We start from the raw sequence: 115,343 nt of genomic DNA, 5'->3' as shown, positions 1-115,343 counted from the left end.
ATAAACTGGTTGAAGATTATCCAACGATTCAACAGGGCGTGGATGAGCTACTTATGATGGAGATGATGACGCAAGACGACAAAGGTTATCAATTAAAAGCAGACATCAAAGAGGGCAATGTTGTTTTCTCTAATGGTCAGAAGGTACCACTTTTTGCTCTATTTATGTATGGAATGATGGCGCGTTAATTCGCTATGGTAAGTTAAAGTCTTTGAAATTTAGATTAGTTAAGGGAAAGAGGTCGAAAGACCTCTTTTCTTGCTTTTTATCCGATGAAAAAAGTGGTATTAATCACATTCATCATCGATAGCAGGAGCAAGGAACACATGGAGCCGAAAACGGACACTGTTTATAACTTTAGTGCTGGTCCAGCAGCGTTACCAAAAGCCGTGATGGAAAAAGCACAGGCTGAGTTTGTTAATTGGAACGGCATGGGCGTTTCGGTTATGGAAATTAGCCACCGCAGCAAACCTTTCATTAAGGTGGCAGAAGAAGCAGAGCAGGATTTGCGCGATCTTCTAAATATCCCAGACAACTATAAAGTACTATTTTGCCAAGGTGGCGCACGTGCACAATTTGCCGCTGTGCCTCTAAACCTAATGGGTGATGCGAAGAAAGCAACCTATATTGATGGTGGATACTGGGCAGAAAGCGCAGTTAAAGAAGCGAAAAAATATTGCGAAACGGATGTTTTTGACGCGAAAGTAGAAAAAGACGGCAAAATTGCTATTTTGCCAGCAAGTGAGTGGAAAATTGATCCAGAGGCGGCATATGTTCACTTCTGTCCAAACGAAACCATCGACGGTATCGAGATTAATGATTTACCAGTAACGGATAAACCAATTGTTGCTGACATGTCTTCAACGATTCTTTCTCGTGAAATTGATGTATCGAAATACGGTGTTATCTACGCGGGTGCGCAGAAAAACATTGGCCCTGCGGGTATTTGTATCGCGATTGTACGCGATGATTTGCTAGATCTAGCATGTGACCTTGTTCCTGGCATCTTGAACTACAAACTGTTGGCGGAACAAGATTCAATGTTCAACACGCCACCAACTTACGCTTGGTATTTATCAGGTTTGGTATTCAAGTGGTTAAAAGAACAGGGCGGCGTGAAATCGATTGAGAAAATCAACCGTGAAAAAGCAGCACTGCTTTATGACTATGTTGATTCATCTGACTTCTACCGCAACGGTGTTCACCCAAACAACCGTTCTCTAATGAATGTACCATTCCAGTTAGCGAAGCCTGAACTAGACGGTACTTTCCTTGAATTGGCTGAAGCGCGTGGTTTAACTTCACTGAAAGGTCACCGTGTTGTCGGTGGTATGCGTGCATCAATCTATAACGCAATGACGCTTGAAGGTGTTCAAGCACTTGTTTCGTTTATGAAAGAGTTTGAAGAGCAGTACGCGTAATTCGCGTTAGTTTATGCTTATAAAAACCAACAGATGATTGACTAAAAAGCGCAGCCTGAGAGCTGCGCTTTTTTATGCTTTGCTATTAATCAACGCTTTATTGTGTGCGTTGAGAAGATCGATTTTGCCCTTTTCCTTTGTTCGAATTTGGTCGAGCGTTGCTGCTTTGTGGGCGACCATTTCCTTGCGGACGACTGCTGCCTTGTGAATTACCGTAGGAACCTTTTGCACCTGATTTGTTGTTGCCCGATGCTTTGTTTCCACGTGGATTATCGCCACGATTGTTCTCTTTACGGCCATTTTCACCACGACTATTCTCACCACGAAGTGCATCAAATCCCGGTTGTGACTTAGTATGCTTAGTGGCAAATCGGTTTGAACCGTGACGACCTGACTTACGGCGTTGTGCTGGCGTGAGTTTGTCGCCATCTTCAGCAGGGACTAAACAGTTTGGCTTGTCACCAATCAAATGCTTCTTGCCCATGTTGATTAGAGCTTCGCGGATCATAGGCCAGTTTAAAGGGTCGTGATAGCGAAGAAGCGCTTTGTGCAAACGTCTTTGACGGTCGCCTTTTGGTACAGTGACATCTTCACGTTTTTTGTATTTCACACGTTTTAAAGGGTTCACTTCAGAGTGATACATCGCCGTTGCATTACACATTGGTGATGGGTAGAAGTTTTGTACTTGGTCACATTCGTAATTATGGCTCTTCAGCCATAGCGCCAAGTTGACCATATCCTCATCTTCTGTACCTGGGTGTGCAGAAATAAAGTAAGGAATCAGATATTGTTTCTTACCAGCTTCCGCGCTGAATTTATCAAACATCTCTTTGAAACGGTCGAATGTGCCCATACCTGGTTTCATCATCAGATCAAGCGGGCTCTTTTCTGTATGCTCTGGAGCAATTTTCAGATAGCCGCCTACGTGGTGAGTCACAAGCTCTTTCACATATTCTGGTGACTCAATGGCTAAGTCGTAGCGAACACCAGACGCAATCATCACTTTCTTGATGCCTTCGACTTTACGCGCTTCACGATATAAATCGATGGTGTGCTTGTGGTCGGTATTGAGTTTATGACAGATACCAGGGAAGACACAGGATGGACGACGACAGTTGGCTTCCGCTTTAGGATCAGAACAACCTAAACGGTACATGTTTGCTGTCGGGCCACCTAAGTCCGAGATAGTGCCAGTAAAGCCCGGTACTTTATCGCGGATCTCTTTGAGTTCGTTGATGATCGATTCTTTCGAACGGTTCTGAATGATTCGACCTTCGTGTTCGGTAATAGAACAGAAAGAACAGCCGCCAAAACACCCACGCATAATGTTGACTGACGTTTTAATCATGTCATACGCAGGGATCTTATCTTTGCCGTATTTAGGATGCGGTACACGTGCATACGGAAGATCAAACACATAATCCATCTCTTCAGTAGATAATGGGATTGGTGCTTGGTTAACCCAAAGCTCACGATTGCCGTGGCTTTGAATCAGGGCTCGGCCGGAATATGGGTTTGTCTCTAAATGCAGTACGCGGCTTGCATGAGCATAAAGAATACGGTCATTAATCAGTTTCTCGTAAGAAGGCAAACGAACAGCTGTTGTTTTTGAATCATGACGGGAAGGGCGAACGGTAATTGGCTTCGCTTCTTCTTCCTCTTTCTTGGTTTCACACTGTGTTTCAACTTCGTACGGGTTGGTCGGTATAAATGGCGTACTTGGTTTATCAATTCTCGATGAATCAATAACCTTGAAACCTTCAGGTACTGCCGCTAGGTTAACGGCTGTGCCGCGCACATTAGTCAGATCGCTGATGGATTCACCATCTGCTAAGCGATGTGCCACTTCTACCAGAGCACGCTCTGCATTACCAAATAACAGAATGTCTGCTTTCGCATCAAACAGTACCGAACGGCGAACTTTGTCTGACCAATAATCATAGTGAGCGACACGACGCAGGCTTGCTTCAATACCACCCAGTACAATTGGTACATCTTTATAAGCTTCACGACAACGCTGAGAGTAAACCAGTGTTGCACGATCAGGACGCTTACCGCCTTCATTGTTCGGAGTGTAGGCATCATCATGACGCAATTTTCTGTCTGACGTGTAGCGGTTGATCATCGAGTCCATGTTGCCTGCTGTAACACCGAAGAATAAGTTCGGTTTACCCAGTGCCATAAACGCGTCTTTATTCTGCCATTCTGGCTGAGCAATGATGCCAACACGGAAACCTTGTGCTTCTAGCAGACGACCGATGATTGCCATACCAAAACTTGGGTGATCGACATAAGCGTCACCAGTCACAATGATAATGTCACAGCTATCCCATCCAAGCGCATCCATCTCTTTACGGCTGGTAGGTAAAAAGCGTGCTGTACCGAAGCATTCAGCCCAGTACTTTTTGTGTTGATGGATAGGAGTGATATCGCTGTACATATTTTGACCTTGTATTTGAGAGGTGCGCATTATAGCGGCTTGAAGATGGAGTATCTAGCGGAACATCACCTCATCTTTGTTGGGGATTTTTCTATGTTGGTAGAGATAGGAAAGTCCAGAGAGATAGGAAAGAGAACCGTGCTTTGCTATTATCGCCCTCTATTAAAACTTGGCTCACTTATTTGAAATTATGGTTTATTCACTACTTTCTGTTTTTGCTCCTATGCTTTTGGGCGCTCAAATTATTTTGACGATGATTTTGGTCAAAGGTGACATTTGTCCTGGTCAACGTGGGCGCTTACATAAGGTATTGCCTTCAATAGGTGTGCTTTGGCTGGCCATCGCTTCGATTAAAATTGAAGCATTTCTGGTGGTATTTGCCATTTTCTACTTCTATTCCCGCGTGCAAACGACCAAAACTCGTAATGAAGGGCCTCTTTGGGTTCTTTATCTGGTTAATGGCCTAGCACTGGCATATGTTGGTGTGTTGATTAGTGAAGCGCCTAGCTGGAGTGCTTCTCTATCATTGTTCATGATGATATTTCTGCTTGGGTCGGTATTCGCGAATATGCTTTTGTCCATTGCTCGTAGCCGACTAGATGCGTTTCATCGAATTTTGCCAGTGGTGGGAATTTTGTCTGCAATGGCAACGACGTTGTGCATCGTACCGTTTGCCTACTCACTTGAAAGCGAACAGTTAGCGGAATTAACTATGCCGTTGGTGATCAGTTTCAGTTTACTGATTGCCGGTATTGTTTTTTGGAGCTGGCATATTATTACGGCCAAGAAGCCGGAGAAAGGTCAGTTAGCGGTAGCATTTTTGTTGATATTGCTTGCGAGCACAGGTTTCCACAGTCTCTATCTAATTCAATAATCAGAATTTAACTCCCTAGAGCAAAATCACTTTTATTGTGTGAAATCCCTACTAGGCTTAATAAGTGGGTTTTGTTCAAAGGAGTGCTGATATGGATCTGAGCAATGTTAATAAGCTGGACAGCATTATTCTCTTAGGGATAGTGAACGAGAAGTTGCGCTTAGAGTGTGACAGTTTAGATGAGCTGGTTTCCACTTATGAAATGGATGTTGAAAGCGTGGTTGGTAAATTGAGTCATCTTGGTTTTCGCTATGATCCATTGACCAACCAGTTCAAATCATCAGGTCGTTAAGTTTAATCGCATTTTTAAGCCATCTTGATACCGTCAAGGTGGCTTTTGCATTGCTGTTTTGCCGTTGCAAAGAAGGTTTGTAAGTAGCGTTTGTCTTTGTCGCTATTACGCACCGCCGCAAACAGTCGACGCCACAAGCCATTACCCAATGGTTTACTGGTGATTAATCCCTGACGTGAAAACTCGCTTATGGCCCAATTAGGTAGAGCAGCAACGCCTAAGCCTGCCGACACCATCTGTACCAACATCAAGGTATTATCCGCTTGCTTCCATTTTGCCGGCTCCACGCCAGCAGGGTGTAAGAAGTGTTTCACTACATCTAAACGTTGTTTTTGTACGGGGTAGCTCAACAATGTCTGTTCAGCCAAATCTTCCGGTGCAATTGATTCTTTGCCAGCGAGAGGATGGTTGGTTGCAGTGATTAAGCGCATTTCGAAATCAAACAGAGGCTCATAGTGCACTTCTGAGCGCGGAAGAATGTCGGAAGTAATCACTAAGTCCAGTTCGCCAGCGAGCAGTGCCGGCAGAGGTTCAAAACCAAAGCCAGATGAAAAGTCTAAGGCAACGCTTGGCCAAGCTACTTGATATTCTCTTAACGCGGGCATAAGCCATTGGAAACAGGAATGGCATTCAATGGCCATATGCAGCCTTCCGTTTACATCTTCTTTTAAGCTTGCCAGTTCATTTTCCCCTTTGGCGATTCTCGGCAAAATATCATCGGCAAGCTTAAGCAGTATTTCACCCTCGGAAGTAAACTTTACTGGACGTGTTTTTCGTAGGAAAAGTTGGCTACCAAGTCTCGCTTCAAGATCTTTAATCTGATGCGAAAGGGCGGATTGAGTTAAATGCAGCGATGTCGCGGTCGAGGTCAATGATCCGGTGTCTCTCAGCGAAGCAATCGTTCTTAAATGTTTTAGCTCTATCATGAGATTTCCTCATCATTCCGTAAGCATCATGAATTTAAAACTAACTTACGCCCTTTCTTTGGAGCTGTAAACATCTAGACGTCTATTTTAAATTTGAATGACATGTCAGTTAAGGCTGTAAGTGTGTAGGTTTTACATTGTGAGGCTTTTCTTATTTTGCTGTCGTCCTAGAGGTTTGAGTTTGTTTTGTTTTTATAAAAACTAATTAAAACAAATGATTAAGTGTATTTTGGGGGCGTTTTGATATTTTGCTGAAGTTAGGTTAATCGGCAGTGCTTCAGTTAACATCCGCCTTCGCTCCTATTTAGTTGGTTATTTATCTTAAGGTTACACACATGACTAATACTTTGATGAAATTTGCTGTTGATGATGGTTCAACAAACGTAAAAGTAAGTTGGTTGACTGACGGTGAAATTAAAAGTTTGGTGTCACCAAACTCATTTAGAAAAGATTGGAAGAGTGCAGCGTTAAGAAACGATAAAAAAGTCTACAACTACACTATTGATGGCTTTAAATACACTTACGATGCAACGTCTGATAAAGCATTAGAAACAACGCACGTTGATTATCAGTACGATGATTTGAACTTACTGGCGGTGCATCATGCACTTCTTCAGACGGGTTTAGAGCCTTGTAATGTTTCTCTGGTTGTGACTTTACCGATCACTGAATACTACCGTTTTGAAGATTGCCAAAAGAATGAGAAGAACATAGAACGTAAGCGCCAAAACCTGATGCGTGAAATCTCACTCAACAAAGGTGAAACGTTCAACGTGGTCGAAGTGGAGGTGATGCCGGAAAGTTTACCTGCGGTGTTATCAACATTAGTGAACTCAAACTGCAATGAATTTACTCGTTCTCTTGTGATCGACTTAGGCGGTACCACTTTAGATATGGGTATTGTTGTTGGTGAGTTTGACGAAGTGTCAGGCGTATATGGCAACAACGAAATTGGCGTATCTATGGTAACCAACACGGTTCGCAAAGCATTAGCGTTTGCAGACAGTGACTCAAGCTACCTTGTAGCAAATGAACTTATCCGCCGTCGCCACGATGATGAATTTGCGTCAGAAGTGATTAACGACGAATCTCAAATCGAAATGGTTCGTGAAAAAATGAATGCCAAAATTCATGAGCTTGGTAAGCAGGTTGTCACCGAAGCGAAGAAGTTTGCTAAGAACCCGAACCGCGTTTATCTCGTGGGTGGCGGTGCAACCCTCATTTATGATGCAGTTAAAGATGCGTATCCAACATTAGGAGACCGAGTCATCCTTGTTGACAACGCTCAGTCCGCGTTAGCTCAAGAAATGTGCTTGTATCATGCAGATGAAAACAACAGCAACGTAGGGGAAGCTGTTGATGAATAAGCGCTTCAAACGCGTATCTCTGGCGATCTACCTCGACCCGCTACAATCTATCCCTGATAGTTTTGCCTACAATACTTTTATTGGTTGGTCGAAAAAACGTAAAGAACTCGCGGCGGATTCTACCGCTGCGATGGAACTGCACCAGTTAGTTCACATTCATAAAGATATCTATATGAGTGGCATGTTTCTGCATTGTCTGAAACCAGAACTGGCAACCAGTTTTGCGATGGCATTGTCTAATGATTCAATTTCCGAGCAGTCGCTTCTGGACATTCTGAAGGTGCATCAGATTCATCCTCATGGTGTCCAAAGTCGATTAGAAGAAGCAGCATCAACGGAAAGCATGGCTTTTGATGTTGACACTGTGATTGATAATGTTTCATCTAAGATTGAACATTTGCTTGAATTGAAACTGTCAGAGCATTTCTCTCAGATAGATTTTTCTGCCAATGCCACACCGTCCGTCCCTGACTTCACTCATATTACTGAACATATGAGTTCTCAGTTGGCGCAGCATCAGCAATCATTAGTCGAGCATATTGCTGCTCATTCCAACACTCAGTTTGAAAGCAAGATAGACGCACAGGCGTTAAGCCAAGAAATTGTCAACTCGATGAGTGGCAAATTCGCAGAGAATGAAAAAGCGCTTCGTGACCTGATCACGTTAATGCCGAGTTCAAGCTCGAATGACATTGATACTTTGGCGCTGAGCCAAGATATAGCTTCTATCATTAGTAGTCAGTTAATTGAGCACCAAAAACAGTTGATGGGTGGTTCATTATCAAATTCCCAGCTAGCTTCTGTTGATCAAAAAGCACTCAGTCATGATATTGCGAAAGCAATTGGCGATAAACTCGATCACAGCCAGCAAATTGCAGAGCTTAAGAGCGTAGTGACTCAACAAAACACACTGATTAACCAGTTGATGCAACAGATTAAGCAGCAGGGCGGGGTAGTTGCAACATCGACCAATTTTGCTGAACCTCAAGAGTCTGTTGAGGAACGCTTAGAGAAAGTACAACGTCTGAAAAAGAAAGGTGTGTTTTAATATCACGCATCTTAAAATCACGTTAATACTAAAAAGCCAGCCTGTGAGTGCTGGCTTTTTGCTGTTATTACGAAACCAATTCAGAGGGTGATGATGGATGACAACAGAACGACGAGTACTGAATTACAGATAATTTAATAACGATAAGCTTAGTAACGAATATTTTCAGGAATAGTAAAGCTTGGCAGCTTGTTCGGCTTAGCTTGTTGACCTTTGCGCCATGCTTGTAATTGCTGAACGTATTTCAGTATTTGTGCCACGGCTAAATATAACTGGTTTGGAACCATCTGGTTGACTTGCGTTGTGTAGTAAATAGAACGCGTGATCTCGGGAACGACTAACACCTCAATTTCATGTTTGTCTGCCAAAGAACGAATGTAGAACGCAACTTCGTCTTTGCCTTTGGCGACGACAAACGGAGCTTCTGCTTTTTCGATATCGTATTTAAGCGCAACAGCATAGTGAGTCGGGTTCATTAATACCACGTCCGCAGTTGGTACCATTTTGTTGGCCGAATTGCGAGCGTATTGCATTTGAATTTGACGTCGGCGTCCTTTGACTTCTGGGCTACCTTCTTGCTGTTTATGCTCTTGCTTTAACTCTTCTTTGGACATCATCATCTGCTTGCTAAACGTCATTTTTTGATAAGGGACGTCGATCAAACCGAAAATAACGGCAACAGAAATTAGCATGATGACAAGCGTTACTAGGTTACCAAAAGCAATTTGTGTCACCGTCTGAAATGACGCTCTGACAAGACCACTAATAATCCCGACGTTGTTGTTAAGTGTGGTGTAAAGCAGGAACAAAATGATGGCGATTTTTACCACACTCTTGAAAAATTCAACGAAGGTCTGCTTTGAGAAAATACGCTTAATACCCGATAACGGATTTATTTTGGAAAACTTAGGGCTGATGGATTTAAAGTTAAAGTTAAAGCCGCCCAATACACTACTCGCAGCAACTGCCGTGAGGGTAACGAACAACATCATAGGTGCAAACAACTTTATTAGTATGAAAAGCGCTTGACCGAGTGTTTCAAGCATCAATTCACTATTAAAAATATTTGTAGCATCAAAGGTATAGGCGTTCTCGAACAGCAAAAATATGGAACGTTTCAGTTCCGCACCATACATATAGAAATAGCTCACACCGACTATCATACAAATCGCAGTCGTAAACTCTTTGGCTCGTGCAATTTGGCCTTCTGCGCGCGCTTTGGTGAGCTTCTGACTACTGGCTTGTTCGGTTTTATCCCCTTGGCTCATTTATAGACTCAACACATAGTTCATGTGGTCACGCATTTCGCTGACCAAGTCAAAGAAAATATCACCGACACCAAAGATAGAGAGCATTAAAGCAACCATACCCAGTAACATGGTCATCGGGAAACCTAATGTGAAAACGTTTAGCGAAGGCGCAATTTTGCCAAGAAAACCAAATGTTACGTTACTCAACATCATGGTAAGCATGGCTGGAATAGCGATAATCAGTGCTGACGAAAACATCCATCCGAACATACTCACGACATGTTTAATGCCTTCAAATGGGTATTCAGTATCAAATGGCCACTGACGAAAGCTATCAACAAATATATCGAGGATGATCAAATGAGCATCGAATGAGAGTAGTAACAGCATGGAAGTAATACTGAAAATACGTGCGGTTACCGGTACGCTAGCGCCGCTACTTGGATCGTTCATCACCGCCATAGCAAGACCCATTTGCATTGATACCGCTTGCCCACCAATGGTGAAAATGTTCATGAACAGTAACACGACCATGCCAAGAATAAAGCCAAAGCTAAATTGGTAGATGGCAAACACATAGGCTTGGATAGAAAACGGATTGAATGACGGAACGCTATCAATAATGCCGGCACACATAATCGAGAAGATCATGGGAAGCAGAATTCTTACCATGACAGGAATACGTGTGTCGCCAAAGAAAGGCACCACCAAAAAGAAGCCGGCAAAGCGCACGAATGGCCACCAGACAAAGCCAAGCCATTCAGTAATCTGAGTGAACGTGAGATTGTGCATACAGCGTGCGCTCTTTTATTGCGCCAGCGTAGGCACGGTAAAGAAAATGTATTCGAAAAACTCGGATACCTGCGTTAGCATCCAATGCCCAGTGAAAATGACGCTTAACAGCGTAATGATCAATTTAGGGAAGAAGCTGAGCGTTTGTTCGTTGATCTGAGTTACCGCCTGAAAAACAGCAACAATTAAGCCAACTAAAAGGCTAGGGACGATGATGACTGACACTAGGGATACAACGACCCAAAGCGCCCGTGCAACGATAGTTACAGACATTTCAGGAGTCATGGTTATCCACCTATCCAAAAACTTTGTGACAAGCTGCCAAGCAGCATTCCCCAGCCGTCAACAACGACAAATACAAGTAGTTTGAATGGCAGTGATACGATCAATGGAGACAGCATCATCATACCCATTGACATCAATACCGAAGCAACACAAAGGTCGATGATTAGAAATGGCAAAAACACCATAAAGCCAATCTGGAACGCAATTTTCAGTTCACTCAGTACGTAAGCAGGTAACAGCACTAAAAACGGAATGTCTTCGGGCTTATCTGCTAAAGGTTCGTTTGCTATTTTGGTGACTTGTTCAAGAGTCTGAGTTTGTGTTTGCGCCAACATATATTCACGCAAAGGAACGCTGCCTCTTTGTAGAGCATCGACTAAGGTGATTTCATTATTGGCATAAGGTTGGTAGGCATTGTCGTAAATGTCTGTCCAAACCGGACGCATAATCAGAATACTAAAGATCAAAGCAAGGCCAACCAGTACTTGGTTTGGTGGCGACTGCTGCAAACCGAGCGCTTGTCTTAAAATACCCAATACAATGATGATGCGAGTAAAGCAGGTACACATGATGATAAACGCTGGAATAAAGCTCAGCATCGTCATCAAAATGAGGATTTGCAGTTTTACCGAGTATTCACTGGAGCCTGAAGCATCATTGATGGTGAACAGGCTCAGCTCTGGCTCTGCTGCTGCTATGCTAGGCAACAATAAAAAAAGGATGACTGTTAGCCATCCTAAAAGCTTTTTATTCATGGCTTCCACTATCGACTAGAGACAAAACTTGAACACCGTATTTGCCATCCTTAGTGATAATGCTTCCTGTACCAAATAAAACACCGTTGATCTTGATATCAACTGGCTCGCCTTCATGCTTATCCAGCATGACAACAGAAGAGGGTTCAATTGCCATCACTTCTTTTAAGGGAAGGCTGCGTCTTGAGACTTCTACTGTCACTTCAACAGGAATGTCGCGAATCATACCAATGTTTGACTTGCTTGTTGGTGCATCTAACGTGTTAGGTGCTTTATTCGATGTTAACGCTGAATCTTGTGCATCAAAATCCAGGTCATCATTTAGCAGGTCAAGATCATCTAGTTGGTCTAAATCACTCATACTTCACTCCAAATTGAGCATGTTCATCAATGACAAGTTGACCTTTAAATAGAGTGTTGCCACTTACTTTCACGTCAATTTGTTCAGGTTTTTGCAAATCGATAACGTCCCCAACAGAGATGGTATCAAGCGCATCAATAGATAATTCTGTTCTCATCAATATTGCGCTGATATCAACAGGCACTTGGTTCAATGTTGTGACGACATCTTTCTGTACAAATGGTCTGTATTTGCGTAAGCCATTTGAAAAATATTTCAACGACTCTTCACTGAAGGTAATAAACATATCTTCATTTATATTACCGACAATAAGTTCGCAATTAACACCAATGTCGGTATGTTTTATCTTTTCACATTGAATTGTTTTTATTTTCTCGCTAGGAAATAAACATTTAATTATTTTACTTACAAAGCGTTCAAAAAACTTGCTGTGTGATACTGTAATTGAATTAGTGCTCACATTACCATCTGAACTACTTGTAGGAATATTCAGATGTTTGCAAAATAGTTTATCCAATGCATTGATGGATAAAGAAAAAGAAATAATACCGATATTACTTATATCGAGGCATATTTCATGTAAGTTTTCTTCAGAAGAGCCTTCCTCTCGTGGCTCAACTTCGACGGATACACCATTAAAGGTACCACGTAGCTGACGTTTAATTACGTTCGCATGTTCTTGAAGAAACTCAATAATCCTTTTTTTTATGGCAATTTTCGGATTGCCAATATCGGTTATTGCGATATGTTGCATGAAAATACTCCAAAGAACTAAACCGAATTATAGGGTTCGGTAATAGGCGGGCGATTATACATAAGCAAAATATTACTTCAAATGAAAAACAGCCCATTATTCTTAATATATTGCTATGTAAGGATTGTTAGGAAGAACTACGAATGAGTTTGGGATTATTCCTACATTCGAATTGATTTCATTTATTTATAATGTAGATCATTAATGTCGGTTTTTTTATTTTCAGGTTATGAATGTATTACATAAATAACCATGAATGCATTATTAGGATTTTATTGTAACGCCATGATTAGTTTAGACGATGCTTTAGGGATACACCCTACAATGCTGCAATTTCGAACAGAACGTACTTCGGTACTTGCTTCGAATATTGCGAACGTAGATACGCCTAATTACAAAGCAAAGGACGTTACGTTTAATGCAGTAATGTCTGAAATTGGCGGCGTATCATCTACCCGTATTCAAACCGATACGATGTACAGAATACCCGTGCAACGTTCTCGCGACGGAAACACAGTAGAGCTTCAATCTGAACAAGCTCGATTTGCTCAAAACAGCATGGAATACCATCAGAGTTTGCAGTTTCTAAAGTCGAAAGTATCAGGCTTAAAACGAGCGATTGAAGGCCAATAAGGTTCTGAAACAGAACTATAAGTAATTTATTAAGGGGCACCATGTCTTTTAACGGCATTTACGAAACATCCGGTTCAGCTATGACGGCTCAAACCATCCGTTTGAATACAATTTCTAGCAACTTGGCGAACGCTGATTCAGTCGCTAGTAACCCAAACGATGTGTACAAGCCATTAAAGCCTGTTTTTTCTGCGGCGTTTAACTCGCTGTCTGCAGCACAAAAAGATCAAGGTCTGGTACCTGTAAAAATTGCAGATGTGGTTGAGTTGGATGGTCTGGCACAAACTCGCTATGAGCCAAATAACCCTTTGGCCAATGATCAAGGATACGTTTACCACACAGGAATAAACGTGGTGAATGAAATGGCAGACATGATGTCCTCAACACGCAGTTTTGAAGCGAACGTTGAAGTGCTTAACAACGTGAAATCAATGCAACAGTCTTTGATGCGTATTTGGGAGGTGTAATCGATGGCAACTGTAGTAGCTGGTGCAGACACTAGCGTCACCGTTCAATCGGCCACAACTTCCGTTTCAGCCGTTGCAACCAATCAAAACAGCGCTGATGCATTGTATAACCAATTTATAACCTTGATGGTGGCACAGGTACAGAACCAGGATCCGTTGAATCCTGCTGACGGTACGGAATACGTATCTCAGCTAGCCACTTTTGCTCAAGTGCAAAGTACAGAGAACATGGTGACGATTCTCAACAACAACGCCATCATGATGGACAACTTACAAGTACTAACGACCGCAGATTTGGTGGGTCAAACGGTGTCTGTACGCACCGATACATTACAAGCGGATGGCAGCACTGTTTACGAAGGCTCTATTGAGCTGACATCGCCATCTAACACGGTAACGCTTCAACTGACTGACGAACAAGGCAACGTAACGAATATTGCTTTAGGCAGTCACCCTTCTGGCAACGTTGATTTCTCAATTGATACGTCTGAATTAGGACTCGATGGCAAGTTCAGCATGAATGTCTTGCTCGATGAAGGCCAAACTTACACACCCAATATTACGCTAAACGGAACTGTTGAAATGGTCTCTATCCCATCTACGGGTGGTGCTAGTGTCTTGACTATCAACGGAATTGGCGACATTCCATTTTACGAAATTGCCTCATTTGGGCAAAAAAGTAACAACAGTTAATTAAGAGAGTATTTTATGAGTTTTAATATTGCCCTAAGCGGTTTAAATGCCTCTAACCAAGAGCTAAATACAATTTCAAACAACATCGCTAACTCATCAACCACGGGCTTTAAAGAGTCTCGTACAGAGTTTGGCTCTGTGTATAACGGTGGCCAAGCGGGTGGTGTGCAAGTGAATGGCATTAGCCAGAACTTTGATTCACTGGGTTCGATCGCAGGTACTGGTCGTTCTCTGGATATGGCGTTAACGGGCGGCGGTTTCTTCGTCATTCAAGAAGGTAACGGTCAAATGAGCTACAGCCGTAATGGCGCATTCTCAATGGATGCGAACGGCTACATTGTTTCCAATACTGGCGGCAACCTGCAAGGGTACCAAGTCGATGGAAACAATAACTTGCTTGAAGGTTCAGTGGGTAACCTCAAAATCGACAGTGCTTCACTACCAGCAAAAGCAACGGATAGCATGACCTTCACGTCAAACCTAGATTCACGTTCAGACATCGTCGATACGGCCACTTATCCATTTGATCCATCAGATGTGAACTCTTACACCAACTCGTACACGACGCCAGTTTATGACTCATTGGGTAACGAACACACACTGACGCAGTATTTTGTAAAAACGGCTGACAATGAATGGGCGATTCATTCTGTTGTTGATGGTGATACCGCGAATGTCATTACTGAATCACCAGTAACTTTTGACACTACAGGTAAGCTGACTTCAAATCCTTCATACACTGTGACGGCAAACGCAGCAGGTGCAAACCCATTGGATGTCACGATTGATATTTCATCACTCAGCCAGTACGGCAGTGACTTTGTGGTTTCTCAAAACAGCGCTAATGGTTACACAGCGGGTGACTTTGCGGATATCCGTATCGAATCAAACGGTATGGTTTATGCAACGTACAGTAATGGTCAGTCTCTACTTCAAGGTCAGTTAGTTCTTGCTAACTTCACTGCGCCACAAGAGTTACTACAAACATCAAACACGTCTTGGACGCAAACATTCGCATCGGGCAACCCTGTGTACGGAGTGCCGGGAACGGGTCAGTTTGGTGAACTTGCATCAGGCGCTCTTGAGAGTTCAAACGTTGATTTAACATCAGAGCTAGTCAGCCTGATGACAGCGCAACGTAACTACCAAGCGAACACCAAAACGATTTCTACATCAGACCAACTGATGCAGTCGCTATTTAACGCGGTTTAATTATGAATCCAATTCTGTTCACCGCAGCGAAAGGCGCAGAGCGCGTGATGTTGGCTCAAGAAGTTCGAGCCAACAACCTTGCTCAGGTTAATACCGTCGGCTTTAAAGCGATCATGGAGCACTCCTCACCAATGAAGATCAATGGTTCGGGTTTTGAGTCTTCGACAACAACACGCACTAATTCGGCTTCTAACAACTTTGCTCATGGTACGGAAATTCGTACTGACCGCCCTCTGGACGTACAAATTAACGGTACGGGCTTTTTTGCTTTGGAAGGCAAACAAGGTGAGCCAGAAGAGCTGTATACCCGTGCGGGTAATTTCAATCTCACACCAGAAGGTAACTTAATGGTGGGTGATCGTCAGGTGCTAAGTGATGGTGGTCCAATTGTTGTTCCTGAATACCAAGCGATTAACGTCTCTAAAGATGGTGTTCTGAGCATTACTCCTCCGGGAGGCGGCGCGGAAATGGAAATCGCGACCTTGAAACTGGTTAACCCAGATTACTTCGATATGACGTTGGATAAATCAGGTCTGTTCGTTGCGAAAGATGGCAACACCTTGATGGCTGATCCAGATGTCTCTGTTCGTTCTGGTTATCTGGAATCGAGCAACGTTTCAAGTTTGGAAGAGTTGGTCAGCATGATGTCACTTTCTCGTCAGTACGAAATGCAAGTAAAGGCGATGGCAACCGCATCAGAGATAGACAAGCTTGGCAACCAGTTGCTGAAAGCGTAATAAGAATTTAATAGGTAAGTTATGCATAGCGCATTAATGATTTCAAAAACAGGTATGGCGGCTCAAGACTCAAAAATGACCGCGATTTCGAACAACCTGGCGAACGTAAACACAGTCGGTTTTAAGCGTGACCGAGTGGTGTTCGAAGACTTGTTCTACGCAGTAGAAAAGCAAGCCGGTACAGGCACCGATGACCTTAATGTTCACCCGACGGGTATTCAGTTAGGTAATGGTGTGCGTGTCGCTGGCACTGAAAAAGTATTTACTCAAGGCAACATCAACAACACATCCCAGCAGTATGACTTAGCGATCATGGGTGATGGTTTTTTCCAGATCGAAGGTCCTGACGGCGAAATGCTTTATACGCGTAACGGTCAGTTTCACGTTAACTCAGACGGTTCAATGGTGAACACGCAAGGTTATTTACTGCAACCAGAAATTACCGTTCCTGACAATGCGATATTGGTCTCTATTGCAGAAGATGGCACCGTATCTGCAACCATTCCCGGTGAAACAGAACCACAAGATCTCGGTGAAATTACACTGGTTAAGTTTATGAACCCACAAGGTTTAACGGCGCTTGGCGGTAACTTGTTAGGGGAAACTGAAGCTTCAGGCGAAGCGATGGAATTGGCGGCTGGCACTGAAGGCGCGGGCTTCATCAAGCAAGGCGCTTTAGAAACCTCCAACGTGCAAGTGGTTGAAGAGATGGTGGATATGATCTCAACGCAACGTGCATACGAAATGAGCGCAAAAATGGTCAGTGCGGCGGACAACATGTTGCAGTACCTAGCAAACCATACCTAAGCGAATGGCTAGTTTTATGTGTTTAACAAACCTTGTAAGTATCGCTAAGCGTTCAGCTGTCATTGCGTCAATTCTGATATTGGCCGGTTGTGCTGGACGTGGGCAGGAATTTGTACCGCCGAAACCGGATGATGAAGCGTATGCGCCGCCTGAACTCAACTACGAAGTTGAACGAGTGAGTAAAGGTAGCCTTTACGCTGGTAATGCTTCAATGACTCTGTTTCAAGACCGCCGAGCTTATCGCGTGGGTGACATTCTGACTGTGGTATTGGATGAGAAAACCGAGTCGGACAAAAGTGCAACTACCAAATATGGCAAAAGCTCTGGCGCTTCACTTAATGTGCCGACTGTCGGAGGCAGAACTTACGATCGTTTCTCTGCAAGTATTGATGGAAACCGTGATTTCAGCGGCAGCGCAGCATCGAAGCAGGGTAACAGTCTGAGCGGTTCTATCACCGTTACGGTATACCAAGTTTTGCCAAATGGTGTGCTCCGCGTGCGTGGTGAAAAGTGGCTCAAGCTAAATCAAGGTGATGAGTTCATCCGTTTGTCTGGGAACGTACGTGCAAGTGATATTGGCGCGAGTAACACCTTGTCTTCACAGCGCATTGCGGATGCCAGAATCACTTATTCCGGCAGAGGTACATTTGCCGATACGAACACAGCAGGTTGGTTAACACAGTTCTTCAATTCTCCGTGGGTACCGTTTTAATGAAACAAAGACTTAATTTCAAACACTGCATTTTGGCAGTGTTTGGCTGTTTGTTTTTCGGTAGTGCAAGCGCAGTACCGATTAGCCATATCACGGATGTATACGGTGACCGAACTAACCAATTGATTGGTTACGGTGTGGTTGTGGGTTTGGATGGCACTGGTGATAAGTCACAGGTGAAATTCACCCAGCAATCTATTGTAAACATGGTTCAACAGTTCGGCGTTCAGTTAGAAGACGGATCAAAGCCAAAAACAAAAAACGTTGCTGCTGTTAGCGTTACAGCAGTAGTGAGTTCTCACAAAGGTCCAGGTCAAACTCTGGATGTGACGGTAGCTTCGATTGGTGATGCAAAAAGCCTTCAAGGCGGAACGCTGTTAATGACTGAGCTAAAAGGTGTCGACGGAAACGTCTATGCAGTCGCTCAGGGGCATTTGATCGTGGGCGGTTACAAAGTTACCGCAAACGATGGTTCTAGTGTGACGAACAACACTCCCACTGCGGCACGTATTCCAAATGGTGCGACATTGGAGCGTTCAGCCATTGGCGCTGAAGACGAAGACCCGACACTGCATCTTCAACTTAAGAAGCCGCATTATCAAACGGCATTAAACATTTCTAAAGTAATCAACAAAACCTTTGGTCGTGGTGTAGCAAAAGCGGTGAACAAAGGTTTGGTGGAAGTGGCGGCTCCAACTGACAGCGAAGACCGCATCATGTTTTTATCCATGATTGAACAGTTAGACGTAAACGAAGGTGAGTCGCTACCGAAAATCGTCTTTAACTCACGCACAGGCACAGTGGTCATCAGCAAAGGTGTCACGGTAAGTGAAGCGATTGTTTCACAAGGTGGCCTAACGGTTTCAATCCGTGAAGACCAACTGGTATCGCAACCTAATTCAGCGGGCAGTTTTAATGCTCCTGGTCAAACAACCGTAGTCAATGATTCAAATATCTCGATTAGCGAAGTGGATAACGGCGCTATGGTTTGGCCTGAAGGTACACAACTACAAGAAATTGTCGATGCGGTAAACAGAATTGGGGCTTCACCAATGGTGTTGATGCAAATACTTCAGGCGCTGGATGAAGTGGGCGCGATTAACGGCGAGCTGGTGGTGATTTAATGACAAATCCAATTACGGCAATAGAAAGTGCCAAGGCGGGGAATGCCGTTGGCAATGTCGAAAACATCAGTGTTAATCCAAACCAAGTGTCAGGTATTGCTGATTATGCTGAGCTGAATTCCGTTCCTATGGTTCAGCCATTTTCAAGTCCGTCGAGTCATGGTACTCGTACTGCACAACAGGTAATGACGTCATCTTTAAATCAGAATATGGCGTCGATTTATGACGAAGCAATGGTGTCAGCAGGTGACTTATCGTCACTGAATTTTGATGACAACACTGCGCTTCAGTTTGACCCGACATCGCTCAATTCGTTGAAGTATCACGATGATGAAGATGCCGCATTGCGCGAAGTCTCGAAGCAGTTTGAAGCGATTTTCGTACAGGAAATGCTTAAGCGGATGAGAACGGCAACTGAAGCTTTGGGTGACGAAGAAAACCCATTATCAAATAACTCAAACGGAATGTTTCAAGACCTATTAGATAATCAATTGGCGATTTCCGTGACTAAGAAAAGCTCATTTGGACTTGCAGAGTTGTTGTATCAACAACTGTCTGGCCAAACCGTAGGGAGTGTATAACACATGAGTATGTATAACATTGGCTTATCAGGTTTAATGGCGAACCAAGTCGCCATGAACGTGACAGCGCAAAATACGGCAAATATGACGGTAACCGGCTACACGCGCAAAGTTGTCGAACAAGCCACAGTCGTCTACGGAGGCGCAGGTAATTACGGTGCAGGTGATGGTGTAACGGTAGCAAGTATCCGTCGAGTTTCTGATCAAGCGGCTATCGAACGTTTACGCACTGCGGGTCAGGAAATGCAATACAACCAGACTTATATGGTTGGCATGCAAGGTATTGAGAACGTTCTGGGTATGGAAGGTTTGAATATCAGCACTGGTTTTGATGAGTTTTTCGCAGCACTGGATGAAGCCACCTTGAGCCCAGAATCACTGGTTTACCGTAACCAAATTCTCGCAACGGCTGGCAGTTTAGCGTCTCGTTTCAACGGCACCATGGGGCAAATTGAAAACGAACTTAGCACTTTGATGCGAACTCAAAATCAAACCATCGAAAGCTTAAACAGCCAGTTGGATAACATTGCCAAACTGAATGAGCAGATTCGTAAAGCGTCAGGTTCAGGACAGGATATTGCGAGCCTGCAAGACGCATTGGATCTGCAGTTAAATGAGATTTCTAAATCGATTGGCGTGAATGTCCTGACCAAAGAAGACGGTACAGTAGAGCTATCCACCAAATCTGGTCAGCCGTTGCTCTCTGGTCAGAGTGTTGCTCAAATTAGTGTCAATGAAGCAATGGGCGGCGCTTACAATACCGACCTTGTTTTAACCTTTAATGGTCAGTCTGTTGCTCTTAACGATCCGAAAGGCGGTGAGTTGGGCGCAATTGCCGATCTGAAAAATGATCAGTACTTCCCGATTATGGAAGATATCAACAACATCGCAGCAGGGTTTGCTGATGCGGTGAACTCCATTCTCACATCTGCGGGTGCCACTGATCTTAACGGTAACGCGGGACAAGCATTGTTTACTTATGACCCAGATAACCCTGCGAGTTCTTTAAACCTGACCGGTATTACAGCGGAAGAGTTAGCATTGTCTGGAACCGGTAGTATTGGTGATGGCTCTTTTGCTACAGCACTTGCGGATTTGGCGAATCAACCAATTTCTATCGGCGGCTCAAATATCAACGTATATGACGCTTACGCAAAAATTAATGGTTATGTCGGTGTCGCCACTCAGCAAGCTCAAAACAACTTTAGCACTGCGTCTATCAGTATCAGTGAAGCGCAAACTGCTCGCGACAGCATCAGTGCGGTAAGTTCAGACGAAGAAGCGGCGAACCTGATGATGTATATGAATGCGTATCAGGCCAACATGAAGGTTATCTCTACTGCTAGCCAGATGTTCGACACCGTCCTCAACTCATTCTAATCGGAGACTATTATGCGAGTCACAGATTCACAATTTACCACTATGATGACGCGATCGATGATGAACTCAAACGTTGAAATCAACCGTGTCGCAGAGCAAATCGCTACAGGTAACAAAATTAACAGTTTGTCAGATGACCCAAGTGGTTCGATGAAACTGTTAAGTCTGGATAAAACCATTTCCAGCTCAGAGCAATATTCAAGCAATATTTCCAATGTGCAGTCAAAGTACAGCGAATATGAAACGTATCTGATGTCGGTCAATGAACTGGCTCTAGACGTGCATGACCTGTTGTTGCAGGCGAATAACGCCACAGTAGGTGAAGAATCAAGTGGCGGTATCATCGCAGAGCTTGAGTCGTTGAGACAGCAAGCTTTAGACACCTTTAACAAGAAGTCAGATGGTATCTACATTTTCTCTGGTACTGACGTGTATTCAGAAGCGATTATTGTCGATGATTCAACGGACCCTGTGAGCTATTCATTTGGTGGCAACGCAGATCACCGCAACACCAAAATCAGTGAAGATGGTTCAATGAACAGCAACTTTACTGTTCAAGAAACGCTTCAAGGTAGCTTGGATTTCTTTACAACATTAGACGCTGCAATTGCCGAATTGAAAAATCCAACAGCGGATAAGAATGCCATTCTGGGCGCTGCGATAGACAGTACTGATGCCACTCAAAAAAGCGTTTTAAATACCGTGACTATTCTGGGTGCAAACTATAACTCTCTTGACCGAATGGCCGTTAATAATGCAGATGCTGCTCTGTACGCGGAAACGGTAAAGACAGATATCAATGCATTAGATTATGCAGAAGCATCGGTTCGTTTGACTGCAAGTATGAACACATTACAGGCATCGCAGTCGGTGTTTGCCAAAGTAATGACCAGTTCATCATTGTTTGACTTGATGTGATTTTGTATGAAATACCAAGCCTTAATAACGGCAGCGCTTTCAAGCGCTGCTTTTGTCTCTAATGCTGCTGACTACGTTGTACCTTTTGATGAGGTGCAATGGAAAGCGGTGAATGATGGTGACACCTGTTACCTCTCAGTAGAAGACTCTCACTCAGGCATCAACGCCAAGTTTGATGTGGTTGCGGGTAAGCCTATTTCACTCGTGATTTCCGGACGTAGTGTTGGCTCATTTAACGACAGTATGGTGATTGAAACCGAGCCACCAGTTTGGGGGAGCGCTCTGTATGAATCGACCATGGTGAATGAGTTCATCCGCAAGAAAAAATCGGCAGAAGTCACTCAAGGGGCAGACTTTGTCTATCGTGACGTAATGAGCGGTGCTTGGTTAACGGTACGTGATGATTTTCATAGCGTCACTTTCCCAACGGCTAACATGCACAGCGCAACTGAAACCTTTCAAAGCTGCACAACAGCATTGCCGCCAGTCAGTTATCAAGAGGCGCGTAAGACGGTATTTAACTTCAAATCTGGTGCACTAGCGTTGACGGAAGCACAACGTGAACAATTGTCTGAAATCAGTGAACTGGTGCTGTTCGATAAGCGCATTAAGAAGGTCATGATCAGCGGTCACTCGGATAGCCACGGAGATACGGTGGTGAACTTGAGTGTTTCAAGAAGACGTGCTGATGATGTGGCTTATTGGATGATGTTGGCTGGGGTTCCAAAAGAGAAAATGGAACTGAGAGGGCATGGCTCTCGCTACCCAATTGCCACCAATAACACAGCAGAAGGGCGAGATAAAAACCGCCGAGTTGAAGTTGAACTGGTTAGAAAATAGAAAAAATGTACGCTTTTCAAACAGAAAGGTGTAAGGAGAAAAGTTTTGGAAATGACTGCTATTACTGGGGTTGAACAATCAATGATCAATCGCTTGAATGAAAACCAAGCGATTACTCAGAACCCATTAACTAAACTTGTCGAAATATCTGATAGTCGCGTAGGAATGTCCTCAAGCCTCGGCTTTGGCAGCACATTAAAAGGAATTTTTGATACTGTTGACGCTCGCCAAAAGACTGCTGAAGCAAAGATTTCTGCAGTTGAACTGGGTCAAAGTGATGATCTTATTGGCGCGACAGTGGCTGCGCAGAAAGCGCAGCTTTCTTTTTCAGCATTAATGCAAGTTCGAAACAAGATGGTTACGAATTTCAATGACATCATCAAGATGTCTGTTTAGTGACGATAGGCGTTATATATGGCAAATGAGAAAGGGGTTACGATCGTAGCTTCTAATGCATCCGACAAATTACAATCTGCCGTGGAGAGAGTAAAGTCGTTCTGGAGCAGCTCGCAACGTAATGTTGTCATAATCACAATATTTTCAATGATCTCAGCTGCGATCATTGTCGTCATGTTATGGGCGTCTGCGGAAGAGTTCCGCCCGCTTTACAGTACTTCTTCAAACTATGACTCTAGTCAGGTACTGCAACTTTTAGATCAATCTGGGCTCAAGTATGAGCTAAACAGCGACAGCGGCCAAATCATGGTGCCAAGCAATGAGGTCGCAAAAACAAGGATGATTCTGGCTGCAAAAGGTCTAAAGCAGCAATTGCCAAGTGGCTTTGATACGTTAGCAAGTACAGATTCATTGGGCGAAAGCCAATTTATGGAAACCGCTCGCTATCGCCATGCTTTAGAAGGTGAGTTAGCGAGAAGTATTGTGACTATGGAATCTATCGCGGTTGCACGTGTGCATCTGGCAATTCCTAAAGCATCACTGTTTAAACGTAAAGACCAAGAACAAGCTCGCGCTTCTGTGATGGTTCAGCTTATTGAAGGTATGGATCTTAAACCTGGTCAGGTCGATTCTATCGTTAACTTGGTTTCAGGTGCTGTGATTGGTCTGAAGGCTGAAAACGTACGTGTAGTTGACCAATACGGTCGTCTGTTATCAAAAGATACTTCACTCGATGACTTAGCGATATCGACCAATCGCCAAACAGATTACCGCCGTAACATTGAAAAGCACTTGGTGTCACAAGCATCAGACATGCTTACGCCTATCTTGGGTGCTTCGAATTTTCGTGTTCAGGTGTCTGCAAAGGTTGATTTCTCGAAACGTCAGGAAACAGAAGAAACCTACGGCACACCCGTTGTTCGAGCTGAAACATTAATGAGCGATGAGAATAACGGCAGCTTAGCTTTAGGTATTCCGGGAGCACTAAGCAATACACCTCCTGTCACTGACCAAGATACGCAAAATCAGGAAGGACAGACGAACAAAGCCAAAGCCAGCCGCAATGAATCAAAGCGTGAATACGCCGTGAGCGGTAAAGTTACCCATGTTCAGCATCAGCAAGGTATTGTCGAAAAGCTAACGATTTCAGTGATCGTCAATGAGAGCATGGCTGGTGAAGCCGGTTGGTCTGATGCAACATTAGAACGAATGCAAAACGTCGTTCGTAGTGCCGTGGGGTATGAAGAAGAACGTGGCGATGATATCTATGTCACTAGCTTCCCATTTGTTGCCTCAAATATGCCAGATGCAGAACAAATGGCTTGGTACAAAGACCAAGATATTCTGCAGCCAATCAAGTATCTGCTTGGTGCGCTGGTTGCCGCACTGCTAATAGTACTGGTGCTTCGTCCTCTGGCTCAGTACCTAACTAAAACAGACGGTTCTGATCTTGAAGAACTACCCGAGGGGCTGGAAGTCGGTTCTACCGGTGAAATGGCTGCTCTAAGCTCTAACAGTGCGACTGCGGTTGCTGGATTAGAAAATAAATTGGATTCACTTGCACTAGACGCTGCAGGTATTAAAGCCATGGATGACAACTTACCAGAGTCAGACAGCCCGTTAGAAGTTCAGATTCAACATCTGAAGATGATCGCTCAAAACGATCCGAAACGAGTCACTGAAATTCTGAGAACGTGGATGCATGCATGAGTGAACAAATAGAAAATCCAAGTAATGCCCATCAAACGGTTGAAGGTGTAGCGCTACTCATCTTGACTATGGGCGAAGATATCAGCTCTGAAGTGTTGAAAGGTTTCTCACACGACGAGATCAAGCGTTTGGCTCATTCGATGAGCAAAATGAAAGATATTAAAGCCAATGATGCATTGCGTTCTATTGTCGGTTTCTTTGAAGACTTTCGTTCGCACTCCGGCATTATTGGTGGTACTCGTCAGTATCTAACCAATGTTCTCGATAAGACGTTGAATGGCAACTTGGCGAAAGACCTAGTCTCGGAAATCTACGGTGATGAAATACGCACTCACGCTGAGCAATTAGCGTGGATTCCCGCTGATATCTTAGTGGAAGATTTACGTCATGAGCACATTACGATGCAGGCACTGCTGATTGCTCACTTACCTTTGGATTATGCGTCTAAGGTGCTAGAGCAATACACAGTAGAAGAGTGCAATGAGCTTATTTATCAGATTTCTCAAACTCAGGTTCTGACATCCGGGATCACAGAGACGTTGAAAGACCTGATTGCCCGTTGTAAAGAAAATTACAACGATGGCGCGCCTCAAACTATCAAAGGTACCAAAGTGGTGGCAGACATTATCAACCGTCTACAGGGTGATAAGGCAGCAATCTTTGAATACCTTACACAGCGTAATGAGAAGATGGCTGAAGAGATTCAGGAAGCGATGTTCGACTTCTACTCTCTGTTTACTCAAAGCCAAGAAACTATTGATGCCATTAACAATGAAGTGACCATTGAACAATGGGCATTTGCAATGAAAGGTATGCCTGAAGAAAATCGTGCTTATATCTTCAACACCATGCCGAATCGTTTGGCAACTCAGCTAAAAGAAAATATTCAACGTATCGGAGCGGTACCTGTTAGCCAAGTGGAAGGAGCCCGTAAGGAAATTCTGGACATCGTACGTCGTCTGCAAAGCGAAGGTGTGATTCAGCTCAGCATTTCTAACGAAGTTCGTTTGTCATAAGGTTAGGTTTCAGTGCGCTCACAGACGATATCTAACTCTAATTCTACCTCTCCTCTACGCGGGCAAACCACTGCAAACGTAGGGGCAGGGCGTTTATCGAAAACAGAAAAAGCCAGTTCAGTTAACAAAACCTCTTCGGCAAATATGCTCTCTCAGCATGCTTTGAGTCGTTTGAAAGAGCGCCCAAGGTTAATTGCAGAGTTAGCGGATACTCACCGTTCTGTGAATGGTTTGATGTTGGCTGTTGAACAACTGAAGAGAATTGCCCGCTCAGCGGTAGAAATTAAGCGATTGGTTTCTATGGGCGCGGAGACTGCTGTTGACCTGAACAGTGTTGATATTCACAAGCGCGAAATTATGAACGCGGTGAATAGCCAGCATTTTGGGCGACACATCATTGATTCGTCTTTTGCTCCGGTTACGACCAACATTGCAGAGATTGATTTTTATGTCCCAGGGCTAGATTTGGTGCGCGAACGTCTAACCAACGAACTGGTTACGCTCTACATCAATAATAAAATGATTCCTTTGGCATTCGATCGTGTTGAGTCTGACCAAGGTCTTTTTGAACAATTCTCGGTCATGTTTTCCTTAGGTCAAATGCGATTACGTCGTGATGACGAGAATGGTTTGATTATCGCTATGCCGGATCATATGTGGCGTAAATGGGATCTTAAAATTTTTATTTCCGGTCAGGGTGGTCGTTACCCAGAAGGTAATCCGATTACGGTCAGCGCACTGACGCGTTATCCAACCGTGGAAATGATCACTATGCTTGATATCAGAGCTAACGATGCCTTGGAGGCAATTGAGCGTGTTATCGCTCGCGTAAATGAAATGCACAGCCATGCAGTGGAAATCCTTAACTCACAAAGTCATCTTGCGGATAAACTCATTGGCTACTGTCATAAAGCTTCGGATGATCTTGGGCAAAACATAAAAGCATTGTTTGCAACGAATGGTACTTCCGCATTAAAGGCCATTCAAAAGCACTATGTCGGGCCAAACAGAGAAAATGTCGTTTCTTTAATAAAAAAGTGAAATAAAACTTAAAACATTGCCGTAATGTATTATTGAAGAGAATACAGATAGGTAGGAGCCAACCATGAAAATTGAAAATAGTAGCGCGTTATACAGTGTTCAAGACGTACAGAACGTTTCTCGTTCTGCTGACCTGAATAAAGCTGAAATGGTTGCTCCGGCTAAACAGCAAGTAGACATCAATATGCACGAACAAAATATCATTGCGGAAGGTAGTGCATCATTAAAGGCAATGGATGACGTTGATTTGGCTCGAGTGGCTGACATCAAATCACAGATTGCCGATGGTAGCATAAAATTTGATATGGGAGAGTTAGCTCAGGTGTTAGCTAACTTACGATAATGGATAAAAAAGAACTGCTAAAGTTATACTTTCAAGCAACCGTTGAAAGCGCGAAAATCGCTAAAACATTATCTGCTACGCTGGATGATATCCGTCAATTCAGTCTGAAATTCGATCACGAGAAGGTGAGCGAATATAACCAGAAAGCGACGGATTTTAGTGAGTCCCTGCGTAAGTTGCACTTTGAACGTAAAGAACTGGCAGGCAAATTAGGTTGTAATCACAACCGCTATGCCACTGAACTTGTTCATAGAATGAGTGGCAAAGCTCAAGAGACAATTAAAAAAGCAACGGATGAACTTCACGAGCTGGTTTTAGAGTGTCAAAACAAAACTGAGTTACATACTCGATTAGTGATACAGCAGCAGCAAGTTATTCAAGATGCGGTTGAATCTCTGCGAGTCGAGGTGAATGCGTAACTCACTAGTCCCCCTATCTCTTTTGTTTGCCTGTGCTCCCGCATGGGCAGACTCTGCACAACTCCAAATAGAATCTTATCTGTCTCAAAGAATCGAAGCTGCCGTTACTGGGCAGTTTCCTGCTTTGCAAAACCTGCAAATTAATTTCCGTATCGCCAGCGCTGTGAAAAATCTTCCTGCTTGTGAACAACCTTTGTTTTCAGATAAAGCAATGGGAAGCTACCTAGGTTCAGAAACCTGGTGGGTAGAGTGTGGTAACAACTGGCGAATCAAAGCGGTGACAAACGTCAGCGTAGATACCAAGGTCGTGAGTACTAAAGGCCCGTTACGCAAAGGACATAGAATTGAAGCCAGCGATGTAAAACTGGATGTGGAGACGCTAAGTCTCAAAGGTACCGTTTATCAGCACATTGAAGATGTGGTGGGAACGAAACTTAGACGTTCAGTAAAGGCGAATCAGGTTCTCACTCGTCGCTATGTGGAATTAGAGTACGCGGCGACCAAAGGTCATCATGTCATTATTTCATTCCATTCAAATAGCTTTTCATTGGAGATGGAAGGTATAGCTTTGGAAGATGGTATGGTTGGTGACCGAATTCGCGTTATGAATTCAGAGTCCGGCAGAGAGCTGAGCGTTACCGTCACTGGCGAAAACAAAGTGGAACAAAATTAGTCTGCATTTTTATTTGGATAAAAAAAAGCTTCTCATTTGAGAAGCTTTTTGTGTATTAGTGTTCATCACCTAGTCGATTTGTCCCAGAGGATTGATTTGATATTCGTTAGGAATTTCATTAAACGACAGAATAATCAACCCCTTGGCAAATGCGCGAGCCAGTTTGCTGACAATTGGGCGGGCCATTGGTGTCACTAACAATACCGGAGTCATACCTTGTGCCTGCATCGTTTGCACAATGGAAGGCATACGGTTCTGGAACTTCTGCAGCAGTTCAGGAGCCAACGGTACGCCATCGAGCGGTGTGTTTGGGTCGTTTTGCTGAGCCAGCGTAATCCCTGCTTTGATGTCCTGTTCAACTTGTCCGCCCAACGTAAACACATTCAACGACTTAGAATACGGTGACACCAAGTTCAAAATCGTACGCTTTAGCGCAACACGAATGTTCGATGAAAGCAGGATAGGATCTTTAATCTTGTCGCCACTTTCTATCAGGGTGTTGGCAATAGTACGGATGTTGATAATCGGCACTTGTTCAGCAAGTAACTGACGAATCACCATCATTTGCAAGTTAGGTGTGAGCGTTGTTGATAAACTCTCTGCCAGCTCTGGGTGCTCGTAAGCGAGGCGTTTGTTCAACGCTTTCACGTCGTCATAGTTAAATATTCCATCCAGATGTTCGGTGCACACTTTACTTACGTGTGTGGCAATCACATCGTGAATGTCGATAACCTGGAAGCCTAAGTTAATCGCTTTGGTTTTATCTTCTTTAGATACCCAAAGCGCGGGTAGGCGATAAGCTGGGTCAACGCCCAATGTGCCGTCGATGTTGGCAGACGTAACACCCGGACCTACAGCCATCAGCATATCTGGATACACTTCACCGCGTTCTATTTCATCACCATCGACAAAAATAACGTACTCAGCAGGTTTGAGTGCTAAGTCATCGCGAATCACGACTTCTGGGATCACAAAGCCAATTTGTTCACTCAGTGTTTTACGACAGCCACGAATACTCTTTAACAAAGAGTTTTGTTCTTTGTTAGTAACGAGAGGGACCAGTTTAAACCCAAGGCGTAAAGCAATCGCATCGACGGAAGGAATAATTCCCCAATCTAACGGGTGATCTTTCAGTGATGTTTTTTCTAAAGGTGCTTCAACCTCAGCTTTGGTGAGGTCCACTCCATCATCTTTTTGGCTTTGCCGCCAAGCGACGAAGCCAACGGTAACACTGAAACTATAGAAAGCGAGGTGAGGCATGTTCGGTACACTACCGATAATAAACATCACACCAGCGGTCATATACAGCACTGAAGGTGAAGCAAGAATTTGCTTGTTGATCACCTCAGCCATGTCGTTCTCGTTATCACTGATACGAGTTACGATGATTGCTGCTGAAACAGCAAGTAATAGCGATGGGATCTGAGCAACAAGGCCGTCACCGATGGTCAGTAGTGCGTAGGTTTGGAAGGCTTCGCTAACGGTCAGACCGTGTTCAAACATACCGATCAGTACACCACCAATCAAGTTGATGAACAGGATCATCAAACCTGCGACGGCATCACCACGAACGAACTTACTCGCACCATCCATTGCGCCGTAGAATTCCGCTTCATCACCCACTTCCTTACGGCGGGCTCGAGCTTGTTCTTGATCGATGTTTCCTGAGTTTAAGTCGGCATCGATCGCCATCTGTTTACCCGGTAAAGCATCTAGGGTAAATCGAGCCGATACTTCTGAAATACGTTCGCCACCTTTGGTGATAACCACAAAGTTAATGATCATCAAGATAACGAATACAACGATACCTACGACGTAGCTACCGCCGATTACCACTTCACCGAACGATTGGATAACCTTACCGGCAGCGTCGCCACCGTTATGACCTTCAAGCAGTACGATACGGGTAGAGGCAACGTTAAGTGTTAGACGAAGTAAGGTTGCAATTAACAGCAACGAAGGGAACACGGAGAAGTCGAGAATTCGTTTAACGGTACTACTTACCAGCAAGACAACAATGGCCAGCATGATGTTAAAAGTGAAGAAACCATCGAGCAACAATGCCGGCAACGGTAAGATAACCATCGCCAGTATCATCAACAGCACGAGCGGGATCGCGAGTTTAGAGTTAAATATCTTTAAGCCTTTTAACATGTCTTAGGTTCACTAGTTAGTGTTTACTTTCACGACTAAGCAGCATGAAAGATAAGAAAATAAGGTCAGATATTTTATTTTTATTAGTGAACGCAAACTATCAGACATTTCCGATAATGCCTGTAGGGGGCTGCGAGAATTTGCCCGCTGACGGTTGTCTAGCGTAGATAATGAAGGTTCGTTAGAATTTGAATTAGGTTGTAGATGGAGAATCTTACAACCTACTCCATATTTTTACAGTCGAGCTTAGTTTTGAGCAGAATCTTGAGCTTCTTGAGCTAACAAAGAATCAAAATCAGGGAAGTTTTGGATGAGTTCAAACATGATCATGTCTGCGAGGCCTGTGAAATCGCACTTTTTTACTATCTCATTTAACTTCGCTATGGTTTCGTTTAAATAGGTAGCTTGTTGCAAATTAAGAGGAAGCAAAGACAAACGGCGTAAACACCCCTTCAATAAATAGCCGCCTAGGGTATGGTCATTTCCATAGTAGGCTGTTGCAGATTGTTTTAGTGTTATTTCAATATCAAAATCTTGCATTTACTTAGCCTCATCTTCATAACGCGCACCGACAATTCTTGCACCTAAGCGACTCATATTAATAAAATCTATGTGAGGGCATTGAGCTATAAGATTTTCAATGCCAGAGCAGAACATGCGATATGTGGGCTCTGATTTAATCATTTCACCATAGCCATTTTCCACAGTTACACTCATATCCAAATCAAGGCTCTTTTCAGTTGAAGCATGAATTTTATCGCCAGGAAAACCAAAGTCACAACCTATGTAACGGATCGTTTCAGCGCCAAACAAAATAGCCATGTTTGTCATTGGATGAATTACTGAACCGAAAACGCTCATGCGATATTTAGATGGTAGCTTCTCGTTAACACTATCGAACGTTTCATCGACCATGTGACAGTAATACTTCTTACCTTTCCACCGTTCAAAAATTTCTTTCTGTATGCGACTGCTACCGATTAGAGTTGTTGTCTTTGGTAACTTATCGAAATGGATGGTTTGTGCTGAAATCGTAGTATCGATAACAGTTAAAATGTCTGGCTTAATTCCGTGTTTAAGTAGAGCCCTTAATGCTGTTGATGGAGCCATAAACAGCGGGCGGTTTGGCAGTTTAGCTAAAGCCTTTACATCTTCTATATGGGCATCAAGAGAAGGTCCCGCACCAATACAAAGCACGTCTTTAAATCGGTTGTTTTCGATCAAATGGTCGATTACATGCATTTTTTTAAGAAGAGGATAATTTTCTTCATCTATGCTTAAAAGCTTCTTCATTGAATCTGGATTTGTATGGGAACGATTCACTGAAATCACGAGTAATCTATTTTCAATCCTATGCACTATCCAGTCTAAATTTGAACGTGAATATTTTGCGATATGCAGGTCTGAGTTAATAACAAAAGTACTGTTTCCGAACAACCCTACATTAAGGATTGGGTTTATGTTACTCATATCTTTATGTACATAATGTAACTCTATGCGTTCATCAGCTAACCACATTTTAGGCATTAATGTTAATACCAGTTTAATAATATCCAAGTTGTAGACATATATGTGGATTTTTTCCAAGTTTTTATCATTTAGTAATACTTCAGGTACCGATCCGATACCAAATCCCCACATATGATAAGTATTATCAGAAGTCATGCAGCGGTAAGCCAGGGCTTCTTCTACGGGATCGTAGGCACTACTTAGCTGTATGCCATTTATCGATAGTGTTGCAAACAATCGCTCAACGACTTCAAACTTCAGGTGGTCGATGCTATGGGAGTCGATTGCTTCGGCTAATTTAGGGAATCGGTGCTTCAATATTGCGATGTTGCTGTTATAAAACTCTGTACTCATAAAACCTTCGTATTGATGTTTAATGGTTTATATCAATCATCAACCACACTAAATCTGACTGACGCCGTGCTTATTAGTAGCAAGGGAAATATCGATAAACGGCCTAACATTTTATTTTTATGAGCAGGGAAAACCATCAGACAATTCTGATTGTATGTTCGTATATAGAAGATGTTTCTTGAAAGCAAATATCGCTGTCACTTTATATTTGCATGACTGTTAACAGAGGGCGGTATCTATAAGTAGGAATGATGGATGACAATGGATTTGACTAGGCTTAATTGGGTGTAAGTCTTGGATGACTTTAACTAATCCGCAAGATTTTTAAACGCTCTTAGAGTAAAAAAACGCTCTCCATTTATTTTGGTGTGTTGATTGAGAGCGAGTGAATGAAAACGGCAAAGGGTTTCACATTAATTGAGTTGGTTATCGTTATTGTTATCTTAGGCATACTAAGTGTGACGGCTGCGCCGCGCTTTCTGAACTTACAAGATGATGCAAAAGCCAGTGCAATGAAAGGTGTTAAGGCGTCATTACAGTTAGTTGTTGACGGCGTGTATTTTAAATCTGTTATTCAAGGCACTGATGGACAGAGAAAAACAGAAACCGATGTCAACGGAATCTCCATACGCACATACTACGGTTATCCTCATGAAATATGGGACGATAAGTTGGAACATCTAATGGACAATAGTTTTTCTTATCTAGGTAATGCATATAACAACAACAGTCTTTTTGATACCACCTGTACAGAAGCAGTATGCGTTATTGACCAAATACAACTAAGTCGTTTGCTTTCTATTAGTACAACAGCTTATGCCCTTGCTTTTCTGCCCAAAGGTCACTCTCTTCGCACTAATTGCGCAGTTGTTTACTATTTTGTAGTTAATGATGTTGAAAAATATTCTGACGTACATATTGAAACGCTAGATAGTGGTTGTTAATAACGACTTAGAATTGATAATTCGTTATTGTTCTGGTGGGTGATTGTAAGAATAATTATTTTTTGTGTAGGGATATTCTGTTAATCATATAAATTGAAATTTTCCTGAAATAAAAAAAATCAGTTTGCCGTAACTAATTTGTGAAAGGGATACGAAGGTATCTAAATAATTTTCTAAGAGGTACATGATATGGCTATTTCATTACATACTAACTACGCTAACCTAGTTACTCAAAACACGTTAAACAGCACAAACAACGCACTTTCTACTTCAATGGAGCGTCTATCTACTGGTTACCGTGTAAACTCAGCAGCAGACGATGCAGCGGGTCTTCAAATTGCTAACCGTCTAGAGCTTCAATCTCGTGGTATGTCAGTAGCATCACGTAACTCTCAAGATGCAATCTCAATGATGCAAACAGCAGAATCTTCAATGGATGAGATGACCAACATCGCATACCGTATGAACGATCTTGCAACACAAGCGGCGAACGGTTCGAATACCAAAGAAGATCGTGCTGCTCTAGATGCTGAATTTAAAGCTTTAGCAAACCAACTTAGTGATATGACGACAAACACTAACTTTGGTGGTCAGAAGCTGCTAAATACCGCAGATGGTGTATTTGCGAAGAGCTCGGTAACTTTCCAAACGGGTTCAACTAAAACTGAGACCACTAACGTTAATGTAACTAGTTCGTTAACTTCTTTAAATGCGGCAATTACACAATTTAAAGGTACTATAACTATTTCTTCTGCAGCGAAAAGTCAAAGCGCTATGGCTGCGCTATCTAGCTTCATTAATGTAGTAGGTGAATCACGTGCAGCATTTGGTGCTCAAATCAATAACCTTGAGCACAACATCAACAACCTAGCAAACATGACAGAGAACCTAGAAGCATCGAAAGGTCGTATCATGGATACAGACTTCGCATCTGAATCAGGCAACATGTCTAAGAACCAAATGTTGATGCAATCTGGTGCGCAAATGCTAAGTGCAACCAAGACAATTCCACAACTAGCGATGTCAATGCTAGGCTAATGTGAATTAGCTTTTGGAGCAGAGAAGCCAGCATTTATTGCTGGCTTTTTTTTGGGGTAAATTAATCCTTGTAGGTGTAATTGCAATATTTTGTAAGGCATTTCTTTGGTGGTTTTTTGTGAGGTTTGTTCCAAAAATATATTGGTATACTACCTGAAATTTCTTGCAACCAATGTATCCGCTGATGAAAAAAATTGTTGTTCTAAAGGGTAGTTCTCAATTTGGGGCTCTTAGAACGTTCGCTGACGAAATTGTAAAAGGCTTTGAAGAACTTAGTTGTCAATGTACTGTACTTGACCTTCTAAAAGAGACTGATGAGTTAAATAACAATCTAGATAAAATTGAAGAGTGTGATTTTATCTTTACCTTTAATGGTGTGGCGGTAGCAAGTCAATCGTTCACTCAATATTTAAATAGTCAAAAGAAAACTGTTATCAATTTTTATGTTGACCACCCTTATTATCACGAAGAGAGAATTTGTAGTGGACTTGAACATTGTATCAATATATTTGTGTGTAAATCTCAACTAACAAGTGCAAAGTATATTTCTAAAATAGAAAAGGATTTAGTTGCATATATCCCTCACGGTGGTCTGAAGTCTTTGGATTTTTTACCGGGAAAATCACAGTATGAATCTAGACAAAATAGAATTCTGTTTTCTGGTTCTTCAAATTTAACTGATGCAGATCGGCCTTGGTCTAATGAACGACCTTCAGATCGAGTTTGCGATGAAGTTTATGAGCAAATGTTATTAGGATTAGGTTTTGAAGACGCGTTTGATGTGGCAGAGAACAAAGTAGGCCTGTCATTTCATAACCGTGAACACAACTTAAATTTACGACGCATTGTATTTGCGAATGTAGTTCCATACATGAGAGCAAGAAACCGATTTGAAACTGTTAAACAACTGGTTCAATCTGGTGTTCCTGTTGATATTTATGGAGATGAAAACTGGACATCAATAGCTAAAGTTTTAGGTGTTAATTACAAAGGGATGCTACCAATGGAAGAATTAGTCAGTAGATTTAAAGACTATAAGTTCGTGGTTAATGACTTTTGTGCTCATCCTTATGGTAGTCACGAAAGAATTTCAAATGTGATGTTAAATGGCGCGTATTTGATAAGCTATGAAAGTGAATTTTTGAAAAACTTTCCTAGTGAGGGCTATTTGTCATTTAATGCTGAAAATATGAACACTCTTTCTGAAAGAATAAAAAATTTGTCTGGTGCCGAGTTATTCAATGCCACATTAGATAATTTTAAACTTGCAGGTGAGCATCAATGGTATAAGCGTTCAAAAGACATTGTTGACTTATTTGATTTATATTCAGCTATAAATCAATAAACCTACATGTTATTTCCTACAAATCTTGTAGGTAAGTTCTGTTGGTGTGCTGTTTGTAATGTTTTTTGAAATAAATAAAACTAGGTTGCCGTAACTAATTAGTGAAAGGGATACATGAGTATCCGCAGCTAAATTCCTAAGAGGTGCATGATATGGCTATTTCACTACATACTAACTACGCAAACCTAGTTACTCAAAACACGCTAAACAGCACAAACAACGCGCTTTCAACGTCAATGGAGCGTCTATCAACAGGTTACCGTGTAAACTCAGCAGCAGACGATGCAGCGGGTCTTCAAATCGCTAACCGTCTAGAGCTTCAATCACGAGGTATGTCAGTAGCATCACGTAACTCTCAAGACGCAATCTCAATGATGCAGACAGCTGAATCAGCAATGGATGAGATGACCAACATCGCATACCGTATGAACGATTTAGCAACTCAAGCATCTAACGGATCAAACACAGCGGACGACCGCGCAGCATTAGACGCAGAATTTAAAGCACTTGCAACACAGCTGAGTGATATGACGAAAAACACTAACTTTGGTGGTCAGAAACTGCTAGCTTCATCTGGTGGTGTGTTCGCTTCTGGTTCAGTAGTTTTCCAAACTGGTTCAACTAAATCAGAAACTACAACTGTAGATGTCAAAACAGAGCTAGGCTCTTTAAATGCAGCAATCACTAAGTTTGCATCAACCGGTTTTGGTATTTCTACGGCTGCAAAAGGCCAAAATACTATGTCAGCAATGTCTAGCTTCATTAATATTGTTGGTGAATCTCGTGCGGCGTTCGGTGCTCAAATCAACAACCTAGAGCACAACATCAACAACCTAGCAAACATGACAGAGAACCTAGAAGCGTCTAAAGGTCGTATCATGGATACAGACTTCGCATCTGAGTCAGGCAATATGTCTAAGAACCAAATGCTAATGCAATCTGGTGCTCAAATGCTAAGTGCAACGAAGACAATTCCACAACTAGCAATGTCAATGCTAGGCTAATTTAAAATTAGTTCTGAATGTAAAAGCCAGCGCATGTCGCTGGCTTTTTTATATTTCTAATGCTGGCTAAGAGTTATTACAATTTTTTGTGGGAATATTCCTTAATCATTGATTTGAATGATCTAAGCGAAATAAAGCGATTGAATAGGTCGTTATAAATAAGTGTAGAAAAGCTGATTTAACCATTTAAAAGGAAATTATCATGATTATTTCTGTCCCCACTAATAATCAAGCTTATCTCACTACTCAGAATATCGTAACTGCGGATGTGAATAAGCCTAGTACCGCTGTCAATAATATTGATGAACGTGTGAACGCGGTTGTCGATGACAACGAGCAAACAAGCATCAAAATTGCCGATCGTTTAGCAGAGCGTTCGAATTTACCAGCTTACCAACAGAAAGAAGCGCAAAACACTTTAGCTCATATGCAAAATACTAAGAGCGTTTTATCTGAAATGGAAAGTGTAGCTTCACAGCTAAATGAAGCGATCGACCAAGACGATGCACAAGGTAACGAAAAAATAGCTCAGTTACGGGCTCAGCTAAAAGACTTAAATAAACAGCTGAAAGACGCTCATACACCTGAAGCTTCTGGTTTTTCAACATCGGCTACAGGCGAAGAAAAAGAGGTAAAGGTTAAGTTCAACAGTAGTGAAATATCATCCATTGCTGAAACGTTAAGCAAAATCGAGTTAACGGAAGATTCTAAACCTATCGCGAAGCAGCATTTATCTGGCGATGCCGGACTGATGAGCCAATTGGCAAAAACTCGCGCCGAACTTGATACACAACTGCAAGATGCATATGCCTCGCACTCAACAGCTGATAGCCAAAGTGTGCAACAAGCAAGTACTGCATCCAAAAGTACCATGCTGGAGCCTAATGGAGCTCAACAGCTAGCGGGAACGCAGACAACACCAGAGGTAGCGGTTTCAATCCTAAGCTAATTCCTACATAGGAATCAGCAGGGGTAGATATTACCACTTTGGCTAACGCCCTATCATATAAATAGAAAGATCTGTCATAACGGTTGAGCCGTTTTTGGAGAGAATTATGCAAATCGATGCCTCAGCATATGCTGACCAACTCGCTTATTACGAGGTTTATGCGGCTCAAAACCGTTACTCAACACAGTTGAGTACTCTGCAAAGTCAAAACAGCATGCTCGGTAAAATCGATAATGCTTTGGATGCGTTAGATAACATCCTGTACAAGTTTACCAAGCCGAAAGGTACGCTCGCGCAAAGTGCAGTGACTCAGTCGAGTGAAGAGTTTTTCTCGGTAAATGCTGCAGGTTACGCAAAAAATATCAACATGGATATTTTTGTAGAACAGACGGCAGCATCGCACCAAATAGCAGTTAACGCGACGGGTACTGTAACTTCAGACATCTTTGCGGTCGCAGATGGTAAAACAACGCTCACCGTGAATTTTGATGGTGTGGACAAAGAAATCACACTGGGCGCTGATGCTGACGATGATGGCGACGGCAATGTCTCTTATCAGGAAATGGTTAATTACTTCAATAAAACCATGGATGGTGGTGTTAGCGCTTCGTTAGTTCGTTCGAGCGGAGACATGAAACTGCTGTTTAGCTCTGAGGAAACGGGTGTTGCAAATCAGTTTACGGTAACAGCGTCACATGCAGATAGCGGAGAACTAGACGCTTTTACAACCACTAACCAAAAAGTGATCAAAGAAGGGCGTGATGCCATCATCTGGATGGGAGATTACGGCTCTGGTATTGAACTGAGTAACAGTACTAACACATTTGAAAACGTTGTGAATGGTGTCGATATCACTATCACGAAAGCGAATGCTGCTGGTGATGATACGACAAACTTCTCTATTGGACCTGATAGCGCAGCGACCATAGAAACGTTAAATGAATTTGTAAAAGCATTCAATGACGCTTTAAAAGTTCTTAATGAAGCAACTCAGTCGGGTAGCGAAACTGAGCAGCGTGGTGTACTAGCTTCTGACGGTTCGATTCGAGGCATTGAGAATCAACTGAAGAATTTAGTTCGTACTTCATACAATGGCGTAAGTATGTTCGAGGTAGGCTTATCACTCAATAAAGAAGGCGAGCTGGAACTCGATGCAGAGAAGTTTGACGAGGCCTCTGAACTCTATGATTTAGACGCAATATTTGTTGGTGAAGGTGGTCTGTTCAAAACTATGGAATCAACCGTTGAAAAATACGCTGATTACAACACGGGTTCTCTAAAAACGAAAAAAGACCGCAATGCTCTACAACAAGATCGCGTTAACGATAAGCTCGATGAGCTTGATACGAAATATGATATGTACTACAAGCGCTATCTCTCTCAATTTACGAATTTGAACAACATAATGTTCTCAATGAATTCAGTTTCAACACTATTTGCTTAAAGGTAGACAATGTTACTAGGTAATCAACAACAAGCGGCATATAGCAATGTGCAGATTCAAGCTAATGCTTCGGTTTCAAATACCTTTGAACTGATTTGCATGCTGCATGACCGTTTAGCTATCGAGCTAGACACGATTGTGTTTGCTATTGATGAGAAGGATTTCCTAAAGAAATCAAAGTCAGCACAAAAAGCCATCGACATTTTGATGGCTTTAGATGCGTCTTTAGATTTGGACAATCCTAATGAACTGATTGAAAACATCCATAATCTTTATGAGCACAGCATTGCAACTGTGTTTAAAGGCTCTAAAGATTTAGATACTCAAGTGATCAAAGACCTGAAACAACCACTGGCGGATTTACGCGAAGGTTGGGAAGGGGCGATGAAGCTTTTGAGCTAATTAGATTATGAATCAGCAAGAATTAACCAAATTGTTGGCTTTTTATCAACGTGCACTCAATGAGCGCAGCGTTGAAAACATCGAGCGCAGCGTAAATCTGTTGCAAAAGCATCTACCCGCTGTGGACCAAACAGCAGAAGTGAACCTGGGCGTGCTTGCAAAGCTCAAACAGGTTCACCTAGAGGCAACTTTGTTTATTCAAAATGAAAGGGATCTCGTCAAAACAGAAATGGATAGCTTAGGTAACAATAGGGCAAGAGACTTTGCCTATCAAAAAACGCAATTAAGTCGATAATTATGATTAATGGTTTAAGCCATAGTTCTACAGATACAACTACACTCGCAGAAGGCTCCGTGCTGAATGCCAAGCAGGGATTCAGTGATAGTCTCCCTTCAGGCACTATGGCACAGAGCTTTGCTGCTTTACTTTCGGGGACCGAATCTGAAACTTTAAAGTTCGAGTTGGGCGTAAGTGCAACGGAAGCCGAATCCGGTGACACTATTGAGTTAGTTTCAACGCTTGCAGATGACGCTACTGCAGAGATGAGTGACGATTCAGTTGCATTGACGGCAGCACCTGTTGCGACAACACACTTAGCAAACGTGGCCAAAGATCCTTCAGTATCCGTGTCTTCATCAGCGAAAGACTCTCTCGTATCAGCAGTTTCAAACGTGGTAAGTACCAGTGCCTCTCTGACAACCGCTCAGACTGCAACTAATCAATTGGCTACGAGTTCGCAGGTCACACAAAACGTAGTGGATAGCAGATTGATTGATGTTGCTGCGGTAAAAGATCAGACGGTATCCGCTGATGCACTGTTAAATAATCACTCTCAACCTGCTCGTAGTGAGCTTAATGCTAACTTGCAGTTTAGAGCGGTTATGGATAAATCCCTTTCAGCGCAGGAGTTAGGTGAGCGTTTAAGTGCGACGATTGCAGACAAAGTCAGTGTTCAGATCAATGCAAAAACACCCACAGCGACTATTCGTTTAGACCCGCCAGACCTTGGTAAAATCGAACTGGTTGTGAAACTCGATAATGACAAACTTCATATTCAAATCAATGCTTCATCCAATACAACTCGCGAGTCAATTCAGATGACATCGGATCGCCTGAGGGCAGAGCTGGTTGAGCAAAACTTTTTAAATGTCGACGTCTCTGTTTCTGGTGATCAGCAACAAAACGCAGAGCAGGACTATTTCGTATCAAGTGATGAATTTATGGTTGTAGATAATTCTGCAGGCCTTGATTTAGATACGGTACAAGATATCGATAACAATGAATTAGCAAGAGCGTAATATTATGAAAATTGTAATCGCGGTATTAGCATCCGTATTATTAACCGTTGGCGCAATTATCGGTTTAAGTTTCGCAGGTATTAATGTTGGTGGTATGTTCGCTGGTAACGCTTCAGAACAACAAAAAGTAGAAATAATCAAAGATGCGCCTCAAAACTTTGATTTAAATACACCAACGGTTGAGGTCCCATTACATGGAATGTTAATTCCTATCACTTTTTCTAAGCGTCAAAGCCTGTTGTTGTTAGATCTCTATTTATATACACCGGAAAGTAATGAAGCAGAGTTAAAAACTCATATTCCTAAGATTAAAAATCAAATCTTGAAAGTATTTAGCTTGAAACCTGCAGAATATTTCCGAGATGAAATGTTCATTTTGAATCTTCAAGATGATTTGGATTACATGTTTAAAAAGGAAAAACAGTGGCGAGTTAAGGAAGTTTTAGTCACCAAAGCGGTATATCAATAAATGTTGCTAGGTAAACAAGCGTACCAAAAGACGGAATTGCAGCCCACAGCTCATAGGCAAGCTATAGAGTCTGCGGCCATTCAGTCTAATCTGCCATTGATCAATCGTTCACTGAAGCGATACAGAGGAGCAGTAGACGAAGATACATTAGAAGATCTGCGTCAAACGGCTTTGATAACGTTTGTTACTGAGCTGCGTAAATTTGACCATATTGTGAATGAAGACTTCATTAAGTCGGTCACTGTGAGAATGCGCGGAGCCATCATAGATGAGCTTCGCTCTCGCGATTATTTAAGTCGTGACAACCGAACGCTGGCGAACAATATCAAGAAAGCTGAATCGGCTCTTATGGGGCAGCTTGGCCGCACTCCAAGACAGTCTGAAATTTGTAAAGTGCTTAATATTACAGCGCAGGAATATCTAGATGCGATGTCAGATCTTGTATTAAGTGATGATATTGAACTGTATGACAGTGTTGATAATTCAGAAGAAGATAATAAAGAAGAGCAGGCGTTATTTATTCAACAAGAGTTGGAGAAATTACCTGAGGAAGTTCAGCGTGTTATGTATTTAATGTATGTGATGGGGTTAAGTACTCAGGAAACCGCACTCGCTCTAGAAATAAGTGAAGTTAAAGTTCACAGATTAAAACATAAAGGTGTCGAGGTAATTAAATCTCGAGCGGAGAGAATTTAGAATGAAGCAAATATTGGCATTTGTAGGGATATTAGCAGTTATTGGTGTGTCATTTATTCTTCATGGGGGAAGACTAGGCGCACTTGTTAAAATATCTGAAATAGTAATTATTTTCGGTGCATCTATAGGTGGTCTGATCATTTCGTGTACCATACCTACATTGAAATTAATGATGTCTCAGATTAAGCAAACTGTTGGTAAAAGCACTTATACCAAAGCTTATTATCAAGAGCTGTTGTCTTTAATGTTTGAATTGATCAATGTAGTGAAAATGCAAAACTTGAAAGCACTGGATACTCATGTAGAAAACCCAGAAGCGAGCAGTATTTTTACCAAGTATCCAGCTATCATGAAAGACACCATTACGCTGAACTTTATCATTGATTCTTTCCGTCAAGTAATCAGCTCTAAAATGTCCGCACACGAGTTAGAAGCCGCTCTGGAAGAAGAGATTGAAGTGTTGATTGAAGAATACGAAAAGCCCGGTAATAAATTGCATGCGACAGCGGAAGCGATGCCGGGAATTGGTATTCTTGCTGCGGTAATGGGTATTATCTTAACCATGCAGAACTTAGATGCTGATGTAACTATCATTGGACAAAGTATTGCTGGAGCACTAGTGGGTACCTTTACTGGTATTTTTGGCTGTTATTGTATGTTTGGTCCGTTGTCTGCTTCTATGCACGATATCGCTGAAGAGCAGGTCGCTCCGCTTCACTGCATTCGTTCAATTATTACTGGCTACTTGCAAAACCTCTCTCCACATATGTGTGTCAACGCAGGCCGTAAACACATTGAAAGTCATATTAAGCCAAGCTTTACGGAACTAGAACAAGCGCTTGAAGGACTTAGGTAATTTACTATGAGTACTGCTGGCGTAACGATCATTAAGAAAAAGAAGAGCAAAGGTTCTGATTTAACACATGGCGGTTGGAAAGTGGCGATGGCTGACTTGATGATCTCGATGATGTGTTTGTTCCTTATCCTTTGGCTTCTGTCTGTTATGGACTCTGAAGACAGTCAGGATCTGGTTGAATATTTTCAGACTGGTCAATTGCAAACGGATGGACTAGGCAACTCAGTCAGCCCAATCACTTTGCAAGAAATAGCGACATCAAATCATGAGTCTGACATGCATCGTATCGAAGATACTTCTCTGATCGAAGGTGAGGTAGACAGTCAACAAGAGTTGGAAGTTTTTGCCCGTTTGATTGAAGAGCATATTGAAGAAATTCAAGGCATGGGGAGTGTTCAAGTTACGGTAACTCCTCAGGGATTGAAAATCATGATCAGCGACTCTGAGCAAGGGCAAATGTTCTACCGTGGGGGCGCGAATATGACGCCGTTCTACCAGGATTTGTTGTTGCACTTAGCGCCTGTATTTAAACGTGTTACCAATGCGATGGTTATCACTGGGCATACTGATGCAAGTCGTTACGTCGGCTCGAAAACAACCAACTGGGAACTGTCTGCAAACCGCGCCAACCAGGCTCGTTACTTCTTGACTCAAGGTGGAGTATCTAATGATCAGATCTTTCAGGTATCTGGTATGGCAGACACTGCGCCGCTTAACCCCGAAGACCCTAAGAGTTCTGATAACCGTCGTATAGAAGTGTTTGTTCTTACTACTAGCGCACAGAAACAATTGAGTGAAGTGTACAAGAACTTACCGAAGATCGAATCTGCGGGCAAAGAAGCAGATAAAAAAGTAATGGATACTATTGAACGTCAGGAAAGAGAGGCTGCAAAAGCTGCTCGAGACAATCAGCTACCCACATCCTATTAGGCTCTGATACTTGTTTAGGAGCATACATAAGGTCAGTAATGCGACTCTTCGTCAAATAAGGCGTTGGGTTGCATGGCTGACCTTAGTTAATTATCTGCTGGCGGTTATCTACGCCACTGCTGCGCATGTGAACTCCTCTTGGATGTTTATGATTGGCGCAACCTTATTAGGCTACAACTACCTTTTGGTCCGCATGATTGTCTCCATTCCCAAACGCACATTTGTGATGAAAAGCCATCGCCATCTCACCATCCCATGTGTTTTGAGTGTGTGTATGGCATGCCTTGTTATTGTTGTTAGCGTTTGGCGTTAGCTTTGACATGCATAAAACTACATCGAACCACAGTTAACCGAGAAAGAGAAATGATGAACTCAATATTAGATTTAATTGGTCGCAGAGAGGCTTTGTTTAAAAGCGATATCAGTCGCCATGAAAAAGAACTTTGTCGTGTTGTCTCAAGTTCTAAATTTCTTGTGTTAGGTGGCGCGGGATCTATTGGTCAAGCGGTAGCGAAAGAGATATTTAAACGTAACCCTCAGAAGTTACATGTTGTTGATATCAGTGAAAACAATATGGTTGAGTTGGTTCGAGATATTCGTAGTTCGTTTGGTTATATCGATGGGGATTTTCAAACATTCGCGCTAGATATTGGTTCTATCGAATATGATGCGTTTATTAAAGCCGATGGCAAATATGATTACGTATTAAATCTCTCTGCGCTTAAGCATGTCCGCAGCGAAAAGGATCCGTTTACGTTGATGCGTATGATAGATGTGAATGTATTTAATACTGATAAAACCATTCAGCAGTCTATCGATGCAGGTGTACAGAAGTATTTCTGTGTTTCGACAGATAAGGCGGCAAACCCTGTAAACATGATGGGGGCTTCAAAACGCATTATGGAAATGTTCCTGATGCGAAATAGCGAGCGAATCTCAATCTCTACAGCGCGTTTTGCAAACGTAGCGTTTTCGGATGGTTCTTTGCTGCATGGGTTCAACCAGCGCATTCAGAAACGTCAACCTATCGTAGCGCCAAACGATATTAAACGTTACTTTGTCACTCCTCAGGAATCCGGCGAGCTGTGTTTGATGTCATGCATTTTTGGCGAAAACCGAGATATTTTCTTTCCTAAGTTAAGTGAAGCGCTTCACCTGATTTCATTTGCCGATATTGCGGTTAAGTATCTTGAGCAGCTCGGTTATGAACCCTACCTTTGTACAAGCGAAGAAGAAGCTCGTGAATTAGCCCAAACTCTACCAGCCCAAGGCAAGTGGCCTTGCCTTTTCACTACAAGTGATACGACGGGAGAAAAAGATTTTGAGGAATTTTTCACAGACAAAGAAACACTGGATATGTCTCGATTTGTGAACTTAGGTATCATCAAAAACCAAGTATTATTTGATGATGAAAAGCTGAATCTTTTTGAACAAAGCATCGTTGCTATGAAGCATGACCGTGAATGGAGTAAAGAGCAGATTGTAAAGCTCTTCTTCACAATGATTCCTGACTTTGGTCACAAAGAAACAGGTAAATATCTCGATAGTAAAATGTAGTAGAGGATCAGAAAGTATGAAGTCGTCAGCTATCGTTGAGTTTGTAAGAGATGTTTATCAGACCCAAGATTTTATTCCATTGCATGCACCTAACTTTGGTGTAAAAGAAAAAAACTATGTGATGGAAACCATTGAAAGCACATTTGTATCGAGTGTGGGTAAGTTTGTTGACCAGTTTGAACAACAAATAGAAAGTTATACAGGCTGTGCTAAAGCGGTTGCAACGGTCAACGGTACTTCTGCATTACACACTGCACTCTACATGGCTGGCGTTGAGCGCGGCGACTTAGTGATTACCCAAGCGCTAACTTTTGTTGCAACTTGCAATGCTCTATACCATATGGGCGCTGAGTCCATCTTCGTCGATATTTCGCCAGTCAGTTTGGGTTTATGCCCAAAGGCAGTCGAGAACTACTTGCTTGAATATGCTGAATTGCGCGATGAAGGGTGTTACCACAAAGCGACCGGTCAAAGAATCAAAGCGGTTGTGCCAATGCATACGTTTGGACACCCGGTTGAGCTGGATGAACTCAGCAGAGTATGTAGCAGTTGGAACATTTCATTAGTTGAAGATGCGGCAGAAAGCTTGGGTTCTTTCTACAAAAATCAACACACTGGCACCATAGGTGATTTTGGTGCTTTAAGTTTCAACGGCAACAAGGTCATCACCACGGGTGGTGGTGGCATGGTGCTATGCAAGACTCTCGATACAGGCTTACATACTAAACATGTCACCACGACAGCGAAAGTGCCTCATCAGTATGAATTCTTCCATGATGAAGCTGGTTTTAACTACCGTATGCCTAACATTAATGCAGCACTTGGTTGTGCGCAGATGGAAGTTTTGCAAGATTATTTAATTCAAAAACGCAAATTAGCTGGGTTGTATCAGGAGTTTTTTGCCAATAGCGATACTCATTTCATCACTGAGCCGGACTATGCCCAATCTAACTATTGGCTTAATGCCATTATCTGCCCTGATTCCGCTGTTCGAGAGTCAATCTTAAAAGAAACTAACGCCGATGGCGTAATGACTCGCCCTATATGGAAACTCATGCACCGTTTGCCTATGTTTGAACATGCACTACGGGGCGACTTGAGCTATTCGGAATATATTGAAGCACATTTGGTAAACTTGCCTAGTACACCGATTCATTTAACGTCCAACCAGAGCTTTTGATATGAATAAAATCCAGAAAAAAGTAGCTGTTTTTACCGGTACCAGAGCGGAATATGGATTGCTCTTCTGGCTTTTAAAAGACATTCAAAATGATTCAGAGTTACAGCTTCAGTTGTTGGTTTCAGGTTCGCATTTATCACCGGAATTTGGTGAAACTTATAAGCAGATTGAGAAGGATGGGTTTCATATTGATGAAAAAATCGAAATGCTCCTATCTTCTGATTCAGTCGTAGGCACAGCCAAAAGTATTGGCTTGGGTGTTATTGGCTTTGCTGACGCGCTCGCAAGGCTGCAACCCGATGTAATTGTCATTTTGGGAGATAGGTTTGAAGCGCTAGCTGCTGCGCAAACTGCAATGATATTAAGGATTCCAATTATTCATCTTCATGGAGGTGAACTTACTGAGGGGGCATACGATGATGCTATTCGTCATGCGATCACAAAGCTTAGTTTCCTGCATTGCACCTCTACAGAAGAGTACCGACAGCGAGTGATTCAACTGGGTGAACATCCTTCTCGAGTGAAAAATATCGGTGCGATTGGCCTAGATCATTTAGCTCGCAGCAAACTTATGTCACTAAAGGAGTTAAGTGAATCACTTAACTTCGAACTCTACAGCCCATTTGTCGTCGTGACTTATCATCCGGTTACTTTGGCGGATGAGTCGCCCGAAGAAAGTTTTCAAGCGCTGATCGAAGCGTTGGATAATTATCCAGACTACCAAGTTATTTTGACCTATCCAAATGCTGATGATGGCGGTAGACGAATTATTCCGATTTTGGAGCAATATGCCCAGTCAAATAAAGGTAGAGTGCTTTCGATTCCTTCATTAGGACAAGCTCGTTATCTAAGTGCTGTGAAGCATGCAAGTGCGGTTATTGGTAATTCTTCAAGTGGTATTATCGAAGTACCTTCGTTTGATGTACCTACGGTTAATATTGGCTGTCGTCAAAAAGGTCGTCTCGCTGCAAAAAGTGTCATTCATGCAGAAGCCAATGAAGAGTCTATTTCAAATGCAATTCAAGTGGCTTTAAGTCGCGCGTATAAGTTACCAACTGAGGTTGTCTTTAATCCGTACGGTCAAGGCAACAGTAGTGCTCAGGTTATTAAGATGATTAAAACGGCTGATTTTGATTTTCACAAAACCTTTTACGACTTAGTTAAGGAAGACTGAACATGACCTTAATCATTGCCGAAGCAGGTGTTAACCATAATGGCTCTGAGGAACTGGCTTTTAAGCTTGTTGACGCGGCTTATCAATCAGGTGCTGACGTAGTTAAGTTTCAAACGTTCAAAGCTAAAAACTTAGTGACGGAAGATGCACCACAAGCGGAATATCAGGTAGCCAACACTCAAAAGAAAGAGTCTCAGCTGGAAATGCTCAAGCGTTTAGAGCTTTCTTATGAAGCTCACCACAAGCTCGTAACATACTGCGAAACGTTGGGCATAGAATTTTTATCGACAGCGTTTGATTCTGAGAGTTTAGCCTTTTTGGTTAATGAATTAGGGCTTACGCGTTTAAAGTTGCCATCTGGTGAACTGACTAATGCCCCGTTAGTTCTCGAGCATGCTCGTACAGGATGTGATCTTATTGTATCTACAGGAATGGCAACACTAGCTGAAATAGAAATGGCTCTGGGCGTAATCGCCTTTGGTTATATCAAAGAGGTTAATGCTAAGCCTTCTCTAATGGCGTTTCAGGAAGCCTACTCGTCATCAGAGGGGCAGAGAGCACTGAAAGAGAAAGTCACTATTTTGCATTGCACGACGGAATATCCAGCACCAATCAACGAAATCAACTTGCGAGCGATGGATACACTCGGAAGTACGTTTAATTTACCAGCAGGATATTCTGACCATAGCGAAGGTATCACCATTCCGATCGCTGCTGTTGCACGTGGCGCTGTAGTTATCGAGAAACACTTTACCTTAGACAAAGATATGGAAGGTCCGGACCATAAAGCTTCTCTTAATCCGCGAGAATTAACGGCAATGGTCACTGCGATTCGCCAAATTGAAAGTGCATTAGGTTCAGCTGTGAAAATGCCCACAGTGGCTGAAGTCAAGAACAAACAAGTCGCGAGAAAGAGTTTGGTAGCAGCGAAATCGATTAATAAAGGTGAAGCGCTCACAGAACATAACCTGATAACAAAAAGACCTGGTTCAGGGTTATCACCATATCTTTATTGGGACTTTCTAGGAAAGACAGTGAGCAGAGATTACCAAGTAGGGGAATTACTTGATGAGTGATCTTAATGCTCTGCCGATCATACTAATAGGCGGTGGCGGACATGCTTCCGTCTTAGCCGATATTTTGCTTTCTCAAGGGAAACAAATACTCGCAATCATCAGTCCTGATGAAATAGACCAACGACAAGTTTTTAGGAATATTCCTCGCTTTAAAGAGGATAAGGATACATTGAGCTTTAAGCCCGAAGACGTTTTACTAGTCAATGGTATCGGAATGATGCCGAAATCGAATTTACGACAATCGATAACCCAATATTTTGAGTCTTTAGGTTATCGGTTTGGGACTGTAATCGCGGACAGTGCGGTTGTTTCTTCCTTTGCAGTGATAGAGGAAGGTGCACAGGTCTTGCCATGCGCGATAGTCAATGCGGGTGCTTGTATAGGAAAACACACCATAGTTAATAGCGGTGCACTTGTTGAGCATGATTGTGAAATAGGTGCACACAACCATTTAGCTCCAAAAGCTGTCCTTTGTGGACAGGTAAAAACAGAGGAAGGTGTTTTTGTCGGAGCTAATGCAACCATTATTCAAAATTTGCAGATCTCTCATTCATCAGTGATTGGAGCCGGCGCTACGGTGACTCAATCAGTGAGTTCAAAAACGATTGTTTTCGGAGCAAGGGGGACTACAAAGAAGTATTGAGTAAAATGAAGGTGTAAGATGACCCATAGCTGGCAAAAAACGCTAGTTTCTGAACACAGTACTATTAAACAAGCACTAGAAATTATTAATACAGAAGCACTGCGGGTAGCCGTAGCCGTCTCAGAAGACCGGAAACTGGTCGGCATGATCAGTGATGGTGATATTCGCCGAGGCTTGTTAAGAGATCTTACACTTAGTGATCCCGTTTCAGAGATCATGAATCGTCAGCCAATCAGCGCCAGATTTGGTACAACCAAAGAGCAGCTAATTGCGCTGATGAAGAAAAAACAAATTCTTTCAGTTCCTCTACTCGATGAGGCTAGTCATGTAGTGGGTTTAGAAACCTTGCATGGTGCGCTAACCAAAAAGCAGTATCAGAACCCTGTATTTCTTATGGCGGGCGGTTTTGGTACAAGGCTTCGTCCTCTTACTGATAAGTGCCCTAAACCGATGTTAAAAGTGGGTGGGCAACCGATATTAGAAACAGTTATCAAGAGTTTTATCAAAGCTGGTTTCAGTAACTTCTACATTTCAACTCACTATATGCCTGAACAGATCCATCGCCATTTCGGAGACGGTTCAAAACTGGGTGTATCTATACAATATGTGCATGAAGAGCAGCCTTTGGGCACTGGTGGAGCATTAGGTCTCTTGCCTGACGATTTACCGCAAGATTTGCCGCTTATTATGATGAACAGCGATGTACTTACACAGGTTGACTTCCAAAGCCTGCTTAAGTTTCACGTCAATAATGAATCGGATGCCACCATGTGTGTTAGAGAGTACGACTATCAAATTCCTTATGGTGTGATTAACGGAGAAGGCAACCGCATCACTAATATGGTTGAAAAGCCAATTCAGCGTTTCTTTGTCAATGCGGGTATATATGTTGTATCTCCGCGCGTGATTAAATCTGTTCAGAAAAACCAACGAATTGATATGCCCACTCTTTTAGAGCAGCATATGGCCGAGCGACAGCGTGTTTTGATGTTCCCAATACATGAATATTGGCTCGATATTGGTCGAATGGATGATTTCAACCGAGCGCAGACGGATATTCATACTTTGGGCATGTGTGATGATTGACGGTAAACGTGTATTGGCTATTGTCCCAGCTAGAGGTGGGAGCAAACGTCTACCTCGTAAAAATGCATTACATTTTTGCGGGAAACCTTTGATTGCATGGTCTATTGATGCTGCTAAAAAAAGTCAGTATGTCGATGAAGTTTTTGTTAGTACCGATGACCAAGAGATTGCGGATATTGCATGGGAATATGAAATTGATGTTCCTGAGTTGCGTCCCGCCCATTTAGCATCAGATACGGCGACGACTGTCGACGTTTTGCTTGATGTGTTGGAGAAGTATGGTTCAGGATTTGATGTTCTTGTACTTCTTCAACCGACCTCTCCTTTGCGCGATGCTGACCACATTGATGAAGCGTTAGAGCTGTATACAAACAAGCAAGCAGAATCCGTTGTCTCTATAACTGCTTGTGAGCATTCACCGTTGTGGTCTAATACGTTGCCGGAAGACGGTTCTATGGGCGAGTTTATTTCCGCTGAAGCGCTGAAGCGTTCTCAAGAATTAGCCACTTATTATCGACTCAATGGCGCTTTATATATTTTTGATGTCAAAATTCTTCAGCGACGCAAGCTGATTCAATACACCTCGAAATCATTTTCTTACGTTATGGACAATCATGTTTCTTTTGATATCGATAACGCGATTGATTTTGAGTTGGCAGAGTTCTTTATGCAAAAACGAAATGCGAACACTGTCAGCTAAACAATGAAATAATTAACGCTCAAATAAAAAGCTCTGCAATCGCAGAGCTTTTTTGTTTTCTAACCCTAAACCACCTTCTATGAAGGTGGTGATTGTCCTTTTGGGCTATGCCCGAAAGGCATTAAGGTTAAGGGACAGGGTATACAATAACGGCTTAAAAGTTATGATTCGACAAAAATACGGGGTGTAATGGATGTTCTCTGCCGTAGAAGTTGAATACTAAAGCGCTCACCGACGCTAGTTATATAACTTGATGTGTTATAGCCCCCTTATAGGGGGCCATTCAAAGCCACCTGCTATGCAGGTGGATTTTTACATGTGGGGAAAGAGGAAGGAGAGCGGTTAACGCTCATTTCCTTCTTTAATTACTTCTTTTTGAGCAATAGCAAGTAAGTTATCAATGCTTGCAGTGTTCTGAAGGTTGGCGATGACACGTGTTGCTTTGAGTTTAAGTTTTTTATCTGAGTAGGTTTCTTCATTGAGGTTGTAGAAGACCTTATTCAATATCTTAGTTGCATTCTCAGTTGAACATTTAGGCAACAGCATGATCAACTCATCTTCGTGTTTTGGATTCTTGATCAGATAGTCACTCGCTCGAATAAAGGAACTAACGGTATCAACCATGAATTTTTGTGCGACCAAATGAGCGTTATGTTCTTTGGCTTCATCCAAATCATACTTAATTAAGATCAGTGAGTTTACTTCATTGCCGTTGACAACATCCTCTAAATGACGAGTTTTAGTTATTTCAAAGCGATAAGTGTTTGTACCTTCATCGTAGAACGCTTCTTTTCGTTCAACCATGTTCTGGGTCATTTTGTCGAAATCACGCTTGTTGATGATCATAAAGATAATGCAGAAAGCGATCAGTGAATACACAACTGTTAAGTAGGCTTTGCTAAACCATAGCTCCAGATACGAAACTTTTAACCTAAGAATGTTCTTTTGGTCGATGTTGTAGTTTTCGTGGTAATTGAAGAGTGGGTTCTTTGTCGTTGAGAAAAGGTAGACGTTTTTGCCATTCTCGTATTTTTTCTCGATAAGTACTTTAGTGTTAAATGCTTCGTTGACGGGAATATCTAAAACCAAGCTACCAGTTTTTTCACCATTGTGCGTAATTGCGGTAGAAAGTGTCAGAGTTATCCCGCCTGCTTGAGTATTCTCGAAAATGTCATAAGTGTAGGCACCAGTATTGGATTTACTGTTGTCGTAAAGAAATGAACAGTACTCTGAAGTGCTGCATTTTATCTCTTCTTTATAAGTCGATCGTCCGACAGGCTTCACACTGTAGAAGATCGTTTTGGCGTTGAATGAAAGGTAGCTAAGAGCATTAACATATCGGCTATTCACAAACTCTGGAGCGCTGCTGTAGAGCTGGGTTAGAGTCTCAAGTGTAATCACATCCGTAAGATTAATATTGTTGTCGTCGAATAGATATTTTACGTCTCTATTTTGCTTTTCAACGATGGAAGCATCCTGCTCTTTGCCTAATTCTGATTGGATATTGCTTGCCGTAATATGCAGTTTGTCTCGCGCAGCATCAAATACAGAAATGAAGTTATTGAAGTCGTGTATTTTTTGTTTAACAAGGTCATTAGTGGTTACCGCTAGATGCAGCGCATTCAATAATAGGCCCAGACATAAACTAACTAATACTGTTAGCAGGAATTTTTTCATCACTCAAACTCAAATGGGGGTTAAAACTCAACTCGCTATTTTAAGTCTGTGGGGATTTTACTGTATGTAGGATTAGTCTGTTTGTCGCAAAGGAAAGGCTGCTTGCACAGTGGGGTTCAACATCGTTTCTTGTTTATCTTGTTACTTTTCTAGCTAAAGTGATTTGGAGAACATGAATATTTTTAATAAACAAGTTGAATATTCGTCGATTGTTTTATTTGGTGGTCAGGATGATTATTTAGCCATCCAGACATCTTTTTGTCTGACCTCAGCTTAGTAGAAGGAACGATGACATGGCGACTATTACACATATTTTGGGCTACCCACGTATTGGCGAAAAACGCGAACTTAAATTTGCATTAGAGAAATACTGGCGTGGTGATATCACTCAGCAAGAGCTAAAGGCGGTAGGTAGCGAAATCCGCCACAACAACTGGGCTTTACAAAAAGAAGCAGGCTTAAGCTTTGCTACTGCGGGCGATTTTGCATGGTATGACCATGTTCTTACAACCACTTTGCTGCTTGGTCATGTTCCTGCTCGCCATCATCTATCTCATAACAAAGATAGCTTTCCAGATCTCGATACGCTTTTCCGCGTTGGACGTGGCCAGTCGCAAAATTCGTGTGGTTGTAGTGGCAGTGCGGCTTCAGACATGACCAAGTGGTTCAATACTAACTATCACTACATCGTTCCTGAATTCAGTTCTGACGATAAGTTTGAAGTGAGCTGGCCGCAGCTATTTGAAGAAGTCAATGAAGCGGTGAAAACAGGTGCAAACGTGAAACCTGTGCTTTTGGGGCCTGTGAGTTATCTCTACTTGGGTAAAGAAGTGGAAGATAATTTTGACCGTTTAACATTGCTTCCACGTTTGCTGACGGCTTATCAAAGCATTTTGTCTAAATTGGCTAAACAAGGGATTGAGTGGGTTCAAATCGACGAGCCAGTACTGTCACTTGAGTTAGAAAGCCGATGGCAAGATGCTTTTAAGCTGGCGTATCAAGTACTGCAAGGCGATGTAAAAGTGCTGTTAACAACTTATTTTGATTCGGTGATTGATACGTTGGACAAAATCGTTGCACTGCCTGTAAACGGTCTTCACATCGACATTTCAGCAGCGCCACAGCAGTTAGAAAGTGTACTAGAGAAATTGCCACAACACTGGGTGTTGTCAGTGGGAGCTATCAATGGCAGAAACGTGTGGCGTGCAGATTTAGGCAACCTGCATAACAGATTGCAGCCAATAAAAGAGAAACTGGGTGAGCGCCTTTGGATTGCGAGTTCATGCTCACTACTGCACAGCCCAGTGAATTTAGAACTCGAACAAAATCTCTCAACAGAAGTGCGCAGCTGGTTTGCGTTTGCCAAGCAAAAAGTCACCGAAGTCGCGCTACTTGGACGAGCATTAGATGGCGACCAAGAAGCGATTTTGGCTTGTGACACTTACAGCTTGCCTATTGTTGATAGAAAAACCGCAACACATGTGAACAAGCCGCAAGTGCAATCGCGAGTGAACACTATCACTGCATCATTAGCGCAGCGTAGTGAGCCGTACAAACAGCGTGCGGTGACACAAGCGAAACAACTGGGTTTACCATTATTCCCAACCACCACCATAGGTTCATTCCCGCAAACCAACGAAATTCGTACTCAACGCAGTGCATTCCGTACAGGAGTATTACCAGAAGCCGAGTATATTTCAGCATTGAAAGGACACATTGCAGATGCGGTGAAGCGTCAGGAGGTTTTGGGGCTGGATGTATTAGTCCATGGCGAAGCAGAGCGTAACGACATGGTTGAATACTTTGCTGAAAACCTATCAGGCTTCCAAACCACTCAGTTTGGCTGGGTACAAAGTTACGGCTCTCGCTGTGTTAAGCCAGCGATTGTGGTTGCAGACATTGAACGTGAAAAACCAATCACTGTTGAATGGTCAAGCTATGCTCAGTCATTAACCGATAAGAAGATGAAAGGGATGCTGACGGGCCCTGTCACTATCTTGTGCTGGACTTTCCCTCGTGAAGATATCAGCCGTAAAGAAATCGCTCAGCAACTGGCGCTAGCGTTACGTGACGAAGTCTCTGATTTACAAGATGCAGGGATTAATATCATTCAGATTGATGAACCGGCGATTCGCGAAGGTTTGCCTCTGAAGAAACGTGACCACAAGGCATACTTAGATTGGTCCGTGGAAGCGTTCAAGATTTCTGCGGCAAGTGCTAGACCGAAAACCCAGATTCATACTCACATGTGTTACAGCGAATTCAACGAGATCATTGACTCAGTGGCAGCACTAGATGCGGATGTGATTACGATTGAAACCTCACGCTCGAACATGGAACTTCTGAAAGCCTTTGAAGACTTCAATTATCCGAACGAAATTGGTCCGGGTGTTTATGATATTCACTCGCCAAACATTCCAACACAGGAATGGATTGAAGGTTTACTGCGTAAAGCGTCAGCCAAGATCCCAGCAGAACGACTCTGGGTAAACCCTGATTGCGGTCTGAAAACTCGTAACTGGAAAGAAGTGGAAGCGTCATTGATCAACATGGTGTTAGCGGCAAAAACCTTGCGCGAAGAAGCACAAAGTAACGCAGCTTAATTGCAAGTCTGAATAACAAACAAGGGGCTCAGATGAGCCCCTTGTTTGTAGAACAAAGCATTTATACAGCACAAACCTATTGTGAAGCGCAAGTTTGTTGAGTGATGAGTTCATCTACCATCAGTTGTCCACGAGTATTACGCATTTTAATACGGTAACTCAAACCCACTTCGAGGTTTGCTTTGATATTCTTGTCTGAACAAAAGGTTTTGATACTGCTTTGCATAACCTGAGTGACAGGTTTGGCACTTTTATCATCAGCGTTATAAACCATCATCATTTCAATGGTGGTACCTTTGGCCGTAGCACGCATTATATTGAGTGGGCCATATTCTAAAGGCAGTTCAGTACTCAGCAGGCTGGCTCTATTATCCGCGAGCAGTTCAAGATTTCTCTGGTTGTCTGCATTAGAACTACAACCAGAGAGCAGAACTAAGCCGAAAGCGATAATTCCAGCGGTACTTTTTTTCATACTAAAATACTTTTTTGAACGGTTTGATGATGACACTAGCATAAACACCTGCTGCCACATAAGGATCTGCGTCTGCCCATGCTTTTGCTTCTTCTAACGAGTTGAAATCAGCAATAACGGTTGATCCAGTGAAACCTGCTTCTCCTGGGTTTTCTGAATCGATAGCTGGTAGTGGGCCAGCGGTCAGCAAACGGCCTTCATCTTGAAGTGCTTGTAAGCGTTCTAAGTGCGAAGCACGAACACTCATGCGTTTTTCTAGAGAGCTCTCAACGTCTTGAGAAAAAATGACATACCACATAATCCATATCCTTATTAATGACTGAAACTGCAAGTTACCAGCAACTAATGTACGGAAACTTGGCAATATTTAAACCTTGATGGTGATATTTCTGTGATCAGTTTCCTGCGTTAATCGGGCGCGGGCGTCCATCGGAATCAATGGCGACATAATTAAATGTGGCTTCACACACTTGGAAACGGTCACCGATGCCGTCAACTTTAACGGGTTTTACCCAAACTTCTAAGTTAATCGACATAGAAGTGCGGCCAATTTTAGTGCATTCACCGTAGCAACAGACCACATCACCTACTTTCACGGGCTTTTTAAACGCGATACTGGAAACTGAGACTGTAACGATACGACCAGAAGAAATCTCTTTTGCTAAAATACCACCAGCCAAGTCCAACTGAGACATAATCCAACCGCCAAAAATATCACCATTTGCATTGGTGTCTGCTGGCATGGCAACCGTTCTAAGTAATAGCTGGCCTTTAGGGGAACCGACTTCCTGACTCATTTCAAATTCCGTAGTAAGCAAAACAGCGACTGTGTTTACCAAGTCGCTGTCAGAAAAGAGGGCATTATAGCAGTAAATCTAGCTGCTTATTAACCCCAAAGAGTCATGTAAAATCATCTATTGGTTAGAATTTTTCTGCTCTTTAGGAAGATGTTTGTAAATATAAACGCCAGTCAGCAGGGTGTAGACAAATGTTGCGATAAGAAGGCCGAACACTTTGAAATTAACCCAAACATCTAAAGGTAATTGATAAGCAATGTAGATGTTAACTACAGCGCAGATAGCGAAGAAGCCAACCCATGCCCAGTTTACTTTTGCCCACACACTGTCTGGCAGAGTGATTTCCTTACCTAACATGCTTTTGATCGCTGATTTACCCATCAAATGGCTGACAGTCAGGCCTAGAGCAAACACAGTGTAAACAATGGTCACTTTCCATTTAATGAAGTTGTCATCGTGAAGGAAAATCGTCATACCACCAAAGATGGCGACAACAGCAAAGGTAATGAGCTGCATTTTTTCAACTTTCTTGTACACGAAGTACGAAATAGCCACTTGAACGGCAGTTGCAGCGATCAATGCAGCAGTTGCGACATAAATATCGTATAGCTTGAAGAGAGCAAAGAAGATAATTAGAGGAATAAACTCAATCAGTTGTTTCATTATGTGGGTACATCCAAACTTTTCGTTGCCGATAGTCTACTCAATTTGCCTTGTCATCTGAATAGCCAGTAGCGATTTAGTTACAAATTTGGCAATCTTCTTATTGAAAACAAAAAAACCGCTCATCAGAGCGGTTTTTGTTAGAGATTCAGCTATTAAGCTTGCTGATCTTGATAAACTTTTTCAGCTTCAGAGTCTTCAATCATAGAATCAACGATTACTGCACAAGCTGCATCACCAGTGATGTTTAGTGCTGTACGGATCATGTCGAAGATACGGTCTAGAGCGAATAGTAGTGGTAGACCTTCAATTGGAATGCCTGCAGCAAGAAGAACCGCAACAACAAGGAATGAAGGACCAGGTACACCAGCTTGACCAACAGCACCTAGTGTAGCAGTCACGATGATTGCAATGTAAGCACCCATTGATAGGTCAATGTGGAACAGTTGAGCAAAGAAAACTGCAACTAAACCGTAGTAGATTGCGTTACCAGACATGTTGATCGTTGCGCCTAGAGGCAGAACGAATGACGCTGTCGAGTTACGTACACCTAGGTCTTTCTCAACTGTGTCCATAGTAACAGGAAGTGTTGCCATAGAAGATGCTGTTGAAAGAGCAACCGCTTGTGGCTTCTTCATTGCGCTAATGAATTTCTTCGCTGAAGTCTTGCTGAAGAAATGGATCATCGCTGGGTAAACGATGAAGCCAAAAATCAGGATAGCGGCTGTGTAAACCAGAAACAGCTTGAACACCACCATAAGAGCGCCAAAACCGAATGTACCTACTGCTTCAGCCATCAGACCGAATACGCCGATTGGAGCGATAACCATTACTTTGTTGATCATCCACACCATTGAATCAACGATAGTGTTTACACCATTGATGACTGGATCGCGTTTCTCTGGGCTCTGTTTTGAAATGGCAATACCTAAGAACAAGCAGAAAACGAGAATTTGCAGAATGTTTGCGTCGTTCAAAGATTGGAACACGTTAGTCGGAATCATACCGATAACGGTCGCCCAAAACGTAGGTAGTTCACCTTTTGAAGCGTATTCTGCTGAGAACATGCCTTCAACACCAGAAACATCAATACCCATGCCTGGTTGGAATACTTCACCCATAACTAGTGCTAGGCAAACCGCTAAAGCAGAAGTTACAGCAAAGTAACCTAGAGTAACGAAACCAACTTTACCTGCAGAGTGGCTATTGCCTAGGCCAGCTGCACCTGAAATCAGAGCAACAGCGACCAGTGGAATAACTAACATCTTGATTAAGTTAATAAAGATGGCACCTAACGGAGAAAACATTGTCGCATCGTGACCCATGGCTGCACCAATAAGCGTACCGAGTACCATGGCAATCACAACTTGAACACCAATGTTCTGTAGTAAATTCTTTTGTTTTAACACTTCCTTAACCCCTGTGCTAATAATGTGTAAATTTCTAGACATAACCACTAACCAATCCTCGATTAATGGAAATTTATGTTGCTCGGTTTTTTACACTTATATTTCACAATTGGCAATATGCATCTGCGTCGGATTTGACTTAGTCACCCCTTTTTACTGATGAAGTGGTTATTTAATCACCATGGAAATCGTTTGCTTTCGATTTTGGAACAGAAATGGGCAATGGTGGGGTGAAGGAAATTTTGACCGAAATAGTCGATGGGATGTTAAAAAAATGATCAATTCCTAAGCTGACTAGTATTGAATAGCTACAAAATCGCCAGTTAAAAATCGATCATTGAAAGTATAAAGTAGGGTAATAAAACCCTACTTTAAGGCTATTATTTTATGGTCGCTTGTTTCATTGGTGTAATAAAACTCGCTAACGATTTCAGTAGTGTTTCTGGGTTGTTTTGGTTTGTTTCGATGATTTTCACCACAGCAGAACCAGAGATCGCGCCTGCCGCACCAGCCGTAATCGCTTGTTTTACCTGTTCCGGTTGCGAGATACCAAAACCAAGAAGTGCAGGCGGCGCATCAAACTGATTCAAACGATCTAACAGTGCGTGCACTGGCATATTGGCTTTTGTTTCTGCACCCGTCACACCAGCACGAGAAAGCAGATAAGTATAGCCTTGGCTCAATGAAGCCACAGATTTCAACGTTTCATCACTGGCTGTCGGCGGTGCAATGAAAATTGGTTTGATACCAAATTTTTCTGCAGCTGCGACAAATTCAGCACTTTCCGTGGTTGGTACATCAGCGACTAAAACTGAATCAACACCTGCTTCCTGACAACGTTGATAGAAGTTTTCAATTCCGCGAGAGAACACCAAATTCGCGTACATCAACAAACCGATTGGCGTGTCTGGATTCTTAACACGGATTTGTTTGATAAGGTCAAAACAGATATCCGGAGTGGTACCCGCCTGAAGGGCGCGATTGTTTGCTCCTTGAATCGTTGGACCGTCTGCTAACGGATCTGAGAACGGGAAACCGAGCTCAAGAGCATCTGCGCCAGCATCAATTAATGTCTGCATAATTTGCAGAGAAAGCTCAGGAGAGGGGTCGCCAATCGTTACAAACGGAACAAATGCGCCTTGATTTTGCTCAGCTAAGCGCTGAAAAAGAGATTGATAACGATCCATTACAGCACTCCTTTATCTTGTAAAATTTTGTCTACAGTGAAGATATCTTTGTCTCCACGACCAGACAGGTTAACCACTAATAACTGCTCTTTTTCTGGTTCAGCAAACGCCATTTTCAATGCGTGCGCTAATGCATGTGAAGATTCCAGCGCAGGAATGATACCTTCTTTACGAGCAAGCAGTTGGAAAGCGTCCAGTGCTTCATCGTCAGTAATGCTGTCGTATTCTGCACGGCCAATCGAGTTTAGATACGCATGTTGTGGGCCAACAGAAGGGAAGTCCAAACCAGCAGAAATGGAGTAAGATTCTTCAACCTGACCGTACTCATCTTGCATTAATGGTGCTTTCATACCCAAGTAGATGCCTGTTTTACCATGTTTTAGAGGTGCGCCGTGTTGGTCGGTATCAATACCTTTACCCGCAGGCTCTACGCCGATTAGACGAACCGACTCTTCTTCGATGAAATCAGCAAACATGCCGATAGCATTGGAACCACCGCCAACACAAGCAATTACCGCATCAGGTAAACGACCTTCACGAGCTAAAATCTGATTTTTAGTCTCTTCACCAATGATGTGCTGGAATTCACGAACAATGGTAGGGAATGGGTGAGGACCCGCAGCAGTGCCTAATAAGTAGTGGGTGTTTTCATAACTTGCAGACCAGTCACGCATTGCTTCGTTACAAGCATCTTTTAAGGTCGCTGAACCTGAGTGTACAGGGATTACTTCTGCACCCATTAAGCGCATGCGGAAAACGTTCGGGCTTTGGCGCTCAACATCTTTTGCACCCATGTATACGCGACATTTCAAATCTAACAGTGCACAAGCCAGAGCCGTTGCTACACCATGTTGACCAGCGCCAGTTTCAGCGATGATTTCGGTTTTGCCCATACGTTTTGCTAATAATGCCTGACCAAGAACTTGGTTGGTTTTATGCGCGCCGCCGTGAAGCAAATCTTCACGTTTCAGATACAGTTTAGTTTTTGTGCCTTTGGTGATGTTGCGCGTTAGCGTTAAAGCCGTAGGGCGGCCTGCGTATTCCTGCAACAGAGTCATGAACTCCGAACGAAACTCTGGGTCTTCTTGAGCATCAATAAAAGCTTGTTCTAGCTGGTCTAGAGCGGGTACTAAAATCTGAGGTACGTACTGACCACCGTACTCTCCAAAATAGGCGTTAAGTTTTGCCATGTTCATTATCCCTTAATTGCGATCCCCGTTGGTGTATTCGGGGATACGATAATAGTCGTCGATGTGTTCGTATTTTCTAAAATTTAGTAATTTCTAATCGCACTGAAGGCTTGCTTCAACTTTGCTGCGTCTTTTTTGCCGGGTTCGGATTCAACACCTGAGTTAAGGTCTAATCCCATACATCCTAGTGTTGCCGCATGTTGTGCATTCTCTGGAGAAAGTCCGCCCGCCAGCATGACGTTGGAAACCGATGCGTTTGCCAGTAATGACCAATCAAATGAAGTTCCGGTGCCACCGCTTTGGGTGCCAACTTTGGCATCCAGTAAATGGCGGTCGACATGGTTTTCAATAAATGCAGGCAATTGGTCTGTTACCCCGTAGGCTTTCCAGATTTCTACCTGTTCAGGCAGAGCACTTTTCAGCTCATCGATAAATGCTTGCGATTCATCACCGTGTAATTGCACTGCAAATAACCCGAGCTGAACGGCGGTGTCTGTCACTTCTTTCACTGAGTGATTCTGAAATACACCCACATATTGCAAAGGTGCACCAGCCATGGTTAAACGTGCTGCTTCTGTATCAACATAGCGTTTTGATTTAGGAACAAAAATCAGACCACCAAATACCGCGCCTGCTTGGTATGCTTTCACTGCATCATCAGGGTGAGTCAGTCCGCATACTTTGTTTTCGCCCAGTACCACTTTACGTACCGCCAGTTCAAGGTTTTCCTGTGCCATTAACGCGCTGCCAATCAAAAAGCCGCTTGCGTATGGCGCCAAGTCACGCACCTGCTGGTGAGTGTAAATGCCAGACTCAGAGATAACCGTTGTACCTTCTGGCAGCAGCGGTGCGAGTTCTTTCGTGCGGTTAAGGTCGGTTGATAGGTCGCGTAAGTTGCGGTTGTTAATTCCGATTACTTTTGCTTCAAGAGCAATGGCTCTTTGAATTTCTTCTTCGTTACTGGTCTCAGTCAGAATACCCATACCGAGTTCATGAGCCACATCAGCCAGTTCTTTATATTGCTCATCATTGAGAACAGAAAGCATCAGCAGAATTGCGTCTGCGCCGTAATGACGAGCCAAATAAACCTGATAAGGGCTGATCATAAAGTCTTTGCACAGTACCGGTTGTGTTACCTGAGAACGAATGCGTGGCAGAAACTCAAAGTTACCCTGAAAGTATTTTTCGTCTGTCAGAACAGAAATTGCGTTCGCGTACTGGTTGTACACCGATGCGATGTAATCCAAATCAAAATGCTGACGAATCAAACCTTTTGATGGCGATGCTTTTTTGCATTCCAGAATGAAAGCTGTTTTGCCGTTGTCCAGAGCTTGGTAGAAATCGCGATCAGATGTGGTCAGAAGATTTTTAAAACTCTCTAGAGGCTGCTGTTGCTGGCGCTCTTCAACCCATACCACTTTGTCCTTGACGATTTTGGCTAACACTTGCGCCATTTTCGTGTTTTCAACGGAAATATGTTCAGAGAGTTGTTGCGGTTGCCCGCTCTCAGCTTTCTCGTTAACAAGAAGTTCGTTACTGACGTTGGTTTCGTTAGACATGTCGACGTTAACCTCGATTCGCTAATTGTTGAACTAATTCGTAAGCTTTACCTGAGTTCATAACGTCAATGGCTTGCGCCGCGTTCGCTTTGAGGTCTTCTTTTCCAAATAGTCGTAAAAGAAGAGCAACGTTGACAGCAACAGCAGCGAGTTGTGCAGGCGTTCCTTTGCCATTGAGGATATCAGTGATGATGGCGCAGTTTTCTTCAGGCTCCCCACCTTTGATTGCTTCTAGCGGGTAAGTCTCTAATCCAAAATCTTGCGGTGTCAGAGTGTATTCAACAATCTTACCGTCTTTGATCTCTGCAACATGGGTTTCACCATGTACAGCCACTTCATCTAATCCTGAGCCATGAACTACAGCGGCTCTTTTGAGACCCATTTGTAACATGGTTTCCGCAATAGGACGAACCAAATCTAAACTATAAACACCCATTAATTCGATATTGGGTCTCGCAGGGTTAATCAGTGGACCTAAAATGTTGAATATGGTGCGAGTTTTCATGGTTTGACGCACAGGCATCGCATGGCGAACACCACCGTGATACTGAGGTGCAAACAAGAAAGCGACCCCCAAATCGTCCAGTGCTTGACGAGTGTCTTCAGCACTCATTGCTAGGTTGATACCGAATGAATCGAGAAGATCAGAAGATCCGGATTTGCTAGAAACGCCACGGTTACCGTGTTTTGCGACTTTTACGCCACACGCGGCGGCAACAAACGCTGAAGTGGTAGAGATATTGATGGTATTGGAACCATCACCACCAGTTCCCACAATGTCTGCGAAGTCATAATCCGGACGTGGGAAAGGATTAGCATTCGCCAGCAAAGCTTTGGCTGCTCCCGCAATTTCATCCGGCGTTTCGCCTTTAATTTTTAATGCTGTCAGTACCGCAGACATCAGAATCGGGTCCATTTCGCCACGGATGATATGGTCGAACAACTCTTGGCTTTCGCTTTGGCTTAGTGACTGTTGCTCGTAAAGTTTGTTGATGATGTTTTGCATGTTTCTATTCCTTATCCTTTTCGCCACTGTCTTGTTGGGCTCTAATCTTTTTCGTTGAATGCGCTTGAGATAGTTAACTGAGCGCCCAATCAATCGCGTTTTCTAACAGTGTTGCTCCCTGCGTAGTCATGATGGATTCTGGGTGAAACTGGAATCCACACACCTTGTCTTCTTCATGCACAACCGACATGACTAATCCATCGACTTCAGCGGTTACGGTTAACTCTTCGCTCACATGCGTTGCGACCAGTGAGTGATAACGAGCAATTGCCAGTGGCGACGGTAGTCCTTGGTAAAGCTCGTGGTTTTGATGTTCCATCATGGATACTTTGCCGTGAACGATTTCACCAGCGCCGGCAACCGTACCGCCATATGCTTCAACAATCGCCTGATGACCAAGGCAGATACCAATCATAGGCACTTTACCTTTTAGGCGTTTCAAAATTTCTGGCATGACGCCTGCTTCAGAAGGCGCGCCCGGACCCGGAGAAAGAACAATAACCGGCTGCTCTAGGGCTTCCACTGCATTTTGAATGGTGTCTGCTGCAATATGGTTACGATAAATCGTGACCTGATGACCCAATGAACGGAACTGATCAACCAAGTTGTAGGTGAATGAATCAAAGTTGTCGATGAATACGATATTCGCCATGAGTTATTCCTCCTACTTACGCTTTATTTAAAGAAGATTGCGCTTGGTGAGCGTGTTGAATCGCTGAAATGACGGCTTGAGCTTTACCGCGTGTTTCATCTGCTTCTGCTTGTGGATCGGAGTCAAAGACCACGCCAGCACCGGCTTGAACTTGAGCGATGCCATTTTCCACATAAGCAGAGCGAATCACGATACAAGTATCCAAATCTCCTTCACCGGTCAGGTAACCCACTGCGCCACCGTAACTGCCACGACGTTCTTTCTCAACGTTACGGATCAACTGCATAGCGCGGATTTTTGGTGCGCCAGTCAGCGTGCCCATGTTCATACATGCTTGGTAAGCGTGCAGAGCATCTAAGTCCTGACGAAGCTGACCAACCACGCGAGAAACCAAGTGCATCACATGGCTGTAACGGTCTACTTTAAGTAAATCGGCCACATGGCGAGTACCCGCTTGTGAGATACGCGCTACATCGTTACGGGCTAAATCCACCAACATCATGTGTTCCGCGTTTTCTTTCTTATCCAGACGCAGTTCTAGCTCGATACGGCTGTCCAAATCAAAATCAATAGTGCCATCAGCGCGTTTGCCACGACGACGAGTTCCCGCAATAGGGTAGATTTCAATTTGGTTGGTTTCTTTCTCGTACTTCAGAGCACTCTCAGGTGAAGCGCCGAACAGAGTAAAGCGTTCGTCCTGCATGTAGAACATGTAAGGGCTAGGGTTACTCTTTTTGAGTTGTTCATACGCGGCAAGTGGAGAAGGGCAAGGTAGCGTAAAGCGGCGAGATGGTACCACTTGGAAGATGTCGCCTTTCACCACGTAGTCTTTCAAATCTCGAACTATGGAGCAAAACTCTTCATCGCCGATGTTAGTGTTAACCGATACGTCTGCAATTTTTTCAGCTTGCGGCTGCAACTGAGGAATCGCAGCTTGCTCAGTAATAACAGCAAGACGACTGATGAGCGCCGTATGTGTTTCTGTAGTCCTTGAGAATGCAGTTGCTTGAAGTTGACAAGTCTCAGTCTGGTGGTCGACAACCATTAATGTCTCTGCCACATAAAAAACGTAATCAGGGCATTGGTTACTTTGTGCGGCATCACCGAGCGGTTCAAAGTTGGCAACTAGGTCATAGGCAAATAAACCACCAATAAAAATGGCATGTTTGTCTTGTTTGCTGAGATCAAAACTGTGCTGAACAAGGCGTAAAGCATCAAATGAAGACGCTTCTTTTAAACGCGAATCTTCATCTAACGTATCGCACGGTGCTTCAAAGTTCAGTGTAAGAAGCGAGCCTTCCAGTGTTGCTGGAATCGCATCAACAAGGTTCTGCTTCAAAATTTCAACCAACTGCATGCCGTTATCAGTTAAAGCTTGGAAAGTTACTTTATGACCTAAACAAGTGATTCGTACGGCGGCGTCAATCAGCAGCAGGCTTTTTAGGTTCTGTTTTGAATCAATTTCAGCAGACTCAAGCAATAAACAGTCTGTTTTGCCTTCACACAGTGCGTGGAATAGTGCTGTAGGATCTTGCGTATAAGGAATAGAGGTCTTAATGACTTCTAACTGTGCAAGGTTTTTAATTTCAATGGCCTTGTTCACAAGACCTCCTTATTAAATCGTCTGAATTTGTTCTCTAACCAGTTGAAAGTAGAGGGTGTGATATGTCAACTGATAAAATAAAAGCCCGCTAATTGCGGGCTTTATGAATGCGTTTCTTTGAATTAGAAGTGCACGTTTGCCCGCCATGAATCTGACCACATACGCCACCAATTAATATTAAGCTCAGCAGAAGCTGTGCTTAAATTAGAATATGGGTTTGTGTTGATTTCTTGTAACATAGCAAGCCTTAATTTGTGCTCTCGTATTTGTGTACTAGTAAACTAGTGCGAGAGGTGAAAGTCAAGCCTTAAAAACAGGCAAAATTAAAAAATATGAAAATAGACTTACATAGTCATACGACAGCGTCTGATGGCCGCATGTCATACGAAGAACTGATTGAACGCGCTATCGGATTCAATGTTGATGTTCTTGCGATTACAGATCACGACACTATTGAGGCGTTAGCGCCAGCACGAGCTTATATTGAAGAGAAACAGCATCCAATTACGCTCATCAATGGTATTGAAATCTCGACGGTTTGGCAGAACAAAGACATTCATATTGTTGGTTTAAATATTGATCCGTTGAATCCACATCTGCAAGGTTTAATTGAGCAACAAAAAGAACACCGAGTCGGACGTGCGGAACTGATTGCTCATCGATTAGAGAAATCGACCCGAGAAGGGGTGCTTGAAGAAGTAAAAGCGATCGCAGGCGATGCTCCGATCACACGTGCCCATTTTGCTAAATGGCTGGTGGATGCGGGTTACGCGAAAAACCTTCAGCAAGTCTTTAAGAAATTTTTAACGCGCGATAATCCGGGTTATGTGCCGCCAAACTGGTGCTCTATGGCTGATGCGGTTAATGCGATTCATGCCGCCGGAGGACGGGCTGTGCTTGCTCATCCGGCGCGATATAACTTGACGGCTAAGTGGCTAAAGCGCTTAATTACTGCGTTTGCAGAAGCTGGTGGTGATGCAATGGAAGTTGCTCAACCTCAACAAGCTCAACAAGAAAGACGCACTTTGGCTGATTATGCTATACAATACAATCTATTAGCTTCTCAAGGCAGTGATTTTCATTACCCGTCTCCGTGGATGGAGTTAGGGCGAAATTTATGGCTGCCTTCAGGCGTGGAACCCGTCTGGAAAGACTGGGAAATACTCTCTAAAGATAGATCTGAGAGACTAGGGCAAGAGACCCTAGGTAATGAGGAATAATAATGAGCCAGTTTTTTTATGTTCATCCAGAAAACCCACAAGCGCGTCTAATCAATCAGGCGGTTGCCATAATTCGCAATGGTGGGGTGATTGTTTACCCAACCGATTCCGGTTATGCGTTAGGCTGCCAGCTAGAAAATAAACAGGCACTAGAACGTATTTGTCAGATCCGTCGCTTAGATGACAAACACAACTTCACACTGTTGTGCCGCGATTTGTCTGAGATTTCACTATACGCTCGCGTGGATAACACGGCTTTCCGTTTATTGAAGAACAATACGCCGGGACCTTACACCTTTATTTTTAAAGGTACGAAAGAGGTGCCCCGTCGCTTAATGAACCCTAAGCGTAAAACCATTGGTATCCGTATTCCAAACAACAAAATTGCATTGGATCTGCTTGAAGCATTGGGCGAACCTTTGATGTCGACGTCGCTTATTTTACCGGGCAATGAGACGACGGAATCTGATCCTGATGAAATTCGTGATTGTCTTGAACACGCGGTTGATGTGATTCTGAATGGCGGATTTTTGGGTGAGCAGCCGACAACAGTGATTGATTTCAGCGATGATGAGCCACAAGTCGTCCGTGTTGGTTCGGGTGATCCAATACCGTTTGAATAAGCGGTGCAACGAGACAAGGTTCTTTTTTGTTCACGTTCGCGTCCACTCGGGTTTGCCTTGTTAAATCTCTACTTAGTTTGGGGATAAACTGGATGCTTTTATCGGTGTAATCTGTAATAATGCGCGACCGCGATTTTTGCCAGAATAACTGGTACTGAAGTCAGATCGCATACTAATATTTCGACGTCTGAGAAGACGACACAAAGGTAGATAAATGAGCGAAAAGTTACAAAAGGTTTTAGCACGCGCCGGTCATGGTTCTCGTCGTGAGTTAGAAGCTCTGATTAGAGCGGGTCGTGTTAGTGTTAATGGCAAGGTAGCTACGTTGGGTGAGCGCTTGGAAGATGAAAGCGCTGTTGTACGTATTGACGGGCATACCGTATCAGCAAAAGCACAAGAAGAAGTTGTATGTCGCGTACTTGCGTATTACAAACCTGAAGGTGAGTTATGTACTCGTCATGACCCTGATGGTCGCCGTACGGTTTTTGATCGTCTACCGAAGATTCGTGGCTCACGCTGGATTTCAGTAGGTCGTCTGGATGCAAACACTTCAGGTCTGCTTCTGTTCACTACTGATGGTGAGTTAGCAAACCGTTTGATGCACCCAAGCCGTCAAGTGGAACGTGAATACTTAGTGCGTGTTTTCGGTGAAGTAACTGAAGATAAAATACGCAACCTAGTTCGCGGAGTTCAACTGGACGACGGTTTAGCGCGTTTTGAAGACGTGGTATACGCTGGTGGTGAAGGTATGAACCACACCTTTTACGTTGTTATCAACGAAGGTCGTAACCGCGAAGTTCGTCGTCTTTGGGAATCTCAAGAGACCACAGTTAGCCGTCTTAAACGTGTACGTTATGGTGATATCTTCCTAGATAAGAAATTGCCTCGTGGCGGTTGGATGGAGCTAGATCTTAAGCAGGTAAACTACTTGCGTGAACTGGTTGATCTTCGCCCTGAAAGCGAAACTATGCTGGATCTAGATAAAGACAATACCTCTCGTAAACGTGAACGTTCTCGTAGTCAGAAAATTCGTCGAGCTGTTCGTCGTCATGAAGAGCGTGTAACGGCACCTGCACCGAAAGGCCGTCGTAAGCCGACAGCTGCAACGAACAAGCCATCATCTGGTGAGCACGGTTCTCGAGCAAAAGCGGGCACGGCTGGCAAAGGTCAAGCTGGTGGTAAAGGCAGAACAGGCGGAAAGCCAGCACAAAAGAATACACCTCGTACTCGTAAATAGCCTTTATTAAATCGTTGTACCTTTATCGAATGAAAAATCCTGAGCTTAGCTCGGGATTTTTTGTTTCTGAATCCAGCATATTTTCGTTGGCTGGAGATGAGAATAAAAAAGCCCTTTAGGAAACTAAAGGGCTTTGTCTTTTATAGGGTCTGAGTCAGCTGATAATAGCGACCTTGCTGTGCTAGTAACGCTTCATGGTTACCATGCTCGACTACTTCACCTTGTTCAATCAAACATATCGCATCCATTTGATCTAAATTGACTAGACGGTGTGTAATGAAGATGACCGTTTTACCTGAGAAATGAGACTTAAACAGATCCATGATTTGCTGTTCTGTTTGTTTATCCAAACCTTCGGTTGGTTCATCCAGCAATAGGATAGGGGCGTTATGCAAAATAGCGCGCGAGATGCCAATACGGCGTTTCTCACCACCTGAAAGCTGACGTCCGCCATCTCCCAGCCACGTATCTAATCCCGGAGCTTCAAGTAGCTTTTGTAATCCCACTCGTTCGAGAATTGCGCACAACTCTTCGTCCGTAGCTTGCGGTTTTGCCATTAGTAGGTTATCTCGCAAGGAGCCATTCAAGATGTCGACACGTTGGCTGACGACACTGATGGATGCGCGCAGGTCACTTTCACTCCAGTTTTTCAGAGGCGTTTCGGCGATTTTAATCTCACCTTGGTTAGTATCCCAGTAACGGCAGAGCAATTGGATCAGCGTTGATTTCCCCGAACCTGTTTGACCAACAATAGCAAGTTTGTGGCCTGCTGGTACCGAAACTCGGACATTGTTCAGCACTTGCTGTTCGCTGTCTGGGTATTGGAACGACACACCGTCGAACTCTACTGAAAACTCACCTGAATGTGGTGCATTTTGTGTAGGGAATACAACATCAGGCTCACTAAGTATGACTTCATTCAAACGACGGGCAGAAGTCAGTGTTTGGCCTAAATGTTGGAATGCTCCCGCTATTGGCATGAGTAGCTCAAAGCTTGCCATGGTTGCGAAGATCATCAGAGCGATCATAGGGTCAGGTGCCTGACCGTTAACACCGTCAGCCGCTAGCCACAGCATCAGAACCAGTGTCCAGCCATTTGCCAATAACAGAAGGGCTTGGGCTAAACCAGTAAAGCTCGCATTGATTTTCTGATTAGTCAGCAATTTTTCTTGCGCGGTGTAAATGGCTTCGCGGTAACGAGATTCCGCACCAAAGATAGTAAGTTCACTATAGCCTTGCAGCCAGTCCATGGTTGCAATACGCATATCTGCTTTATTTTGGGTAAGTTCAGCACCGTTACGCTTGCCAAGCTTGTAGAACATAACCGGCCAAAGCAACAGTAGCACAAAGAGTACGGAACCCAGTACTAATCCTAAGCTTGAATCGAACCAGCAAAGTAGTGCAGTAATTGCAGCAATACCGAGCACACCAATGGTTACGGGGCTGATAAGGCGTAAGTAAACATGGTCCATTGCATCGATATCGGCAACAAGACGGTTTAAAAGGTCTGCATCACGCAGGTTTGAGATTCGGCCTGGAATCATAGGTGCGAGTTTTCCAAAAAAGAAAATTCGCAAGTCAGTCAGCAGTTTGAACGTGGCGTTATGGCTTACGACTCGCTCGCCCCAGCGTCCCGCCGTACGCCCCATGGCAAAGCCGCGAACGAATGCACCCGGCAACATATAGTTGAACGTTTCACGGGCAATCGTTAAGCCAGCAACCGCAGCGGCAGAGAGGAACCATCCTGAAAGGGTAAGTAAACCAATTGATGCTAACAGGGTTAGAAACGCCAGCAACATCCCGAGAGACAAACCAAACCAGTGCTTTTTATACAGTTTTAAGTATGGCAGTAAATCACGCATCTAGATTCCCCTTATCAGCTTCTTGAACGGCTTGATTGGACGCTAACATTGAGGCAAAAAGACCTTGTTGTTGGCTGAGCGTATTGAAATCTCCGGATTGCTCAAGCAAGCCATCGCGCATGACGAGGATTTGATTGACGGATTTCAACGGGAGTAGTTGGTGAGTGACAAGCAGTGCTGTTTTGTTTGCAATTTGAGTATTAAGACCTTGCATGACCAACTGTTCGCTGTGTGCATCTAAACTCGCGGTTGGTTCATCCAGTAACCAGAAACGGCCTTTTTGTAGCATCGCACGGGCTAGGGCTAAGCGTTGTGCCTGACCTACAGACAAGCCACCAGAGCGATCACTGATCATATAATCCAAACCATGCTTGTTAACAAACTCTGAAGCATAAGCATTATCGAGCACTTCTTGAACGGCTTGGTCAGTAATATCGTTCTTACCTAGGGTTACGTTGTCACGAATTGTGCCGTGTACCAGTAACGGGTTTTGACCAACCCAGCTTATCGCTTTGCGCCAACTTGTATGATCGAGTTGGCTGAGCTCGATGCCATTAATCGTCAAACTGCCTTGATATGGCATAAACCCTAAAATGGCATTTATCAGGCTGGTTTTACCTGCGCCGCTTGGGCCAACCAATGCTGTGGTTTCATTGTTGTTCAAAGTGAAAGAAACAGGGCCAACTAAGCGTTTACCTTCAGGGCTTAGAACTTCCAAATCACGAGCAACGATCTCAACAGAATCATTGCTCGATTGATGATTCGTCGGAAGAGGCGTTGAACCCGAAGCCACTTTGCTCACATCGGTTTGTAAGAACTCAACAATACTTTCAGCCGCACCTACCGCTTGCTGTTTCGCATGATAATAAGTGCCCAGCTCACGCAGTGGCTGATAAAACTCTGGAGCGAGAATAAGAATAAACAAGCCGGAGAACAAGGTGACGCCTGCGCCGTAGTAACCAAATTCTAATTCGCCGATAAAGCTGAAACCGAAGTAAACCGCAGTAATCGCAATTGAAATCGACGTAAAGAACTCAAGTACGGCGGAAGATAAGAATGCTATGCGTAAAACATCCATAGTCCGCTTACGGAATACTTCAGATGCACCGCGCATATGCTCTGTTTCTGCTGCTGTACGGTCAAACAGACGAATCGTCGTCATTGACTGTAAGCGGTCATAGAAGTGACCAGAAAGACGTTGCAGTGCTTTAAAGTTTTTTCTGCCTGCGTCAGCGGCTTTAATACCAACTAGCGCCATAAATAACGGAACGAGGGGAGCTGTGATCAAGAATATCAAACCAGCAGCCCAGTTGACTGGAAATACTACGATGAGAATGACAAACGGGATCAATACGGAAAGCGACATCTGCGGTAAGTAGCGAGCAAAGAAGTCGTGCATGTTTTCAACTTGCTCTAGTGTCAGCGTCGCCCATGCCCCAGCAGGCTTGCCTTTGATATAAGCAGGGCCTAACTCACGCAGTTTATCGAAGATTAGCTGGCGGATGTAAATTCGGATTTCTTTACCGGCTTTAAAGCCTGCGATCTCTCGTCCCCAGGTACATCCAGCGCGTGCAGCAACAGTCACCACTAAACCCAAAAAGTAAGGGATTAGCGAGTGTTTGTCTGCATGCACGATAATCACCTGATGCAAAATTGTCGCGAGTAGAGCCGCTTGGGCAAGTAGAAATAGGCTCGAAAGTACCCCAAGCCCAACAGCAATCATAAGCCAGCGCTTGGCTAATTTACTTTGCTGCTTGAGCCATGCGTTCAAGCTACGTTGTTTTTTCTTATCCATTATGTAAAGGCTTAATCATAATTATAATGTAATCCCCTTCCTTGATGGAGTGACAGCGGTTCTGCCTGTGTTCAGTAGTTCCGATCACCAATTGGTTGGTGATAAATGGAGCCTATTCACTTGCCGCCGAGCTGTTACGTCAATAAGTTGGGGTTTTGTTGAGGCTGAGTAGTATACAAAAGAAAACCCAGCGGATATACCGCTGGGTTTATGAGTTAGCTATTAATAATGCAAATTAATTGTGTGCTTATTTGTCATTAAGGCTGTCTAGATAGCGCTCTGCGTCTAACGCAGCCATACAACCAGTACCGGCAGAAGTAATCGCCTGACGGTAGTTGTGGTCCATAACGTCACCAGCAGCAAAGATACCTTCGATGCTGGTTTGAGTGGCATTACCTTCCAGACCGGATTTCACAATAATATAGCCGTCTTTCATTTCAAGCTTGCCTTCAAAAATCGCTGTATTCGGCTGGTGACCAATCGCGATGAATGCACCCATCACTTCCAAATCTTCAGTCTTGTCTGATTGCGTATCTTTTAGGCGAACACCCGTTACACCCATCTCATCACCCAAGACTTCATCCAGAGTGCGATCGGTGTGTAGAACGATATTGCCGTTCTCTACTTTGTCCATCAGACGGTTGATCAAGATCTTTTCTGCACGGAAGCTATCACGACGGTGAATCAGATGAACTTCAGATGCAATGTTTGATAGATACAGCGCTTCTTCAACCGCAGTGTTACCACCGCCGACAACCGCAACTTTCTGGTTACGATAGAAGAAACCGTCACACGTCGCGCAAGCCGATACGCCACGACCTTTAAAGGCTTCTTCAGAATCCAGACCGAGATATTTCGCTGATGCGCCAGTTGAAATAATCAACGCATCACAGGTGTATTCGCCTGAATCGCCTTTTAGACGGAAAGGACGCTGGCTGAAATCCACTTCGTTGATGTGGTCGAACACGATCTCTGTTTCAAATCGCTCTGCGTGTTCTTTCATTCTTTCCATTAGTGCTGGGCCTGTTAGACCTTCAGCGTCACCCGGCCAGTTTTCGACTTCAGTTGTCGTAGTCAACTGACCGCCTTGTTGCATGCCAGTCACTAACACTGGGTTTAAATTCGCGCGCGCTGCATATACCGCTGCGGTATAGCCAGCAGGGCCCGAACCTAAGATAAGAAGTTTGCAATGTTTAACGTCGCTCATTATTGCTCCAATCGTTTAATGATCGAAAAGTTAACTCGATTGTAGGGATAAATTACTAGGAATAAAAGGAGAAACAGCCGAATAAATGGTTATAGTTTAGAATTATAAATAGGGTTGAATTCCTTGTTTTTAAAAGGGATTTGAGCCGTTCACTGGAGAATGGAGCAAAAATGGCGGGAATAACAGACTTACAACAACTACTTAGTTCAATGCAGCCACATTTAGTTGAAGGGGAATTTGTGTTTTGCACACTAACCGGCAAGGTAGATGAGTATCTGCACTGGCAACCTGTTGCGGCTTTCTGTGAACAAGAAGGCTTAAGTTTGGTGATACGTAAACAGACGGCTTTGGAGAATCACATCGAGTTTGAAAACACATACCGACAAATCACTTTAACGGTGCATTCCAGTCTCGATGCTGTGGGCTTAACGGCTGCCGTGTCCACCAAATTAGCTTCTCATGGTATTAGCGCGAATGTGATTGCCGCTTTTTATCACGATCATATTTTTGTTCAATCCTGTCATGCCGAAACGGCATTAACGCTTTTATCAAATTGGTAGCTTGAAGTGAAAGGGCCGGGATTTTTTCGGTCTTACTCGCTTATATCACTTGACATTAAATGACTTCATATTGACTTGAATCTAGGGTTTTTACACTAGGCTTTCCTCTCTTTGTTTGACCTGTTGCATAGCGAAAAATTCTTCCCCCTTTAAATCTGCGATGTTAAGCGAATTAGCCAATGGAAATGAGAAATAATAGATTTAAATGAATATGTTAGGTGAGTTTAAGGGAAAGCGTTCAAATTTAGCCTTCCTAAAGGTTATGAATTGAAGTAATAGACCGCTTTTTTGACAATTTGTAGTGTATTATTCTTTTTTTGTTTAAATTTGTGGGTTTTGTTGCCGTGAAAACTGGAATTCACCAAATTAATGCGTACTATAAATGTAAAATAATTGTTAAATATAATAATAACAAAAGTGTCTTCATTAAGGAGTCGATGATGTTGCACTCACACTTAAATACCCTACATATAACTCAATTGAGTCAAAACGCTTTATCCCAGCTTGCGCCATCTTTTGTTAACTTGCCACGTACTGATCATGCTGACGGGCAGTATCGACTACGTCGCTACTCTGTGGTTCGGTTTATCGAAGGCAAAGTGCTCCCGACGGATAAGCACGACTTTATGCAATCCGACGACATTAACCATTTCCAAGGCAATGTCGTTCGTCATTTTGAACCGATCTTATCCTCGACTTTGAGAAGTGAAGGTATGAGAGAAATGTGCGAGTTGTTTGTCAGCAGTAATGAACTTCCAGACGGTCAAGAAATCGAAATCCACCAGATGCGTATTGCGGCCATCTTCGATGAAACCCAAGTCGCACCTGAAGGTGTTCATCAAGATGGCTTTGACCATATCGCCATTATTGGTATCGACCGACACAACATTGTGGGCGGGGAAATCATGCTTTATCAAGATTGCCATGACGCACCGTTTTTCCGCAAAGTGCTAGATAACGGTGAAGTTGCGATGCTGGCAGATAACATACTTTGGCATAACGCTCGTCCGATTCGTTCAGTTGAACATGGTGAAGAAGGGCATATGGACGTATTCGTATTAACCGCGAAAGGAGCAAAGAATGCCCTCCAATCTTAATGCATTCAGTTTAGAAACAGTGAGAGGGCAGTTTTCTGCTCTCTCACAAATGCATAACGACAAACCTGTGATTTTCTTTGATGGGCCGGGTGGTTCTCAGGTACCGCAATCTGTGATTGTTCAGATGTCGCACTACCTTGGTCACTACAATTCCAATTTGGGTGGACACTATTTTTCCAGCCGAATTACCACCGATTTGATGCAACAAGCTCGCGAGCATGCTCAGGCACTTTTAAATGCAGAGTCTTCAGGCAACATTGTGTTTGGTGCAAACATGACGTCACTGACTTTTCAGCTTAGCCGAGCCATCAGTCGAGAGTGGAATGAAGGTGATGAAATCATAGTGACGTCGCTTGACCATTACTCGAATGTTTCAAGTTGGCAACAAGCAGCACAGGACAAAGGAGTTGTTGTTCATCAGGCACAAGTGGATATCACAGACTGCACTTTGGATACCGAACACTTACTGTCTTTAATCAACTCTAAAACTAAGCTGGTGGCGGTGACTTATGCATCGAATACCACTGGCTCAATTGTTGATGTGAAACGAATTGTCGATGAAGCGCATCGCTATGGCGCTATCGTCTATGTTGATGCTGTTCACTATGCACCGCATCACCTGATTGATGTTCAGCAGTTGGGGTGTGATTTTCTTGCATGTTCTGCCTATAAGTTCTTCGGCCCGCACGTGGGCATGGCTTATGTTGCGCCTCACTGGTTGCATGCATTGAAGCCTTATAAGGTTGAACCGGCAACCAATATTGGTCCGGGTCGTTATGAAACGGGTACGCAAAGCTTTGAAGGTTTAGCGGGTGTGATTGCGGCGATTGAATATCTCGCCCAATGGGGAAACCCCGAGGACAGTTTGCGCCAGCGGTTGGTCACGAGCTTTGAGCAGTATAATCACCATGAACAACAATTAAGTGCTTACTTTCTGGAAAAATTAAGCCAACTTCATGGCGTAACACTTTATGGTTTACCATGCTCGGATAGTGAGAAGCGCACCCCAACATTTGCGATTCGAATGAACCACTTCCCGCCGGAATTTGTCGCAAAAACCTTAGGTGAGCACAACATATGTGTCTGGAACGGACACTTCTATGCTCTGGGGTTGGTTCGTCAGCTTGGATTGGAACAAAATGGTGGTGTGATTCGTATAGGTTTTATGCACTACAACACCAAAAGTGAAATAGACGAGCTGTTTAAAGTGCTTTCTAGCTTGTAGGTTCTGAATAACAAGGTCTAAAGAAGAAGGGCTCGGTGCTATACCGAGCCCTTCTTCTTTATAAAGAGAGTTTATTCTGCGCTCACTTCGACTTCATAAGAGGTGAACTTACGAATGTTGATAACACCCGTATCCAAAATGAGGTACTGGCCCTTTATACCTTGCAGTACGCCGCGAACAACCGGTTCTTTATCAAAGTTATGCGAGGTGATCTTGCTTGGAAACACTTCTACAGGGTATTGAATCTCGGTGATTTGAGCGTTGACCTCTTCGACGGCATCGTCACCGAATCGCTGTTTAATCTCTGCGATCTTTTCTTCAACCAGCGGACGCAGCTTAGCAAACTGTTCCTCTAAAGGGAGCGGGGCACCATTGCCTTTTAAGAGTGTACGCCAGTTTGTTTTGTCGGCGATGTGCTTAGCCAGTTCTACTTCAACCAAGCCAGAGATGTGGCGAGTTTTAACCTTATAGATAGGCAGGCCTTGAGTCGCCCCTTGATCTATCCAGCGGGTTGGAATTTGCGTATGGCGCGTGATGCCCACCTTTATGCTTGACGTGTTTGATAAGTAAACATAATGGTCAACCATGCAATGGTCTTGTGCCCAATCTGGTTCACGGCAGGTGCCTTGATCAAAATGGCAAGTTTCCGGCTTCATAATACACATGTCGCAGCTCGCCAGTTTAGTCATACACACATAGCAATGACCTTGCGAATAGCTTTTTTTGGTTTTCTTACCGCATGAACAACAGAAAATATTGCCAGTGTGCTTTAGCGTGATGGGTTTATTGATGAACGGATTCAGGTCGACAAAACCTTCGCCGACAGGCAATTGATAGTGAACATTTTCGCCCAGTTGAGCGCGCATTTTGTTTAATACGCCCGATGCGATGACAGACATGACATTACTCGTGTTTTATTAGTTTGCGCCAACTGTAACAAAAAAAAGTGGCAACAATAAATAATGGCGGAAAAAAACCAAGAATTGTCAGCTAAAAGCTATTGCGAGTCGTTGTGTGTCGGGTGTTCTGTCTGTTCTTCAACCATCTGATCTTGTGGTGTTGAGTCTGTGGTCTTTTCAGAATTTGTCGTTGCTTCTTCTAATTCAGTGGTTGGCTCTGACTCAATAATAATTGGTTCTTTAGGGCCTAAGAACTTAGGTTGAGTGTTGAAAATGTAGAGATCGAAAAATGCTTTGGTGCGCGCAAAGACTTCTCGAGTACGAGTCTTAATTCCAGAATGATTAACAGGGTCTGACACTGCAAGGCAGGTGGCATTGATGTCGTGATACTGAGCTATAAACAGAGCACGCTCACAATGGAAGCGTTGTGTGATAATCAAGAAATTATCCGTATCAAAAATACGTTTTGCGCGAACTATGGAATCTAAGGTTCTAAACCCAGCGTAATCCAAGAAAATACTGCCATCAGGTATACCTGCTTTGAGCAAATCTCGTTTCATTGTCCAAGGTTCATTGTAGGAGCGATGAGCATTGTCGCCACTGAGTAAGAAGCGATTTACTTTACCCAAGTCATAAAGTGAGATAGCTGCATTGATGCGGTGTGAATAGTACTCGTTAAGCGTTTTTCCCAGATACTTACTGGTGCCCAAAACCACAGCTACCTGAAATTCAGGAACCTGTGTGATATCACTGATGATATGGTCTTCACTTCTCAAGCTTACCCAGCGATCTATTCCAACAATGGATAGTGCGCTTAAGATAACCAAAATAGAGAGAAGTCTTAGACCACGCTTAAGTAACGACATGCCTTTAAACTTACCGTTTTTACATTTAAGCATGAGCATACTGAGCGAATTCGATTTTAGATGTGACGATGTTTTTGAGCCCATAATCCAATTACAACGAAACTGCCTGTGACTAAACAAAACATCATGCCCTGTTCTAAATTTGCGAGTGTCCGAGTTAAGTAAGGGCTTGCTTTGATGATGATTAATCCGTAACCAAATGCATTGACTAAGATAAAGGCGACAGTTCTAAAAATAAAGTGCTGATTACGCATTACACGGCGTAATAAAGCATTAATCTCACCACCGAGCATCACCAGTAGGCAGGCTATTAAGGCAACGGAAATGTCACTCAGATACGGCGCAATATAATGTCCGGCAGGTGCGAAGAAACTTAACATAGGTAATTACCAAACAGAAGATTATTTATTGGGTGAATGGTTGTGCTTTACAAAAAGCCCCCGTACGTTGGCTTTGGGGGCTTAGGTCTATTGAATTAGAATGCTGTGCGTTTGTAGCGGCGGTACGTTGGTTGCCAGAAATGGTTTTCGATAGCCAGTTCTAGTGCTTCATCCGTAATTTCTAGTGCTACACCTTGCTCAATGGCTTTCTTTGCCACCGCAAAGGCTATTTTCTTCGATACAGAATGGATGGCTTCCAAAGGTGGTAACAACGGGCCGTGACCATTAATAGCTAATGGTGAACATGTTGCTAACGCACGACTTGATTCCATCAGCATAGCATCTGTTACACGTTTTGCGCCCACAGCCAGAACACCAAGGCCAATACCTGGGAAGATGTAGCTGTTGTTACACTGCGCAATTGGGTAAGTTTTACTTTCGTGAACCACAGGGTCAAATGGACTGCCTGTTGCAACTAGGGCTTCACCATTTGTCCAACGAATAATATCGTTAGGTGTTGCTTCTACGCGGCTTGTTGGATTCGAAAGCGGGAACACAATTGGACGAGGGCAGTGTAGGTGCATCTCTTTAATCACTTCTTCACTGAACAAGCCTGGTGCGCCAGAAACACCAACAAGAACAGTTGGTTTAGCATTACGAACTACTTCAAGTAATGAATAGCCGTTGTTTTCTGAAACCCAGTCTTTAGTGTTTGATTTTTTCTGAACAAGTCGTTGTTGGAAGTCCAGCAGATTAGGCATACCTTCTTCCAGTAAGCCCCAACGGTCAACCATGTAAACTTGTGAACGAGCTTGCTGATCGGAAATACCTTCAGAAACCATTTGAGCAATGATGGCTTCCGCAATGCCACAACCGGCAGAACCTGCACCAAGGAAAGTGATACGTTGTTCACATAGCTGGGTCCCTGCCGCTTTACAAGCTGCTAGCAGAGAACCAACAGTAATGGCTGCAGTACCTTGAATATCATCATTGAAGCAGCAGATACGATTTTTATAACGCTCAAGCAGAGGCATCGCGTTTTTCTGCGCAAAGTCTTCAAACTGGATAAGAGCATCAGGCCAACGGTGTTGAACTGCTTGAATGAACTCGTCTACAAACTGATCGTATTCTGCACCAGTAATACGAGGATGACGCCACCCCATGTACATAGGGTCCGCTAAACGCTGTGGGTTGTTTGTACCAACATCAAGCACGATTGGCAAAGTGTAAGCCGGGCTGATACCTCCACATGCGGTGTATAGAGATAGTTTACCAATTGGAATACCCATACCGCCGATACCTTGGTCGCCCAAACCTAGAATACGTTCACCATCGGTAACAACGATGACTTTAACATTGTGGTTTGCAGCGTTGTTAAGTAGGTCATCAATACGATCACGGTTAGAGTAAGAAATGAATAGGCCACGACCACGACGGTAGATATTAGAAAAATTTTCACATGCAGCGCCAACGGTCGGCGTGTAGATGATTGGCATCATCTCTGAAATGTGGTTTTGCACTAAGCGGTAGAAGAGCGTTTCGTTTGTGTCTTGAATGTTACGCAGATAGATGTGCTTATCCATATCGTTGTCAAAGCTACAATATTGCTGGTAGGCACGAACCACTTGTTCCTGTATTGTTTCGGTTGTTTCAGGCAGAAGCCCTTCTAGATTGAACTGTGCTCGTTCTTCTGCTGAGAAACCACTACCTTTATTCAGTAGAGGTGTGCTCAAAAGAGCAGGCCCAGCATATGAAATATACAGAGGGCGTTTATCGTTATTCATTTTTGGCCTATGGATTTATGTGAAAAGGTTGACACAAAAATGATAACGGCTTGGTGACTGTCTTGTAAATAGACAACCGCTAGACTTCAGAACATTATGCTGCTTTATTCAAGTGTGTCTGAAGTTAATTGTATTTTGAGCGGTGATGTTGAGCGGAGACTAGAATCTGTATTCACCCAAACACATTCATCCATTGTTTCTTTTATCTTGTTATTTATTATGCCGTTACTTCCTATTCAGCCTTTAAAGCGCACATTTTTAACCACGCTTAATCAATCACCTGTCATCGTTGAAGCGGAAACGGGCTCTGGTAAGTCAACTTGTTTGCCACTTTGGGCTGCTGAACAGGGCAGAGTTCTCGTTATAGAGCCGCGCAGAATTGCGTGTACCTCTCTGTCGGAATATTTGGCTTTCCAACGTCAAGAGAAAGTCGGTGAAAGCATTGGTTATTCCATAAAACTGGAAAATCGCTTTAGCGAAGAATCTCAGGTGGTTTTTGTTACTCCGGGCGTCGCATTACGTTGGTTTGCTGAAGATAAGCTGGCGCGCTTTGATATTGTCATGTTGGATGAATTTCATGAAAGACGCTGGGACACAGATTTACTTGTAGCCTTACTTAAACAGCAACAAAAGATCCGCTTGATTGTTACCTCGGCAACCTTAGAAGGGGAGCGTTTAGCGGACTATTTAGGAGCGGTGAGACTAAAAGCAGAAGGACGGGTTTATGATGTTGCGGTCGAGTATAGAGCCACTGATTCACGGCAGTTACCTGACGCTCGTTACCTTGCCGAGCGTGTAAAGCAAGAAGTGACAGAGGTACTGACAAGAACCAGCGCAGATATTTTGGTCTTTCTTCCCGGGCGTAAAGAGATTCAGCAGTGCCAGCAAATACTCAGCAGTATAGAAAATATTATGGTTACTCCGCTGCATGCTTCGGTTTCTGATAAAGAGCGCAACCTCGCTCTCTCCCTGCAAAATCAGCAAAAAGTGGTGCTAGCGACCAACGTCGCTGAAACCTCGCTGACTATCCCCAATATTGGAGCCGTAATTGATAGCGGATTAGAACGAAGAAATGTGCAGCGTAACGGGCGAACCACACTCACTCTAAAACAGATTTCACAAGCAAGCGCCAAACAGAGAAGTGGTCGAGCAGGACGAGTGATGAATGGTATTGCGATTCGTCTTTATGGCCAGCATGCAGTGCTGGAGGCTGTAACGCCACCTTCTATGCAGCGTGAAGAGCTGGTGGAACCCATGTTAGCCTCAGCGAGCTGTGGTCATCGTCTATCGGATTTACATTTTTTAGAGCCTTTACCAGAAAAAACGCGAGTACAAGCAACGGATATTCTCACAGGCATGAAAGCGATCGATGAGCATGGCAACATTACGGAGCATGGTGTTCAGATAGCGCCGCTTCCGGTGGATGCCCTTTATGCCGATTTGGTTGCGCGTATTGAATCCAAGCCTTTAAAAGAGGCGATGATCGATCTCGCTGCGGCGCTTTCCGTTCCTGCTTCGGTTTACAAACTATCATCGAACGAAGAGGCTTTAGAAAAGCTCAGTCAAGAAGAACCCCAATGCTGTGATGGTCAGTTGTTGATTCAACTGGTTCGAGGAAAAGAGTATTCGGCGATTAACCTTGATCTTGAAGCATTGAAAGAGGCTCAAGGATTATCCAAGCAGATGAGAGAGATCTACGGACTACCGCAAATAGAGGTGGCTTCTCGATATCAACATCATGCGTTGACTCAAGCGATTGCAGCGCTTCACCCTGAGTTGGTGTTTGTGCGTAGAGAGCGACGGAAAGAAGCACTGGCTAATGGACAAATGGAAGTGCTGATCGGCCGAAATAGTCGATTTTCCTCTAAAGCCGAAGCTGCATTGGTGCTTGACCAGCACAGTTTGCCCGGGCGGGGAGTGAAGCAGACCCTGACACTAGCTACAGTGATGATGCCTGTTTCTTTTGATTTGATAGAAGAACTGCAACTTGGGCATTGGACGCAGGTGGAAGCTAGCCTTGATAATGGTGTGCTGATGTCTGAGCAACAGCTTATTCATGCTGGTCGCGTAATCAAGTCTAAAAGCGTAGAAGCCAGTGGCGAGTTTGCCATTCAATCGATCGTAAACGCCGTTATAGCTGAAAAGTGTTTTGCTGGATTTGCGAAGCAGCGTACAGCCGAGATTGAACTATGGAAAATCTATGTTGAACTGGGGTTGGATGAAAAGACGAAAAACCATGATGACCTGACTTTTACCACATGGTTTGAACAGCAATTGACGGCTTTAGGTATTTGCTCACTTGAAGAGTTGGTCATGTTCAGTGGCGACGATTTCCCGTTTGAAGGTATACCATATTGGGAAAAAGAAGAGTTCGCCGATTTATATCCGCTCGAAATAACCCTAAGTGATATCCAACTTAAGGTTGAGTATTTTGTGCAACGAAAACTGGTGTGCGTCATCTATCAAGGTGGCTTACGCAAAGGCGATCCAAAACGCTGGGAGTTACCTCGTTGGTCCGGTTATCGGGTTCAATATCGCAAAGCCAGCAGAGTCGTAGATATCCGCTGAATATGTTTTAAATCTAAAATATTAATCATTAAGGCATAGGTTGTTGAACGCTGTAGCTACTTTTTGTTACCAATTTGGTTTTTATATATCAGTGGCCATGAAAATAAGGGCATAAAAGAACGTTTTTTTATATCGTATTGCTATAAAGTTAGGGATGTCTAATATTGATAACACTGTGTTGCCAATTATGTCGGGGAACAGAATGGATAAACCACAACGAATTTGCGCAGTGTTTGATTACACCACTTTTTTAGGAACCTCAAGTTCCAAGAAATGGACCTTTTCTGAAGCGCTGAAATCGTTTGCTCCGGTTTTTGGTACTGTCTGGAATGAATCGGTAAAAGAAAGAATGAGTCCTGAAGATAGGCTTTGGGAAATAGCGTTAAAACGTTTATCAAGTAACCACAGCGATGAGTCAAATCTTATTGAACTGGTGAAGTTAGCGAAACGCGAAGGAATTGAAGAAATTAAACTTGTCATGCCATATGCATTAGACGAACAACAGATTGAATCTATTCAATCTAACTGTGAAGCTCATATTAAAGCGGGTAAGCAAGACGAGTTTATTATCACTTTGTGATGAATTATTCAGAAATGAAAAGGGCGCTTCACTAATTAGTTTCTATTGGAAACTGGTAGTTAAGCGCCCTTTTTGCTGATCAGATGATTAATCAATCAGACCATATTGCTCGTCAAGAATCTTGATGATCTCTTGCTTTGGATTGTCACTTAGCTCGATTTTGTGGCCGACAACTTTCTCTGCAATACCCAAGTAAGTGCGTGAAATATCCATTAGCGCTTCTAGTGGTAAAGTATTGTCACGTGCCAGTGCTTCACGCTCAGGCATACGATCTTTGTTAAGAAGGATATCTGGGTCAGGGAAGTAGTTTAATAGGAACTGACGGAAGCCTTCTTTTGAGTTTTCAACAATCTTGCCCTGCAAGTATTGCGCTTCATCCCAGATGCGCGATGAGTCAGGTGTGCCCACTTCATCCATGTAGATCAGCTTTTCTGCGCCGTTAGCATCAGTGACGTAACCAAATTCAAATTTGGTATCTACGAAAATCTGGCCGATTTCTTTGAGTGCTTGGCTAATCACACCGAAACCTTCTTTAAGAAGTTTTTCGTACAGTGCAATGTCTTCCGCTTTGCTGAAGTTGAACGCTGCGAAGTTGTCTTCGATATTTTTACGAGTGATGTTCACGTCGTCTGCTTCAGGAACTCCCGGAATGCCTTTAAGGATACCCTTCGTTGAAGGTGTCATTAGCAGTTCAGGAAGTGCTTTGTCTTTTTCTAAACCTTCAGGAAGCTCAATACCACAGAACTCTCGTTCACCTTTTGCGTACGCTCGCCACATGGAACCTGTGATGTATTGACGACAAATGGCTTCAATTTTTATTGGTTTAGCTTTTTGAACAATCCAAACAAATGGGTGTGGGATATCCAGAATATGGCTATCTGCTAGACCGTTGTCTTTGAAAAGTTTGAACCAGTGATTAGAGATCGCATTCAGTGCCGCACCTTTACCCGGAACGCCTGCAATACCGCCTTCAGCATGCCAGATACAATCGAACGCAGAGATACGGTCGCTGATCACCATGATGGCAAGTGGTGCATCTTCAGCGACATCATAGCCTTTCTCTTTGATAAGGCGACGGCTGTCTTCTTCAGTTAGCCAGTACACAGAGCGAACTTTACCGCTATGAACTGGCTGATGGGTACGAATTGGGAGATCGTCATTGACGGCAAGAACTTGGTCAGCAAGGCTCATGGAGACATTCCTATCTTATTTCAAACGTCATATACCCATCCTACTTATAAACTGGCGAAATAGCAGCCTTAAGAGATTCGGGTATAGAAAGAAGATATCTAAGCACGGTGAGATATCAATTACTGCGCGCATCATACCAGAACTATTTTATGTCGCCATATAAAAAGCAAACGTTTGCTTAAATATCTTTTTGTTCGTAGAAATGGTGTAAAAATTGAGTCATACAAACATGCACAAAATGAAATGCTAGAGAGTGGGGATACAAAGCATTCAGGGAAAAATAGAAAAAGCCCTCTCATCGAGAGGGCAAAAGGCAGTGATAGAGATTAGTGGAATTGTGGTGCTGTAGGTTCTAGGAAAAACACTTCACAACGGTATTCTGTTGCCATTTGTTTAAGTAGTTTTTGGCTAACGATATCGATGTTACCAGAGGCAACCACAGCACTCGCGTTACCCGATTGGATAGCTTTCATCACAATGGTTATTTCTGATTGCGATTGAGATGGCTTCATATGAATAATTCTACTGCAATGTATTTGGTGAGCGGCTAGCTCGTGATACTGAGGACGTGGACATTCACCAGTAAACAGGATCCATTGTTTGTGCTGGGATAGACTTGAAAGGCGAACAAACATATCTGCGGCTGATGCAGTAGAAAATGAATGATGTTTACTCGTTGGATTTCCAAAGCGAGTTACGTTTGATTCAATACCGAATGATTTGTTAACTAGCAATTCACTATTTAGCATAACACTGTCCTTTTATACATGCTGTATGTGTATACAGTAGTATTAAACCAAATACTGATCAAGAAGAAATTTATGTTTTTGTGGGAAATTTGAGCAAAAAGTTATGGTAGATTTTGTAACTTGTTGATAAATAGAAGTGGTTTAGGAGAGCTGTGTTTGGCGACTGGTCAATCGTGGATTCAAATTCTGCGGAAGTTAGTGACAGCTGTTGGTTTTACCTATCCTGTACAGTATTAATCGCTGGATCGTTATTTTTATCAACACGTTGGAGTTGCGATTATTCAACTGTTCTATATTCCGTATAGTTGCATTTCCCTGAGTCATCAAAATTTAAAGAATTTTCCTACGATAGACTCTATAGGCTGGCCTGCCTTGTTTCAATTAAACTCACTGTTGTAATCATTGAGTCGAAGCAGCGAATGAAAGTCGTCCAGCATTTTTATCATCTCACCTTATTTTTATGTTTGTTGGCCAAGCTAGCAGGCAATGCTGTGGCGGCTGACAAGTCGACTTATAGTATCGCTATCAGTACTGAAGACATTATTGCTGAAACGGTGTTAGAAAGAGTTGCCCAAGAGCTGTCTATAAATTTCGAGCTAATCCGTTTTTCTGAATTTGCACCAAGATTAAATTCCGTTATTTCTGGTGATATTGATTTTGCTTCCGGCGTTACCTATACCGAAGAGCGAGCAAAAAAACTGATCTTTTCAGCACCAACCAACCTTGAATACACTTATCTTTTTAGTTCAAAAAAAACCAATATTAAAGATATGTCAACGCTAGCTGTTCCCAGTGAAACAGTATTTGCCGAGTTAATGCGAACACAAAACCCAAATCTTCACGTTGTTGAGTATAAAACGATCTCTGAAGCTAAAGACTTGCTCTGCAGTGGCAAAGTCGACGGTGTTGTCGATTCAGCGTCTCAACTGAGATTTATGGCATTGGCGGGTATGAATGCCGAACTGCTAAACTATCAATTTCCGTTAAAGCCAGTTTCTATGGTGACAGCTAAACCCGAGAATATCGAACTGCTGAAAAAATTGGAGCAGTATTTACACAAGCCGGAACTGCAACGCCTAATTAGGACAACCGCTGAGAATTATCAGCTCGACGTTCAACGCCAAGCGTTACGGAAAAGAGTGCTATTAAGTGGTGTTGATTTAAGTCGCCCCTTTAAAGTTATTGTCGAGGATTATCGCCGTTATGGGGTACAAAATGATAATGGAAAGGTCATTGGGATTGCTGCAGATGTAATCTTTGAAGCATGCCAGCTTATGCGTCTTGAGTGTGATGTTGAAACCGCTAAAGAAGGCGATTGGCAATCCATGTATGAAAGATTGCTAAGTGGAGAGATAGATATTCTATCTCCTATAGCAATAGTTCCTAGCCGGGAGGAACTGGTACATATAAGTGATCGTTTTTATAAAACGGAGAGCATTGTTGTTAAGCGTAATGGCTATAAAGACGGTGTCTATCGTACCGTTTCTGAACTCATTTCTGAAAGAATAGGGGTAATTAAAGGTGGACTGACGGCACAAGTCCTTCACCGTAGACTCCCACACAAGTCATTTCGCACCTATACAACCGCGAAGGAGCAATTGAAAGCGCTGTTGGCCAATGAAGTGGATTATATCGCCATGTCACGTCTGACATACAACGAATTGGTTCGCGACACTCGAACGATTTTTCCTATCGTAGAAGATCATACTATCGGCACAGTCTTCAGTTATGGAATCGGTATCGCTTTCAAAAAGAATGATGAGGGCAGAAAGCTTACTGATCTATTCAATGAAGCTATTAGACTCATTGATATGAATAACGTCATAAAAAAATACGATTACCAACCAGATTGGCAACAGACTTTGTTCAGCCAAAAAAAGTTCACTAAGCAAAGCCAACAACTGCTGCTGGTAATAATGCTGACATTGGTTGTCCTTTCTTATATATGGCATAAACAATCGGTCACAGACAGTTTAACCAAGTTGAAGAATCGTTTAGCGCTATATAGAAAATACAAACATGGTTTGTACTCTGGACAGGTGTTGGTCTATTTCGATGTAAATAAATTTAAAACGGTAAATGATACCTACGGTCATGCCGTTGGAGATGCGGTACTCAAAAAAATAGCTGAGAATATACGCCGAGACTGGAACTGTGACAGCTATCGTATCGGTGGCGATGAGTTCATTTTAATCGGAAAAATCCGCGAACAAGATATTGAAGAAATGCTATCTAATATCGGCTGTTTTGAGTTTACCGACCTTAGCAGTCGTAAGTTCAATGTGACTATTTCTTATGGTTATTATTCGTCTAACAATGATTATTTATCACTTGATGATTGTATTCATATCGCCGACACCAAAATGTATAAAGCCAAAATGGCCCAAATTAGCGAATTAAGGTGATTGATGTTTAATTTTCAATTTATTTTAGTCATTATTATTTTCTTATGCTCATTTGGAGTATTAGCAAATCATCAAACTAGTTATTTAGTTGCAACAGAAACTGATGACATTATGACAAAGATATTGTTTGACTCGGTATCTAAGAAGAAGAATGTAAATTTTGAATACATAGAGTTTGAAAGCTTCTCTGATGCATTAGAAGCGGTTGAGCAAGGCTACGTCGATTTTCTTTCAAATGTTACTTATATACCGGAGCGAGCTAGATCCTTAGATTTTTCTCTGCCGGTCGGTATTGAATATATTTATCTCTTTACTTTAGGTGGGATCGAACTTGATAAAATTTCCACATTAGCTGTACCTGAAGGGACCATAATTAAGAGTATTATTGCCGAGGATTTTCCAAATTTAAAGTTTGTTGAATTTCATAAAATAGACGAAGCAATTGCTATGTTGCAGTCTCGACAAGTTGATGGGGTCGCGGATGCGATAAGCCAGCTAGAAAAGATGATGTTGTCTGGCGCAGATGCACGATTATTCAATGACCATCTCTCTTTACATCCAGTATCAATTGTTACTCCAAAAGGGAAGAATCAGCAATTATTGCGCTTTATTGAAGAACATGCGCACACGACAGATTTCCAAAAACTGTTGAGAGAATCGATAGATAGCTACCAGTTGTCTGTGCGAAAGCAAGCTTTGCGTAAGCAAGTAATCCATAGTGGTATCAATGTATTAGACCCGCTTAAAGTAAAGCTAGAAAACATGCCATTATTTGCTAACTATCATCTTGACGGCCATGTTGATGGTATTGCTGCTGACATATTGTTTGAAGCTTGCGATATATTACAAATAGACTGTCATCTTGTCAGTCAGGCGGATGAATCTTGGCCAAGCATGTACGACAGCTTAAGAGATCAGTCTATCGATATTTTGTCACCACTTGCGATCACAGATAAACGTAAAGAACTATTCTATTTCAGCGAAGGGTATTACAGCCCAGAAGCGATTCTAGTTAAACGCAAACATTACAATGACGGTATGTATCGTTCTGTTTCCGAAATGTTCATTGAAAGAATCGGCGTGGTAGAAGGTAATTTTCTGGCTTCAACTCTTAATCAAATGTTGCCGGAGAAAAAGTTTATATATTATGAGACGCAAGATGACCTATTAGATGGATTGTTGAAAAATGAAGTGGATTATATTGCAATAATCAGAGCAACACTTAATGATAAGTTACGTCGTTCGAAAAATATCATTCCTATTACTGAAGATAAAGATGTTGGTGTATTTTATTCTTATGATTTGGGCTTTGGCTTTCAAAAAAATGAAAAGGGGGAAGTATTAGCTACACTTTTTTCAAAAGCTATTAATTTAATCGATGTTACTGATACGATTAAAAAATATGATTATCCGCCAGATTGGTACACGACGATACAAACCCAAAAGAAAATAAGTAGAAATAGTATTATTCGGTTTATGTTTATTATTTCAGTTTTAATCAGTGTTGTGTTTATTTTCCATAAACGTTCGATTACTGATGAATTAACACGATTAAAAAATAGACTGGCTCTTTATAAAAAATATGGTGGTTCATTTCCCAATAGAAAAATTCTTGTTTATTTAGATATTAATAAGTTTAAAGATATTAATGACACTTATGGACATAATATTGGCGATAAAGTACTTAAGCAGCTTGCTAGTAACATCAAACGTTTATGGAAAGGGGATGCATACCGAATCGGTGGCGATGAGTTTGTTTTGATCACTGGCGTTGATGTTCAACAGGCCCAACAAATGATCGAGAACATTAAGCAGTTTACATTTTATAACAGCAATACCGGAACTGAGTTATTGGTGAGTATTTCAACGGGGATGGTTATTGATCTCGATAAAAACCTTCCCCTCGATGATGTTTTAAATATTGCAGACCAGTCTATGTATCACTCTAAGCACAGATTTCGTCATGCCAATAGAAGTTAATCATTTATGAACTCACAGGGAGTGAGGCTGTTGTCGCTCCCGCATAGCTTGTTCCGCGATATTGAACTGTCTGACATCCATACGTGCAAAGTCATTGCAACGATCACATGAGTGATGGGCTTTACCATCTACATATTCGTGTTTTGTCAGTAGTAAACTTGGCTTTTTGCACCAGTCACACAGGCCTTCAATAGTAAACATTTCTTCTCCTTACTGGTAATTAAAAGACTTGTCGCTCAATCTCTCACTAAACATTAGAGTGAGACTACAAGACTCTTAGCTGTTAGGCGCTAATTTCGCGCGGATTATGCCACAGTAAAATGAATAATGTTAATTAAATGTTGTTGTAATGAGAGTATTATCGATTGCAAAATCTAACTATTTAAAAGGGCTGAAGATATCTTGCCATTCTAGTTGTAACTAATTGTTAACTTTATTTAGGATGGTTTTGAGGGCGCCATTTAAGCGCTTCATCTCTTCGTCGCTACCTTTCATATCTGGATGGTAAATCTTGGATAACTGCTTATAGCGAATCTTAATGGTTTTCTCGTCAGGTACTTGACTCGGATGATAGCCAAACACTGCGCAGGCGAGTTGAAACTTCTGATCTTGGTTTGAAGTCGCTTGGTTTTTTTGTGAACGCTTTAATTCTTGATAAAGAACTTCAAGTTGTCTTTTTTGCTTCTTAATCACGGCGATATTGTCAGCTAGCTTTTGCTCTAGCTGTTGTTGCTCTGTTAACTGGTCTAACGCATTTGTCTCTTTCTTGTGCCTTTTCTGGCGCTGATAGAGTGATGCAACAAGCATTAGTAGAGCTATCGATGCCAGTATCACGATATAAACCCAATTCAGTTTGTCTATGTTCAAACCTGAAGGCGCAGGACTTGTCTCTTGCTCAACAGTGGCTTCGTTGTCGAACTGGTCAATCGCTGATACCTGTTTTGCTCTTTGCTGGTTGAATTTATCTTCCAGTATTTGTGTATATGCTTGTTCGGCTTCTGGCAGAGATTCGGCAGCGGTACGGTACCAAATTTCTGCCATCTGCTGCGAAGTAAGGGCGTTCTTCAATGCCTGATACTGCTTACCTAGATCAAACTGCGCCTCAGGGTTCCCTTGAGTAGCCAGTTTTGTTAGCCAGTATATGCCTTCTGCAGTATTTATTTCAGTGCCTTGTCCCCGTAAATACATCTTTGCCAGTTGATGCATTGCTTGAGGCTGTCTTCTTTCAGAGGATTGTTGAAACCAGTAAAAGGCTTCGCTTAGGTTTTGAGGAGTGCCATCGCCAGACTGGTAGCGAAGAGCTAATTGATACTGTGCCTCAGCATCGTTGTTGTTGGCTTTACGCAGTAACTCAGCTATTTGAGGATCTGCGGTTGTATCTGCGTATATGGAGAAAGCCCAGCAGAGAGAAATAAGCCCTATTAGCAATCGATTCAAGATAACCTTCCGTGTTCTACTTCAGAGAATATACTCTTCCTACTTGAAGCTGCAGCGGTGTTGTCTACGTTCGTTCTTCACCCCAATCACATAATTTATCTATGCTTATGGGGATTCACTCACTTTTCGCTTACATGCAACTCTAAGTAGTTTGAGTATAATCCCAGCCTTAAAGCTGGGATTTAAACTAAGTTTATCTTAACGCTAGTTGCTGACGAGTTAAACGGAGTTATCTTTTAAAGCCAATCAAACTCCGTTTTCTGCTGTATGAGCTTATTTATCGACGGTTTATTTCAACGGTAGAATTTGAATTTCTACACGGCGGTTACATGAACGACCCTGTGCCGTGCTGTTTGAACAAAGCGGGTAACGCTCACCGTTTCCGCGAGCAATTGCACGACCTGTGGCAACACCTTGTGAAATTAGGAATGAGCGAACAGATTCAGCACGACGCTCAGATAGGATTTGGTTGGTGTTATCACTGCCAGTGCTATCGGTGTGACCATCAATAACAAGGCTTGTATCAGGGTATTCAACAAGAATACGGGCAACACCACGCAGTGTGTTGTGAATGCTAGAGTCAAGTTGGTAGGAGTTGCTAGAGAAACCAATACCGTTTTCCAGACGAAGAAGCAGTTGGTTTTCGCCCACGCGCTCAACTTGTACGCCTGAGTTTAAAAGTTCTTTACGAAGTGCGGCTTCTTGCTGGTCAAAGTAGTAACCAACGCCACCACCGACAGCAGCACCGCCTGCTGCACCAATCAGCGCGTATTTACGACGCTCTTTTGCGTCATCACCTGTCGCTAAACCTGCAGCTGCACCAGCTAGAGCACCGAGCAAAGCACCTTTGGTTGCAGAGTTTGTTTCTGTTTCACCCGTTGTCGCGTTTTGGCGTTGAGTTGCCTGACAGCCAGATAATGCAATTGCCACTGCTAGGGCTAATGTGATTTTTTTCAAGGTATCTACTCCATGTCTTATTTTTTTCCGCATGCATCAGACGAAATTCGAAGCAGAAGATCAACTAGGAAAAGTCTGATTTAACGTTGGGCTGACGAAAAACTTTCAACGAAAGGTCTACTTCAATAGTTTAGGTGCTTGTGCGCCATTTATCGGACGATTGACCGATACTCTGCGACCTTTCTTTAAGCCTACTTCGTAATCCGCTGTTAGGTTTTTCATTGCCTCACGCAGCTGTTGCTTGAACGTTTCGCGATCGACGTTCTTAAATTCTTTGTCTATGTAATCGTTGATTTTGTTTGCAGAGTCTTCATCGGGAGAGATGATAGGAAGTTTTTCCAATGCACCTTCAATCCATCCAGAAACAAAGGAATTAACGCGTCTGTTTACTTCTAGTGTAGAAGTTCCACTTCCAGCAAAACTATTGCGGAATTGTCCAGTGTGTTCGTTCATTTCTCTGTAAACAATATCAAAAGCAAAAGCGGCAAAAATAGCTCTATCGGCTTCACCGATGAACTCTACGCGTTTTAAACCTTTGTGATTGATAAGGACAGCTTCTACACCAAACTTAGTATTGATACCACGAATGATGCGTAATATACCTGAGCTGATAGAGGTGGGCAGTAAGTGGCTAGACTGTGTTTTACCCAGTTTAATGAATTCAATATCATCTTTATCAAGACCATATTTCAGCATTAAACGGTGCGCCATTTTTATCGCATTGGCGGCTTCGTTTACGTTTGCTGAGTTTCCAAGCTCTAAACACTTGGCAATTTTTTTCAGGGCTTTCTTTTTATCAATCGACATTCAAAAACTTTAGGGTCTGTTGACCTATTACCGTGATTAGAAAAGTCCGATATTTTAACGTTTTTGCAGCATTAGGGGAAGGGAAGAAGCCACCTTTATGGGTGGCAACCAATACTATAAGCCTAGTTCGTCTAATAGGTCTGACGCGATGTCATCCTCTTGCTTATCTTCTTTCTTTGCCGTTAAACCTTTTTGAGTACTTTCTAGAATAGAATCTGGACTCTCATCTTCGGTCATCTCGAAGTCTTCAAGTTGGATAAACTCGGTTTTATCCATGGCGAGTTCTAGGTAGAAAATGTTGTTCTTCTCTGTAGAAAAAGTCACTCGTCTCACTTGAGGTCTGTCGAGGTTGGTATCGACAGATAGAATAACCTGCTTATTCAAAGACAGCATTTTTGGTTGGTTCTGGGTGATGTTGGTTTGTAGCTCCTTGCGGATCTTGTTGGTAAAGTCACCAACAAGCTGGTTCATTAATTCGCCTAGTACGTCACCCACTTCGTCAGAAGTGTGCAAAATAGCCAGTTCTTCTTCAGGCATGCCCATGCTACGCATGTAGTTTGTGTAAACCTCAAGGGCAGCTTTTGCGGTAAAGTTGATAACGACTAGTCCCGAAAAGCCACCATCAAATAGCACAAAACAACCAAAATCTGGTTTAAGAGATGTTTTGTTGATTTTCTGCACCATCGCCGAATAGTTGATGTTGGAGTTGGTTGCGGAAGTAAGAACTGAAGAGACGGATTGACACAGCTTTAGCAAGATATCTTCCGTAGTTACGATTTTGTTTTTTCTCATGGTGTATCCGTAAAGGCCAATCGGCCTTGGTAATGCATAACAACTTTTTAGCCCAGCTTTTTGGCAAACGTTTGCACAGCTGTAACTTTATGTTTTCAAGCGAAACGAATTTGAACAGTTAGAAAAATGTATTTGATTCGCTCTGTCAACGAGATTCTGATTTGATCACCTTTTCAAATGTTGTAAAGTGACCGAATTCATATAATTAACCTATAAACCCATAGCTGATTGGATCAGCGACTTACGGGCAGGAAGCAAATGTTACCAAGACTTCACTTTCAATCTGATGTCGATCCGGTTGTATTAACGTTTTTACATGAACTAGAAGCTGCTGGTTTTACCGGCGATATCGAAACTCAATATTCTAGCCGTTTGGCAGTAGCCACTGATAACAGTGTATACCAACAACTTCCACAAGCTGTGATTTTGCCTAAATCCACGGAAGATGTTGCCCTAATCGGCAAGATGAGTGCTAAACCTGAATTTGAAAGAGTGACTTTTTCCCCACGTGGTGGCGGTACTGGTACTAACGGTCAGGCTCTGACTAAAGGTATCGTGGTCGATCTTTCGCGTTACATGAATCAGATTCTTGAAATCAATGCTGAAGAAGGTTGGGTTCGTGTTCAAAGCGGTGTGATTAAAGATCAGCTCAATGACGCTGTTCGTCCTTACGGCTTTTTCTTCTCACCCGATCTGTCCACCAGTAACCGCGCAACGATAGGCGGTATGGTGAACACTGACGCCTCTGGTCAGGGTTCATTGAAATACGGTAAAACCTCTGATCACGTTTTGTCTCTGCAAGCGGTTTTCGCGGATGGTTCGATTCTTGAAACTGACATGTCACACGGCACGCCGGATGAAGGCAACTATGCTTATCAAGCGATGCAGGTGACGGAAGCAGTATGTCGTGATAAGCGCCAGCAGATTGTTGACAAGTTTCCTCCTCTTAACCGTTTTCTGACCGGTTATGACCTGAAAAATGCCATCAATGAAGAAACGGGAGAGTTCAATATCACTCGCGTTCTTTGTGGTGCGGAAGGTTCTTTGGCGTTCATCACTGAAGCCAAACTTAACCTGACTCGTATTCCTAAAGCACGTACCTTGGTGAACGTGAAATACGACAGCTTTGATTCTGCTTTACGTAATGCACCTCTTATGGTCGAAGCGGATGCGTTATCTGTTGAAACGGTCGATTCTAAGGTTCTTAACCTTGCCAAAGAAGATATCGTTTGGCACAGCGTCAGTGACCTTATCACGGACGTTCCGGGCAAAGAGATGCAAGGCATCAATATCGTTGAATTCGCCGATCAGGATGAAGCAACGGTAGATTCTTTAGTGGCAAAGCTAACAGCAAGTCTTGATGAAGCTTTGGCTAATCAGCAAGGTGGCATTATCGGCTACCAAGTGTGCACGGATTTAGCCAGCATCAACCGTATCTATAACATGCGTAAAAAAGCGGTAGGTCTTTTGGGTGCAGCGAAAGGGCGAGCAAAACCAGTACCGTTTACCGAAGATACCTGTGTTCCACCTGAAAACTTAGCGGATTTCATTGCTGAATTCAGAGAACTATTGGATTCTAAGCAACTTGCTTACGGGATGTTTGGTCACGTCGATGCGGGTGTATTGCACGTTCGCCCTGCGTTGGATCTTTGCGATCCGAAACAAGAGCTAATGATGCACGAAATCTCTGACGAAGTCGTCAAGCTGGTGGCGAAATATGGCGGTTTGATGTGGGGTGAACACGGCAAAGGCTTCCGCTCTGAGTACGGTCCTGCATTCTTTGGTGAAGAGCTGTTTACCGAACTGCGCCGTGTGAAAGAAGCCTTCGACCCGCACAATAAGATGAATCCGGGTAAAATCTGTACGCCGCTGAATACCAATTTTGAACTGGTTAAAGTGTCAGACAGAAAACGTGGCTATTACGATCGTCAAATCGATGTGCAAGTCCGTGACAGCTTTAAACAGGCGATGGAGTGTAATGGCAACGGCTTGTGTTTCAATTATGAAACCAGCTCACCTATGTGTCCGTCAATGAAAGTCACGGCTGATCGTCGTCACTCGCCGAAAGGTCGTGCGGGTCTGGTGCGTGAATGGCTGCGTCAGCTTACAGAGCAGGGTATTGATATTCTGGATCTGGAAAATCAAACACTGTCCAAGACGGCCAGCATCAAAACCATGATTGATCGCATTCGTAACCGTATCAATCAGCGCCATGAATATGATTTCTCTCATGAAGTGTATGAGGCGATGAACGGCTGTTTGGCGTGTAAAGCGTGTGCAAGTCAGTGTCCGATCAAAGTTGATGTTCCTAGCTTCCGTTCGCGTTTCTTAAATATCTATCACTCACGTTATCAACGTCCGGTGAAAGACTATTTGGTGGCGAATATCGAAACCATGCTACCGCTGATGGGCAAAGCGCCGAAACTGGTCAATGGTGTGTTGGAACAAAAATGGGTTCAAAGCCTAACAGCAAAAACAGTAGGGTATGTGGATGCGCCGTTACTGAGCGTTCCTACGCTTGCACAACGTACTCGTCGCCACCCAGTTGCCACTTTTGATATGCAGTATTTGGCTGGCATATCAAAAGATGAACGTGAGCAACATGTCATCATCGTTCAAGATCCATTCACCAGTTATTACGATGCTGAAGTGGTAGAAGACTTCATCGCATTAGCAATTAAACTGGGTAAGAAGCCAGTGTTGTTACCGTTCAAGCCAAACGGTAAAGCACAGCACATCAAAGGCTTCTTGAAGCAGTTTAAAGCAACGGCAGAAAGTACAGCAGCTTTCCTAGAGAAGGTGGCGGATCTTGACATTCCTATGGTAGGCGTTGATCCGGCGTTGGTACTTTGCTATCGCGATGAATACGCAGAGGTGCTTGGCGACAAGCGTGGCGATTTCTCTGTGTTAACGGTGCATGAATGGATGAAACCGCGTCTGTCTGAGTTTGCAACTTCAGACAGCACCAACGGCGAAGCGTGGTATTTGCTTGCTCACTGTACCGAAAAAACCAAGTTACCGAACGCTGAAAAAGAGTGGGGCGAAATTTTTGCTCACTTTGGCGGGTTGTTAAAAACAGTACCAGTTGGATGTTGTGGTATGGCGGGTACGTTTGGTCATGAGCTTGATAAACTGCAAATGTCGAAAGACATTTACGGGCTAAGCTGGAAACCAAGTTTAGAAAAACTGCCAAAAGAACGTTGTTTGATCACGGGCTACTCTTGCCGCAGTCAGGTAAAACGTTTTGAGCACATTAAGCCTAAACATCCGTTACAGGCGTTATTAGAGTTAATCTAGTCTTGAATATGAATAGTTAAGCCCGACGTTGTCGGGCTTAACTTTATCTATCATTATTAGACGATAATACCCTTCCTACTTGAAGCTGCAGCGGTGTTGGCTACGTTCGTTCACCCCAATCACATAGTTTACTATGCTCATAGGGATTCACTCACTTGCCGCCTACCTGCAACTCCAAATAGTTTGGGTATAAGTATATTGATTGAATGCTAACGGAGAAAACCAATGCATCGACTGGAACTCAAAATTCCGCCAGTAGCCGTGTTTGTGATTGCTATGGTACTGATTAATCGCTTTGCCCATATCTTCACGTTTGCTCATGTTCCATTGCCCTTTGTTGGCGTAGTCTGGAGCATCTGCTTTGTGCTTTCGGGTTTTATTGGCATTGCTGGTATCTATGAGTTTCGTAAAGCGAAAACAACGGTAAATCCAACTAAACCCCATCAAGCGACGAGCATAGTAGAAAGTGGCATCTTTCACTATTCACGCAATCCTATGTATTTAGGTTTGTTGCTGTTGTTGATTGGTTTTGCTTACTGGCAAGAGAATGGTTTGAGTTTGCTTACCTGTGTTGGATTCGTTTGGTATATGAACCGCTTTCAGATAGAGCCTGAGGAGCGTACCTTAGCGCAGATTTTTGGTCAGCCTTATGTTGACTATAAAACTCGTGTCCGGCGCTGGATATAAAGCAAATCTGCTTGTGAGGTAAATAAAAAGCCCCACTCAATGGAGTAGGGCTCAGTTATTCATTTGGAATGATTATGCTGCAAGCTGAGCTAAAAAGGTCTCTTTGCGTTCGTTAAAGCGATTCACTAGATCGTCAATCTCGCTTTGTTCGTAAGGTTTCAGACCACTTGCAACCATACGCTTCACACCGTGACCGACAACCACACCTTCTTCTTTAAATGCGAAAGTCATGGTTACCACGCCGCGCTTACCATCCACGTCGAAAGTTGCGCCAGTGTATTCCACTTCTGGGTGTGTTAGGTCTAGACGCTCAAATTCCACTTCCATGCTTTCATAGATAACCAACGGACGCTGAGGGTTAATCATCATCTGCTGTTCGTCCATCAAAGGCACCATGATATGAGGGAAGTTCATACCAGAGAACTGCACGTAGTTAGTCACAACGTGTTCAATGAATGCTGGATTGTGGCTAACTTCACCTTCTCGGCTCATGTGCAGATATTCTTTACCTGCTCCATCAACCACGGCGCTCTCTTTCTCACATTTGTTTTCAATGTGCAGAGCAATGCCGTCGTTCACCATGCCAGAAAACTTAAAGCGCATCTTTTTGCTGATGCCTTCTTTTTGTAGCAACACTGCGAATAGGAGATCACCCGGTACACAGAAGCGTTTGCTGTCTTCATCGTGAATAGGGTTGTAGTCACCCGCCACTTTTTTCGCGAAATGGCTAGCTTGTTCGCGAGTGAATTGGAATTGTTTGTCTTGGTTTGAGAAGTATGGTGTTAGAAACATAATTTACGCTATTTCACAAAAACTGTGTGGATTATAACTGCTAAAGTTATTTTAATGGTCCAATCAGTCAAATTAGGTGCAGAACAGTTAAAAAAAGAGCCCCGAAGGGCTCTAGTTACCGGTTTGGATTATTAAAGACTTGGTAAAATGTTTGCTGGCATCAGGTGGTTATGTACCGCCAGTTCAAGCAACGTATTCGCTTGTTCAATATCTGGTGAGAAGTAACGGTCTTTATCGTAAAACGGTACTTTATCACGCAGGATTTGCTTTGCTTCTTCAACGCGAGCTGAAGATTTATTTGGTGCGCGGAAATCCAGACCTTGAGCAGACGACAAATATTCAACCGCCAAGATACCGCGAGTGTTTTCACTCATATCACGTAGGCGGCGACCAGCAAAGGTAGCCATAGATACGTGGTCTTCTTGGTTTGCTGAGGTTGGCAGGCTGTCTACAGACGCTGGGTGAGCCAGTGTTTTGTTCTCACTAGCTAGTGCTGCTGCAGTAACCTGCGCAATCATAAAGCCTGAGTTTACACCACCGTTATCCACTAGGAACGGTGGTAGTTTGCTCAGTGCGCTGTCGATAAGCAGAGCCATACGGCGCTCAGACAAGCTACCAATTTCAGCGATAGCAAGCGCTAGGTTGTCTGCTGCCATTGCTACAGGTTCTGCGTGGAAGTTACCACCAGAGATGATGTCACCATCTTCTGCAAATACCAATGGGTTGTCTGAAACAGAGTTTGCTTCCGTTTGCAGAATATCGGCCGCGTTACGGATTTGAGTTAAACATGCACCCATCACCTGAGGCTGGCAACGCAGTGAATACGGGTCTTGAACTTTTTCACATGAAGTGTGTGACTGACCAATCTCACTAGTTTCATCTAATAGGTGACGGTATGCCGCTGCTGCGTCAATTTGACCTTGGTGGCCACGCACTTCGTGGATACGGTGATCAAACGGACGACGACTGCCTAGGGCTGCTTCAACCGACATCGCACCACATACTGTCGCAGAAGCAAACAAATCTTCCGCCATAAACAGGCCTTCAAGCGCAAACGCTGTTGATGCTTGAGTACCGTTTAGCAGAGCAAGACCTTCTTTTGGAGCAAGTGTGATTGGAGATAGACCAGCAAGCTTCAGTGCTTCTAAGCCCGAGATGATTTCACCATTGTGACGCGCTTGACCTTCGCCTAGAAGAACTGTGCTCATATGAGCCAGAGGCGCGAGGTCACCAGATGCACCGACAGACCCTTTTTTAGGAACACATGGGTAAACTTGGTGGTTAACCAGCGCCATCAGTGCTTCTAGAACTTCTAAACGAATACCAGAAAAACCACGTGCTAAGCTGTTGATTTTCAAAACCATCATCAGGCGGACGGTTTCGTCTGACATGAATTTGCCAATACCTGCCGCGTGAGACAGAACAATACTTCTTTGTAGAGTTTCTAAATCTTCAGGGGCAATTTTGGTGTTGGCTAGCAGACCAAAGCCTGTGTTGATGCCATAAACAGTGCGACCTTCCGCAATCACTTGCTCAACCACTTTTGTACTGCGATCGATGGCTGGAATTGCTTCTGGATCAAGAGAAAGAATCACAGGTGAACGGCTAACGTTACGCAGTTGGTTTAGTGTTAGAGTGCCTGGTTTAATGACTAAATTTAACATTTATGATGTCCTTACTTCAGTTTAGCCAGCTCTTCATTGAGCATTGGTAGGTCAAGTTTTTGCTCTTTTGCACAGCGTTTTGCGATTTCGTAACCAGCATCTGCGTGACGCATGACGCCCGTTGCTGGATCGTTGTGAAGAACGCGAGCGATACGCTCAGAAGCGTCTTGAGTACCGTCACAACAAATCACCATACCAGAATGTTGAGAGAAGCCCATGCCTACGCCACCGCCGTGGTGCAAAGAAACCCACGTTGCACCGCCTGCCGTGTTAAGCAGTGCATTCAGTAGTGGCCAGTCAGAAACAGCATCTGAACCATCCATCATACCTTCAGTTTCACGGTTAGGGCTCGCTACTGAACCTGAGTCTAGATGGTCACGACCAATCACGATCGGGGCTTTAAGTTCGCCATTCTTAACCATTTCGTTAAATGCTTGACCTAGACGTTCACGATCTTTCAGACCAACCCAGCAGATACGTGCTGGTAGACCTTGGAAACTAATGCGTTCGCGAGCCATGTCTAGCCAGTTGTGTAGATGGGGGTTATCTGGGATCAGTTCTTTAACTTTTTGGTCTGTTTTGTAGATATCTTCTGGGTCACCAGACAGTGCTGCCCAACGGAATGGACCAATACCTTCACAGAATAGTGGACGGATATAAGCTGGAACGAAACCTGGGAAGTCGAATGCGTTTTCTACGCCTTCTTCCAACGCCATTTGACGGATGTTGTTGCCGTAATCCAGAGTTGCAGCGCCGCGAGCTTGTAGCTCAAGCATTGCACGTACTTGTACCGCCATTGATGCTTTTGCTGCTTTCACTACCTTCGCTTCGTCGCTGTTACGCATTTCAGCAGCGTATTCCATGCTCCAACCTTGTGGCAGGTAGCCGTTTAGCGGGTCGTGTGCAGAAGTTTGGTCTGTAACGACATCGGGCGTAATGTTGCGATCAACCAACTCTTGGAAAATATCCGCAGCGTTACCTAGTAGACCGACAGAAACTGGCTCATCAGATTCGTTGATGATTGCTAATGCTTCATCTAGGCTTGTTGCTTTCTTATCAACATAACGAGTACGTAGACGGTAATCGATACGTGATTCGTCACATTCTACAGCGATCATAGAGAAGCCTGCCATGGTAGCCGCTAGAGGCTGAGCACCACCCATACCGCCAAGACCACCAGTCAGAACCCAACGCCCTCTTGCTTCGCCGTTGAAGTGTTTCTTAGCGACCGAAACGAAAGTCTCGTATGTACCTTGAACGATACCTTGTGAACCGATGTAGATCCAAGAACCTGCGGTCATTTGTCCGTACATCATCAAACCTTCTTTATCCAGCTTGTTGAAGTGCTCCCAGTTTGCCCAGTGAGGAACAAGGTTTGAGTTTGCAATCAGTACACGTGGCGCATTCTTGTGCGTTGGGAATACACCCACAGGTTTACCTGATTGAACAACCAGAGTTTGGTCTTCTTCTAGACGCTCAAGAACTTCAACGATTTTATCGTAACATTCCCAGTTACGCGCAGCGCGACCGATACCACCATAAACCACAAGTGCATGTGGGTGTTCAGCAACATCTGGGTCTAAGTTGTTCATCAACATACGAAGCGGTGCTTCTGTTAACCAAGATTTTGCACGAAGCGTGGTTCCGTGTGGTGCACGAATAGTGCGGCTAGTATCAAGACGTGAACCTTGGTTTTGGTGCTGCGTCATGTGAGACTCCTTTTTCATCATTAATTGGTTTGGCCTATGTAGTGCCAAACATCATTTGGTTTAAGCTCGGTTTCCGTGGAGCTTGAGTAAATCGTTTCTCTGCGAAAGCAGAGATTTAACAGCGCAACGGTGAGGGTTTAGCCACTACGCTCAAATTTGTTTAGAGTTAGTCGTTGCAGATGGCGCCATCCACGATGCGAGCGTACAAACGCGGCACACCCACTTGGTAGCTGAGATCTGCTGGATGGTCGATGTTCCAGATGGCCACGTCAGCGTCGAAGCCAACAGAGATTTGACCTCGAGAATCGCCATAACCCAGAGCTTTTGCTGCATGGCAAGTCACACCACGCAAACTCTCTTCAGGTGTTAGTCCAAACAGAGTACAGCCCATATTCATCATCAGCGTTAAGTCTGCAAAGGGAGAGGTGCCCGGATTGATATCCGTAGCCAGAGCCATAGGAACCTTATGTTGGCGAAGCAGTTCAATCGGTGGCTTTTGCGTTTCGCGTAGGAAATAGAATGCGCCAGGAAGCAGCATTGCAACCGTACCCGACTGCGCCAGTGCCTCAACACCCTGTTCATCAAGATATTCAATATGGTCTGCGGATAAGCCGTTATAGCGAGCAGCCAACGCTGTGCCGCCGAGATTGGAAAGTTGCTCTGTGTGGCCTTTCACTTTTAAGTCATGCTCGATAGCGCCGCGGAATATTTTTTCGGTCTGCTCTAGGTTGAAGCCAATCGACTCGCAGAACACATCCACGCTGGTGGCGAGCTCTTGCTCTGCAACCAGAGGGATGATCTCTTGGCAGATATGCTCGATGTAATCGTCTGGGCGATCTTTATATTCAGGAGGGAGTGCGTGAGCCGCTAGTAACGTTGTTGTGATTTTTACTCGACGATGCTGCTCAAGTTCTTTTGCTGCTTTGAGCATCTTGATTTCATCTTCCAGTGTCAGACCATACCCAGATTTCACTTCAATGGATGTAACTCCGCTTTGTAGCAATCCGTCTAATCTTGGTAGTGCCGTTTCGACCAATTGGTCGATGGAGGCTTTGCGAGTAGCGTTGACTGTAGAAAGAATACCACCGCCTTGTGCTGCGATAGTTTGGTAAGGCACGCCTTGCAAACGCATTTCGAATTCATTTGCGCGATTACCTTCAAAGATAAGGTGGGTATGAGCATCAATAAGACCCGGAGTAACCAGTTTACCCGTGCAATCAACAACAAAACTATGTGTTGTATCGACACTTTGATCGGTAATGGCTTCAATACGTCCATTCTTTATGACGATCGTTCTCGGTTGACTAGGTCGGTAGCCTTCGTCTCCAGCTTCCATGCTGACAATGCGAGCGTTAATTAAAACAAGTTCCATAACATTCCTACTTCTTTAGACGATCGTTATCGAGTTGCAATTTTATTTGTATGTTTAAATGTATATACAATTAATAGTGCAATTAAAGGTTTTGATCAAGCGGAATGTTGTGAAAATGTGAGAATTTTATTTCTCGTTTAATAAAACCTTTGAAGTGAGTTTATATTTTGAACCCGGATGGTAGAGCAGTGCAGAGCTAACCAACTTGTCTTCACTCCATGTGCGACGGTTAAGAAGTAAACATGGCTCATTGCTGCTCAGTTCCAGAGCAGCTTTGATGTGGCTATCAGGAACGATAGCTTCAACGGTGTGCTCGATAGCGCTTAACGGGCAGTTGGCTGACAGGTATTGGTTAGGGGTGATTTGCGAAAAGTCTTGTTCGAGATAATTCGGCGCATAACGACTGTTTACCCAACGGATTTCAAGTTGCAATGGTGTATCATTCGCGTAATGCAGAATTTCACTGTAGAACACATTACTGCCGACCATAATGCCTAACTTTATCGCGACATTTTCATCAGCAACGATGGCACGTTGTTGTAAAACTTTACTGTGGTATTGCTTACCACGGCTTAACACTTCGTCAGCAATATTGCGAATATCTAGCAGTGGCGACTCTGCTTTCTCTTCAGGTACACAAACAAATGTACCTAAACGAGGGCGACGTTGCAGTTTGCCTTCAGACACCAAATCTCGGATCGCTTTATTCACCGTCATACGACTGACATTAAATTGCTCGGTCAGTTCAAGTTCAGTACTAATGCGATGACCAACAGGCCAATGACCAGAATTAATCTTGTCGAGAATATAGTGCTTGATCTGTGTATAAAGTGGTGATGAAGACATGCTGCGCTCAAAGTTTAATTGAATATACAAATACTTTACGACTTAAAAGAAAAATGCAATGGCAGATTTTCTCTTTATGCAATTGAAGTAAATAAATTTTTATTTATGTGATAGGGCACAAAGTATCATCTAATTGTATACTCCTTCAATTGTTTGTTTTTGTTCCCGTCCAGCTTAGCTTTGTGCTATCAAGCTGGATGAGTCACTCCTTTTGCGCTAGAGATAAGTTATGCAATTTCCTACAACAATGACATTTTTCGCCCGTTTTGAAGCCGATATTCTCTCAGGCAAAAAAGTGATTACTATTCGTGATGAAAGTGAAAAAGACTATCAACCCGGCTCAGTGGTTGATGTAAGCACATTGGAAGAGGGGCATTGGTTTTGCCGTTTAAAGATTAAGTCTGTGGAACCTGTACTGTTTTCTGACCTCAATGAATTTCACGCTGAGCAGGAGAACATGACTTTGCCTCAGTTAAAGCAAGTGATTAACGATATTTATCCAGGCATTGAATCGCTGTACGTGATCCAATATGAGCTTGTGGAATAATACGCTCACAGGTAAATAGATAAAAAAACGCCAACCCTAAGGTTGGCGTTTGACACTTGATGATACGGAGATTGCGATTAATCGCGTTTCCACATCATATGACAAGCTTTATGGTCTGGATCGAGACTGATGAGCATTCGAGCGAATACGTCATCCAGTTCATCATTGTCTTCATTGACGAGGCCAATACGGACTTCCGCGTAAGTTTCTTTATCAAATTCAAAACCTACTTGTTCCACCCAGTCGTCGCCAATTTCTACAACTTCTGCTGCACCGCGATCATCAAATTGAGCGGTGAACAGAATCACATCAACGGGTTCCAGATTGTCTGGAGCCATTTCTAAGAAAATGTCGTATGCAGCTTCGATTGCGTCGTCTAATGAGATCAATTCAGACATATTACGCTCGGCTCATGAACTTACGTTCAGTCGTGTTGATAACAACGCGCTCGCCACTAGCGATGTATTCTGGAACCTGAACAGTCAAACCAGTAGAGAAACGTGCTGGTTTAGAACGTGCTGAAGCTGAAGCTCCTTTGATTGAAGGATCAGTTTCTTCGATTACCATCTCAACAGAAGAAGGAAGTTCGATAGCAACAGGTTTGCCATCAACAAGTACTACTTGCATACCCTGAATTTCTTCAGTGATGAACAGTAGTTCGTCTTCGATGTCTGCTTTCTTGAAGTTGAATTGAGAGTAGTCTTCATTGTCCATGAAGATGTACTCGTCGCCATCAACGTAAGAGAATGAAATGTTACGCTTGTTCATGTCAACGGTATCTAGGAAGTCGTCTGACTTGTAACGCTCATCAACACGAGCACCAGTGTTTAGATCTGTACAACGTAGTTTATAGATCTTAGAACCACCACGGCCGCCCGGAGTTGTTACTTCAATATCTTTGATTAGTAGTGTTTTGCCATTTGATACAATCGCAAAACCTTTTTTAAGTTCACTTGCCTTTGGCATGGAGTCTTATCCTTCGTTTTTCGTTTCGGCGCATTATACATATAGCCATACCAGAAAAGGAATATCTGACTGCAACTTGAGATGAGAATAATGCATTAAATTTGTATTTCACGCTTCACAAAGCGTCTAAGCTATTGATTCACGCCCGTGCTTAAGGGAACATAAACAGCCTCTTCACTCTATGGAGCTAACACCCGTTCATGACGCTTATGGTTATTGACCCTAAACAGCCTTTTCAACCTGAGTTCCAACCCGCAGTTGACGACTTAGTTCGTTTCTTACGTGCGGGAGTGGGGGACGCATTGCACAGTATCTACTTGTACGGCAGTGTTGCGAGGAAAACAGCAGTGGCGGGTCAGTCAAATATGGACGTGGTGATTGTTACCAAACGACCTTTTGAAGATCGCAAAGTGACTCTGCTTAATACGATTCGCTGGCGATTCCAAAAGAGCTTCCCGTTTATAACCGATGTCAATATCAAGACGGCTCTGGTCGACGAGATAGCTACCTTAGACAGCATTTTTACTTGGGGCTTTATGCTCAGACACTGTTGTGTCTGTGTTTACGGCGACAACTTGGCAGAATGTTTTGGCGATTTTGAACCGAGTTGGGAAATCGCCAAGCACTGGAATATGGATATCTCGGATTGGGTACCAGCACTTCGCGCCAAAATAGTGAAAGCCAATACACCTCAAGAGCAGTTAAAAGCGCAAAAGCAGATGGCGAAAAAGCTGCTGAGAGCAAGCTACTCTCTTGTTATGTACAAAGATAAGAAATGGTTTGATGATCCTTTAGAGTGTGGGCAGAACTTCCTCCGTTACCATCCTGAAATGAAGTTAGAAGTCGACCGCTTAGGTTTGCTATTGAAAGACCGAATTATCCCCAAGCGCTCTGTGATTGGCTTGCTTGATAACTTTGGGTCTTGGTTGGTTCAGCAGTATCAAAAAACCGAATTTCGCATTGGTTAGTGATTCAATTAAAAATAAATTTCTCAATATAACGAACTAATTCGATAGTTAATTTTTTGCTGTGCTAACTTTAGATAGTAGGGGTTGGTGGAGCAGTTGTATGCCAGTTAGTCTCAGAGAAAAGCCAAGTTACATGTTCGGTCGTGTACTGAAATATGGGCATTCCTCTATGCATGCCATTCGACAGGGTATGATTTGGTTGATTCCTTGTTTGATGCTCTCTTCGTTGGCTCTTTTTGTCGCTTGTATCGCCGAGTTTTACATCGGGAGTCGACCGTCATGGGTACAAGCTTTCTATGATATAAATAGTGCTGTCGGTGATGTATTTCCCTATCTGATGACGGCAACGATTTCATATTTGCTCGCAATGCAATGGCGTATACCAAGACCACCAATGGCTTTGCTGAGTATCCTATATCTGGTGATTAGTGCTTCGTTGATAAAAACGAATAGTACGCTTGAGATGCTTTATATCGTAATGGCAATCGTGACGCCGTTATACGCTATCCCTTTGATCGCCTATCTGTTTTCTCTCAAAGCTTTGCATGTTACTTCATCGGAAAGCGCCGGCGCCATGGTGAAGGAGTCTCTAAATCTTGTGTTACCGGCGATCATTACCTTGGCGATGGTGATGTTGGTGAATTTTGTCATTCTTGAATCACTGTCGCTTTTTTCTTTGGATGAGCTGCTTACCTATGATTATGCCAATGATCCTTATACCTTCGGTTCTGTGTTTGCAGTATTGAATTCAACATTGTGGTTTTTTGGTATTCATGGTTATTACGCCTTACTACCCATGGTTGAGTTATTACAACAAGCCAGCGACTTAACTTATTCCACTGTTGCAGCAGGAGGCAGTGCGCCTTATGCAATGAACTTGTCGTTTATGGGCACTTTTGTATTTATTGGTGGAAGTGGATCGACTCTATCGTTAGTGCTCGCTTTACTATTGTTTTCTAAACAGAAAACACTGCGTCTTATCGCAATAGCAAGCATCCCCATCGGCTTAATCAACGTGAATGAGATTTTGCTGTTTGGGTTACCCATCATTTTTAACCCTCGTCTGTTTTTACCATTTTTATTAGCGCCGCTGGCTAATGTCGTCATTGGGTTAACGGCTGTTAATCTCGGTTTGGTGTCAATTCCTTCAGTATCTGTACCTTTTAACGCTCCAGTCATCGTCAATGCACTGATCGCCACTCATGGTGATTGGCACTCTGTAGCATTACAGGCTCTTAACCTTGCTGTGGGAATTTTGATTTATCTGCCTGCGGTAAAAGCGACCAATAAAGTGTTGGGAGAACGAGAGATTCGTATTGCCTCGCTTGACACCACCTATATGCGCCGTCAGGAAGAAGCGAAAACGTTAACGGATGATCCTATCGTCCTTGCGCAGCAAAAAGAGCACCATCAAGCGCGTGTGGAAAAACAAATCCAGAATATGAGCCAAAAAGAGTTTTGTTTGGAGTATCAACCTCAGGTTGCAAAACATAGTGGTGCAGTAGTCGGTTGTGAGGCGTTGGTAAGAGCTATGGATGATCAAGGGAATCTGTTACCGCCGAGCAGTTTTCTTCCTTGGTTAGAAAGCGCTGGGTTAATGAAAGATATGGATTTGTGGGTGTTTAAAAGAGTGGCAAAAGACATAGTGTATTGGAACCAATTGGGTGTTTATGTGCCTGTGAGCGTTAATATAACTCCCGATACATTAGTCGATGATGAATATTTGGGGAAAATTATCAGCGCTATTGGTGACGTTAGTAATCAGATACACGTTGAAATTACTGAAGAGACATTGCTGGTGGACGAATGGGCGTTGCAACGTTCGTTAGAACGTCTGCACGCTATGAAAGTGAAAATCTACATTGATGATTTTGGTACGGGTTACTCGTCGCTTAGCTATCTCAATCGCTTTGATATTGATGCGATCAAAATTGATCGCTCGTTTGTGCTAGCTTTGGACACGCATAAAGGGCGAAAGGTTTTTGCCAGCTTACAATCTGTTGCCACAGAGCTTGATTTAGCGGTTGTGGTTGAAGGGGTAGAAACGCAGCCGCAGTTAGATGCCATTGCCGAACACCCGAACTTATCCATTCAAGGCTGGTTGTTCAGTCGTTCTTTGAAGCTTGAGGATTTTATCAACTACGTACAAAACTCTCCTCCCAAAACACAAGCGCAGCAAGTCAGTTAGAAGAGCCCTAACTGCGGCAGACTAATGGCTTCAAACTGCAAACCGACAAAGGGTAAAATTGCATCCGCGACAGGTTTTAGCTGCTTATCAATGTAGTGCTGATAATCAATGCGGCTTTTTAGGTACTCTTTGGGTTCTGGACCGTTGAGTGTTATCAGATATTCTATTCTTCCTCGGTTTTGATACTGCAAGGGGCGTCCTAACTGTTCGTTGATTTCATCAGCTAGGCGGGCTGCGCGCACTTGAGGCGGTACGTTTTTCTGATACTCATGCAGCTTTCTGCGCAGACGCTTCTGATAGACCAGTTCATCATCACATTTACCCGCAAGGGTATCTTCAACGATTTGGCGAACATAGCTGTCAGGGTTTTCACCGTGGAAAATCATTGAGTACAAGGTGTGCTGAAAACGCTGAGCGAGTGGCGTCCAATCGGTTCTGGCACTTTCAAGTCCTTTGAATACCATTCGCTCTTGCTCACCCTCACCAATTAGGCCTGCATAGCGCTTTTTAGAGCCGGTTTCTGAGCCTCGGATCGTTGGCATTAAAAATTTGCGATAGTGAGTTTCGTATTCGATTTCTAATTTAGAGGTAAGCGCATAATTCTGCTTTAAATGCGATGTCCACCACTGGTTAATATGAGCGACCAGTTTTTTACCTATTTCGTCTGCATCAGCTTGGCTGTGTTCACGCCCAAGTGAGACAAAGGTTGAGTCGGTATCGCCATAGATCACTTGGTAACCTTGCTCTTCAACCAGAACCTTGGTCTGTTTCATGATTTCATGACCGCGCATGGTAATACTGGAAGCAAGGCGAGTATCGAAGAAACGGCAACCGGAAGACCCCAATACACCATAGAATGAGTTCATGATGATCTTAATAGCCTGAGAGAAGGCTTTGTCGTTGTTCTTCTTGGCAATATCTCTGGCCGCCCACAGGTTTTCAATCATTTGCGGCAGGAAATGCTTGCTACGGTGGAACTGACCACCGCGAAAACCCGGTACTGCTTGGCTTTCACTGCTGCCTATTTCCAGTTTTAAGCCTTCGATTAGGCCCAGAGGATCAATAAGAAATGAACGTATAATTGACGGGTATAGACTTTTAAAATCCAGTACCAATACTGAGTCATACAACCCCGGAATCGAGTCCATAACATAGCCGCCCGGACTTGCTAGCCAGTTTTCTGAATGTAAGTTTGGCGCGGCGTAGCCAGCACGATGCAGTTGTGGAAGATATAAATTGGTAAATGCAGCAACAGAACCGCCAATGCGATCCAATTCAACACCAGTCAGTTTTGAGCGTTCAATGGCGAAATCGAGTAGGTGAGTGTGCTGGAAAATCTTATTCACCAGTACGCAGTCTTGTAAGTTGTATTTTGCTAGTGAAGGCTTGTCGTGCCGATACATACGGTTAATTTCATCCATACGATCGTGAACGTTGTGAATGTCTTTACCTTCGCCAAGCAGCTCCTGAGAAACCGATTCTAGCGACCAAGAACGAAACTGATACGTGGCGGTTTTCAGCGTATCTATACCATCCAAAACCACACGTCCAGGTATGGTAATAAACCCTTGTTGAGTTTGACTCGCGCTGCGGAAAAAGCTCGGCTGATTGCCTCTGCCGAGCATCAGCTTCATGTTGTGCCACTCCGCTCGCTTGTGCAGCAGTCGAAAGTCAAAATCGATAACACTCCAGCCAACGATAACATCGGGGTCATATTGTTCAAACCAAGCACACAATGCTTGCAGCAACTCATATTCACTTGATACCCACTGAATATTGGTCTCTGCATCTTGCGGTTCGCCGATCATGATAACGCGGCTATCCATCGGGCTATCTAGACCAATAGAATAGAGAATGCCTTTCTCCGAACACTCTAAATCCAAAGAAACCACTTTCAGCTTTGGCGTGTAATCTCCCGCTTTACACTTGGCGTTAAGGACTCTCTGATAGTTTGGGTAGTGCGTGAAATCACCGGTAAAGGTAATGCCGCCTTGGATAAATCGTTCCATCAGAAAACGATCAGCCAGCTTGATATCCGACTCAAGAATTAGGATGTCTGCTTGTTCAAACAGTGTCTTTAAGGCATTAGCTTGTTGAATTGTGTCGCAATAGCAGGCCGCAAGCGGTTGTTGTTCAAACGACAACATTTCAAGATTACGAATGTTTGCCGAGAGTTTGTTTGCAGCAAGAAGTTGATTTGCCCGCTCTACAGACGTTTGCTCAAGAAAAAACACCGGCTTTTCATCTTTGATGATTAATTGAGTTGGCCCCGAGTCAGTCGCAAGCCAAAGCTCGATGTGAGTTTTACCTTTTATGTCTCGTGATTGCCTTGTAAGTAGAAAGCCTTGCTGAATAGTCAAATGGTCGTTCCGAGCGAGAGAGTGAGCTTGCGGTTTATCTTGGTGGGCATAATAGCAAAAAGTTAACCAAATAGCAGAATCGATGCGTCTTGCTTAAAACGTATGCGATAAGGTAACGATCTCTTGAACAGAACAAGAGCTCGCTCAAACTTCCTATAAAAGTCACTTTTAATGTAAGAATACCCTGATATGTTTGTCAGGTTGCTCAAAGAGTTGATATTTTTATAAATTCTCAATTTGTGGCAATGCCTATAAATAAGTGCTTGCTAAAGTTTGGGTTTGAGCACATATTCAGTGTGAGAAAAAATCCAATTTTAAGTTAGACTAGGCAGCCAAGCTGTTATCCACTACCTCGGTGGGTGCAGAGCCAAATAGATAAGTGTGGAGATACAAGAGTGATTAGTGTTTTCCTTGTAGATGATCACGAGCTGGTTCGCACAGGGATACGACGTATTATTGAAGACGTCCGTGGAATGAACATAGCAGGGGAAGCTGATAGCGGTGAAGAAGCGGTAAAATGGTGTCGTAACAACCATGCAGATGTCGTGTTAATGGATATGAACATGCCGGGCATTGGTGGGTTAGAAGCGACCAAGAAAATTTTACGCGTGAATCCAGACGTAAAAATCATCGTATTAACAGTACATACTGAAAACCCGTTCCCAACAAAAGTCATGCAGGCTGGGGCCGCGGGCTATTTAACAAAAGGTGCCGCTCCAGACGAAATGGTTAACGCTATTCGTGTTGTGAACAGTGGCCAACGTTATATCTCTCCAGAAATAGCGCAGCAAATGGCTTTAAGTCAATTTTCACCTGCTTCTGAAAACCCATTTGCCGATTTGTCTGAACGTGAACTTCAGATCATGATGATGATCACCAAAGGACAAAAAGTTACCGATATTTCTGAGCAGTTGAATCTGAGTCCTAAAACGGTCAACAGTTACCGCTATCGCTTGTTTGCCAAGCTGGATATCGGTGGTGATGTAGAGTTGACTCACTTAGCTATTCGACATGGAATGCTAGACACAGAGAAACTCTAGTGTCAGAAGTGTTCGACTCGGTCTCTTTTCTAAAGACAGTAACGGATCAGCCCGGCGTTTATCGTATGTATAACGCCGATGCTGATGTTATTTATGTCGGTAAAGCAAAAGACCTTAAAAAACGCCTTTCCAGTTATTTCCGTAAAAAAATCGACAGTGAAAAAACGCGTGCTCTGGTTAGTAACATTGCCAAGATTGACGTAACGGTTACTCATACCGAAACGGAAGCGTTGATCCTCGAACATAACTACATCAAGCAGTATTTGCCGAAATACAACGTACTACTGCGTGATGATAAGTCATACCCTTATATTTTTATCAGTGGACACAAACACCCGCGTTTATCACTGCATCGTGGTGCTAAAAAGCGCAAAGGTGAGTACTTCGGTCCTTATCCGGATGCGGGAGCAGTGCGTGAAACATTGCACCTGATTCAGAAAATTTTCCCAGTACGCCAGTGTGAAGATACGGTCTATAGCAACCGAACCCGTCCATGCTTGATGTATCAGATTGGTCGCTGTGCAGGCCCGTGCGTAAAAAGCATCATTTCCGATCAAGAGTATGCTGAGTTGGTGGATTATGTCCGTTACTTTCTGCAAGGGAAGGATAAACAGGTTCTGGAAATTCTTATCGAGAAGATGGAAAACGCCAGCCAACAGCTGCGGTTTGAGCAGGCGGCAAAATATCGCGATCAGATTCAGGCTATCCGCCGTGTTCAAGAACAGCAGTTTGTTTCTGAAGACAGTATGGATGATATGGATGTGCTTGGCTTTGCACAGGAAAATGGCATCGCCTGTATTCATATCTTAATGATTCGTCAGGGTAAAATTCTCGGTAGCCGCAGTCATTTCCCCAAAATTCCAAACAATACTTCTAAAGAGGAAGTGTTTGAGAGTTTTCTTAGTCAGTACTACTTGAATCACAATGAAGCGCGGACGATACCAACTCGAATCATCCTCAATGAAGGTCTGTTAGAAGATTCTGTTCCTTTGCGCGAGGCATTACAGCAAGTCGCAGGCAGAAAGATCACTTTCCATGTGAATCCTACTGGAACACGAGCTCGTTATTTGAAATTGTCGAATACCAATGCGTTAACGGCGATTACGACCAAGATTAACCATAAGATGACGATCAACCAGCGCTTTAAAGCGCTGCAAGAAGAACTCGACATGGATAACATCAGCCGTATGGAGTGTTTTGATATATCCCATACTATGGGTGAAAGTACCATTGCGTCTTGCGTTGTGTTTAACCATGAAGGCCCTCTTAAACAGGAATATCGCCGTTACAACATCACGGGCATTACTGGTGGTGATGACTATGCCGCGATGGGGCAGGTGTTAGAGCGTCGATATTCAAAACAGTTAGACGTTGAAAAAATTCCGGACATTATTTTTATCGATGGTGGTAAAGGTCAGCTTAATCGCGCCCATGAAGTGATTGCTAAGTGTTGGGAAGATTGGCCCAAACGCCCAAGGCTGATTGGTATTGCCAAAGGTGTTACCCGTAAACCGGGACTTGAGACCCTGATTACCATTGATGGTGATGAGTTCAATATGCCGAGTGATGCGCCTGCGCTGCATTTAATTCAGCATATTCGCGACGAAAGTCATAACCATGCTATCGCAGGACACAGAGCGAAACGAGGTAAAACTCGCCGCACCAGTGCGTTAGAAGGTATTGAAGGGGTAGGTCCAAAACGTCGCCAAGCTTTGCTCAAATATATGGGCGGGCTTCAAGAGTTGAAACGAGCGACTGTCGAAGAAATTGCCAAAGTGCCGGGAATCAGTAATTCTTTGGCAGAAAATATTTATCAGGCATTGAAACAATAACGAAAATGCAGCACCATTAAGCGGCAGTCGACAAGAGCCTTATAATATGCGTTTTAATATTCCCAACATTCTGTCTTTACTACGACTTTTTCTGATCCCAGTATTTGTTGTCGTGTTCTATCTTCCGTATCAATGGGCTCCTTTTGCTGCTGCAATGGTGTTCTGGGTAGCTGGTTTTACTGACTGGCTTGATGGGATGTTGGCACGTAAACTTGGTCAAACTTCGCGTTTCGGCGCATTTATTGATCCAGTGGCCGATAAAGTTCTAGTCGCGACAGCCTTAATCTTAATTACCGAGTACTACCACAGCATCTGGATTACCATTCCAGCAGTAACTATGATCGCCCGCGAAATTATTATTTCAGCGTTACGTGAATGGATGGCGGAAATAGGCAAGCGCGCAAGTGTCGCCGTTTCTTGGATTGGAAAAGTAAAAACCTTAACGCAAATGTTTGCGCTTTGGGTGCTTATTTGGCGCTACGATGACTGGATGGTTTGGTTAGGTTACGGTGCACTGTATGTTGCGACCTTCTTAACTTACTGGTCGATGGCCCAATATTTGATGGCTGCCAAAGACGATCTTCTCGACGAAGAAAACCACTAGACAGATAGAAACGGGCGTAAGCCCGTTTTTTTATTCTTGGCGTTTCAGCTTTCGTTGTATCAGGGGATGCAAACGGTAGTTTCGTGGTTGTCTATTTCAGTTATCTCATGGAAAACATAAGCTTTTTTGCTAACAAATTGACCAATTTGGTGCTTTTTGAACGCAAAATAGACAAACGATTTAAAATCAAAAAAATTGTGTTGACTCATTCCATCGAATCCGTAGAATGCATCCCGTACTCAAGAGGAACGCTAGATTAAAGCGAGTTTCTTGAAGTCGAAGGCGCGTTAGCAGAGTGGTTATGCACCGGATTGCAAATCCGTGTACATCGGTTCGATTCCGGTACGCGCCTCCAT

At 43.3% G+C, this 115,343-nt stretch carries 110 protein-coding genes and 1 tRNA gene (1 of these 111 running past the window's edge); 66 read left to right on the top strand and 45 right to left on the bottom strand.

The genetic code is table 11. The annotated features are described in order from the left end of the window. Together ACRQQK_RS00555 and serC are read left to right on the top strand one after the other, a co-directional pair. Positions 1-188: the end of a DUF945 family protein gene (locus ACRQQK_RS00555; RefSeq protein WP_457509358.1), read on the top strand. 1,078 nt of this gene lie to the left of the window's left edge; the window shows 188 of its 1,266 coding nt (coding positions 1,079-1,266); its start codon lies off the left edge, out of view; it ends in the stop codon at positions 186-188. Positions 189-326: 138 nt separating this feature from the next. Then, a complete protein-coding gene (gene serC / locus ACRQQK_RS00550) occupies positions 327-1,421 on the top strand; it encodes a 3-phosphoserine/phosphohydroxythreonine transaminase (protein WP_457509356.1) in 1,095 nt (364 codons plus the stop codon). A gap of 97 nt (positions 1,422-1,518) precedes the next feature. On the opposite strand, the gene ACRQQK_RS00545 is transcribed toward serC, so the two are convergent. Next, positions 1,519-3,861: a YgiQ family radical SAM protein gene (locus ACRQQK_RS00545; RefSeq protein ID WP_457509354.1), complete on the bottom strand. Its 2,343-nt coding sequence runs from the start codon at positions 3,859-3,861 to the stop codon at positions 1,519-1,521. A 190-nt stretch (positions 3,862-4,051) separates the two neighbouring features. Between ACRQQK_RS00545 and ACRQQK_RS00540 the strand changes: the two genes are divergently transcribed. Then, positions 4,052-4,735: a hypothetical protein gene (locus tag ACRQQK_RS00540; protein ID WP_457509352.1), complete on the top strand. Its 684-nt coding sequence runs from the start codon at positions 4,052-4,054 to the stop codon at positions 4,733-4,735. Positions 4,736-4,826: 91 nt separating this feature from the next. Continuing rightward, positions 4,827-5,027: a DUF4250 domain-containing protein gene (locus ACRQQK_RS00535; protein ID WP_042488289.1), complete on the top strand. Its 201-nt coding sequence runs from the start codon at positions 4,827-4,829 to the stop codon at positions 5,025-5,027. Positions 5,028-5,041: 14 nt separating this feature from the next. On the opposite strand, the gene metR is transcribed toward ACRQQK_RS00535, so the two are convergent. Next, the gene (metR, locus tag ACRQQK_RS00530) at positions 5,042-5,953 is read right to left on the bottom strand and encodes an HTH-type transcriptional regulator MetR (RefSeq protein ID WP_102962656.1); all 912 of its coding nucleotides are present in this window, start codon (positions 5,951-5,953) and stop codon (positions 5,042-5,044) included. A 335-nt stretch (positions 5,954-6,288) separates the two neighbouring features. On the opposite strand from metR, the gene parM reads away from it, so the two are divergent. Beyond that, positions 6,289-7,320 carry a plasmid segregation protein ParM domain-containing protein gene (parM, locus tag ACRQQK_RS00525; protein ID WP_457509349.1) on the top strand — a complete coding sequence of 344 codons (1,032 nt, stop codon included), beginning with the start codon at positions 6,289-6,291 and terminating at the stop codon, positions 7,318-7,320. Further along, complete coding sequence (locus tag ACRQQK_RS00520; protein ID WP_457509348.1) at positions 7,313-8,368, top strand: hypothetical protein; 1,056 nt, start codon at positions 7,313-7,315, stop codon at positions 8,366-8,368. The genes parM and ACRQQK_RS00520 overlap by 8 nt, the downstream gene beginning before the upstream one ends. A gap of 149 nt (positions 8,369-8,517) precedes the next feature. On the opposite strand, the gene flhB is transcribed toward ACRQQK_RS00520, so the two are convergent. The 6 genes from flhB to ACRQQK_RS00490 are packed head-to-tail and all read right to left on the bottom strand — an operon-like array spanning position 8,518 to position 12,565. Beyond that, complete coding sequence (gene flhB, locus ACRQQK_RS00515; protein WP_457509346.1) at positions 8,518-9,636, bottom strand: flagellar biosynthesis protein FlhB; 1,119 nt, start codon at positions 9,634-9,636, stop codon at positions 8,518-8,520. Continuing rightward, positions 9,637-10,410 carry a flagellar biosynthetic protein FliR gene (gene fliR / locus ACRQQK_RS00510; RefSeq protein ID WP_457509344.1) on the bottom strand — a complete coding sequence of 258 codons (774 nt, stop codon included), beginning with the start codon at positions 10,408-10,410 and terminating at the stop codon, positions 9,637-9,639. Between the two features lie 15 nt (positions 10,411-10,425). After that, positions 10,426-10,695 (bottom strand): flagellar biosynthesis protein FliQ, encoded by a 270-nt coding sequence (gene fliQ, locus ACRQQK_RS00505; protein WP_457509342.1) that lies wholly within the window; start codon positions 10,693-10,695, stop codon positions 10,426-10,428. A 2-nt stretch (positions 10,696-10,697) separates the two neighbouring features. After that, entirely contained in the window at positions 10,698-11,450 is a 753-nt protein-coding gene (gene fliP, locus ACRQQK_RS00500; RefSeq protein ID WP_457509340.1) for a flagellar type III secretion system pore protein FliP, read from the bottom strand. After that, positions 11,443-11,811 (bottom strand): FliM/FliN family flagellar motor switch protein, encoded by a 369-nt coding sequence (locus ACRQQK_RS00495; protein ID WP_102962650.1) that lies wholly within the window; start codon positions 11,809-11,811, stop codon positions 11,443-11,445. Before ACRQQK_RS00495 ends, fliP begins: the two co-directional genes overlap by 8 nt. Beyond that, entirely contained in the window at positions 11,804-12,565 is a 762-nt protein-coding gene (locus ACRQQK_RS00490; protein WP_457509338.1) for a FliM/FliN family flagellar motor switch protein, read from the bottom strand. Before ACRQQK_RS00490 ends, ACRQQK_RS00495 begins: the two co-directional genes overlap by 8 nt. 285 nt (positions 12,566-12,850) lie before the next feature. On the opposite strand from ACRQQK_RS00490, the gene ACRQQK_RS00485 reads away from it, so the two are divergent. The 19 genes from ACRQQK_RS00485 to flgA all read left to right on the top strand — a co-directional run bounded on the left by ACRQQK_RS00485 (position 12,851) and on the right by flgA (position 28,267). Further along, entirely contained in the window at positions 12,851-13,198 is a 348-nt protein-coding gene (locus ACRQQK_RS00485) for a flagellar basal body protein (protein ID WP_102969381.1), read from the top strand. A gap of 41 nt (positions 13,199-13,239) precedes the next feature. After that, positions 13,240-13,665, top strand: a complete 426-nt coding sequence (flgC, locus tag ACRQQK_RS00480) for a flagellar basal body rod protein FlgC (protein ID WP_457509336.1) — start codon at positions 13,240-13,242, stop codon at positions 13,663-13,665. 3 nt (positions 13,666-13,668) lie between these two features. Beyond that, a complete protein-coding gene (locus ACRQQK_RS00475; RefSeq protein ID WP_457509334.1) occupies positions 13,669-14,358 on the top strand; it encodes a flagellar hook capping FlgD N-terminal domain-containing protein in 690 nt (229 codons plus the stop codon). A gap of 15 nt (positions 14,359-14,373) precedes the next feature. Next, positions 14,374-15,570 carry a flagellar hook protein FlgE gene (flgE, locus tag ACRQQK_RS00470; RefSeq protein ID WP_457509332.1) on the top strand — a complete coding sequence of 399 codons (1,197 nt, stop codon included), beginning with the start codon at positions 14,374-14,376 and terminating at the stop codon, positions 15,568-15,570. 2 nt (positions 15,571-15,572) lie between these two features. Beyond that, entirely contained in the window at positions 15,573-16,307 is a 735-nt protein-coding gene (locus ACRQQK_RS00465) for a flagellar basal body rod protein FlgF (RefSeq protein WP_457509330.1), read from the top strand. A 21-nt stretch (positions 16,308-16,328) separates the two neighbouring features. Continuing rightward, a complete protein-coding gene (gene flgG, locus ACRQQK_RS00460; RefSeq protein WP_457509328.1) occupies positions 16,329-17,114 on the top strand; it encodes a flagellar basal-body rod protein FlgG in 786 nt (261 codons plus the stop codon). 16 nt (positions 17,115-17,130) lie between these two features. Further along, positions 17,131-17,826: a flagellar basal body L-ring protein FlgH gene (gene flgH / locus ACRQQK_RS00455; protein WP_457509327.1), complete on the top strand. Its 696-nt coding sequence runs from the start codon at positions 17,131-17,133 to the stop codon at positions 17,824-17,826. Next, positions 17,826-18,950, top strand: a complete 1,125-nt coding sequence (locus ACRQQK_RS00450) for a flagellar basal body P-ring protein FlgI (RefSeq protein ID WP_457509325.1) — start codon at positions 17,826-17,828, stop codon at positions 18,948-18,950. Before flgH ends, ACRQQK_RS00450 begins: the two co-directional genes overlap by 1 nt. Then, complete coding sequence (locus ACRQQK_RS00445; protein ID WP_258006781.1) at positions 18,950-19,531, top strand: rod-binding protein; 582 nt, start codon at positions 18,950-18,952, stop codon at positions 19,529-19,531. Before ACRQQK_RS00450 ends, ACRQQK_RS00445 begins: the two co-directional genes overlap by 1 nt. A 3-nt stretch (positions 19,532-19,534) precedes the next feature. Next, positions 19,535-20,911 (top strand): flagellar hook-associated protein FlgK, encoded by a 1,377-nt coding sequence (gene flgK / locus ACRQQK_RS00440; protein WP_457509323.1) that lies wholly within the window; start codon positions 19,535-19,537, stop codon positions 20,909-20,911. Positions 20,912-20,923: 12 nt separating this feature from the next. Next, entirely contained in the window at positions 20,924-21,829 is a 906-nt protein-coding gene (gene flgL, locus ACRQQK_RS00435) for a flagellar hook-associated protein FlgL (RefSeq protein WP_457509321.1), read from the top strand. Between the two features lie 6 nt (positions 21,830-21,835). Beyond that, the gene (locus ACRQQK_RS00430; protein WP_457509320.1) at positions 21,836-22,669 is read left to right on the top strand and encodes an OmpA family protein; all 834 of its coding nucleotides are present in this window, start codon (positions 21,836-21,838) and stop codon (positions 22,667-22,669) included. A 51-nt stretch (positions 22,670-22,720) separates the two neighbouring features. After that, a complete protein-coding gene (locus ACRQQK_RS00425) occupies positions 22,721-23,065 on the top strand; it encodes a flagellar hook-basal body complex protein FliE (RefSeq protein ID WP_457509457.1) in 345 nt (114 codons plus the stop codon). A gap of 18 nt (positions 23,066-23,083) precedes the next feature. Then, on the top strand, positions 23,084-24,775 hold the full coding sequence (gene fliF / locus ACRQQK_RS00420; protein ID WP_457509318.1) for a flagellar basal-body MS-ring/collar protein FliF: 1,692 nt from the start codon (positions 23,084-23,086) through the stop codon (positions 24,773-24,775). Continuing rightward, positions 24,772-25,791 (top strand): FliG C-terminal domain-containing protein, encoded by a 1,020-nt coding sequence (locus tag ACRQQK_RS00415; RefSeq protein WP_102962636.1) that lies wholly within the window; start codon positions 24,772-24,774, stop codon positions 25,789-25,791. The genes fliF and ACRQQK_RS00415 overlap by 4 nt, the downstream gene beginning before the upstream one ends. A gap of 12 nt (positions 25,792-25,803) precedes the next feature. Beyond that, on the top strand, positions 25,804-26,832 hold the full coding sequence (locus ACRQQK_RS00410) for a hypothetical protein (protein ID WP_245879047.1): 1,029 nt from the start codon (positions 25,804-25,806) through the stop codon (positions 26,830-26,832). Between the two features lie 64 nt (positions 26,833-26,896). Further along, complete coding sequence (locus ACRQQK_RS00405) at positions 26,897-27,175, top strand: flagellar biosynthesis anti-sigma factor FlgM (RefSeq protein WP_102962635.1); 279 nt, start codon at positions 26,897-26,899, stop codon at positions 27,173-27,175. Next, positions 27,175-27,594, top strand: a complete 420-nt coding sequence (locus tag ACRQQK_RS00400) for a flagellar export chaperone FlgN (protein ID WP_457509316.1) — start codon at positions 27,175-27,177, stop codon at positions 27,592-27,594. The genes ACRQQK_RS00405 and ACRQQK_RS00400 overlap by 1 nt, the downstream gene beginning before the upstream one ends. Continuing rightward, positions 27,587-28,267: a flagellar basal body P-ring formation chaperone FlgA gene (flgA, locus tag ACRQQK_RS00395; protein WP_457509314.1), complete on the top strand. Its 681-nt coding sequence runs from the start codon at positions 27,587-27,589 to the stop codon at positions 28,265-28,267. The genes ACRQQK_RS00400 and flgA overlap by 8 nt, the downstream gene beginning before the upstream one ends. Positions 28,268-28,336: 69 nt before the next feature. Here flgA and ACRQQK_RS00390 read toward each other — a convergent pair whose 3' ends face one another. The 3 genes from ACRQQK_RS00390 to ACRQQK_RS00380 all read right to left on the bottom strand — a co-directional run bounded on the left by ACRQQK_RS00390 (position 28,337) and on the right by ACRQQK_RS00380 (position 32,284). Beyond that, positions 28,337-30,421, bottom strand: a complete 2,085-nt coding sequence (locus tag ACRQQK_RS00390) for a flagellar biosynthesis protein FlhA (RefSeq protein ID WP_457509312.1) — start codon at positions 30,419-30,421, stop codon at positions 28,337-28,339. Positions 30,422-30,667: 246 nt separating this feature from the next. Continuing rightward, the gene (locus ACRQQK_RS00385) at positions 30,668-30,961 is read right to left on the bottom strand and encodes a hypothetical protein (RefSeq protein ID WP_457509310.1); all 294 of its coding nucleotides are present in this window, start codon (positions 30,959-30,961) and stop codon (positions 30,668-30,670) included. Next, positions 30,962-32,284, bottom strand: coding sequence for a motility associated factor glycosyltransferase family protein (locus ACRQQK_RS00380; RefSeq protein ID WP_457509308.1), 1,323 nt, complete (start codon positions 32,282-32,284; stop codon positions 30,962-30,964). Between the two features lie 389 nt (positions 32,285-32,673). Between ACRQQK_RS00380 and ACRQQK_RS00375 the strand changes: the two genes are divergently transcribed. The 21 genes from ACRQQK_RS00375 (at position 32,674) to ACRQQK_RS00275 (ending at position 51,076) form a co-directional block, all read left to right on the top strand. Continuing rightward, positions 32,674-33,228 (top strand): type II secretion system protein, encoded by a 555-nt coding sequence (locus tag ACRQQK_RS00375; protein ID WP_457509306.1) that lies wholly within the window; start codon positions 32,674-32,676, stop codon positions 33,226-33,228. 189 nt (positions 33,229-33,417) lie between these two features. Continuing rightward, the gene (gene lafA / locus ACRQQK_RS00370) at positions 33,418-34,266 is read left to right on the top strand and encodes a lateral flagellin LafA (protein ID WP_457509304.1); all 849 of its coding nucleotides are present in this window, start codon (positions 33,418-33,420) and stop codon (positions 34,264-34,266) included. Between the two features lie 184 nt (positions 34,267-34,450). After that, a complete protein-coding gene (locus ACRQQK_RS00365; RefSeq protein ID WP_457509302.1) occupies positions 34,451-35,611 on the top strand; it encodes a hypothetical protein in 1,161 nt (386 codons plus the stop codon). 152 nt (positions 35,612-35,763) lie between these two features. Next, the gene (gene lafA, locus ACRQQK_RS00360) at positions 35,764-36,615 is read left to right on the top strand and encodes a lateral flagellin LafA (protein WP_457509300.1); all 852 of its coding nucleotides are present in this window, start codon (positions 35,764-35,766) and stop codon (positions 36,613-36,615) included. A gap of 202 nt (positions 36,616-36,817) precedes the next feature. Next, the gene (locus ACRQQK_RS00355; RefSeq protein ID WP_457509298.1) at positions 36,818-37,564 is read left to right on the top strand and encodes a hypothetical protein; all 747 of its coding nucleotides are present in this window, start codon (positions 36,818-36,820) and stop codon (positions 37,562-37,564) included. Positions 37,565-37,670: 106 nt separating this feature from the next. Beyond that, complete coding sequence (gene fliD / locus ACRQQK_RS00350) at positions 37,671-39,008, top strand: flagellar filament capping protein FliD (protein WP_457509296.1); 1,338 nt, start codon at positions 37,671-37,673, stop codon at positions 39,006-39,008. Between the two features lie 9 nt (positions 39,009-39,017). Beyond that, entirely contained in the window at positions 39,018-39,410 is a 393-nt protein-coding gene (locus ACRQQK_RS00345; protein ID WP_102964349.1) for a flagellar export chaperone FliS, read from the top strand. A gap of 7 nt (positions 39,411-39,417) precedes the next feature. Beyond that, positions 39,418-39,705 carry a hypothetical protein gene (locus ACRQQK_RS00340; protein WP_457509294.1) on the top strand — a complete coding sequence of 96 codons (288 nt, stop codon included), beginning with the start codon at positions 39,418-39,420 and terminating at the stop codon, positions 39,703-39,705. A gap of 2 nt (positions 39,706-39,707) precedes the next feature. Beyond that, positions 39,708-40,709, top strand: a complete 1,002-nt coding sequence (locus ACRQQK_RS00335; protein WP_457509292.1) for a flagellar hook-length control protein FliK — start codon at positions 39,708-39,710, stop codon at positions 40,707-40,709. A 4-nt stretch (positions 40,710-40,713) separates the two neighbouring features. Continuing rightward, on the top strand, positions 40,714-41,178 hold the full coding sequence (locus ACRQQK_RS00330) for a flagellar basal body-associated FliL family protein (RefSeq protein WP_102964352.1): 465 nt from the start codon (positions 40,714-40,716) through the stop codon (positions 41,176-41,178). Next, entirely contained in the window at positions 41,179-41,874 is a 696-nt protein-coding gene (locus ACRQQK_RS00325) for a sigma-70 family RNA polymerase sigma factor (protein WP_457509290.1), read from the top strand. A 1-nt stretch (position 41,875) separates the two neighbouring features. Next, a complete protein-coding gene (gene motA / locus ACRQQK_RS00320; RefSeq protein ID WP_457509288.1) occupies positions 41,876-42,730 on the top strand; it encodes a flagellar motor stator protein MotA in 855 nt (284 codons plus the stop codon). Between the two features lie 6 nt (positions 42,731-42,736). After that, positions 42,737-43,660, top strand: coding sequence for an OmpA family protein (locus ACRQQK_RS00315; RefSeq protein WP_102964355.1), 924 nt, complete (start codon positions 42,737-42,739; stop codon positions 43,658-43,660). Positions 43,661-43,670: 10 nt separating this feature from the next. After that, positions 43,671-43,973, top strand: a complete 303-nt coding sequence (locus ACRQQK_RS00310; protein ID WP_457509286.1) for a hypothetical protein — start codon at positions 43,671-43,673, stop codon at positions 43,971-43,973. Positions 43,974-44,026: 53 nt separating this feature from the next. Then, on the top strand, positions 44,027-45,217 hold the full coding sequence (locus ACRQQK_RS00305; protein ID WP_457509284.1) for a UDP-N-acetylglucosamine 4,6-dehydratase: 1,191 nt from the start codon (positions 44,027-44,029) through the stop codon (positions 45,215-45,217). 16 nt (positions 45,218-45,233) lie between these two features. Further along, positions 45,234-46,397, top strand: a complete 1,164-nt coding sequence (locus ACRQQK_RS00300; RefSeq protein WP_457509282.1) for a LegC family aminotransferase — start codon at positions 45,234-45,236, stop codon at positions 46,395-46,397. A gap of 1 nt (position 46,398) precedes the next feature. Further along, a complete protein-coding gene (gene neuC / locus ACRQQK_RS00295; RefSeq protein WP_457509280.1) occupies positions 46,399-47,571 on the top strand; it encodes a UDP-N-acetylglucosamine 2-epimerase in 1,173 nt (390 codons plus the stop codon). A gap of 2 nt (positions 47,572-47,573) precedes the next feature. Then, complete coding sequence (gene neuB, locus ACRQQK_RS00290; RefSeq protein ID WP_457509278.1) at positions 47,574-48,647, top strand: N-acetylneuraminate synthase; 1,074 nt, start codon at positions 47,574-47,576, stop codon at positions 48,645-48,647. Continuing rightward, entirely contained in the window at positions 48,640-49,290 is a 651-nt protein-coding gene (locus ACRQQK_RS00285; protein WP_457509276.1) for an acetyltransferase, read from the top strand. The genes neuB and ACRQQK_RS00285 overlap by 8 nt, the downstream gene beginning before the upstream one ends. An 18-nt stretch (positions 49,291-49,308) precedes the next feature. Beyond that, a complete protein-coding gene (locus ACRQQK_RS00280) occupies positions 49,309-50,376 on the top strand; it encodes a nucleotidyltransferase family protein (RefSeq protein WP_457509274.1) in 1,068 nt (355 codons plus the stop codon). Next, positions 50,369-51,076, top strand: a complete 708-nt coding sequence (locus tag ACRQQK_RS00275; protein WP_457509273.1) for an acylneuraminate cytidylyltransferase family protein — start codon at positions 50,369-50,371, stop codon at positions 51,074-51,076. Before ACRQQK_RS00280 ends, ACRQQK_RS00275 begins: the two co-directional genes overlap by 8 nt. A 342-nt stretch (positions 51,077-51,418) precedes the next feature. On the opposite strand, the gene ACRQQK_RS00270 is transcribed toward ACRQQK_RS00275, so the two are convergent. Next, entirely contained in the window at positions 51,419-52,753 is a 1,335-nt protein-coding gene (locus tag ACRQQK_RS00270; protein WP_457509271.1) for a hypothetical protein, read from the bottom strand. 293 nt (positions 52,754-53,046) lie between these two features. Here ACRQQK_RS00270 and metE point away from each other — a divergent pair, with 293 nt between their 5' ends. Continuing rightward, positions 53,047-55,356: a 5-methyltetrahydropteroyltriglutamate--homocysteine S-methyltransferase gene (metE, locus tag ACRQQK_RS00265; RefSeq protein WP_457509268.1), complete on the top strand. Its 2,310-nt coding sequence runs from the start codon at positions 53,047-53,049 to the stop codon at positions 55,354-55,356. A gap of 76 nt (positions 55,357-55,432) precedes the next feature. Here the strand turns inward: metE and ACRQQK_RS00260 are convergent, their stop codons facing one another. From ACRQQK_RS00260 to ACRQQK_RS00210, 11 genes are all read right to left on the bottom strand, one after another. Beyond that, positions 55,433-55,828: a GspS/AspS pilotin family protein gene (locus tag ACRQQK_RS00260; protein ID WP_457509267.1), complete on the bottom strand. Its 396-nt coding sequence runs from the start codon at positions 55,826-55,828 to the stop codon at positions 55,433-55,435. 1 nt (position 55,829) lies between these two features. After that, on the bottom strand, positions 55,830-56,126 hold the full coding sequence (locus tag ACRQQK_RS00255) for a YciI family protein (RefSeq protein WP_457509265.1): 297 nt from the start codon (positions 56,124-56,126) through the stop codon (positions 55,830-55,832). Between the two features lie 97 nt (positions 56,127-56,223). Continuing rightward, positions 56,224-56,625 carry an acyl-CoA thioester hydrolase YciA gene (gene yciA, locus ACRQQK_RS00250; RefSeq protein ID WP_457509263.1) on the bottom strand — a complete coding sequence of 134 codons (402 nt, stop codon included), beginning with the start codon at positions 56,623-56,625 and terminating at the stop codon, positions 56,224-56,226. Between the two features lie 117 nt (positions 56,626-56,742). Continuing rightward, a complete protein-coding gene (locus ACRQQK_RS00245) occupies positions 56,743-57,288 on the bottom strand; it encodes a septation protein A (RefSeq protein ID WP_457509261.1) in 546 nt (181 codons plus the stop codon). A gap of 155 nt (positions 57,289-57,443) precedes the next feature. After that, the gene (locus tag ACRQQK_RS00240) at positions 57,444-58,739 is read right to left on the bottom strand and encodes a dicarboxylate/amino acid:cation symporter (RefSeq protein ID WP_457509260.1); all 1,296 of its coding nucleotides are present in this window, start codon (positions 58,737-58,739) and stop codon (positions 57,444-57,446) included. Between the two features lie 338 nt (positions 58,740-59,077). Next, positions 59,078-59,884: a tryptophan synthase subunit alpha gene (trpA, locus tag ACRQQK_RS00235; RefSeq protein WP_457509258.1), complete on the bottom strand. Its 807-nt coding sequence runs from the start codon at positions 59,882-59,884 to the stop codon at positions 59,078-59,080. Continuing rightward, on the bottom strand, positions 59,884-61,074 hold the full coding sequence (gene trpB / locus ACRQQK_RS00230) for a tryptophan synthase subunit beta (protein WP_042488314.1): 1,191 nt from the start codon (positions 61,072-61,074) through the stop codon (positions 59,884-59,886). The genes trpA and trpB overlap by 1 nt, the downstream gene beginning before the upstream one ends. An 83-nt stretch (positions 61,075-61,157) precedes the next feature. Continuing rightward, a complete protein-coding gene (gene trpCF / locus ACRQQK_RS00225; protein ID WP_457509455.1) occupies positions 61,158-62,528 on the bottom strand; it encodes a bifunctional indole-3-glycerol-phosphate synthase TrpC/phosphoribosylanthranilate isomerase TrpF in 1,371 nt (456 codons plus the stop codon). Between the two features lie 112 nt (positions 62,529-62,640). After that, positions 62,641-63,639 carry an anthranilate phosphoribosyltransferase gene (trpD, locus tag ACRQQK_RS00220; RefSeq protein ID WP_457509256.1) on the bottom strand — a complete coding sequence of 333 codons (999 nt, stop codon included), beginning with the start codon at positions 63,637-63,639 and terminating at the stop codon, positions 62,641-62,643. 73 nt (positions 63,640-63,712) lie between these two features. Then, entirely contained in the window at positions 63,713-64,291 is a 579-nt protein-coding gene (locus ACRQQK_RS00215; protein ID WP_457509254.1) for an aminodeoxychorismate/anthranilate synthase component II, read from the bottom strand. A 16-nt stretch (positions 64,292-64,307) separates the two neighbouring features. Then, the gene (locus ACRQQK_RS00210; protein ID WP_457509252.1) at positions 64,308-65,894 is read right to left on the bottom strand and encodes an anthranilate synthase component 1; all 1,587 of its coding nucleotides are present in this window, start codon (positions 65,892-65,894) and stop codon (positions 64,308-64,310) included. Positions 65,895-66,226: 332 nt separating this feature from the next. On the opposite strand from ACRQQK_RS00210, the gene rnm reads away from it, so the two are divergent. The 3 genes from rnm (at position 66,227) to rluB (ending at position 68,974) form a co-directional block, all read left to right on the top strand. Further along, positions 66,227-67,114, top strand: coding sequence for an RNase RNM (gene rnm, locus ACRQQK_RS00205; RefSeq protein ID WP_457509250.1), 888 nt, complete (start codon positions 66,227-66,229; stop codon positions 67,112-67,114). A gap of 2 nt (positions 67,115-67,116) precedes the next feature. Continuing rightward, positions 67,117-67,737, top strand: coding sequence for an L-threonylcarbamoyladenylate synthase (locus tag ACRQQK_RS00200; RefSeq protein ID WP_457509248.1), 621 nt, complete (start codon positions 67,117-67,119; stop codon positions 67,735-67,737). Positions 67,738-67,951: 214 nt separating this feature from the next. After that, a complete protein-coding gene (gene rluB / locus ACRQQK_RS00195) occupies positions 67,952-68,974 on the top strand; it encodes a 23S rRNA pseudouridine(2605) synthase RluB (protein ID WP_457509247.1) in 1,023 nt (340 codons plus the stop codon). A gap of 140 nt (positions 68,975-69,114) precedes the next feature. Here the strand turns inward: rluB and cydC are convergent, their stop codons facing one another. The 3 genes from cydC to trxB all read right to left on the bottom strand — a co-directional run bounded on the left by cydC (position 69,115) and on the right by trxB (position 73,838). Further along, positions 69,115-70,836, bottom strand: a complete 1,722-nt coding sequence (gene cydC, locus ACRQQK_RS00190; protein ID WP_457509245.1) for a heme ABC transporter ATP-binding protein/permease CydC — start codon at positions 70,834-70,836, stop codon at positions 69,115-69,117. Beyond that, complete coding sequence (cydD, locus tag ACRQQK_RS00185; protein WP_457509243.1) at positions 70,829-72,631, bottom strand: heme ABC transporter permease/ATP-binding protein CydD; 1,803 nt, start codon at positions 72,629-72,631, stop codon at positions 70,829-70,831. Before cydD ends, cydC begins: the two co-directional genes overlap by 8 nt. A gap of 247 nt (positions 72,632-72,878) precedes the next feature. After that, the gene (gene trxB / locus ACRQQK_RS00180; protein ID WP_042488339.1) at positions 72,879-73,838 is read right to left on the bottom strand and encodes a thioredoxin-disulfide reductase; all 960 of its coding nucleotides are present in this window, start codon (positions 73,836-73,838) and stop codon (positions 72,879-72,881) included. A 170-nt stretch (positions 73,839-74,008) separates the two neighbouring features. On the opposite strand from trxB, the gene ACRQQK_RS00175 reads away from it, so the two are divergent. The 3 genes from ACRQQK_RS00175 (at position 74,009) to ACRQQK_RS00165 (ending at position 76,720) form a co-directional block, all read left to right on the top strand. Then, a complete protein-coding gene (locus ACRQQK_RS00175) occupies positions 74,009-74,398 on the top strand; it encodes an ACT domain-containing protein (protein WP_102964372.1) in 390 nt (129 codons plus the stop codon). A gap of 440 nt (positions 74,399-74,838) precedes the next feature. Beyond that, positions 74,839-75,495: a 2OG-Fe dioxygenase family protein gene (locus ACRQQK_RS00170; RefSeq protein WP_180980186.1), complete on the top strand. Its 657-nt coding sequence runs from the start codon at positions 74,839-74,841 to the stop codon at positions 75,493-75,495. Continuing rightward, positions 75,479-76,720, top strand: a complete 1,242-nt coding sequence (locus ACRQQK_RS00165; RefSeq protein WP_457509240.1) for a cysteine desulfurase-like protein — start codon at positions 75,479-75,481, stop codon at positions 76,718-76,720. The genes ACRQQK_RS00170 and ACRQQK_RS00165 overlap by 17 nt, the downstream gene beginning before the upstream one ends. Positions 76,721-76,791: 71 nt before the next feature. Here the strand turns inward: ACRQQK_RS00165 and ACRQQK_RS00160 are convergent, their stop codons facing one another. The 4 genes from ACRQQK_RS00160 to ACRQQK_RS00145 form a co-directional block, all read right to left on the bottom strand. Further along, on the bottom strand, positions 76,792-77,619 hold the full coding sequence (locus ACRQQK_RS00160) for a DUF2797 domain-containing protein (RefSeq protein WP_457509238.1): 828 nt from the start codon (positions 77,617-77,619) through the stop codon (positions 76,792-76,794). A gap of 98 nt (positions 77,620-77,717) precedes the next feature. Beyond that, the gene (locus ACRQQK_RS00155; RefSeq protein WP_457509236.1) at positions 77,718-78,518 is read right to left on the bottom strand and encodes a SanA/YdcF family protein; all 801 of its coding nucleotides are present in this window, start codon (positions 78,516-78,518) and stop codon (positions 77,718-77,720) included. A 23-nt stretch (positions 78,519-78,541) separates the two neighbouring features. After that, entirely contained in the window at positions 78,542-78,865 is a 324-nt protein-coding gene (locus tag ACRQQK_RS00150) for a DUF3392 domain-containing protein (protein ID WP_042488356.1), read from the bottom strand. Positions 78,866-78,960: 95 nt separating this feature from the next. After that, positions 78,961-80,649, bottom strand: a complete 1,689-nt coding sequence (locus ACRQQK_RS00145; RefSeq protein WP_457509234.1) for an NAD-dependent malic enzyme — start codon at positions 80,647-80,649, stop codon at positions 78,961-78,963. Positions 80,650-80,868: 219 nt separating this feature from the next. On the opposite strand from ACRQQK_RS00145, the gene ACRQQK_RS00140 reads away from it, so the two are divergent. Then, positions 80,869-83,217: a helicase-related protein gene (locus tag ACRQQK_RS00140; RefSeq protein WP_457509232.1), complete on the top strand. Its 2,349-nt coding sequence runs from the start codon at positions 80,869-80,871 to the stop codon at positions 83,215-83,217. A 187-nt stretch (positions 83,218-83,404) separates the two neighbouring features. Further along, positions 83,405-83,797, top strand: a complete 393-nt coding sequence (locus ACRQQK_RS00135) for a transporter (RefSeq protein WP_457509453.1) — start codon at positions 83,405-83,407, stop codon at positions 83,795-83,797. 87 nt (positions 83,798-83,884) lie between these two features. Here ACRQQK_RS00135 and ACRQQK_RS00130 read toward each other — a convergent pair whose 3' ends face one another. Both ACRQQK_RS00130 and ACRQQK_RS00125 read right to left on the bottom strand, forming a co-directional pair. Beyond that, positions 83,885-84,988 (bottom strand): phosphoribosylaminoimidazolesuccinocarboxamide synthase, encoded by a 1,104-nt coding sequence (locus ACRQQK_RS00130; RefSeq protein ID WP_457509231.1) that lies wholly within the window; start codon positions 84,986-84,988, stop codon positions 83,885-83,887. Positions 84,989-85,314: 326 nt separating this feature from the next. Then, the gene (locus ACRQQK_RS00125; RefSeq protein ID WP_457509229.1) at positions 85,315-85,737 is read right to left on the bottom strand and encodes a hypothetical protein; all 423 of its coding nucleotides are present in this window, start codon (positions 85,735-85,737) and stop codon (positions 85,315-85,317) included. Between the two features lie 419 nt (positions 85,738-86,156). Between ACRQQK_RS00125 and ACRQQK_RS00120 the strand changes: the two genes are divergently transcribed. Then, the gene (locus tag ACRQQK_RS00120) at positions 86,157-88,142 is read left to right on the top strand and encodes a diguanylate cyclase domain-containing protein (RefSeq protein ID WP_457509227.1); all 1,986 of its coding nucleotides are present in this window, start codon (positions 86,157-86,159) and stop codon (positions 88,140-88,142) included. Between the two features lie 3 nt (positions 88,143-88,145). After that, complete coding sequence (locus tag ACRQQK_RS00115; RefSeq protein WP_457509225.1) at positions 88,146-90,122, top strand: diguanylate cyclase domain-containing protein; 1,977 nt, start codon at positions 88,146-88,148, stop codon at positions 90,120-90,122. 12 nt (positions 90,123-90,134) lie between these two features. Here the strand turns inward: ACRQQK_RS00115 and ACRQQK_RS00110 are convergent, their stop codons facing one another. The 5 genes from ACRQQK_RS00110 to ACRQQK_RS00090 form a co-directional block, all read right to left on the bottom strand. Beyond that, entirely contained in the window at positions 90,135-90,323 is a 189-nt protein-coding gene (locus ACRQQK_RS00110) for a hypothetical protein (protein ID WP_457509224.1), read from the bottom strand. Positions 90,324-90,542: 219 nt separating this feature from the next. Then, positions 90,543-91,559, bottom strand: coding sequence for a J domain-containing protein (locus ACRQQK_RS00105; protein ID WP_457509222.1), 1,017 nt, complete (start codon positions 91,557-91,559; stop codon positions 90,543-90,545). Between the two features lie 288 nt (positions 91,560-91,847). Further along, positions 91,848-92,516, bottom strand: coding sequence for an OmpA family protein (locus ACRQQK_RS00100; RefSeq protein WP_171137494.1), 669 nt, complete (start codon positions 92,514-92,516; stop codon positions 91,848-91,850). 117 nt (positions 92,517-92,633) lie between these two features. Then, positions 92,634-93,317 (bottom strand): DUF2786 domain-containing protein, encoded by a 684-nt coding sequence (locus ACRQQK_RS00095; protein WP_457509451.1) that lies wholly within the window; start codon positions 93,315-93,317, stop codon positions 92,634-92,636. Positions 93,318-93,437: 120 nt separating this feature from the next. Continuing rightward, positions 93,438-94,115: a DUF3334 family protein gene (locus ACRQQK_RS00090; RefSeq protein WP_457509220.1), complete on the bottom strand. Its 678-nt coding sequence runs from the start codon at positions 94,113-94,115 to the stop codon at positions 93,438-93,440. Between the two features lie 258 nt (positions 94,116-94,373). Here ACRQQK_RS00090 and ydiJ point away from each other — a divergent pair, with 258 nt between their 5' ends. Together ydiJ and ACRQQK_RS00080 are read left to right on the top strand one after the other, a co-directional pair. After that, the gene (gene ydiJ, locus ACRQQK_RS00085) at positions 94,374-97,412 is read left to right on the top strand and encodes a D-2-hydroxyglutarate dehydrogenase YdiJ (protein WP_457509218.1); all 3,039 of its coding nucleotides are present in this window, start codon (positions 94,374-94,376) and stop codon (positions 97,410-97,412) included. A 225-nt stretch (positions 97,413-97,637) separates the two neighbouring features. Then, entirely contained in the window at positions 97,638-98,099 is a 462-nt protein-coding gene (locus tag ACRQQK_RS00080) for a methyltransferase family protein (RefSeq protein WP_457509216.1), read from the top strand. Positions 98,100-98,171: 72 nt separating this feature from the next. On the opposite strand, the gene ACRQQK_RS00075 is transcribed toward ACRQQK_RS00080, so the two are convergent. The 5 genes from ACRQQK_RS00075 to hutC all read right to left on the bottom strand — a co-directional run bounded on the left by ACRQQK_RS00075 (position 98,172) and on the right by hutC (position 104,482). Beyond that, positions 98,172-98,891 (bottom strand): DUF3581 domain-containing protein, encoded by a 720-nt coding sequence (locus tag ACRQQK_RS00075; protein WP_457509214.1) that lies wholly within the window; start codon positions 98,889-98,891, stop codon positions 98,172-98,174. 131 nt (positions 98,892-99,022) lie between these two features. Continuing rightward, positions 99,023-100,555 (bottom strand): histidine ammonia-lyase, encoded by a 1,533-nt coding sequence (hutH, locus tag ACRQQK_RS00070; protein ID WP_457509213.1) that lies wholly within the window; start codon positions 100,553-100,555, stop codon positions 99,023-99,025. 11 nt (positions 100,556-100,566) lie between these two features. Further along, a complete protein-coding gene (gene hutU / locus ACRQQK_RS00065; protein ID WP_457509211.1) occupies positions 100,567-102,264 on the bottom strand; it encodes a urocanate hydratase in 1,698 nt (565 codons plus the stop codon). Between the two features lie 166 nt (positions 102,265-102,430). Next, a complete protein-coding gene (hutI, locus tag ACRQQK_RS00060) occupies positions 102,431-103,636 on the bottom strand; it encodes an imidazolonepropionase (protein WP_457509209.1) in 1,206 nt (401 codons plus the stop codon). Positions 103,637-103,762: 126 nt separating this feature from the next. Continuing rightward, entirely contained in the window at positions 103,763-104,482 is a 720-nt protein-coding gene (hutC, locus tag ACRQQK_RS00055) for a histidine utilization repressor (protein ID WP_457509207.1), read from the bottom strand. A 229-nt stretch (positions 104,483-104,711) separates the two neighbouring features. On the opposite strand from hutC, the gene yqfB reads away from it, so the two are divergent. Beyond that, positions 104,712-105,029, top strand: coding sequence for a N(4)-acetylcytidine aminohydrolase (yqfB, locus tag ACRQQK_RS00050; protein ID WP_457509205.1), 318 nt, complete (start codon positions 104,712-104,714; stop codon positions 105,027-105,029). 77 nt (positions 105,030-105,106) lie between these two features. On the opposite strand, the gene ACRQQK_RS00045 is transcribed toward yqfB, so the two are convergent. Continuing rightward, positions 105,107-105,427, bottom strand: a complete 321-nt coding sequence (locus tag ACRQQK_RS00045) for an HI1450 family dsDNA-mimic protein (RefSeq protein ID WP_042488411.1) — start codon at positions 105,425-105,427, stop codon at positions 105,107-105,109. A 1-nt stretch (position 105,428) separates the two neighbouring features. Further along, positions 105,429-105,995: an elongation factor P-like protein YeiP gene (gene yeiP, locus ACRQQK_RS00040; protein ID WP_167413388.1), complete on the bottom strand. Its 567-nt coding sequence runs from the start codon at positions 105,993-105,995 to the stop codon at positions 105,429-105,431. A 200-nt stretch (positions 105,996-106,195) separates the two neighbouring features. On the opposite strand from yeiP, the gene ACRQQK_RS00035 reads away from it, so the two are divergent. Next, positions 106,196-106,963, top strand: a complete 768-nt coding sequence (locus ACRQQK_RS00035) for a nucleotidyltransferase domain-containing protein (RefSeq protein WP_457509202.1) — start codon at positions 106,196-106,198, stop codon at positions 106,961-106,963. 100 nt (positions 106,964-107,063) lie between these two features. Next, entirely contained in the window at positions 107,064-109,151 is a 2,088-nt protein-coding gene (locus ACRQQK_RS00030; protein WP_457509200.1) for an EAL domain-containing protein, read from the top strand. Here ACRQQK_RS00030 and ACRQQK_RS00025 read toward each other — a convergent pair. Continuing rightward, on the bottom strand, positions 109,148-111,511 hold the full coding sequence (locus ACRQQK_RS00025) for a DNA polymerase II (protein WP_457509198.1): 2,364 nt from the start codon (positions 111,509-111,511) through the stop codon (positions 109,148-109,150). The two genes, ACRQQK_RS00030 and ACRQQK_RS00025, sit on opposite strands and share 4 nt — an antisense overlap. Positions 111,512-111,906: 395 nt before the next feature. On the opposite strand from ACRQQK_RS00025, the gene uvrY reads away from it, so the two are divergent. The 4 genes from uvrY (at position 111,907) to ACRQQK_RS00005 (ending at position 115,342) form a co-directional block, all read left to right on the top strand. After that, positions 111,907-112,551, top strand: coding sequence for a UvrY/SirA/GacA family response regulator transcription factor (uvrY, locus tag ACRQQK_RS00020; RefSeq protein WP_042488427.1), 645 nt, complete (start codon positions 111,907-111,909; stop codon positions 112,549-112,551). Then, on the top strand, positions 112,551-114,383 hold the full coding sequence (gene uvrC / locus ACRQQK_RS00015; protein WP_457509196.1) for an excinuclease ABC subunit UvrC: 1,833 nt from the start codon (positions 112,551-112,553) through the stop codon (positions 114,381-114,383). Before uvrY ends, uvrC begins: the two co-directional genes overlap by 1 nt. A gap of 46 nt (positions 114,384-114,429) precedes the next feature. Further along, on the top strand, positions 114,430-114,987 hold the full coding sequence (pgsA, locus tag ACRQQK_RS00010; RefSeq protein ID WP_457509194.1) for a CDP-diacylglycerol--glycerol-3-phosphate 3-phosphatidyltransferase: 558 nt from the start codon (positions 114,430-114,432) through the stop codon (positions 114,985-114,987). A 281-nt stretch (positions 114,988-115,268) separates the two neighbouring features. Continuing rightward, positions 115,269-115,342: transfer RNA gene (locus ACRQQK_RS00005), tRNA-Cys, on the top strand. The last annotated feature ends 1 nt before the right edge of the window (position 115,343 follow it).

It is taken from the genome of Vibrio sp. C8 (genome assembly GCF_054051265.1).
The sequence above is the reverse complement of the archived record's forward strand: the minus strand, read 5'-3'. Positions and strand labels throughout refer to the sequence as shown.

Coding starts and splice junctions, on each gene's coding strand:
- ACRQQK_RS00140 (WP_457509232.1), top strand. CDS start 80,869: ATGCCGTTACTTCCTATTCAGCCTTTAAAGCGCACATTTTTAACCACG.
- ACRQQK_RS00430 (WP_457509320.1), top strand. CDS start 21,836: ATGAAATACCAAGCCTTAATAACGGCAGCGCTTTCAAGCGCTGCTTTT.
- ACRQQK_RS00270 (WP_457509271.1), bottom strand. CDS start 52,753: ATGAAAAAATTCCTGCTAACAGTATTAGTTAGTTTATGTCTGGGCCTA.
- ACRQQK_RS00490 (WP_457509338.1), bottom strand. CDS start 12,565: ATGCAACATATCGCAATAACCGATATTGGCAATCCGAAAATTGCCATA.
- ACRQQK_RS00535 (WP_042488289.1), top strand. CDS start 4,827: ATGGATCTGAGCAATGTTAATAAGCTGGACAGCATTATTCTCTTAGGG.
- ACRQQK_RS00355 (WP_457509298.1), top strand. CDS start 36,818: ATGATTATTTCTGTCCCCACTAATAATCAAGCTTATCTCACTACTCAG.
- ACRQQK_RS00160 (WP_457509238.1), bottom strand. CDS start 77,619: ATGTCTGTCATCGCATCGGGCGTATTAAACAAAATGCGCGCTCAACTG.
- hutC (WP_457509207.1), bottom strand. CDS start 104,482: ATGTCTTCATCACCACTTTATACACAGATCAAGCACTATATTCTCGAC.
- ACRQQK_RS00520 (WP_457509348.1), top strand. CDS start 7,313: ATGAATAAGCGCTTCAAACGCGTATCTCTGGCGATCTACCTCGACCCG.
- ACRQQK_RS00240 (WP_457509260.1), bottom strand. CDS start 58,739: ATGTCTAGAAATTTACACATTATTAGCACAGGGGTTAAGGAAGTGTTA.
- ACRQQK_RS00315 (WP_102964355.1), top strand. CDS start 42,737: ATGAGTACTGCTGGCGTAACGATCATTAAGAAAAAGAAGAGCAAAGGT.
- trpCF (WP_457509455.1), bottom strand. CDS start 62,528: ATGGCGCAAGTGTTAGCCAAAATCGTCAAGGACAAAGTGGTATGGGTT.
- hutH (WP_457509213.1), bottom strand. CDS start 100,555: ATGTTAAATTTAGTCATTAAACCAGGCACTCTAACACTAAACCAACTG.
- ACRQQK_RS00450 (WP_457509325.1), top strand. CDS start 17,826: ATGAAACAAAGACTTAATTTCAAACACTGCATTTTGGCAGTGTTTGGC.
- ACRQQK_RS00135 (WP_457509453.1), top strand. CDS start 83,405: ATGTCGGGGAACAGAATGGATAAACCACAACGAATTTGCGCAGTGTTT.
- ydiJ (WP_457509218.1), top strand. CDS start 94,374: ATGTTACCAAGACTTCACTTTCAATCTGATGTCGATCCGGTTGTATTA.
- ACRQQK_RS00325 (WP_457509290.1), top strand. CDS start 41,179: ATGTTGCTAGGTAAACAAGCGTACCAAAAGACGGAATTGCAGCCCACA.
- metR (WP_102962656.1), bottom strand. CDS start 5,953: ATGATAGAGCTAAAACATTTAAGAACGATTGCTTCGCTGAGAGACACC.
- ACRQQK_RS00150 (WP_042488356.1), bottom strand. CDS start 78,865: ATGTTAAGTTTCTTCGCACCTGCCGGACATTATATTGCGCCGTATCTG.
- flgA (WP_457509314.1), top strand. CDS start 27,587: ATGCGTAACTCACTAGTCCCCCTATCTCTTTTGTTTGCCTGTGCTCCC.
- ACRQQK_RS00255 (WP_457509265.1), bottom strand. CDS start 56,126: ATGTGGTATGTCATTTTTTCTCAAGACGTTGAGAGCTCTCTAGAAAAA.
- ACRQQK_RS00030 (WP_457509200.1), top strand. CDS start 107,064: ATGCCAGTTAGTCTCAGAGAAAAGCCAAGTTACATGTTCGGTCGTGTA.
- ACRQQK_RS00465 (WP_457509330.1), top strand. CDS start 15,573: ATGAATCCAATTCTGTTCACCGCAGCGAAAGGCGCAGAGCGCGTGATG.
- ACRQQK_RS00495 (WP_102962650.1), bottom strand. CDS start 11,811: ATGAGTGATTTAGACCAACTAGATGATCTTGACCTGCTAAATGATGAC.
- ACRQQK_RS00540 (WP_457509352.1), top strand. CDS start 4,052: ATGGTTTATTCACTACTTTCTGTTTTTGCTCCTATGCTTTTGGGCGCT.
- rnm (WP_457509250.1), top strand. CDS start 66,227: ATGAAAATAGACTTACATAGTCATACGACAGCGTCTGATGGCCGCATG.
- flgL (WP_457509321.1), top strand. CDS start 20,924: ATGCGAGTCACAGATTCACAATTTACCACTATGATGACGCGATCGATG.
- trpA (WP_457509258.1), bottom strand. CDS start 59,884: ATGGATCGTTATCAATCTCTTTTTCAGCGCTTAGCTGAGCAAAATCAA.
- ACRQQK_RS00090 (WP_457509220.1), bottom strand. CDS start 94,115: ATGAGAAAAAACAAAATCGTAACTACGGAAGATATCTTGCTAAAGCTG.
- lafA (WP_457509300.1), top strand. CDS start 35,764: ATGGCTATTTCACTACATACTAACTACGCAAACCTAGTTACTCAAAAC.
- ACRQQK_RS00340 (WP_457509294.1), top strand. CDS start 39,418: ATGAATCAGCAAGAATTAACCAAATTGTTGGCTTTTTATCAACGTGCA.
- fliQ (WP_457509342.1), bottom strand. CDS start 10,695: ATGACTCCTGAAATGTCTGTAACTATCGTTGCACGGGCGCTTTGGGTC.
- cydC (WP_457509245.1), bottom strand. CDS start 70,836: ATGCGTGATTTACTGCCATACTTAAAACTGTATAAAAAGCACTGGTTT.
- hutU (WP_457509211.1), bottom strand. CDS start 102,264: ATGACGCAGCACCAAAACCAAGGTTCACGTCTTGATACTAGCCGCACT.
- neuC (WP_457509280.1), top strand. CDS start 46,399: ATGAATAAAATCCAGAAAAAAGTAGCTGTTTTTACCGGTACCAGAGCG.
- ACRQQK_RS00380 (WP_457509308.1), bottom strand. CDS start 32,284: ATGAGTACAGAGTTTTATAACAGCAACATCGCAATATTGAAGCACCGA.
- ACRQQK_RS00305 (WP_457509284.1), top strand. CDS start 44,027: ATGAACTCAATATTAGATTTAATTGGTCGCAGAGAGGCTTTGTTTAAA.
- ACRQQK_RS00110 (WP_457509224.1), bottom strand. CDS start 90,323: ATGTTTACTATTGAAGGCCTGTGTGACTGGTGCAAAAAGCCAAGTTTA.
- ACRQQK_RS00200 (WP_457509248.1), top strand. CDS start 67,117: ATGAGCCAGTTTTTTTATGTTCATCCAGAAAACCCACAAGCGCGTCTA.
- ACRQQK_RS00375 (WP_457509306.1), top strand. CDS start 32,674: ATGAAAACGGCAAAGGGTTTCACATTAATTGAGTTGGTTATCGTTATT.
- flgG (WP_457509328.1), top strand. CDS start 16,329: ATGCATAGCGCATTAATGATTTCAAAAACAGGTATGGCGGCTCAAGAC.
- ACRQQK_RS00125 (WP_457509229.1), bottom strand. CDS start 85,737: ATGCTAAATAGTGAATTGCTAGTTAACAAATCATTCGGTATTGAATCA.
- ACRQQK_RS00365 (WP_457509302.1), top strand. CDS start 34,451: ATGAAAAAAATTGTTGTTCTAAAGGGTAGTTCTCAATTTGGGGCTCTT.
- flgC (WP_457509336.1), top strand. CDS start 13,240: ATGTCTTTTAACGGCATTTACGAAACATCCGGTTCAGCTATGACGGCT.
- trpD (WP_457509256.1), bottom strand. CDS start 63,639: ATGCAAAACATCATCAACAAACTTTACGAGCAACAGTCACTAAGCCAA.
- serC (WP_457509356.1), top strand. CDS start 327: ATGGAGCCGAAAACGGACACTGTTTATAACTTTAGTGCTGGTCCAGCA.
- ACRQQK_RS00155 (WP_457509236.1), bottom strand. CDS start 78,518: ATGCTTAAATGTAAAAACGGTAAGTTTAAAGGCATGTCGTTACTTAAG.
- ACRQQK_RS00045 (WP_042488411.1), bottom strand. CDS start 105,427: ATGTCTGAATTGATCTCATTAGACGACGCAATCGAAGCTGCATACGAC.
- ACRQQK_RS00215 (WP_457509254.1), bottom strand. CDS start 64,291: ATGGCGAATATCGTATTCATCGACAACTTTGATTCATTCACCTACAAC.
- ACRQQK_RS00425 (WP_457509457.1), top strand. CDS start 22,721: ATGACTGCTATTACTGGGGTTGAACAATCAATGATCAATCGCTTGAAT.
- fliF (WP_457509318.1), top strand. CDS start 23,084: ATGGCAAATGAGAAAGGGGTTACGATCGTAGCTTCTAATGCATCCGAC.
- ACRQQK_RS00445 (WP_258006781.1), top strand. CDS start 18,950: ATGACAAATCCAATTACGGCAATAGAAAGTGCCAAGGCGGGGAATGCC.
- ACRQQK_RS00120 (WP_457509227.1), top strand. CDS start 86,157: ATGAAAGTCGTCCAGCATTTTTATCATCTCACCTTATTTTTATGTTTG.
- flgK (WP_457509323.1), top strand. CDS start 19,535: ATGAGTATGTATAACATTGGCTTATCAGGTTTAATGGCGAACCAAGTC.
- trxB (WP_042488339.1), bottom strand. CDS start 73,838: ATGAGCGACGTTAAACATTGCAAACTTCTTATCTTAGGTTCGGGCCCT.
- ACRQQK_RS00475 (WP_457509334.1), top strand. CDS start 13,669: ATGGCAACTGTAGTAGCTGGTGCAGACACTAGCGTCACCGTTCAATCG.
- ACRQQK_RS00285 (WP_457509276.1), top strand. CDS start 48,640: ATGAGTGATCTTAATGCTCTGCCGATCATACTAATAGGCGGTGGCGGA.
- ACRQQK_RS00075 (WP_457509214.1), bottom strand. CDS start 98,891: ATGTTTCTAACACCATACTTCTCAAACCAAGACAAACAATTCCAATTC.
- lafA (WP_457509304.1), top strand. CDS start 33,418: ATGGCTATTTCATTACATACTAACTACGCTAACCTAGTTACTCAAAAC.
- yciA (WP_457509263.1), bottom strand. CDS start 56,625: ATGAGTCAGGAAGTCGGTTCCCCTAAAGGCCAGCTATTACTTAGAACG.
- pgsA (WP_457509194.1), top strand. CDS start 114,430: ATGCGTTTTAATATTCCCAACATTCTGTCTTTACTACGACTTTTTCTG.
- ACRQQK_RS00385 (WP_457509310.1), bottom strand. CDS start 30,961: ATGCAAGATTTTGATATTGAAATAACACTAAAACAATCTGCAACAGCC.
- ACRQQK_RS00130 (WP_457509231.1), bottom strand. CDS start 84,988: ATGAGCCTTGCTGACCAAGTTCTTGCCGTCAATGACGATCTCCCAATT.
- ACRQQK_RS00035 (WP_457509202.1), top strand. CDS start 106,196: ATGACGCTTATGGTTATTGACCCTAAACAGCCTTTTCAACCTGAGTTC.
- yeiP (WP_167413388.1), bottom strand. CDS start 105,995: ATGCCAAAGGCAAGTGAACTTAAAAAAGGTTTTGCGATTGTATCAAAT.
- parM (WP_457509349.1), top strand. CDS start 6,289: ATGACTAATACTTTGATGAAATTTGCTGTTGATGATGGTTCAACAAAC.
- ACRQQK_RS00115 (WP_457509225.1), top strand. CDS start 88,146: ATGTTTAATTTTCAATTTATTTTAGTCATTATTATTTTCTTATGCTCA.
- rluB (WP_457509247.1), top strand. CDS start 67,952: ATGAGCGAAAAGTTACAAAAGGTTTTAGCACGCGCCGGTCATGGTTCT.
- ACRQQK_RS00545 (WP_457509354.1), bottom strand. CDS start 3,861: ATGTACAGCGATATCACTCCTATCCATCAACACAAAAAGTACTGGGCT.
- fliD (WP_457509296.1), top strand. CDS start 37,671: ATGCAAATCGATGCCTCAGCATATGCTGACCAACTCGCTTATTACGAG.
- neuB (WP_457509278.1), top strand. CDS start 47,574: ATGACCTTAATCATTGCCGAAGCAGGTGTTAACCATAATGGCTCTGAG.
- cydD (WP_457509243.1), bottom strand. CDS start 72,631: ATGGATAAGAAAAAACAACGTAGCTTGAACGCATGGCTCAAGCAGCAA.
- ACRQQK_RS00080 (WP_457509216.1), top strand. CDS start 97,638: ATGCATCGACTGGAACTCAAAATTCCGCCAGTAGCCGTGTTTGTGATT.
- fliP (WP_457509340.1), bottom strand. CDS start 11,450: ATGAATAAAAAGCTTTTAGGATGGCTAACAGTCATCCTTTTTTTATTG.
- ACRQQK_RS00390 (WP_457509312.1), bottom strand. CDS start 30,421: ATGTTAAAAGGCTTAAAGATATTTAACTCTAAACTCGCGATCCCGCTC.
- flhB (WP_457509346.1), bottom strand. CDS start 9,636: ATGAGCCAAGGGGATAAAACCGAACAAGCCAGTAGTCAGAAGCTCACC.
- hutI (WP_457509209.1), bottom strand. CDS start 103,636: ATGGAACTTGTTTTAATTAACGCTCGCATTGTCAGCATGGAAGCTGGA.
- flgE (WP_457509332.1), top strand. CDS start 14,374: ATGAGTTTTAATATTGCCCTAAGCGGTTTAAATGCCTCTAACCAAGAG.
- metE (WP_457509268.1), top strand. CDS start 53,047: ATGGCGACTATTACACATATTTTGGGCTACCCACGTATTGGCGAAAAA.
- ACRQQK_RS00405 (WP_102962635.1), top strand. CDS start 26,897: ATGAAAATTGAAAATAGTAGCGCGTTATACAGTGTTCAAGACGTACAG.
- yqfB (WP_457509205.1), top strand. CDS start 104,712: ATGCAATTTCCTACAACAATGACATTTTTCGCCCGTTTTGAAGCCGAT.
- ACRQQK_RS00145 (WP_457509234.1), bottom strand. CDS start 80,649: ATGAATAACGATAAACGCCCTCTGTATATTTCATATGCTGGGCCTGCT.
- ACRQQK_RS00345 (WP_102964349.1), top strand. CDS start 39,018: ATGTTACTAGGTAATCAACAACAAGCGGCATATAGCAATGTGCAGATT.
- ACRQQK_RS00400 (WP_457509316.1), top strand. CDS start 27,175: ATGGATAAAAAAGAACTGCTAAAGTTATACTTTCAAGCAACCGTTGAA.
- motA (WP_457509288.1), top strand. CDS start 41,876: ATGAAGCAAATATTGGCATTTGTAGGGATATTAGCAGTTATTGGTGTG.
- ACRQQK_RS00175 (WP_102964372.1), top strand. CDS start 74,009: ATGGCGGGAATAACAGACTTACAACAACTACTTAGTTCAATGCAGCCA.
- ACRQQK_RS00280 (WP_457509274.1), top strand. CDS start 49,309: ATGACCCATAGCTGGCAAAAAACGCTAGTTTCTGAACACAGTACTATT.
- fliR (WP_457509344.1), bottom strand. CDS start 10,410: ATGCACAATCTCACGTTCACTCAGATTACTGAATGGCTTGGCTTTGTC.
- ACRQQK_RS00170 (WP_180980186.1), top strand. CDS start 74,839: ATGTTGCACTCACACTTAAATACCCTACATATAACTCAATTGAGTCAA.
- ACRQQK_RS00245 (WP_457509261.1), bottom strand. CDS start 57,288: ATGAAACAACTGATTGAGTTTATTCCTCTAATTATCTTCTTTGCTCTC.
- ACRQQK_RS00415 (WP_102962636.1), top strand. CDS start 24,772: ATGAGTGAACAAATAGAAAATCCAAGTAATGCCCATCAAACGGTTGAA.
- ACRQQK_RS00335 (WP_457509292.1), top strand. CDS start 39,708: ATGATTAATGGTTTAAGCCATAGTTCTACAGATACAACTACACTCGCA.
- ACRQQK_RS00260 (WP_457509267.1), bottom strand. CDS start 55,828: ATGAAAAAAAGTACCGCTGGAATTATCGCTTTCGGCTTAGTTCTGCTC.
- ACRQQK_RS00485 (WP_102969381.1), top strand. CDS start 12,851: ATGATTAGTTTAGACGATGCTTTAGGGATACACCCTACAATGCTGCAA.
- trpB (WP_042488314.1), bottom strand. CDS start 61,074: ATGGCAAAACTTAACGCCTATTTTGGAGAGTACGGTGGTCAGTACGTA.
- ACRQQK_RS00330 (WP_102964352.1), top strand. CDS start 40,714: ATGAAAATTGTAATCGCGGTATTAGCATCCGTATTATTAACCGTTGGC.
- ACRQQK_RS00165 (WP_457509240.1), top strand. CDS start 75,479: ATGCCCTCCAATCTTAATGCATTCAGTTTAGAAACAGTGAGAGGGCAG.
- flgH (WP_457509327.1), top strand. CDS start 17,131: ATGTGTTTAACAAACCTTGTAAGTATCGCTAAGCGTTCAGCTGTCATT.
- ACRQQK_RS00275 (WP_457509273.1), top strand. CDS start 50,369: ATGATTGACGGTAAACGTGTATTGGCTATTGTCCCAGCTAGAGGTGGG.
- ACRQQK_RS00300 (WP_457509282.1), top strand. CDS start 45,234: ATGAAGTCGTCAGCTATCGTTGAGTTTGTAAGAGATGTTTATCAGACC.